This is a genomic window from Vibrio rubrogenes, from assembly GCF_059641415.1.
This window is the reverse complement of record NZ_JCARSY010000002.1, coordinates 115,343-230,685: the sequence shown is the minus strand read 5'-3', so window position 1 is coordinate 230,685 and position 115,343 is coordinate 115,343. Positions and strand designations below refer to the sequence as shown.

General features: G+C 46.1%; 104 protein-coding genes, 3 tRNA genes, 1 pseudogene and 1 riboswitch (2 of these 109 running past the window's edge). Of the genes and pseudogenes, 47 read left to right on the top strand and 61 right to left on the bottom strand.

Going from position 1 to position 115,343, the window contains the following annotated elements:
* Window positions 1–734, bottom strand: the 5' portion of a protein-coding gene (gene ispA, locus AC55NX_RS03175) for a (2E,6E)-farnesyl diphosphate synthase (RefSeq protein ID WP_496994417.1). Its footprint begins 151 nt before the window's first position; 734 of the gene's 885 nt are visible here — the first part of the coding sequence; the start codon lies at window positions 732–734; its stop codon lies off the left edge, out of view.
* A gap of 6 nt (window positions 735–740) precedes the next feature.
* Window positions 741–995, bottom strand: coding sequence for an exodeoxyribonuclease VII small subunit (xseB, locus tag AC55NX_RS03170; protein ID WP_038182060.1), 255 nt, complete (start codon window positions 993–995; stop codon window positions 741–743).
* 587 nt (window positions 996–1,582) lie between these two features.
* Here xseB and pomA point away from each other — a divergent pair.
* The 8 genes from pomA (at window position 1,583) to rlmM (ending at window position 9,680) form a co-directional block, all read left to right on the top strand.
* A complete protein-coding gene (pomA, locus tag AC55NX_RS03165; RefSeq protein WP_496994416.1) occupies window positions 1,583–2,347 on the top strand; it encodes a flagellar motor protein PomA in 765 nt (254 codons plus the stop codon).
* A gap of 17 nt (window positions 2,348–2,364) precedes the next feature.
* Window positions 2,365–3,339, top strand: a complete 975-nt coding sequence (locus tag AC55NX_RS03160) for a flagellar motor protein MotB (protein WP_496994415.1) — start codon at window positions 2,365–2,367, stop codon at window positions 3,337–3,339.
* A 152-nt stretch (window positions 3,340–3,491) separates the two neighbouring features.
* A complete protein-coding gene (locus AC55NX_RS03155) occupies window positions 3,492–4,400 on the top strand; it encodes an aldo/keto reductase (RefSeq protein ID WP_496994414.1) in 909 nt (302 codons plus the stop codon).
* Between the two features lie 261 nt (window positions 4,401–4,661).
* Window positions 4,662–6,110, top strand: coding sequence for a tRNA uracil 4-sulfurtransferase ThiI (thiI, locus tag AC55NX_RS03150; RefSeq protein WP_496994413.1), 1,449 nt, complete (start codon window positions 4,662–4,664; stop codon window positions 6,108–6,110).
* 515 nt (window positions 6,111–6,625) lie between these two features.
* Window positions 6,626–7,549, top strand: a complete 924-nt coding sequence (locus AC55NX_RS03145) for a transcriptional regulator GcvA (RefSeq protein ID WP_496994412.1) — start codon at window positions 6,626–6,628, stop codon at window positions 7,547–7,549.
* Window positions 7,536–8,204: an alpha/beta family hydrolase gene (locus AC55NX_RS03140; protein ID WP_496994461.1), complete on the top strand. Its 669-nt coding sequence runs from the start codon at window positions 7,536–7,538 to the stop codon at window positions 8,202–8,204. Before AC55NX_RS03145 ends, AC55NX_RS03140 begins: the two co-directional genes overlap by 14 nt.
* Window positions 8,194–8,592 carry a DUF423 domain-containing protein gene (locus AC55NX_RS03135; protein ID WP_496994460.1) on the top strand — a complete coding sequence of 133 codons (399 nt, stop codon included), beginning with the start codon at window positions 8,194–8,196 and terminating at the stop codon, window positions 8,590–8,592. Before AC55NX_RS03140 ends, AC55NX_RS03135 begins: the two co-directional genes overlap by 11 nt.
* Entirely contained in the window at window positions 8,589–9,680 is a 1,092-nt protein-coding gene (gene rlmM / locus AC55NX_RS03130) for a 23S rRNA (cytidine(2498)-2'-O)-methyltransferase RlmM (RefSeq protein WP_059120247.1), read from the top strand. Before AC55NX_RS03135 ends, rlmM begins: the two co-directional genes overlap by 4 nt.
* A gap of 42 nt (window positions 9,681–9,722) precedes the next feature.
* Here rlmM and xni read toward each other — a convergent pair whose 3' ends face one another.
* The 5 genes from xni to queF all read right to left on the bottom strand — a co-directional run bounded on the left by xni (window position 9,723) and on the right by queF (window position 16,935).
* Entirely contained in the window at window positions 9,723–10,505 is a 783-nt protein-coding gene (xni, locus tag AC55NX_RS03125) for a flap endonuclease Xni (protein WP_496994411.1), read from the bottom strand.
* Window positions 10,506–10,589: 84 nt separating this feature from the next.
* Complete coding sequence (gene ppnN / locus AC55NX_RS03120; RefSeq protein ID WP_496994410.1) at window positions 10,590–11,954, bottom strand: nucleotide 5'-monophosphate nucleosidase PpnN; 1,365 nt, start codon at window positions 11,952–11,954, stop codon at window positions 10,590–10,592.
* A 219-nt stretch (window positions 11,955–12,173) separates the two neighbouring features.
* On the bottom strand, window positions 12,174–13,475 hold the full coding sequence (locus AC55NX_RS03115) for a GGDEF domain-containing protein (RefSeq protein ID WP_496994409.1): 1,302 nt from the start codon (window positions 13,473–13,475) through the stop codon (window positions 12,174–12,176).
* A 308-nt stretch (window positions 13,476–13,783) separates the two neighbouring features.
* The gene (locus tag AC55NX_RS03110; RefSeq protein WP_496994408.1) at window positions 13,784–16,066 is read right to left on the bottom strand and encodes a tetratricopeptide repeat protein; all 2,283 of its coding nucleotides are present in this window, start codon (window positions 16,064–16,066) and stop codon (window positions 13,784–13,786) included.
* Between the two features lie 23 nt (window positions 16,067–16,089).
* Window positions 16,090–16,935 carry an NADPH-dependent 7-cyano-7-deazaguanine reductase QueF gene (gene queF / locus AC55NX_RS03105; protein ID WP_496994407.1) on the bottom strand — a complete coding sequence of 282 codons (846 nt, stop codon included), beginning with the start codon at window positions 16,933–16,935 and terminating at the stop codon, window positions 16,090–16,092.
* 192 nt (window positions 16,936–17,127) lie between these two features.
* Between queF and syd the strand changes: the two genes are divergently transcribed.
* Window positions 17,128–17,676: a SecY-interacting protein gene (syd, locus tag AC55NX_RS03100; protein WP_496994406.1), complete on the top strand. Its 549-nt coding sequence runs from the start codon at window positions 17,128–17,130 to the stop codon at window positions 17,674–17,676.
* Between the two features lie 3 nt (window positions 17,677–17,679).
* The gene (locus AC55NX_RS03095) at window positions 17,680–18,456 is read left to right on the top strand and encodes a Zn-ribbon-containing protein (protein WP_496994405.1); all 777 of its coding nucleotides are present in this window, start codon (window positions 17,680–17,682) and stop codon (window positions 18,454–18,456) included.
* Between the two features lie 111 nt (window positions 18,457–18,567).
* Here AC55NX_RS03095 and AC55NX_RS03090 read toward each other — a convergent pair whose 3' ends face one another.
* From AC55NX_RS03090 to metN, 3 genes are all read right to left on the bottom strand, one after another.
* Complete coding sequence (locus AC55NX_RS03090; RefSeq protein WP_496994404.1) at window positions 18,568–19,377, bottom strand: MetQ/NlpA family lipoprotein; 810 nt, start codon at window positions 19,375–19,377, stop codon at window positions 18,568–18,570.
* A 90-nt stretch (window positions 19,378–19,467) separates the two neighbouring features.
* A complete protein-coding gene (locus AC55NX_RS03085) occupies window positions 19,468–20,145 on the bottom strand; it encodes a methionine ABC transporter permease (RefSeq protein ID WP_496994403.1) in 678 nt (225 codons plus the stop codon).
* A complete protein-coding gene (gene metN, locus AC55NX_RS03080; RefSeq protein WP_496994402.1) occupies window positions 20,135–21,169 on the bottom strand; it encodes a methionine ABC transporter ATP-binding protein MetN in 1,035 nt (344 codons plus the stop codon). Before metN ends, AC55NX_RS03085 begins: the two co-directional genes overlap by 11 nt.
* 320 nt (window positions 21,170–21,489) lie before the next feature.
* Here metN and gmhB point away from each other — a divergent pair, with 320 nt between their 5' ends.
* The 4 genes from gmhB (at window position 21,490) to treC (ending at window position 26,410) form a co-directional block, all read left to right on the top strand.
* On the top strand, window positions 21,490–22,044 hold the full coding sequence (gmhB, locus tag AC55NX_RS03075; protein WP_496994401.1) for a D-glycero-beta-D-manno-heptose 1,7-bisphosphate 7-phosphatase: 555 nt from the start codon (window positions 21,490–21,492) through the stop codon (window positions 22,042–22,044).
* A 47-nt stretch (window positions 22,045–22,091) separates the two neighbouring features.
* Window positions 22,092–23,045 (top strand): trehalose operon repressor TreR, encoded by a 954-nt coding sequence (gene treR / locus AC55NX_RS03070; protein ID WP_496994400.1) that lies wholly within the window; start codon window positions 22,092–22,094, stop codon window positions 23,043–23,045.
* Window positions 23,046–23,233: 188 nt separating this feature from the next.
* Window positions 23,234–24,661 carry a PTS trehalose transporter subunit IIBC gene (gene treB, locus AC55NX_RS03065; protein ID WP_496994399.1) on the top strand — a complete coding sequence of 476 codons (1,428 nt, stop codon included), beginning with the start codon at window positions 23,234–23,236 and terminating at the stop codon, window positions 24,659–24,661.
* 66 nt (window positions 24,662–24,727) lie between these two features.
* Entirely contained in the window at window positions 24,728–26,410 is a 1,683-nt protein-coding gene (gene treC, locus AC55NX_RS03060; RefSeq protein WP_496994459.1) for an alpha,alpha-phosphotrehalase, read from the top strand.
* Window positions 26,411–26,498: 88 nt separating this feature from the next.
* Here the strand turns inward: treC and AC55NX_RS03055 are convergent.
* The 3 genes from AC55NX_RS03055 to AC55NX_RS03045 form a co-directional block, all read right to left on the bottom strand.
* A tRNA-Tyr gene (locus AC55NX_RS03055) sits at window positions 26,499–26,583 on the bottom strand.
* Window positions 26,584–26,656: 73 nt separating this feature from the next.
* Window positions 26,657–26,741: transfer RNA gene (locus AC55NX_RS03050), tRNA-Tyr, on the bottom strand.
* A gap of 206 nt (window positions 26,742–26,947) precedes the next feature.
* The gene (locus AC55NX_RS03045) at window positions 26,948–27,553 is read right to left on the bottom strand and encodes a YitT family protein (protein ID WP_496994398.1); all 606 of its coding nucleotides are present in this window, start codon (window positions 27,551–27,553) and stop codon (window positions 26,948–26,950) included.
* Between the two features lie 323 nt (window positions 27,554–27,876).
* Between AC55NX_RS03045 and glyA the strand changes: the two genes are divergently transcribed.
* The gene (gene glyA / locus AC55NX_RS03040; protein ID WP_059120258.1) at window positions 27,877–29,127 is read left to right on the top strand and encodes a serine hydroxymethyltransferase; all 1,251 of its coding nucleotides are present in this window, start codon (window positions 27,877–27,879) and stop codon (window positions 29,125–29,127) included.
* Between the two features lie 144 nt (window positions 29,128–29,271).
* Here the strand turns inward: glyA and AC55NX_RS03035 are convergent, their stop codons facing one another.
* The 4 genes from AC55NX_RS03035 to ybeD all read right to left on the bottom strand — a co-directional run bounded on the left by AC55NX_RS03035 (window position 29,272) and on the right by ybeD (window position 31,915).
* Window positions 29,272–29,604, bottom strand: a complete 333-nt coding sequence (locus AC55NX_RS03035; RefSeq protein WP_496994458.1) for a hypothetical protein — start codon at window positions 29,602–29,604, stop codon at window positions 29,272–29,274.
* 204 nt (window positions 29,605–29,808) lie between these two features.
* Window positions 29,809–30,774 carry a lipoyl synthase gene (gene lipA / locus AC55NX_RS03030; RefSeq protein ID WP_059120260.1) on the bottom strand — a complete coding sequence of 322 codons (966 nt, stop codon included), beginning with the start codon at window positions 30,772–30,774 and terminating at the stop codon, window positions 29,809–29,811.
* Entirely contained in the window at window positions 30,771–31,418 is a 648-nt protein-coding gene (gene lipB, locus AC55NX_RS03025) for a lipoyl(octanoyl) transferase LipB (protein WP_496994397.1), read from the bottom strand. The genes lipA and lipB overlap by 4 nt, the downstream gene beginning before the upstream one ends.
* 218 nt (window positions 31,419–31,636) lie before the next feature.
* Entirely contained in the window at window positions 31,637–31,915 is a 279-nt protein-coding gene (gene ybeD / locus AC55NX_RS03020; RefSeq protein WP_077332741.1) for a DUF493 family protein YbeD, read from the bottom strand.
* 404 nt (window positions 31,916–32,319) lie between these two features.
* On the opposite strand from ybeD, the gene AC55NX_RS03015 reads away from it, so the two are divergent.
* Window positions 32,320–34,233 (top strand): ATP-binding protein, encoded by a 1,914-nt coding sequence (locus AC55NX_RS03015; RefSeq protein WP_496994396.1) that lies wholly within the window; start codon window positions 32,320–32,322, stop codon window positions 34,231–34,233.
* A 132-nt stretch (window positions 34,234–34,365) separates the two neighbouring features.
* On the opposite strand, the gene AC55NX_RS03010 is transcribed toward AC55NX_RS03015, so the two are convergent.
* The 9 genes from AC55NX_RS03010 to leuS all read right to left on the bottom strand — a co-directional run bounded on the left by AC55NX_RS03010 (window position 34,366) and on the right by leuS (window position 44,870).
* Window positions 34,366–35,544: a serine hydrolase gene (locus tag AC55NX_RS03010; RefSeq protein WP_496994395.1), complete on the bottom strand. Its 1,179-nt coding sequence runs from the start codon at window positions 35,542–35,544 to the stop codon at window positions 34,366–34,368.
* A 98-nt stretch (window positions 35,545–35,642) separates the two neighbouring features.
* Window positions 35,643–36,437, bottom strand: a complete 795-nt coding sequence (locus tag AC55NX_RS03005; RefSeq protein WP_496994394.1) for a septal ring lytic transglycosylase RlpA family protein — start codon at window positions 36,435–36,437, stop codon at window positions 35,643–35,645.
* Entirely contained in the window at window positions 36,437–37,558 is a 1,122-nt protein-coding gene (gene rodA, locus AC55NX_RS03000; RefSeq protein ID WP_496994393.1) for a rod shape-determining protein RodA, read from the bottom strand. Before rodA ends, AC55NX_RS03005 begins: the two co-directional genes overlap by 1 nt.
* Window positions 37,558–39,447 (bottom strand): penicillin-binding protein 2, encoded by a 1,890-nt coding sequence (gene mrdA / locus AC55NX_RS02995; RefSeq protein WP_496994392.1) that lies wholly within the window; start codon window positions 39,445–39,447, stop codon window positions 37,558–37,560. The genes rodA and mrdA overlap by 1 nt, the downstream gene beginning before the upstream one ends.
* Before the next feature lie 6 nt (window positions 39,448–39,453).
* Window positions 39,454–39,924 carry a 23S rRNA (pseudouridine(1915)-N(3))-methyltransferase RlmH gene (gene rlmH, locus AC55NX_RS02990; protein ID WP_496994391.1) on the bottom strand — a complete coding sequence of 157 codons (471 nt, stop codon included), beginning with the start codon at window positions 39,922–39,924 and terminating at the stop codon, window positions 39,454–39,456.
* 3 nt (window positions 39,925–39,927) lie between these two features.
* Window positions 39,928–40,245, bottom strand: a complete 318-nt coding sequence (rsfS, locus tag AC55NX_RS02985; protein WP_496994390.1) for a ribosome silencing factor — start codon at window positions 40,243–40,245, stop codon at window positions 39,928–39,930.
* Between the two features lie 122 nt (window positions 40,246–40,367).
* Window positions 40,368–41,393 carry a DNA polymerase III subunit delta gene (gene holA, locus AC55NX_RS02980; RefSeq protein WP_496994389.1) on the bottom strand — a complete coding sequence of 342 codons (1,026 nt, stop codon included), beginning with the start codon at window positions 41,391–41,393 and terminating at the stop codon, window positions 40,368–40,370.
* Between the two features lie 18 nt (window positions 41,394–41,411).
* Entirely contained in the window at window positions 41,412–42,023 is a 612-nt protein-coding gene (locus tag AC55NX_RS02975) for an LPS-assembly lipoprotein LptE (RefSeq protein ID WP_496994388.1), read from the bottom strand.
* Between the two features lie 273 nt (window positions 42,024–42,296).
* Window positions 42,297–44,870, bottom strand: coding sequence for a leucine--tRNA ligase (leuS, locus tag AC55NX_RS02970; RefSeq protein WP_496994387.1), 2,574 nt, complete (start codon window positions 44,868–44,870; stop codon window positions 42,297–42,299).
* Between the two features lie 121 nt (window positions 44,871–44,991).
* Here leuS and AC55NX_RS02965 point away from each other — a divergent pair, with 121 nt between their 5' ends.
* Window positions 44,992–45,468: a zinc ribbon-containing protein gene (locus AC55NX_RS02965; protein ID WP_496994386.1), complete on the top strand. Its 477-nt coding sequence runs from the start codon at window positions 44,992–44,994 to the stop codon at window positions 45,466–45,468.
* A gap of 19 nt (window positions 45,469–45,487) precedes the next feature.
* Here the strand turns inward: AC55NX_RS02965 and lnt are convergent, their stop codons facing one another.
* The 5 genes from lnt to miaB all read right to left on the bottom strand — a co-directional run bounded on the left by lnt (window position 45,488) and on the right by miaB (window position 51,067).
* On the bottom strand, window positions 45,488–47,014 hold the full coding sequence (lnt, locus tag AC55NX_RS02960; RefSeq protein WP_496994385.1) for an apolipoprotein N-acyltransferase: 1,527 nt from the start codon (window positions 47,012–47,014) through the stop codon (window positions 45,488–45,490).
* A gap of 48 nt (window positions 47,015–47,062) precedes the next feature.
* Window positions 47,063–47,938, bottom strand: coding sequence for a CNNM family magnesium/cobalt transport protein CorC (corC, locus tag AC55NX_RS02955; protein WP_496994384.1), 876 nt, complete (start codon window positions 47,936–47,938; stop codon window positions 47,063–47,065).
* A 78-nt stretch (window positions 47,939–48,016) separates the two neighbouring features.
* Window positions 48,017–48,478: an rRNA maturation RNase YbeY gene (ybeY, locus tag AC55NX_RS02950; protein ID WP_496994383.1), complete on the bottom strand. Its 462-nt coding sequence runs from the start codon at window positions 48,476–48,478 to the stop codon at window positions 48,017–48,019.
* On the bottom strand, window positions 48,475–49,572 hold the full coding sequence (locus AC55NX_RS02945; RefSeq protein WP_496994382.1) for a PhoH family protein: 1,098 nt from the start codon (window positions 49,570–49,572) through the stop codon (window positions 48,475–48,477). The genes ybeY and AC55NX_RS02945 overlap by 4 nt, the downstream gene beginning before the upstream one ends.
* A 70-nt stretch (window positions 49,573–49,642) precedes the next feature.
* Entirely contained in the window at window positions 49,643–51,067 is a 1,425-nt protein-coding gene (gene miaB / locus AC55NX_RS02940; protein WP_496994381.1) for a tRNA (N6-isopentenyl adenosine(37)-C2)-methylthiotransferase MiaB, read from the bottom strand.
* Window positions 51,068–51,364: 297 nt separating this feature from the next.
* Here miaB and AC55NX_RS02935 point away from each other — a divergent pair, with 297 nt between their 5' ends.
* Complete coding sequence (locus AC55NX_RS02935) at window positions 51,365–52,522, top strand: 2-octaprenyl-3-methyl-6-methoxy-1,4-benzoquinol hydroxylase (RefSeq protein ID WP_496994380.1); 1,158 nt, start codon at window positions 51,365–51,367, stop codon at window positions 52,520–52,522.
* A gap of 90 nt (window positions 52,523–52,612) precedes the next feature.
* Here the strand turns inward: AC55NX_RS02935 and crr are convergent, their stop codons facing one another.
* The 5 genes from crr to cysZ form a co-directional block, all read right to left on the bottom strand.
* Entirely contained in the window at window positions 52,613–53,122 is a 510-nt protein-coding gene (crr, locus tag AC55NX_RS02930) for a PTS glucose transporter subunit IIA (protein WP_059120279.1), read from the bottom strand.
* A 103-nt stretch (window positions 53,123–53,225) separates the two neighbouring features.
* On the bottom strand, window positions 53,226–54,950 hold the full coding sequence (gene ptsI, locus AC55NX_RS02925) for a phosphoenolpyruvate-protein phosphotransferase PtsI (RefSeq protein WP_496994379.1): 1,725 nt from the start codon (window positions 54,948–54,950) through the stop codon (window positions 53,226–53,228).
* A gap of 139 nt (window positions 54,951–55,089) precedes the next feature.
* The gene (locus tag AC55NX_RS02920; protein WP_021019443.1) at window positions 55,090–55,347 is read right to left on the bottom strand and encodes an HPr family phosphocarrier protein; all 258 of its coding nucleotides are present in this window, start codon (window positions 55,345–55,347) and stop codon (window positions 55,090–55,092) included.
* A gap of 232 nt (window positions 55,348–55,579) precedes the next feature.
* Window positions 55,580–56,548, bottom strand: a complete 969-nt coding sequence (gene cysK / locus AC55NX_RS02915; RefSeq protein WP_496994378.1) for a cysteine synthase A — start codon at window positions 56,546–56,548, stop codon at window positions 55,580–55,582.
* Window positions 56,549–56,800: 252 nt separating this feature from the next.
* Window positions 56,801–57,544 (bottom strand): sulfate transporter CysZ, encoded by a 744-nt coding sequence (gene cysZ, locus AC55NX_RS02910; RefSeq protein ID WP_496994377.1) that lies wholly within the window; start codon window positions 57,542–57,544, stop codon window positions 56,801–56,803.
* 232 nt (window positions 57,545–57,776) lie between these two features.
* On the opposite strand from cysZ, the gene zipA reads away from it, so the two are divergent.
* From zipA to cueR, 3 genes are all read left to right on the top strand, one after another.
* Window positions 57,777–58,637, top strand: a complete 861-nt coding sequence (gene zipA / locus AC55NX_RS02905; protein WP_496994376.1) for a cell division protein ZipA — start codon at window positions 57,777–57,779, stop codon at window positions 58,635–58,637.
* Between the two features lie 100 nt (window positions 58,638–58,737).
* Window positions 58,738–60,756: an NAD-dependent DNA ligase LigA gene (gene ligA / locus AC55NX_RS02900; protein WP_496994375.1), complete on the top strand. Its 2,019-nt coding sequence runs from the start codon at window positions 58,738–58,740 to the stop codon at window positions 60,754–60,756.
* Window positions 60,757–60,807: 51 nt separating this feature from the next.
* Window positions 60,808–61,209 (top strand): Cu(I)-responsive transcriptional regulator, encoded by a 402-nt coding sequence (gene cueR, locus AC55NX_RS02895; RefSeq protein WP_496994374.1) that lies wholly within the window; start codon window positions 60,808–60,810, stop codon window positions 61,207–61,209.
* 49 nt (window positions 61,210–61,258) lie between these two features.
* Here cueR and AC55NX_RS02890 read toward each other — a convergent pair whose 3' ends face one another.
* The 3 genes from AC55NX_RS02890 to AC55NX_RS02880 all read right to left on the bottom strand — a co-directional run bounded on the left by AC55NX_RS02890 (window position 61,259) and on the right by AC55NX_RS02880 (window position 64,238).
* On the bottom strand, window positions 61,259–62,113 hold the full coding sequence (locus AC55NX_RS02890) for a co-chaperone YbbN (RefSeq protein ID WP_496994373.1): 855 nt from the start codon (window positions 62,111–62,113) through the stop codon (window positions 61,259–61,261).
* A 326-nt stretch (window positions 62,114–62,439) separates the two neighbouring features.
* Window positions 62,440–63,267: an SDR family oxidoreductase gene (locus AC55NX_RS02885; RefSeq protein WP_496994372.1), complete on the bottom strand. Its 828-nt coding sequence runs from the start codon at window positions 63,265–63,267 to the stop codon at window positions 62,440–62,442.
* A 50-nt stretch (window positions 63,268–63,317) separates the two neighbouring features.
* Window positions 63,318–64,238 carry a TIGR01777 family oxidoreductase gene (locus AC55NX_RS02880; RefSeq protein ID WP_496994371.1) on the bottom strand — a complete coding sequence of 307 codons (921 nt, stop codon included), beginning with the start codon at window positions 64,236–64,238 and terminating at the stop codon, window positions 63,318–63,320.
* A 328-nt stretch (window positions 64,239–64,566) separates the two neighbouring features.
* Between AC55NX_RS02880 and AC55NX_RS02875 the strand changes: the two genes are divergently transcribed.
* The 4 genes from AC55NX_RS02875 to AC55NX_RS02860 are packed head-to-tail and all read left to right on the top strand — an operon-like array spanning window position 64,567 to window position 66,845.
* On the top strand, window positions 64,567–65,301 hold the full coding sequence (locus tag AC55NX_RS02875) for a DUF1538 family protein (RefSeq protein WP_496994370.1): 735 nt from the start codon (window positions 64,567–64,569) through the stop codon (window positions 65,299–65,301).
* Window positions 65,298–66,095 (top strand): DUF1538 domain-containing protein, encoded by a 798-nt coding sequence (locus tag AC55NX_RS02870; RefSeq protein WP_059120290.1) that lies wholly within the window; start codon window positions 65,298–65,300, stop codon window positions 66,093–66,095. The genes AC55NX_RS02875 and AC55NX_RS02870 overlap by 4 nt, the downstream gene beginning before the upstream one ends.
* Complete coding sequence (locus AC55NX_RS02865; protein ID WP_496994369.1) at window positions 66,085–66,435, top strand: P-II family nitrogen regulator; 351 nt, start codon at window positions 66,085–66,087, stop codon at window positions 66,433–66,435. The genes AC55NX_RS02870 and AC55NX_RS02865 overlap by 11 nt, the downstream gene beginning before the upstream one ends.
* Window positions 66,432–66,845 (top strand): CBS domain-containing protein, encoded by a 414-nt coding sequence (locus AC55NX_RS02860; protein ID WP_059120291.1) that lies wholly within the window; start codon window positions 66,432–66,434, stop codon window positions 66,843–66,845. Before AC55NX_RS02865 ends, AC55NX_RS02860 begins: the two co-directional genes overlap by 4 nt.
* 42 nt (window positions 66,846–66,887) lie before the next feature.
* Here the strand turns inward: AC55NX_RS02860 and AC55NX_RS02855 are convergent, their stop codons facing one another.
* From AC55NX_RS02855 to AC55NX_RS02845, 3 genes are all read right to left on the bottom strand, one after another.
* A complete protein-coding gene (locus AC55NX_RS02855; protein ID WP_496994368.1) occupies window positions 66,888–67,163 on the bottom strand; it encodes an Rdx family protein in 276 nt (91 codons plus the stop codon).
* Window positions 67,164–67,350: 187 nt separating this feature from the next.
* Window positions 67,351–67,866: a regulatory protein ToxS gene (locus AC55NX_RS02850; RefSeq protein WP_496994457.1), complete on the bottom strand. Its 516-nt coding sequence runs from the start codon at window positions 67,864–67,866 to the stop codon at window positions 67,351–67,353.
* Window positions 67,867–67,871: 5 nt separating this feature from the next.
* The gene (locus AC55NX_RS02845; RefSeq protein ID WP_496994367.1) at window positions 67,872–68,753 is read right to left on the bottom strand and encodes a winged helix-turn-helix domain-containing protein; all 882 of its coding nucleotides are present in this window, start codon (window positions 68,751–68,753) and stop codon (window positions 67,872–67,874) included.
* A gap of 264 nt (window positions 68,754–69,017) precedes the next feature.
* Here AC55NX_RS02845 and htpG point away from each other — a divergent pair, with 264 nt between their 5' ends.
* From htpG to rfaH, 4 genes are all read left to right on the top strand, one after another.
* A complete protein-coding gene (gene htpG, locus AC55NX_RS02840; RefSeq protein ID WP_496994366.1) occupies window positions 69,018–70,922 on the top strand; it encodes a molecular chaperone HtpG in 1,905 nt (634 codons plus the stop codon).
* Window positions 70,923–71,236: 314 nt separating this feature from the next.
* On the top strand, window positions 71,237–71,881 hold the full coding sequence (adk, locus tag AC55NX_RS02835) for an adenylate kinase (protein WP_059120295.1): 645 nt from the start codon (window positions 71,237–71,239) through the stop codon (window positions 71,879–71,881).
* A gap of 184 nt (window positions 71,882–72,065) precedes the next feature.
* The gene (hemH, locus tag AC55NX_RS02830) at window positions 72,066–73,040 is read left to right on the top strand and encodes a ferrochelatase (RefSeq protein ID WP_496994456.1); all 975 of its coding nucleotides are present in this window, start codon (window positions 72,066–72,068) and stop codon (window positions 73,038–73,040) included.
* A gap of 73 nt (window positions 73,041–73,113) precedes the next feature.
* Window positions 73,114–73,608, top strand: coding sequence for a transcription/translation regulatory transformer protein RfaH (gene rfaH / locus AC55NX_RS02825; protein WP_496994455.1), 495 nt, complete (start codon window positions 73,114–73,116; stop codon window positions 73,606–73,608).
* A 101-nt stretch (window positions 73,609–73,709) separates the two neighbouring features.
* Here the strand turns inward: rfaH and asnB are convergent, their stop codons facing one another.
* Window positions 73,710–75,374, bottom strand: a complete 1,665-nt coding sequence (gene asnB, locus AC55NX_RS02820) for an asparagine synthase B (RefSeq protein ID WP_496994365.1) — start codon at window positions 75,372–75,374, stop codon at window positions 73,710–73,712.
* A 293-nt stretch (window positions 75,375–75,667) separates the two neighbouring features.
* Window positions 75,668–76,882 (bottom strand): DNA-binding transcriptional regulator NagC, encoded by a 1,215-nt coding sequence (nagC, locus tag AC55NX_RS02815; RefSeq protein ID WP_496994364.1) that lies wholly within the window; start codon window positions 76,880–76,882, stop codon window positions 75,668–75,670.
* A 617-nt stretch (window positions 76,883–77,499) separates the two neighbouring features.
* Here nagC and glnS point away from each other — a divergent pair.
* The 8 genes from glnS (at window position 77,500) to purF (ending at window position 90,448) form a co-directional block, all read left to right on the top strand.
* Entirely contained in the window at window positions 77,500–79,170 is a 1,671-nt protein-coding gene (gene glnS, locus AC55NX_RS02810) for a glutamine--tRNA ligase (protein WP_496994363.1), read from the top strand.
* A gap of 273 nt (window positions 79,171–79,443) precedes the next feature.
* Window positions 79,444–84,486, top strand: coding sequence for a FimV/HubP family polar landmark protein (locus tag AC55NX_RS02805; RefSeq protein WP_496994362.1), 5,043 nt, complete (start codon window positions 79,444–79,446; stop codon window positions 84,484–84,486).
* A 133-nt stretch (window positions 84,487–84,619) separates the two neighbouring features.
* Entirely contained in the window at window positions 84,620–85,423 is an 804-nt protein-coding gene (gene truA / locus AC55NX_RS02800; RefSeq protein WP_496994454.1) for a tRNA pseudouridine(38-40) synthase TruA, read from the top strand.
* A gap of 162 nt (window positions 85,424–85,585) precedes the next feature.
* Entirely contained in the window at window positions 85,586–86,500 is a 915-nt protein-coding gene (gene accD / locus AC55NX_RS02795; protein ID WP_496994361.1) for an acetyl-CoA carboxylase, carboxyltransferase subunit beta, read from the top strand.
* 36 nt (window positions 86,501–86,536) lie between these two features.
* Window positions 86,537–87,799: a bifunctional tetrahydrofolate synthase/dihydrofolate synthase gene (folC, locus tag AC55NX_RS02790; protein ID WP_496994360.1), complete on the top strand. Its 1,263-nt coding sequence runs from the start codon at window positions 86,537–86,539 to the stop codon at window positions 87,797–87,799.
* 6 nt (window positions 87,800–87,805) lie between these two features.
* Complete coding sequence (locus tag AC55NX_RS02785) at window positions 87,806–88,342, top strand: SPOR domain-containing protein (RefSeq protein ID WP_496994359.1); 537 nt, start codon at window positions 87,806–87,808, stop codon at window positions 88,340–88,342.
* A 62-nt stretch (window positions 88,343–88,404) separates the two neighbouring features.
* Entirely contained in the window at window positions 88,405–88,896 is a 492-nt protein-coding gene (locus AC55NX_RS02780) for a CvpA family protein (protein ID WP_059120305.1), read from the top strand.
* 37 nt (window positions 88,897–88,933) lie between these two features.
* Window positions 88,934–90,448: an amidophosphoribosyltransferase gene (purF, locus tag AC55NX_RS02775; RefSeq protein ID WP_496994358.1), complete on the top strand. Its 1,515-nt coding sequence runs from the start codon at window positions 88,934–88,936 to the stop codon at window positions 90,446–90,448.
* A 128-nt stretch (window positions 90,449–90,576) separates the two neighbouring features.
* Here the strand turns inward: purF and AC55NX_RS02770 are convergent, their stop codons facing one another.
* Window positions 90,577–91,905 carry a Na+/H+ antiporter family protein gene (locus AC55NX_RS02770; protein ID WP_496994357.1) on the bottom strand — a complete coding sequence of 443 codons (1,329 nt, stop codon included), beginning with the start codon at window positions 91,903–91,905 and terminating at the stop codon, window positions 90,577–90,579.
* A gap of 33 nt (window positions 91,906–91,938) precedes the next feature.
* On the bottom strand, window positions 91,939–92,583 hold the full coding sequence (gene rnt / locus AC55NX_RS02765; RefSeq protein WP_496994356.1) for a ribonuclease T: 645 nt from the start codon (window positions 92,581–92,583) through the stop codon (window positions 91,939–91,941).
* A gap of 285 nt (window positions 92,584–92,868) precedes the next feature.
* On the opposite strand from rnt, the pseudogene motY reads away from it, so the two are divergent.
* Window positions 92,869–93,678: pseudogene (motY, locus tag AC55NX_RS02760) on the top strand (flagellar protein MotY); the annotation flags it as partial.
* A 92-nt stretch (window positions 93,679–93,770) separates the two neighbouring features.
* Here motY and gloA read toward each other — a convergent pair.
* The 12 genes from gloA to budA form a co-directional block, all read right to left on the bottom strand.
* The gene (gloA, locus tag AC55NX_RS02755) at window positions 93,771–94,187 is read right to left on the bottom strand and encodes a lactoylglutathione lyase (RefSeq protein WP_059120308.1); all 417 of its coding nucleotides are present in this window, start codon (window positions 94,185–94,187) and stop codon (window positions 93,771–93,773) included.
* Between the two features lie 160 nt (window positions 94,188–94,347).
* Window positions 94,348–95,097, bottom strand: coding sequence for an FCD domain-containing protein (locus AC55NX_RS02750; RefSeq protein ID WP_496994355.1), 750 nt, complete (start codon window positions 95,095–95,097; stop codon window positions 94,348–94,350).
* A 16-nt stretch (window positions 95,098–95,113) separates the two neighbouring features.
* A complete protein-coding gene (gene nth, locus AC55NX_RS02745; protein ID WP_496994354.1) occupies window positions 95,114–95,746 on the bottom strand; it encodes an endonuclease III in 633 nt (210 codons plus the stop codon).
* A 66-nt stretch (window positions 95,747–95,812) separates the two neighbouring features.
* Window positions 95,813–96,511 carry an electron transport complex subunit E gene (locus AC55NX_RS02740; protein ID WP_059120311.1) on the bottom strand — a complete coding sequence of 233 codons (699 nt, stop codon included), beginning with the start codon at window positions 96,509–96,511 and terminating at the stop codon, window positions 95,813–95,815.
* Window positions 96,508–97,143: an electron transport complex subunit RsxG gene (gene rsxG, locus AC55NX_RS02735; protein WP_496994353.1), complete on the bottom strand. Its 636-nt coding sequence runs from the start codon at window positions 97,141–97,143 to the stop codon at window positions 96,508–96,510. The genes AC55NX_RS02740 and rsxG overlap by 4 nt, the downstream gene beginning before the upstream one ends.
* Window positions 97,144–97,151: 8 nt before the next feature.
* The gene (rsxD, locus tag AC55NX_RS02730) at window positions 97,152–98,198 is read right to left on the bottom strand and encodes an electron transport complex subunit RsxD (RefSeq protein WP_496994352.1); all 1,047 of its coding nucleotides are present in this window, start codon (window positions 98,196–98,198) and stop codon (window positions 97,152–97,154) included.
* The gene (gene rsxC, locus AC55NX_RS02725; protein ID WP_496994351.1) at window positions 98,198–100,690 is read right to left on the bottom strand and encodes an electron transport complex subunit RsxC; all 2,493 of its coding nucleotides are present in this window, start codon (window positions 100,688–100,690) and stop codon (window positions 98,198–98,200) included. The genes rsxD and rsxC overlap by 1 nt, the downstream gene beginning before the upstream one ends.
* Window positions 100,691–100,698: 8 nt before the next feature.
* The gene (rsxB, locus tag AC55NX_RS02720) at window positions 100,699–101,301 is read right to left on the bottom strand and encodes an electron transport complex subunit RsxB (RefSeq protein WP_496994350.1); all 603 of its coding nucleotides are present in this window, start codon (window positions 101,299–101,301) and stop codon (window positions 100,699–100,701) included.
* Window positions 101,301–101,882 (bottom strand): electron transport complex subunit RsxA, encoded by a 582-nt coding sequence (gene rsxA / locus AC55NX_RS02715; protein WP_496994349.1) that lies wholly within the window; start codon window positions 101,880–101,882, stop codon window positions 101,301–101,303. Before rsxA ends, rsxB begins: the two co-directional genes overlap by 1 nt.
* Window positions 101,883–102,255: 373 nt before the next feature.
* Window positions 102,256–103,014 (bottom strand): meso-2,3-butanediol dehydrogenase, encoded by a 759-nt coding sequence (budC, locus tag AC55NX_RS02710; RefSeq protein ID WP_496994348.1) that lies wholly within the window; start codon window positions 103,012–103,014, stop codon window positions 102,256–102,258.
* The gene (alsS, locus tag AC55NX_RS02705) at window positions 103,011–104,717 is read right to left on the bottom strand and encodes an acetolactate synthase AlsS (RefSeq protein ID WP_496994347.1); all 1,707 of its coding nucleotides are present in this window, start codon (window positions 104,715–104,717) and stop codon (window positions 103,011–103,013) included. Before alsS ends, budC begins: the two co-directional genes overlap by 4 nt.
* A gap of 31 nt (window positions 104,718–104,748) precedes the next feature.
* Window positions 104,749–105,534: an acetolactate decarboxylase gene (gene budA / locus AC55NX_RS02700; RefSeq protein ID WP_496994346.1), complete on the bottom strand. Its 786-nt coding sequence runs from the start codon at window positions 105,532–105,534 to the stop codon at window positions 104,749–104,751.
* A 97-nt stretch (window positions 105,535–105,631) separates the two neighbouring features.
* Between budA and AC55NX_RS02695 the strand changes: the two genes are divergently transcribed.
* On the top strand, window positions 105,632–106,513 hold the full coding sequence (locus AC55NX_RS02695) for a LysR family transcriptional regulator (RefSeq protein ID WP_496994345.1): 882 nt from the start codon (window positions 105,632–105,634) through the stop codon (window positions 106,511–106,513).
* A gap of 113 nt (window positions 106,514–106,626) precedes the next feature.
* Here the strand turns inward: AC55NX_RS02695 and AC55NX_RS02690 are convergent.
* Window positions 106,627–106,702, bottom strand: a tRNA-Asn gene (locus AC55NX_RS02690).
* Window positions 106,703–107,280: 578 nt separating this feature from the next.
* Here AC55NX_RS02690 and uvrB point away from each other — a divergent pair.
* From uvrB to luxU, 3 genes are all read left to right on the top strand, one after another.
* Complete coding sequence (gene uvrB / locus AC55NX_RS02685; protein WP_496994344.1) at window positions 107,281–109,311, top strand: excinuclease ABC subunit UvrB; 2,031 nt, start codon at window positions 107,281–107,283, stop codon at window positions 109,309–109,311.
* Window positions 109,312–109,573: 262 nt separating this feature from the next.
* Window positions 109,574–110,974: a quorum-sensing sigma-54 dependent transcriptional regulator LuxO gene (gene luxO, locus AC55NX_RS02680; protein WP_496994343.1), complete on the top strand. Its 1,401-nt coding sequence runs from the start codon at window positions 109,574–109,576 to the stop codon at window positions 110,972–110,974.
* A gap of 14 nt (window positions 110,975–110,988) precedes the next feature.
* Window positions 110,989–111,327, top strand: a complete 339-nt coding sequence (luxU, locus tag AC55NX_RS02675; RefSeq protein ID WP_496994342.1) for a quorum-sensing phosphorelay protein LuxU — start codon at window positions 110,989–110,991, stop codon at window positions 111,325–111,327.
* A 51-nt stretch (window positions 111,328–111,378) separates the two neighbouring features.
* Here the strand turns inward: luxU and yvcK are convergent, their stop codons facing one another.
* Complete coding sequence (yvcK, locus tag AC55NX_RS02670) at window positions 111,379–112,299, bottom strand: uridine diphosphate-N-acetylglucosamine-binding protein YvcK (protein WP_496994453.1); 921 nt, start codon at window positions 112,297–112,299, stop codon at window positions 111,379–111,381.
* A gap of 174 nt (window positions 112,300–112,473) precedes the next feature.
* Window positions 112,474–112,616: riboswitch (molybdenum cofactor riboswitch) on the top strand.
* Here yvcK and moaA point away from each other — a divergent pair.
* On the top strand, window positions 112,605–113,588 hold the full coding sequence (gene moaA / locus AC55NX_RS02665) for a GTP 3',8-cyclase MoaA (RefSeq protein ID WP_496994341.1): 984 nt from the start codon (window positions 112,605–112,607) through the stop codon (window positions 113,586–113,588). Its footprint overlaps the riboswitch before it by 12 nt.
* On the opposite strand, the gene AC55NX_RS02660 is transcribed toward moaA, so the two are convergent.
* Entirely contained in the window at window positions 113,568–113,699 is a 132-nt protein-coding gene (locus AC55NX_RS02660; protein ID WP_496994340.1) for a hypothetical protein, read from the bottom strand. The genes moaA and AC55NX_RS02660 overlap by 21 nt on opposite strands.
* A gap of 65 nt (window positions 113,700–113,764) precedes the next feature.
* Between AC55NX_RS02660 and moaB the strand changes: the two genes are divergently transcribed.
* The 4 genes in view from moaB to moaE are tightly spaced (at most 18 nt apart) and all read left to right on the top strand, a layout consistent with a single transcriptional unit that may run on beyond the window.
* Window positions 113,765–114,271 carry a molybdenum cofactor biosynthesis protein B gene (gene moaB, locus AC55NX_RS02655; RefSeq protein WP_496994339.1) on the top strand — a complete coding sequence of 169 codons (507 nt, stop codon included), beginning with the start codon at window positions 113,765–113,767 and terminating at the stop codon, window positions 114,269–114,271.
* A gap of 18 nt (window positions 114,272–114,289) precedes the next feature.
* Window positions 114,290–114,769 carry a cyclic pyranopterin monophosphate synthase MoaC gene (gene moaC / locus AC55NX_RS02650; RefSeq protein ID WP_496994338.1) on the top strand — a complete coding sequence of 160 codons (480 nt, stop codon included), beginning with the start codon at window positions 114,290–114,292 and terminating at the stop codon, window positions 114,767–114,769.
* Window positions 114,766–115,011, top strand: a complete 246-nt coding sequence (gene moaD, locus AC55NX_RS02645; RefSeq protein ID WP_496994337.1) for a molybdopterin synthase sulfur carrier subunit — start codon at window positions 114,766–114,768, stop codon at window positions 115,009–115,011. Before moaC ends, moaD begins: the two co-directional genes overlap by 4 nt.
* A gap of 1 nt (window position 115,012) precedes the next feature.
* A protein-coding gene (gene moaE / locus AC55NX_RS02640) for a molybdopterin synthase catalytic subunit MoaE (protein WP_496994336.1) crosses the window boundary here: on the top strand, window positions 115,013–115,343 show its 5' portion. The gene runs 122 nt beyond the window's last position; 331 of the gene's 453 nt are visible here — the first part of the coding sequence; its start codon is at window positions 115,013–115,015; its stop codon lies off the right edge, out of view.

The window sequence follows — 115,343 nt, the reverse complement described above, 5'->3', positions numbered from 1 at the left end:
TTGTGATGCTTGGAATCCGAACCTTGCGGTTTCCCCAGTGTCTGGGTATCACTGACAATGTCCAGAATGTCATCCTGAACTTGAAATGCAAGGCCGATTGCGTCGGCATAGCGATCTAAATAGGGCAGAATTGCCTGACCTTTTTCGCCGGCTGACAATGCACCGAGGCGTACGGCACATCGGATCAGCGCGCCCGTTTTATGGCGATGAATCTCTTCTAATTCGCTCAGCATCACTTGACGACGTTCGGCCTCGAGATCCAACGCTTGCCCCATACACATCCCCATCGCACCGGAGGCGTGCGCCAAAGCCTGCACCATTTTGACCCGGTAAGGTTCGGCATTATCTGCCAGCGAGCCTTCGGCAAGAATCGTAAAAGCCAGCGTTTGTAAGGCATCTCCGGTCAGAATCGCGGTTGCTTCGTTAAAGCGGATGTGACAGGTCGGCTGCCCGCGACGTAATGCATCATCGTCCATGGCCGGTAAGTCATCATGGATCAGTGAATAGGCATGAATACACTCAATCGCCGATGCGGGCGTATCGAGTTCTTCCTGTTGACATCCCAGCATCAGCCCGGTGATGTAAACCAGATAGGGACGAATACGCTTGCCGCCCAACAATAATCCGTAGCGCATCGCTTCAATCAAGGATTGATTCTGATGCGGAAATTGCTCAAGCCAGCGATTTAACTGCTGGTTATTTCGAGCCTGATAAGTGCTTAGGGTGGTTATCATATGAACTTATACTTCTGATTGATCATCAGATTCGACAAAATCACTCAGGGCAGCTTCATCACTATCACTGAGCAGAATTTTGACTCGCTGTTCAGCGTCGTTGAGTTTCGCTTGACCAGCACGGGCCAGTGCAATACCCCGTTCAAATGTTTTCAATGCATCATCCAAAGGCAAATCGCCATTTTCAAGTTGGTTGACTAACGTATCCAACTCTTCAATTGTGGCCTCATATGACATATTTTCAGGTTTTTTGCTCGCCATAGAACTTCCAATCGGTGAGGAATGGGGGAAAGTTACCGCAGGGCGTGAAGATGGTCAAATAGAACTGGAATAATTTACTCCCACAACACAATTTTGCTCTCGAATTCGAAAAAATCAATTGATAAAAAAACTGTTCTGAAGTTTTTATCGAATGGCGTATGTGGTATGCGGTTGCTGTAAATGTTCGGAACTGACATGATTCCGACAGATAAAATGTTTAAATTAAATCGCACCTTGTTTCTTTTTTTCGCGATGTGCACTTCAATGTCATAAGTTTTGCCAGAGATCATAAATATCGGGCTTTGGTAAGGATTCAAGGGCGCATCTATGATTTTCTATTGGTTTTCGGTATAAACTTATACGCAGTTCCCCTAAGGCTCCGGATTCAGAGCACATCAGGTGTTGACGTGACGGATTTCTGTTGTCGCTGCATCTTGAGATGATTGTGGGAATGAGTTTGGTAATATAAAGACTTTACTGCATTTTTTTGCGGATAGCGTCCATAATTTAGTTAAAGATTTGATGCCGTTGCCGATACCCTGAGTCAGAGAGCTCTCAAAATAGAATGGTTGCATGAGGAGTGTTTCGTGGATTTAGCTACACTGATTGGTTTGATAGGTGGTTTAGCCTTCATTGTAATGGCCATGGTTTTGGGTGGTGGTCTGATGATGTTCTTGGACATCACCTCGGTGTTAATCGTTGTGGGTGGTTCAACATGCGTTGTCATGATGAAGTTTACTTTCGGGCAATTTTTTGGGGCAGGGAAAATCGCAGCCAAAGCGTTTATGTTTAAGGCTGATGAACCGGAAGATTTGATTGCCAGAATCGTTGAAATGGCAGATGCGGCCCGGAAAGGTGGATTTTTGGCCTTGGAAGAGATGGAAATCAGTAACAGCTTCATGCAGAAAGGGATTGACCTGTTGGTCGATGGTCATGACGCTGACGTTGTGCGTTCGGCACTCCAAAAAGATATTTCACTGACAGAAGAGCGTCACGAAGCCGGGACTGCGGTATTCAGAGCCTATGGTGATGTCGCACCTGCAATGGGGATGATCGGGACACTGGTCGGTCTGGTGGCGATGTTGTCAAACATGGATGACCCGAAATCGATTGGTCCGGCGATGGCGGTGGCATTGTTGACGACCCTTTACGGTGCAATTATGGCAAACATGGTTTTTTTCCCGATTGCGGACAAGCTGGCCTTACGCCGTGAGCAGGAAATGTTGAATCGACGTCTCATCATGGATGGCGTTCTGGCGATTCAGGATGGACAAAACCCTCGCGTGATCGACGGTTATTTGAAAAACTACCTGAATGAAGGGAAGCGAGCGATGGATGTGGACAACGAGTAAGCGCGGGGAAGTCAACGATGGATGAAGAGAAGAAATGTAAATGTCCACCTCCGGGCGCACCTGCGTGGTTGGCGACATTTTCTGACCTCATGTCTCTGCTCATGTGTTTTTTTGTATTACTCCTCTCTTTCTCCGAAATGGATGTTCTGAAGTTTAAGCAAATTGCCGGTTCGATGAAATTTGCCTTTGGGGTTCAGAACCGACTGGAAGTGAAAGATATCCCGAAAGGCACCAGTGTGATCGCTCAGGAATTCAGACCGGGGCGGCCGGAACCGACGCCAATCGATGTCATTATGCAGCAAACAATTGATATTACCCAACAAACGCTTGAGTTTCAGGAAGGTGATGCCGATCGAGCGGGTGGGACGCAACGTGAAGAAGGGGACTTGACCGGCGGGCAGTCTCCGGAAACATCGACTCAGGATAATCAGAATGATGAGTCGGTTGACCAACAACAGCAAGCGCAGTCCCCAAGCACGGAAGAGATGGAGATCGTCTCAGAGAATCTGCAAAAAGCATTAGCAACAGAAATTGAGCAGGGCGCTGTCGAGGTTGAAAATCTCGGTCAGGAAATTGTGATTCGTATTCGTGAAAAAGGCGCATTCCCCAAAGACTCTGCATTTTTGCAACCGAAGTTCCGACCGTTGGTGCGGCAAATCGCGGAGTTGGTTAAAGATATCCCCGGGATTGTCCGGATCTCCGGCCATACGGATAATCAGCCGCTCGACTCTGAGTTGTATCGTTCAAACTGGGATTTATCTGCGCAGCGGGCTGTTTCGGTCGCACAGGAAATGGAAAAAGTCCCCGGCTTTAATCATGAAAGAATGGAAGTCCGTGGTATGGCCGACACACAACCGGTTGCTTCGAATGATACAGCCAGAGGGCGCGCGCAAAATAGACGTGTGGATATCAGTATTCTGCAAGGAAAACCGACTTATAGTGATGAAGTACCGTCGGTACAGCAACCAACTTCTGGTACCCAATCACCTTAGCGAGGGATCATCGAGAGATATCTATCGAGATCAAGTGAAGGTTGTATCCGGCATGATAGAATCATGATAGAAATAAAAGTAAGCCAATATGGCTTACTTTTTTTTATCGCGCTTTCTTTATTGAAATGACCCATTGATTGGACGGAGGATATATGGTGAATCAAGTAACCATTGCAGAGCAGGGACCGATGTTTTCAGAAATTGCTCAGGGGTACTGGCGACTGGCCGAATGGCAAATGACTCCTCAGGAGCGGTTGTCTTTCTTAAAACAGCATGTTGAACTCGGGATTACCACGGTTGATCATGCTGATATTTACGGTCAGTACACCTGTGAAACACTGTTTGGTGAAGCTTTGGCGCTAGACCCTTCGGTGCGGCAGCATCTTCAGGTTGTGACCAAGTGTGACATTCAATTATGCGGTGACGCTTTTCCACACCGACAAATCAATCATTACGATACGGGAAAATCCCATATCCTCCAGTCCGTCGATAACTCACTGATGCGGCTCGGTATTGATGAACTTGATGTGTTGTTGATTCACCGCCCTGATGTGTTAATGAATGCCGATGAAGTGGCGGAAGTATTTGCAGCATTACATCAGGCAGGCAAAGTAAAACACTTCGGTGTTTCTAATTTTACCCCCTCACAATTCGATTTGTTACAGTCTCGCCTTGATAAACCACTGGTCACCAATCAGGTTGAGATCAATCCGCTCAATTTCGACGTTGCCCATGATGGCACCTTAGATCAGATGCAAATGCTCAGAACCCGGCCAATGGCTTGGTCATGTCTGGGGGGCGGCGCTATTTTCAACGGTGAGAGTGAACAGGCACGACGGGTTCGTCAGGCACTCACCGAGATAGGACAAGAAGTGGGGGCGCAAAGCATTGATCAGGTGATTTATGCTTGGGTCAGACGTTTGCCCGCATTGCCCATTCCGATCCTCGGTTCCGGAAAAATCGAGCGGGTCAAAGCCGCTGTCGCTGCGCTGGAGATCGAGTTGAGCCGTGAACAATGGTATCGTATTTGGGTTGCATCTAAAGGTCATTCAGTCCCTTAAATCGACGGGTTATTCCGTTAGAGTCTCAAACGACGTCGCTAGCCAAGAGATACACGATGGCAAGAGATGACCCCACGGGCATATTCGTGATCCTCTCTCATGAGCACTCTCCGAGAACCGATTTCAGGAAGAATAGATGTTTTCCCTGTCATCGCTTCTCGTGTATAATTCCGCGCCTTTCATTGCTGTTTGTTGATGCTGTTGACAGCTAAACCGTGTAAACCAGACAGTGACGTATTAATCTGAGTTGCGAATGATCCTATGAAATTTATTGTTAAGCCCCATCCGGAAATTTTTGTTAAAAGTGAATCGGTACGGAAACGTTTTACCAAAATTCTCGAATGTAATATTCGCAATATTATTAAACGACGGACAGAATCGGTTGCGGTTTTTAACCGTCGTGATCATATCGAAGTCACCTCAGAGAGCGATCGATATTATGCTGAAACACTGGAAATTTTGACTCATACACCGGGCATTCATCATGTGCTTGAAGTACAGCAGTCCGAATTCAGTGACCTCCATGATATTTACGAACAAGTGTTGGCGCACAGCCGACATAAAATTGAAAACAAAACCTTTGTGGTTCGCGCGAAAAGACGCGGTCAGCATGACTTTACCTCGATTGAACTGGAACGCTACGTCGGTGGCGGATTGAACCAAGCGGTTGACAGTGCCCGGGTGAAACTCCACAACCCAGACGTTGTAGTCCGGGTTGAAGTGTCAGGCGATAAACTGAACCAAATTATTGCCCGTCATCGCGGTTTGGGCGGGTTCCCGCTCGGGACACAAGAAGATGTACTGAGTCTGATTTCCGGCGGGTTTGATTCCGGTGTTTCCAGTTATTTGCATATCAAACGTGGCTCAAAAGTCCATTATTGCTTTTTTAATTTAGGCGGTCCGGCGCATGAAATTGGCGTGAAGCAAGTAGCTTACTATCTATGGAATAAATTTGGTTCGTCTGCCAAAGTCCGTTTCATTGCTGTTGATTTTGAACCGGTTGTGGCGGAAATTCTGGAAAAAGTCGATGACGGGCAGATGGGCGTTGTGCTGAAACGTATGTTTATGCGGGCAGCGGGGATGATCGCTGAACGATTTGATATTCAGGCACTGGTCACCGGCGAGGCGTTAGGGCAGGTTTCCAGCCAGACACTGACCAATTTGCGTCATATTGATGGTGTAACTGAGCGTTTGATTTTACGTCCGCTGATCAACTGGGATAAAGAAGACATTATCAATCTTGCCAGAGATATCGGTACCGAAGACTTCGCCAAAACGATGCCTGAATATTGCGGGGTTATTTCTCGTCGTCCGACAGTCAAAGCGGTTCAGGCAAAGCTGGAAGCAGAAGAAGCGAAGTTTGATTTTTCAATTTTAGATCAAGTGATCCACAATGCTCGTCAGATGGACATCCGCGATATTGCTCAGGAAACGGAGCAGCAGGCACCGGAAGTTGAACTGGTTGATGCGATTCAGGAACATGCCGTCGTGTTGGACATTCGTAGCCCGGATGAAGAAGATGAGCATCCGTTGGTTCTGGAAGGGGTAGAAGTGAAACACCTGCCTTTTTACAAGCTGGCAACTCAATTCGGTGACTTGGATCAGTCAAAAACTTATTTATTGTACTGTTCTCGCGGTGTCATGAGCCGTTTGCAAGCGTTATACCTCAAAGAACAGGGTTTTGAGAACGTGAAGGTTTATCGCCCTTAAAACCGTTCTGCCCGATAAGACCAGCCGCAGTGACATCCCGGCTGGTTTTTTTATTGGGGCTGATCGAGTCAAAGGTGAATGTTCGGAGCGGAACAAGAGCGAAGTCCTGAAGTATCGCAGCGGAAGTGTCGTAGTAAATCCGTGGCTTGATTTGTGAGTGTTTTTTGACACGATGATGAATCGTGGTTGATTGAACAGCAGAAAAACCATAGAGCAGATAAAAATACACCGCCCATCGGAAGGCGGTGTGAAATATTTGACAGACAGGTCAAAATAAATACAGGAAGTATGCTTTGTGGCTGGGAGCCACAGAACAAGTGGTGAAACACCACATACTCGAAATACGAGTTTGCAAACACAACATCGCAACACAAAGTCTATTGATCCTAAGGAGAATCAAGTCATTCAGACTTGTCTGCGGCAGAAAATATAGGGTTTTTCTGGCAGGTAAACAATGGACAAATTATAATGCTTCGCATAAAAAAAACTAATCCATTTCAGTTAAGGATCATGGTGTGAACAAAAGGTTGCCTCCCCTGAATGCATTGCGGGTTTTTGAGTCTGCAGCACGTCATTTAAGCTTCACGCAAGCTGCGGAAGAGTTATATGTCACTCAGGCCGCAGTGAGCCATCAAATCAAGTCGTTAGAAGAATTTCTCGGGTTGAAGCTATTTATCCGAAGAAATCGCTCTCTTTTATTAACAGAAGAGGGGCAAAGTTATTTTTTTGAAATTAAAGATATTTTCACAGCGATTCAGGAATCGACGGATAAGCTCCTGTCCCGCAGTGAAAAGGGGACATTAACCATCAGCTTGCCACCAAGTTTTGCTATTCAATGGCTGGTTCCCCGTCTGGCTGACTTTAATCAGCAGCAACCGGATATCGATGTTCGGATAAAAGCAGTTGATAGAGAAGAGGGCTCTTTAGTGGATGATGTTGATGTCGCCATTTATTACGGCAAAGGGCTGTGGCCGGGATTAAGAACAGATAAACTTTATCAGGAGTTCTTGATTCCGCTCTGTTCGCCATTATTGCTGGCGCAGGGAAAACCACTTCATTCACTGGAAGATTTATCTCATCATACGTTGTTGCATGATACCTCCCGGCAGGACTGGAAAACCTTTGCCCGGGAAAATCATTTGTCAGGCATAACTGTTGATCATGGTCCGATTTTCAGTCACTCGACAATGGTATTACAGGCTGCTGCTCATGGTCAGGGGATTGCGCTGGGCAATAATGTGTTGGCTCAGCCGGAAATTGAAGCCGGGAGGCTGGTGCCATTATTTGATAAAGTGCTGATGACCGATAACGCTTTTTATCTGGTTTGCCATGAGAAACAGGCCAATACCGGACGGATTGCCACATTTCGCAACTGGATGTTGAACCGAGCCCGACGAGAACAAGAGGTCATTTTAGATGAAAACTATGACAGCGAGTAACAGTGTGGACAGCAACGTATACCAACCGGGTAGTGCACATGTACAGCTGAACGGGCCCGATGATGGCCCGGTATTTATTTTTGCCCATGGTGCCGGGGCGGATATGGATCATGAGTTTATGGCGCATATTGCGTGTGGATTGGCCGACAAAGGCATTCGCGTGGTTCGTTTTAATTTTCCGTACATGATCCGCAGAGCACAGGAAGCGAAGAAGTTTCCACCGGATCGTGCCCCGAAACTGATGGCTGCTTTTGAGTCTGTCATTCAACATTATGCGACTCAACCCGTGGTGATCGGTGGGAAATCCATGGGTGGGCGCATTGCGAGTCTGCTCACTCAGCATGAGTTGGTGAAAGGGATTGCTTGCCTCGGTTTTCCGTTTCATCCGCCGGGAAAGCCGGAGAAACAAAAGGGCGAGCATTTAGCAACGTGTGAAAAGCCATGTCTGATTTTACAGGGAGAACGGGACACGTTTGGCTGCCGAGAGGAAGTGATGGCAATGCCGCTGAGTCCGCAGGTTGAGGTGGTTTATGTGCCCGATGGCGACCATAGCTTTAAGCCCCGCAAAAGTTCAGGTTATACCGAGCAAGACAATCTGGCCTCGGTGGTGGAACAATTAAGTGAGTTTATCCGGAGCATTCATGATGAAAAGTAAATCGCTATTTCTTTTTGCTGCCTGTTTTGGGGCGTTTGGGGTGGGGTTGGGCGCGTTTGCTTCCCACGGTTTAAAAACGATTCTATCCCCGAATTTACTGGCAGTCTTCGAAGTCGGCGTTCGTTATCAGTTTATCCATACCCTCGCTTTGTTAGGGTGTGGCGTGATGATGCTACTGTCATCGCACCAAACGGTGCAGAAATATTTTTATCGGGCCGGAATCTGTTTTATTATCGGCATCTTTTGCTTTAGCGGCAGCCTGTACGCATTAGCGTTGACCGGCGTGAAATGGTTTGGTCCTATCACGCCTTTCGGCGGTGTCTGTTTTATTGTTGGATGGGTGCTGATGTTTGTCGCTGCATGGAATATGAAAGAGGTGAATCAGTGAAGCAGGTCATGCTCTATTGCCGTGCCGGTTTTGAGAAAGAATGTGCCGGAGAAATCCAAGACAAGGCAAGCCGAATCGAAGTGTTTGGGTTTCCCCGTCTGAAGTATCAGACCGGATATGTGCTGTTTGAATGTTATCAGGAGGGGGATGCCGATAAGCTGATTCGTGAGATCGACTTTCAGAGCCTGATTTTTGCGCGTCAGATTTTTGCAGTCTGTGTGACGTGTGAATCCTTACCGACAGATGATCGGATTTCTCCGATTCTCCAGTCTTTGGCTGAGATTGAAGGGATACCTCGCTGTGGTGATCTGCGGGTCGAAACACCGGATACCAATGAAGCCAAAGAGTTGCTGAAATTTTGCCGTAAATTTACGGTGCCGCTGCGTCAGGCATTGCGGGGAAAAGGCATTCTGTTTGGCAAAGACGAGCCGAAGAAACCGGTGTTGCATGTCTGTTTTATTGCCCCCGGCCATTGTTATATCGGCTATTCATATACCAATAATAACTCCCCGTTTTTCATGGGGATTCCCCGTTTGAAGTTTCCGGCGGATGCACCGAGTCGTTCGACCCTGAAGCTGGAAGAAGCATTTCATGTCTTTATTCCCCGTTCGGAATGGGATGAACGTTTAGCCTCAGGTATGTGGGCGGTTGATCTGGGGGCATGTCCCGGTGGATGGACGTATCAGTTGGTGCAACGTTCGATGTTTGTGCATGCGGTCGATAATGGCATGATGGCTGAGAGTCTGATGGACACCGGACAGGTCAAACATCATATGGAAGATGGCTTTAAATTTGAACCACCGCGTAAGAATGTGACTTGGTTAGTGTGTGATATGGTCGAAAAGCCGGCTCGGGTCGCACAACTGATGGGTGAATGGTTGATCCGCGGATGGGCAAAAGAGGCACTGTTTAATCTGAAGCTGCCGATGAAGGGACGTTATGATGAAGTGTTGCAGGATATCGATAACCTGAAACATTTTCTGAAGGATAACCATGTCAATTTTCGGTTACAGGCCAAGCATCTTTATCATGATCGGGAAGAAATTACCGTGCATGTTCGGAGTTTGTCCAATATTTCTCCTCACTGAGTGAGTAGTAGCTTTGATTTCCAGATGCTGGGAGCGTGTCGATTATGACTCGCTCTCCGGTGGCTGAAAGCGAATATCTTGCAGGTTAAATCCCAGCTGAATATCGGTTTTGAGGGTTGCGACGGCTTTGCACTGACGTGCCAATTCAATATGTTCTGTGAGTTTTTTCTGATATTTCTTCGGCAGCTCCGTACTTTGGTAGGCTTGCTCAATATCGCTAAACTGATTAAGAATTTCCTTCGCCGCTTTAGGGCCAATCCCCGGTACACCGCTGACTTGACTGGAATGAATGCCAGTGAGCGCCCAGTAGTCACACAGTTGTTCGGGACGTACACCGAATTCTTGAGTGATAAATTCCTGATCCAACCACCGATGCTGGAAATAATCCCGAATTCTCAGGGTCGGAGAGAGCAACTGACAGTAGCCTTTATCGGTTGAAATGATGGTTACTTGTTCCTGATGACTGGCAACCTTGGTCGCCAGCGTGGCAACCAGATCATCGGCTTCGTCACCACTGGAGAGGAGAGAGTCGATACCGATTTCCCACCATGCCTGTTGAATGGTGTCCATATTTTGTCTCAGAGCATCGGGCATCGGTTGCCGTTTTTCTTTATATTGAGGCAGCAGTTCTGCACGCCAACCGCGATCATCAGAATCATGATCAAACACAGCAATGATATGCGAGGGAGACGTCTCTTGAATGATTTTGGCTAAAGTCCGGCTGGTTGTTTGGCACGTTCGTTCAATATCTTCAGCATTGGGTTGTGCTGAGTGAACGCGGCGAATCAGGTTGAGTGCGTCGATAATGACAAGGTGTAAAGACATCAGCGTTCTTCGCTCAGGAGAATATTAAAATAAGGGCCGAAGCCCCTATTCTAGTGGATAATGGCGTATTCGGGCAACCCATGCTTAATTGCTGGCAATTTTATAGCAGGGTTCATAAGCATGTCCGCCGGGCAGCTTCATGCGGTTCTGTTGGACGAAATCTTTCAACAGCTTGTCCATTTTTTGCATGATTGCCCGCTCTCCATCGATGATGAAAGGACCATGTTGTTCGATTTCCCGAATTCCTTCTGCCTTGACATTCCCTGCTACAATTCCGGAAAACGCCTTGCGTAGGTTGGCAGCGAGCACTTCCGGTTTCTGGTTCATGTGCAGATCAAGATTCGCCATCGCATGATGATTTGGCACAAATGGCAACTGAAACTCCGGATCAATTTTGAGTGACCAGTTGAAACTGTAAGCATCACCATGCGCTTTTCTAAATTGACGGACAACGGGCATTGCCTCATTCATTTTGCGCGCGACTCTTGCGGGATCATCAATGATAATCTGATAGTGTTTGCAAGCCGCATCTCCCAACGTTTCACTGATAAACTGATCGATTGAGTTGAAATAGTCTTCGCTGCCTTTCGGGCCGGTCAGAATAATCGGTAGCGGTTGCTCAGCATTGTCCGGATGCATCATGATGCCGAGAATATATAACAGTTCTTCAGCCGTGCCCGGACCACCGGGGAAAATTATAATACCGTGCGCCATACGAACAAACGCTTCCAGACGTTTCTCAATGTCTGGCATGATGATCAGCTCGTTCACGATCGGGTTCGGTGGCTCGGCCGCAATGATTGAGGGTTCGGTCAGGCCGATATAGCGTGCATTTTTATAACGTTGTTTCGCGTGGCCGATTGCCGCGCCTTTCATCGGACCTTCCATGGCTCCCGGGCCACAGCCGGTACAGATGTTGAGCTCACGCAGTCCGAGTTCATTGCCGACTTCGCGGGTGTACTGGTATTCAACCGGATTGATTGAATGACCGCCCCAGCAGACCACTAAGTTCGGGGTGAGTCCGGGCACGAGTGTCCGGGCGTTACGCAAGATATCGAAAACTAAATTGGTGTTGTAGACGGAATCGGTCAGATTATATCGTTTGCTGTCTGCGACATGCATATTGACATAAACAATATCACGTAACACGGAACAAAGGTGTTCTTGAATCCCTTTGATAATCTCGCCATCAACGAAGGCATGTTCAGGTGGTTCAATCAATTCTAGTTTGATGCCCCGTTCCCGTCTGAGGACGTTGACGTCAAAGTTCTGATATTTATCCAGTAGCTCTTTAGAGCTGTCGGTATGACTGCCAGAATTCAAGACAGCAAGTGTACAATTTCTGTAAAGTTGGTACAGATCCCCGCTGGATGCAGTTTTCTTCAGGCGTTCCACTTCAATCTGCGAGAGCAGATCCATACTTCCGGTCGGGCTGATATGAGTAATCATGAATGCCTCCTTGATAATAAGTACGGAATAATATGTTTTTCTAATAGGTTGAGGCTAATGATAAATAAATATAATAACTGTATGATTTTACAGTAACAATCTAGTCCGTAGATGATCAACTAGGGAACTGAAACTGTTCAATGATGTGATGTTTATCACTCTATTGTGTTGGATTGGTTAAAAAATACTCACCTCTAAGGGGGTTATGCTTAAAACGCTTTATTGCCAACTGACTTGATTTGAGCCGGCTTTTTTGGCTTTTTGTAATGCATGATAAACCCGTTCCAGAAGCTCTTCCGGTATATCACCTTCTTGAAATGCGACGCTGGCGGCACTCAGTGTAATAGTGAGATGTTTATCTTTAAATTTGAAAGGAAGCCGTTCGACTTGACGTAAAATGGCTTGTACCAGCAGATAACTTTCCTGTTCGGCACGATCCGGCATGATGATCATGAATTCTTCACCGGAAAAGCGAGCGACCGTATCGGTATCGGACAGTTCTTTTTGAATTGTTTTGGCAATGATTTTCAGGGCTTTATCGCCGGCTGAGTAGCCAAAATTTTTGTTGAGTCCCTTAAAGTTATCGATATCGAGTAACACGACTCGCAGGGGATGTTGATTCTTGATCCACCGATGATATTCTAATTCCAGACGGTTATGAAAAGCTGCTCGGTTATACACTTTGGTTAATGGGTCTTGCAGCACTCTCTGCGCTTGGTCTTCGAGTCGGCAGCGATAGTCTTGAGTCGATTCGTATAGTGACTCTGCCTGATTGCGAGTGTATTCCATCCGTTCAATCAATGCTTTTTCACGCAGCTCAGCGTGCGTGAGTCGTTCGGATAAAGCCGTCAACTGAGCCAGTAAAGGTGTTAACCCCGATTTGAGTGAAGCAACATCCTGTTCTTCTTTCAGAATCTTGTTACTTCGGCTCATGAGGGTGTTGAACTCTCGATTCATTTCCTGACGGTGTGACAGATAACTCTGATTCTGTTGAATGCTCTGTTTGGTACTTTTGAGATGCGTTGCTAAAGAATGATTGAGCTGCTCAAGGAATTGTTCTGACTTCTTACGCTCGTGGGTTGTTCCTTCAACGACCAGACGCAGCACTTCCAGCGTCAGCTCCAATAGTGTATCGGGTGTCACGCCGACCAATAGCTTGGCGCGGATATCCATCAGCACCTCTCCCGACTCGCCTTCAAAATCCAGCTCGGTGATCAGTGTTTGCAGCTCATCGGATAATTTGTTGTGCAGTGCTTGTTTTGCCGTGTGACTAATCGCACTTGAACGGTGTGGATTGGTTGCAATAATTTTGACTGAGCGCTCATAAAGGCCCAGCAATTTTACCGCTTGCTCTGATTTTGGCGATGAATGAACAGAAGAGACGTTCAATAGATCGCGAAGATCCCGTTTTACCTTTGAGGGCAAACCGGGAATTCTTAACAAAGTCTCTCCGCCATGACGAATGTGGCGTTCAAGATTGGTCATTGGTTTTTCCATAGTCAACGTCTGTTGTTTCAGCATGTGTCAATCACAGCAAATTCAGGGGAGCTGCATATTTACATTTTGTTGTTTTGTTCGTTGTTACCAACGTAACCTTTGGCCATTTGGCATGTCATTGTCACGTGAACAGATGACAGAAAAATGATACATCGTTTCAGTACGCTGTTCTCCCCTTCAAATTTGAACCGAAGTCGCTTGGTGTGTCAAACTTTATTGAGTTGGGATCTAAATAGGGTCAGACAGGATGACGATGGAAATGGTGCTCGTCATGAATGTTCGAACCGATGAACCCAGCCAAAGTTATCAGTAAAGCACGGCTGAGGCCGTGTTTATGTATCCTTGAGCAGATTCTTGATGCTTTCTTCATTTTTATGTGAAGAATGCACCTTAATCAGCCCTTGGCTAATCGCCTGTCGGCAGGCTTGACGAATATCATTTGTTGCAAAGCTGGCCGCCGGGGCATTGTCGATTGCTTTCAAATAGACCCAATGGCTACTCTGTTCCGTGATGCTGAGCTCTCTTGACGCACTGGTCGCCATCAGCAGGATATCCAGTAACTCCTTCTCATTGATGGCAGTGTAAGCTTTCGGCAAAAACGGATAATCGGTGATGCCGATTCGAATGATCCGATTCAATTGACTGGATGGCTGGAACTCATTCACCCACGTTTGAATTTTTTCGAACAATGCCTGCGGAGATGTTTCATAGTTCTCATCGGTTTGCATATGGTTGTTTTCCACATAGACAAGGTTGGCATCCGTAAAATGAAACAGCCGTGTGTGTTCGTCCAGCTTGTCTTTCAGGTATTCGCCCAACGCTAACTCAAGCTTGAGACCTTCTGTGTAACCGTGTTCAAGGTACATATTGCGCAAGAAAGGAATATCGATCATCGCAAACCGTAACCGATCACTGAGAGGTTCGTGGATTAACTCACCGATATGCCATTGCTCATAGGTATGGCTGCTCTTTTGCAAAGAAGAAGAGAGATCTTCATTGAGCATGCGTAAATTGTTCAAACGAGAGCGGGAATGCATAAACAAGTGATTGTTAAGATATTCGATCTCTTCGCTCTGCTGTCGGATAATGTAGCCACGTCGTAAAATGAGTAGAAAGAATACAAATCCAGCAGCAAACAGACCGTAAGCGATATTTTGTAAGTACCGATAATGTTTTTCTTGTTGCTTCAGTGCCCGATCCTGACCTGCCAAATGTAATGTTTGTTCGACAAACATTTTTTGTTGTTTAAACGCTTCTTCACTGATGTGATTGAGTTGATTTTGTTGTCTTTGACTCAACTGATTGTACTGACGTGAATAGTTGAGTGCTTCCAGATAGTGTCCTTGCTTCTCGGATGACTCTGAGAGTAGCTTAAACGCCTGCCTCAATGTCTGATCATCCTGAGTTTTGTCCGCCAGCACCGTGGACTGACGTGCCAGTGCTATCGCCCGCGAGGTATCCTTTTGATAAAAAGCGATACCGGCTTTCAGCAGCAGCGTTTGTCCCTGGAGACGGGGAAAGTTAAACTGCGCCAGTAATGGCTCGATCGCTGACAGATAATCCTCGGCTAGCGGGTAATTATAGAGTTGCATATAGGTCGATGCCAGACGAATTCGTATTGCAATGAAGAGTTGCATGTCGTGCTGTGTGACAGAATGGTCCAGCACGTTCAGGTAGTAAACCAGTGCCAGATTGAATTTACTTTGTTGGAAGTAGATGTCTCCCATGCGTCTGAGAATGTCAACTAAAACGGGAGATTCTTCATAAGCTTCATAAAAATCAGCTGCTTGGCCGAGGTAAAGCAGGGCTCTGTCCAGTACCTTACGTTCATAAAACAGTTGTGCCAAGAGCGAGTTAGTCATCGCCAGTAATGCACTGTCATTGGATTCTAATGAACTCCAATAAGCGGTCAGCAGCTCTGACAGTGCTTTATTGTAACGCTTGTGATTCAGGTAGTGCTTGCCGACCTGAATATGATACTCGATCTGTCTTTTGACGGATTGTGTTTCACTAATATAGGCTTTGGCCTCTTCATAATGGCTTTCTGCCAGTTCATTTTCATTGGATTTTGAGGCAATTTCAGCCAGAAGCATCAAAATATTATAGTGAATTCGTTTGCCAAGCTGTTCAGCATTTTTAAGCTGAGCCAATGCGGCGGAGAGTTTTTTGAGTTGAGTCCGTGCCTGTTGTGCGTCATGGTCGAGGAGCCAGTTCAGACGGATTTCCAACTGACGCACCTCGATTTCCAGATAAGGGAGCTGGTATTTTTGGGTTAATGCGATGGCACTTTTCAGATAGCGCAGGGCTTCATCATAATACCCTTGGCGAAACAGTGCCTGAGCCAGAATCCCCATGGCCTCAACACTGGAATTCGGTGTGCGGATGAGGTTGTCTGAGCTTTCATTGGTGATCTTCGACGGAGTTTTCTCGTTCGTATCCGATAAGGTTCTTTTGGTCAGATAAGTTGATGTGAGTGACTGTGCTTCCTTCGGCGAAATATCCAGAAGCAGGTTGGCTTCTTCCAATGTGGGAGAGGTATAAACACTCGCAAACACCACATGGTAGCTACTGAGAAGCAACCATAAAGATAGCGCATTCCGGACGGTTTTGATCATCTGAACGGTAACTCCCAGCCTGCTTATTGACGTGCCATACGCAAAACGCTGGCTGGCTGGTTATCTTCCGTTGAACGATAAGGATTAATATCCAGTCCGCCCCGGCGGGTATATCGTGCATAAACAGTTAACGATTGTGGCGCGCAATATTTCATCAGGTCGGTGAAAATCCGTTCCACGCACTGCTCATGAAACTCATTGTGTTCACGGAAAGAGATCAGATAGCGCAGGAGTGCTTCGCGATTGATCTGTCTGCCACGATAACGTATTTCAACGCTGCCCCAGTCCGGTTGATTGGTGATGAGGCAATTGGATTTCAAGAGGTGACTGTGCAGGGTTTCTTCAACAAAGGTATTTCCGGTTGCTTGTTCCAGATAGGCCGCGTTGAATGCATATTGGTCGATTGCAATATCCTGCTCGTCAATACATTCACCTTCCATGGTGATGATGTGTTGGTGAGTGAAATCATTGACATGTCTGAGATTAACCGTGACTTCTTCGCCGGCACAGTCAGATAAATCAGCACTGAGTCTGGCATGAACCGACTGCCAATCATCAAATTTTGTCTGATTAAAGCTGTTTAGATAGAGTTTAAACGACTTGGATTCGATTAGATTCGGGCTGGTGGCAGGGATTGAAACATATCCGATTGCGACTTGCGGTAACCCTTTAGCGTTGAGCCATGATAGCTCATAAAGCGTCCAGAGGTCACACCCCTGAAACGGCAGTGGCTCCGATAACTGCAGGTCATCTCGGTTTAGGCTTCTAGGGACTGCTTGCAGCAGTGAAGGATCATAATGACTTGCATAGATAGTATCTTGGCCTAACTTAAGGTCAGCCAAGGCTTCGGTATCGGAATATTTGCTCATGCTCAGGACTAAATTCGTTTAGAATACGGGGAATTTTACGCAATCCACCCGCCAATGTCATTAGGCGCGGGCTGTCTTCGTGAGATGATCGATAAATTATCGGAGAAAACCGATAATCTGCGGAGCGCGATTGCTTTCTTTGGCCCGGGCCGGAGAAAATGGCGGTATCACAGTGATAATTCGGAGAATAACATGAGTGAAATGGTTCTATCATCATCCCTGACGCGCTTTTGTCAGCGTTATGTCTTGGCATATCAACAGGAACATGGTTGTTTGCCAATGAATTCCGAATTAGCCGATTGGCCTTCACCTTGTATTGAGACGACCCAGAACGACATGGTGTACTGGCAGCCTGTCAGCCGGAGTGAACCTGCTGACTTTTCAAATACTGAGCAGGCAATTGAGCTGAATTTACATGAGGATATCAAGGCGTTTTACGGTACACAGTTTTGTGCCGATATGGCGGCTCGCTGGCAGGGGGAGTCACTGACGTTACTGCAAGTCTGGAGTGAAGACGATTTTGCCCGGTTGCAGGAGAATATTTTAGGCCATTTGGTGACCCAACGCCGTTTGAAACTCAAACCCACTGTTTTTATTGCTTCCACCGATGCGGAACTCGATGTGATTTCGATTTGTAATCTGAGTGGTGAGGTTATTTTGGAGCGTCTCGGCACGTCAAAACGGGACATACTGGCACCGACACTCGATGCTTTTTTAGAACAATTAGAACCGATGGTGTAACTGATGTACGTTGTTGAACTCCAGTTTGAATGTTTTGATAACACAACGGTTGCAGCCGTTGAAGGTGTGATTTCGGGGTTACTGGAAGCATTACGGTTTAACGGGCAGATTCTGGGACGGGAATTTCCTGTTGTCATGGGAGACGGTGAGTTTTTTGTCCGGGCGGTCTGTGCGGAAAAACAGAGTTTGCATCCGAGTTATCATTCCGATTTTGTCCGCAGATGTATCGCAAGACTGGCTGAGGCGAGTTTACTCGCCCCGAAAGTGCGTGTCCTTGGGCGAGATATGCACTCGGAGCAAACGGATCCCGATGAACCGCGTCAATGGCAGGTGCTTTATACCACCTATGTTCATACTTGCTCACCATTGCGTAATGGTGAGACGCTCCTACCGATTCCTTTATACCGGATTCCTGCAACCTTTAATGGTGATCATAAAGCGGTAATTAAGTGGCAGACGGAATGGCAGGCTTGTGATGAGCTACAGATGGCCGGCGGGTGTCAGGCTGAACATGCAGCTTTAAAAGAGATCATGATGCCGGATAGTGATTTGTTCCGGCGAGGCTGGGATTTGCGAGGGCGCATTGAATATGTGACGAAAATCCCTACTTACTATTATCAGTACCGCGTCGGTGGAACCAGCTTGGAAGATGAGCAGCATCGTTGTTGTCCGAAATGTGGCAGCGAATGGCGGCTAGCCGAACCTCTGCACGATATTTTCCATTTCAAATGTGATTCATGTCGGATTGTTTCGAACCTGTCGTGGGATTACCTGAAGTAAGTGTTCATCAAAATGAAGCAATAAAAAAGGGCATTGAATGCCTTTTTTTATTGCCAAGACAAATGAGTACCGAGACGGATGTTGTTATCGTGTTGACTGTAAAATTTGGTTTTACCAGCCTTTTACAACACCGTCATTGAAGATTTTCATTGCTGCGTTATAAACTTCATCAGTCTGATAAGCTTTGACAAAGTTTTGCACGTTTTCATCATTGACGTTATTTTCACGCGCAACGATCAGGTTGACGTACGGTGATTCTTTGTCTTCGACAAAAAGACCATCTTTTTCCGGAGAAAGGTGCAGTTGGCTGGCGAAAGTTGTATTGATAATCGCAATGGAAACATCATCCAGTGAACGAGGCAGTTGTGCCGCATCTAATTCAAGGATTTCTAACTGCTTTGGATTTTTCACAATATCTTGCACGGTCGCTTTCAGACCAACACCATCACGTAAGGTAATCAGACCTTGCTGCTGAAGGAGGATCAGTGAGCGGCCGAGGTTAGTCGGATCATTTGGCACGGCAATCCGATCACCATCTTTCAGCGCATCAACTGATTTGATTTTTTTGGAATATCCTGCAATCGGATAAACAAACGTATTGCCGGCAATCTTTAATTTGTAACCACGATCTGCAATTTGCTGGTCCAGATATGGTTTGTGCTGGAATGCGTTTACATCCACAGAACCGTCATCAAGCGCTGCATTGGGCGTGACGTAATCGGTGAATGTGACCAGATCAACATCAAGATTATATTTATCTTTTGCCACTTTTTTAGCGACTTCGGCAACCTGTGCCTCCGCACCGGCGATCACACCCACTTTGATTTTGTTATTATCGGCGGTTTTGTCACCACAGCCAGCCAGCACGAGTGCTGAAGCTGCCGTAGCAATGGTTAGTAACCCCTTTAGACTTAATTTCATAAACTTCTCCTTGGCTAATCCTGAGTGATGATCATCAATCATCGATGTTTTTATTGTGTACCTGTAGTTAACTATCCTGTCTGTAGTCAACTATCTATGGTCAACTCGGCGTACGACGGCATCGCCAATTGACTGAATAATCTGAACGAGAACAATGAGCATGATAACAGTCACAGCCATCACAGTAATGTCATAACGGTAGAAACCATAACGAATCGCCACATCGCCGAGACCACCGCCGCCGACAGTTCCGGCCATTGCCGAGTAACTGACCAGTGTCACCAGCGTAATGGTGACGGAATTGAGAATGGTTGGCATCGCTTCCGGCAACAGAACTTTGGTGATGATTTGCAGCGGTTTCGCTCCCATCGCTTGGGCAGCTTCAACGAGACCGGCAGGGACTTCCAGCAGCGCCCCTTCAATCAGTCGGGCCACAAACGGAATTGCACCGATAGTCAATGGGACGATTGCCGCTGTTGTGCCGATAAACGTGCCGATCAAGAGTTTGGTTAACGGGATAATCGCGACCATCAAGACCAAGAATGGCACCGAACGGCCAATGTTGACCACTGCACCTAATATACGGTTAAGACGTCGGTTTTCCAGCAACCCTTTCGGTTTTGTGATATGCAGAATAACACCGAGCGGAATACCGACGAGAAAGCCGACCAGACCGGAGATTGCAACCATGTAGACCGTTTGCCAGGTGGCATTCAAAATCAGATGATTGTTTTGACTGATCCAGTCAACGATGAGGTTAATTGACATACCCAAGGACCTCTACTTTTACATGCTGTGAACGGAGATATTCAATCGCTGCCTGATCGTTGGCATCTTCTCCGAGGAGTTCTGCGACCAACATGCCAAATTTGACACCACCGGCATAATCGAGATCCGAACTGAGAATATTCACATCTATATTAAAATCCCGTGAGATATGTGAAACCAATGGGGCATCAACCGTGGCGCCGGTAAACTCCATCCGAACGAGCGGATAACTGCCCGGCACGCGTTGCGGATGGAGACGACTTTCATAATCTTCCGGAATCGATAAATCCAGTGTCGAGCGAATAAACTGGTGAGCGAGCTCTGTTTTCGGATGGGCAAAAATATCGCTGATACTACCTTTTTCAACCAACTCACCGTCACCGATGATGGCGACTTCGTGACAGATACTTTTAACGACATCCATTTCATGGGTAATCAGCAAAATCGTAATATCTAACTGGCGGTTAATCTGTTTGAGTAGTTGTAAAATCGATTGGGTCGTCGCCGGATCCAGTGCACTGGTGGCTTCATCACATAACAGTACTTTAGGATCACTCGCCAATGCGCGTGCGATAGCAACGCGTTGCTTTTGTCCGCCACTGAGGTTAGATGGATACGCCTGTTTTTTGTCGGTAAGGCCGACAAGTGTCAGCAATTCATTCACTTTATTATGGATATACTGCTGATTCTGACCTGCAAGTTCCAGCGGTAAAGCAATATTGTCAAATACAGTTCGGGATGATAGCAGATTAAAATGCTGGAATATCATGCCGATATTGCGTCTGGCCTGACACAACTGAGCTGCGCTCAATTTGGTCAGATCAACACCGTCAACAATCACTTCACCGCTGGTGGGAGACTCCAGCATATTGACACAGCGTATCAGCGTACTTTTCCCTGCACCGGAAGAACCGATCACACCAAAGATCGTCCCTTGCCGGATATGGAGATTAATGTCTTTCAGGGCGAGTATTTGATTGTCGCCTTGACCAAACATTTTATTGACGTGATTTATTTCAATCATTAGAAACCCTGACTAGGAGTACTTAGCTTATTCATTGAATTCCACCTCAGATGACGAATTGTATGCTGAGGTATGGTGTGTTGATAGATGAAATTGTATTCGACCCGAACAACACCTGCGATTTGGTAGTGGATGCTATGGCTTCATGATAATGAAGTCAATCACTTTCGACGTCTAGACGTCTAAAGTTAATATTGTGGCGATTTGTTGAGAAAAAGCAATTAAAAATCTGTAACGAGATACAAAGGGGATTTGGGTGTATCTCCGACAGTCAGTTTGAGTATAATAGCCGACATTAATCAGTCGGATGGGGTAAAGCTTTGGCTAAACCAGCAGTGTTTCTGGATCGCGATGGTGTGATCAATATTGATAGTGGTTATGTTCATGATGAGCATGATTTTCACTTCATTGATGGGGTTTTTGAAGCGACAAAACGCTTGAAAGATATGGGGTATCTTTTAGTCGTGGTCACGAATCAGGCAGGTATCGCCCGAGGTTTGTTTACCGAAGATCGCTTTTTGAGCCTGACTCAGTGGATGGACTGGAACTTCATTGATCACGGAGTTGAGTTGGATGGGATCTATTATTGTCCGCATCATCCTGAGCATGGTCACGATAAATATAAACAGGACTGCGACTGCCGAAAACCTCAGCCCGGTATGTTTATTTCTGCGCGTGATTTTCTCAACATCGATATGGCCAATTCGGTGATGGTTGGTGATAAACCTTCAGATTTGGTTGCAGCTCAGGCCGCGGGGGTTGGCACTTCAATTCTGGTTCGTACCGGAAAACCGGTGATTGAAGCCGGTGAATCACTTGCCGATGTGGTGCTTGCGAGTATCAAAGATGTTCCGGCTTATTTGGCGGTACGCTGATATGCTCATCGTATTACCACTTCCGGCCGGAGTGAACTGAATTATTCATGAATCATAAGAAGTTAACTATTCTTGATGTTGCCAGACTGGCCGGGGTCGGAAAATCGACAGTGTCCCGGGTGTTGACTCAGGATGAAAGAGTGAGCCCGGAAACTCGGGCTAAAGTATTAAAAGTTATTGAAAATTCAGGCTATTCACCGTCAAAGTCTGCTCAATCAATGCGAGGCGGGAGCCAGAAAGTCGTTGGTATTATTATTTCGAGACTGGAGTCCTCTTCTGAAAGCCGGGTTGTGAGTCAGATTCTGCCTGTTTTATATCAGCGTGGTTTTGATGTTGTGATCATGGAAAGCCAGTTCAGTCATGAGAAAACCGCAGAACATCTCTCTGTCTTGGCTAAGCGCCATGTTGATGGCGTGATTGTTTTTGGTTTCTCAGGTCTGGATTTATCGGTTTTGCAAGCATGGCAATATAAGTCGGTTGTGTTTGCCATGGAATCGGAGCAGATCTCGACCATCAATTATGATAACCGCCAGATGATTTTTTCCTGTTTGGATTATTTGAGTCGACAGTCGTTATCAGATATCGCCTTCATTGGGGTGGATCCGGCAGATAAAACCACGGGTCAGCAACGTTTGGATGCATATTTTCAGTGGTGTAAACAATCCGGTATGGCACCGAATTATCAAACTGGGCAACTGAGCTTTGACAGTGCTTATACGTTGGTCGACCGGGTGATGCATGAATCATTACAGGCGATTGTCTGTGCCAGTGATTCTATTGCTATGGGGGTGATGAAACGCCTTCAAGAACTGTCCCGGGAAGATATCGTCGTGACCAGTGTCGGCCGGAGTGAGCTGCTTTCTTTTCTGTTTCCAAATATTTACAGTGTTGATCCGGGATATGAAGCCGCAGGCCAGCAGGCTGCCGAGCTCTTAATCGAGCATATCGAAGGTCGGAAAACTATCCGACATTTAGTGCTGTCACCACATCTCACCAAGTGAGATCTACTTCTCATCATTCCTACTGATATTTTTCTCCGGTGTGATCTTTTTCATGCTATGGGACTGTTCCCATTTATTTTGGTTTCAGCTATGTCATGATTGTTTTGTGTTGTGGGAATGTTCCCATGGCTATGACGAATTACGATAACAATCGGACATACGCTGTATGCAAAGTATGAGAGGTCAATATGGCTCGCGACATACCAACAGATGACATCAAGAAACTCATCGCTCACATCGGTGGAGCAGACAATATTGCCAGTGTGACGCACTGTCTGACCCGTCTCCGTTTTGTCCTGAAATATACAGATAGAGCTGATGGTAAAGCACTGGAAACACTGTCGATAGTGAAGGGATGCTTTACCAATGCCGGCCAGTTTCAGGTCGTTATTGGTACGGAAGTCGATCAGGTTTATCACCTGCTTGTTGACATGGCAGGTTTAAAAGAGGAATCCAAAGAAGAGACGAAAATTGCTGCACGGCAGAATATGAATGTGTTGGAACGGGGTATTTCCCATTTAGCTGAAATTTTTGTTCCTCTGTTGCCAGCCATTATTACCGGTGGCCTGATTCTTGGTTTCAGAAATGTGATTGGCGATATCAAAATGTTTGATGGTCAGACCCTGACTCAAATGAGCCAGTTCTGGGCAACGGTTCACTCATTTTTGTGGCTGATTGGCGAAGCCATCTTCTTTTTCCTGCCGGTTGGTGTGTGTTGGTCAACCGTGAAAAAACTCGGAGGAACGCCGATTCTCGGCATTACACTCGGGATCACCTTGGTTTCTCCACAACTGATGAATGCTTATCTGATCGGAAAACAGTTACCAGAGGTCTGGGATTTCGGTCTATTTACGATTGAGAAGGTTGGTTATCAGGCTCAGGTGATTCCGGCTATGTTGGCCGGAATGGTTCTGGCACTGATTGAAACACGTCTGAAGCGCATTGTACCGGACTATCTGTATCTGGTTGTTGTGCCGTTTGTATCGATTATTCTCGCAGTGATTCTGGCGCATGCGGTGATTGGTCCCTTTGGGCGGGAACTGGGGAATGGCGTTGCTTATATTGCTAAATCAGCGATGACCGGTTCATTTGCGGTTCTCGGGGCGATGGTGTTTGGCTTCTTATATGCCCCGTTGGTGATTACTGGTATTCATCATACAACCAATGCTGTGGACTTACAGTTGATGCAGCAAATGGGCGGAACGCCTATCTGGCCACTCATTGCTTTATCTAATATTGCTCAAGCTTCAGCCGTTGTCGGGATCATCCTGATTAGTAAAAAACATGGTGAACGGGATATCTCAGTTCCGGCGGCGATATCTGCTTATCTTGGCGTGACGGAACCGGCAATGTATGGGATTAACCTGAAGTATAAGTTCCCGATGCTGTGCGCCATGATTGGCAGTTCGCTGGCGGCTGGTATTTGTGGTGTGTCTGGTGTGATGGCCAATGGTATTGGTGTCGGTGGCTTACCGGGAATTCTTTCAATTCAACCGCAGTTCTGGGGCACTTTTTTACTGGCGATGTTGGTTGCGATTGCTGTTCCCACGCTATTGACCTTATTTTTGTATAAACGTGCTCAGGCGAAAAATGCAGTTGAAGTGGCGGATGCATAATCGGTTTCAGGGGTGAAGTTTATGACTATTTTGTTTTCTTTATTTTTAGGTAAGTGAGTATTGATGATGATTCAACGGGTATCAACTGATGAATGGTGGAAGACCGCGACGGTATATCAGATTTATCCCAAAAGTTTTTGTGACACGAGTGGTACCGGGACTGGTGATCTACAAGGTGTGATCTCAAAGCTGGATTATCTGGCAGAGTTGGGGATTGAGGTGATTTGGCTGACTCCGGTTTATCCCTCTCCAATGGTCGATAATGGTTATGATATTTGTGATTATTATGATATCCATCCTGAATTTGGCACATTAAGTGATTTTGAGCGCTTACTGGCAGAAGCCCATCGGCGTCATATCAGAGTGATGATGGATATTGTCGTGAACCATACCTCGACAGCACACCCTTGGTTTCAGGATGCGTTGGGTAATTTGTCCAGTCCTTATCGGGACTACTATATCTGGCGCCCCGCCAAAGAGGGGGGAGTACCAAATAACTGGCAGTCAAAATTTGGCGGGAGTGCCTGGGAGCCGGATTTAAATACAGGTGAATATTATCTGCACTTGTTTGCGAAAGAGCAGGCTGACTTAAACTGGGAAAATCCACACGTTCGTGAAGAAGTGAAGAAGATAATCTCATTCTGGGCTGAAAAAGGTGTGGATGGTTTCCGGCTGGATGTCATTAACCTGATCTCGAAACACCAGAATTTTCCGGATGATGATGAGGGGGATGGGAAACGTTATTACACCGATGGTCCGAAAGTTCATGAGTTTCTTCAGGAGATCAGTACAGCTGTGTTTCAGAAATATGGCTGTGTTACGGTCGGAGAAATGTCTTCGACGACTGTTGAACACTGTCGTCGATACTCGGCACTGGATGGAAAAGAACTCTCAATGGTCTTCAATTTTCATCATTTGAAAGTGGATTATCCCAATCATGAAAAGTGGGTCAATGCACCGTATGACTTTATTGAACTGAAAAAGATTTTCAATCATTGGCAAACGGGCTTACATGACTCGGGATGGGGAGCTTTGTTCTGGTGTAATCACGACCAGCCTCGGGTTGTCAGCCGTTTCGGTCATGAGTCTCAATATCGGATCGAATCAGCAAAAATGCTGGCAGCAACACTACATATGATGCAGGGAACACCTTATATCTATCAGGGTGAAGAAATAGGGATGACGAATGCGGGATATGGTTCGATCGAACAATACCGGGATATCGAAAGTCTGAATATGTATGACATTCTGGTTCATCAACAGGGAATGGCGGAAGAGGAAATGCTGGACATTCTGGCTCAGAAATCCAGAGATAACGCTCGTACCCCGATGCAATGGAATCATGAATTGTATGCTGGATTCAGCCGGGTAAGGCCGTGGATTGATGTGGCAGAAAATTATACTGAAATTAATGTCGCTGCTGCACTTCGGGAGCCTGAATCAATTTTTTATTTCTATCAACAACTGATCCGGTTGAGAAAAGAACTGGACGTGATTACTTCCGGAGATTACCGGGATCTGTATCCGGATGATAAAGCGATTTGGGGATATATCAGACAATCAGAACGGCAATCGCTGATTTGTCTGAGTAACTTTTCCGGCCTGTTGCAATACTGTGAGTTATCTCCCGATATTATCCGTCGTCCGGCACGCTATCTGTTGGGAAATTATACCGGTCTAAATATGCAACATGTAGAGAAATACCAACGGTTAAGGCCTTACGAAACTCGTATTATTTTGTTGGATTGATGACTATGGTGTGGAACAGAATGGTTATGGTCCGTTGTTGACGGATGACAGATAAGAAAAAAGCCAGCGATACGCTGGCTTTTCTATATGGTGGAGGGGGACGGATTCGAACCATCGAAGGCAGTGCCGGCAGATTTACAGTCTGCTCCCTTTGGCCACTCGGGAACCCCTCCGGAGTGTTTTGTCATGCCTGAATTATTTTATCAAACCATTTCATTGAATCAAATAATTCAACCATGTTGAATATGGTGGAGGGGGACGGATTCGAACCATCGAAGGCGGAGCCGGCAGATTTACAGTCTGCTCCCTTTGGCCACTCGGGAACCCCTCCAGGGTGTGCACTTTATAGTGAAGAGATATTCCCGATTCATCTCTTCGGTGCGGGGCGCATCATAGCAAACCTATACGGCCTGTAAAGCCTTTTCTAATAATTTATGACTGAATGATGTCTTTTTGGACAAATGTGCTATTTCTTATTCAACACCAGGTTATGTAAGACAAAATCCTCTGTACTTTATTGTTTATAATCACCATCGTTTATAATGAACCGTAAGTGACAGAATATCGGGATGGTTTATGGTTCATCGCAAGTACCACGTTGAGTACGGCTGCGCTGAGCACTGAAACAGCAATCGTCGTTGGGGAGAGGTAAAATAACGATGCACAGACAATTGACGCATCAATACATAATTGTGTCTTACCTACAGAAATCCCTAATTTATCCTGAATAAATAAGCACAAAACGTTGAACCCGCCTAAGCTTGAACGGTGGCGGAAAAGGATCAACATCCCCAGCCCCATGAAAAGCCCTCCCGTGATCGCACAGTAAATAGCATTGACATGTGTCAACTGAATTAGGTGTGAAAATAGATCGGTAAACAGAGAGACCAGTAGTCCGGAAATCAGACTGTTCAGCGCGAATCGGCGGCCAAAGCGTTTCCAAGCGAGCAAATAAAAAGGGGCATTACATAGCAGATACAGCACCCCAAAGGAGTAGGGGGTGAACTGATTGAGTAATAGTGCTAATCCTGCCGTCCCGCCGGTAATAGCATGGGCCGCTTGCAGAAACATAATTCCCTGTGCAACCAAAAAGCTGCCGGTAATGATGGCAATGATATCTTCCTGAAATGTGTGCTTTTCCATCGATAGTCAAAAAGTATTGGGATAATTTGCGGAGAATACTAAAGAAAAGGTGACGTTTTCGGTAGCTAGAAACGATAAATTCAGGTAAACCTATGTCTTTGGTACTTTACATCATGTAAACCTGAAAGTTGACACTCATGATTGCTATCGTGGTGTGACTTTTCGGTATCATGAAAAAACTGCATGATAATTTGTATATTTGGGCTTTATGACATAAATCAATTTAGGTAGAATACGCGCCAAATTAAGTGACGAAAACGTTTGCGTTAAGTCAGAATGTAGTTTTATTAAACTTTCCAGTCAATCTGAGTCAGGAGATACAGATGCTTAAGCGTGATATGAATATCGCTGATTATGATGCGGATCTTTTCGCAGCCATTCAAGAAGAAACTCTTCGTCAGGAAGAACACATTGAACTTATTGCTTCAGAAAATTACACCAGCCCACGCGTCATGGAAGCTCAAGGTTCTCAGCTGACCAATAAGTATGCAGAAGGCTATCCTGGCAAGCGCTATTATGGTGGTTGCGAGTATGTCGATAAAGTTGAAACATTAGCGATTGAACGCGCATGTGAACTGTTTAACTGTGAATATGCAAACGTTCAGCCTCACTCAGGTTCTCAGGCGAACAGTGCCGTGTACATGGCATTATTGAATCCCGGCGATACGGTTTTAGGGATGAGTCTGGCTCACGGTGGTCACTTAACGCATGGTTCTCCGGTTAACTTCTCAGGTAAACACTATCATGTGATCCCTTATGGGATTGATGAAACTGGTCAGATTAACTATGACGAAATGGAATCGCTGGCTGTTGAACATAAGCCGAAAATGATTATCGGTGGATTCTCTGCCTATTCACAGGTTGTGGATTGGGCTCGGATGCGTGAGATTGCTGATAAAGTCGGTGCTTACCTCTTTGTCGATATGGCACATGTGGCAGGTCTGATTGCTGCCGGCGTTTATCCAACGCCTGTTCCGCATGCTCACGTTGTTACTACCACAACACATAAAACACTGGCTGGCCCTCGTGGTGGTTTGATTCTGTCGAACGCTGGTGAAGAGATGTACAAAAAACTGAACTCTGCTGTATTCCCCGGTGGTCAGGGTGGCCCTCTGATGCATGTGATTGCGGCAAAAGCGGTTGCGTTTAAAGAAGCGATGGAGCCTGAATTTAAAGCATATCAGGCTCGCGTTGTGCAAAATGCCAAAGCGATGGTTGCTCAGTTTCAGGCGCGTGGCTATAAAATCGTCTCGAATAGTACCGAAAACCACTTGTTCCTGGTTGATCTGATCGACAAAGATATCACCGGTAAAGAAGCGGATGCGGCACTCGGTGCAGCGAATATTACCGTCAATAAGAACTCAGTACCAAATGACCCACGGAGTCCGTTTGTGACTTCAGGTATTCGTGTCGGCACACCGGCAATCACTCGACGTGGTTTTACCGCTGATGACGCGAAAGAGTTGGCAAACTGGATGTGTGATGTGTTGGACAACATCAATGATCCAAGTGTGATTGATGCGACGAAAGCAAAAGTTCTCGAAATTTGTAAGCGTCTCCCAGTTTACGCATAAGTGACCGCTCATTTGGTGATAAAAATAAACCCGCTGAAAGCGGGTTTATTATTTTGAAATAAAGCGTATTCACAACGAAACAAGAGATTCAAAAGTGTCTGTGAAAGGGTAATCAGCGATTGAGAATATTATCTCAATGCGGGATTAATCTTTAGAAATGCTCAGTGTTGTACCTGATTTACATTTGAATAAGTAGTAGTTTTCACTTTCAGTAAATTTGCCTAACCCTTCGCCGTCACAGTAATCAATGTTGATCCCACGCATCACTTCGAGTGTGCTTTCTGATTTGAGGGCAAATTTAGAGCCGTCGGCACAAACGATGCGGACTCGTCCTGCATTATCCAGTGAGTAGACTTGCACGTCGGTATTACAAAGCTCAAAAGACGCTTCACGGTAGTTGTCTTCTTTGGTATTTGAAGCACAACCTGCGAGTGTGACCGAGAGTCCGATAATGCCCCAGATCGTGGCTGTTTTCATCATATATATCCTTACATCACAGTGAATTCAAGTTGCTCTCTAGACTATAGAACAACAATCATAGATTCAATATTACAGCTCAAATTATGGCAATCGTTTCACATTTGCAATGAAGGTTATTTCTGAGCGAATCCAAAGCATTGATGTGAGAGAGCGTGCCGCAGGGAGAGTAATCAGGCCGATGCAATGCACCGGCAATCGGGATTATTTTACTTCAACACCTTTGGCTTGCAGATCGGCATGATAGGATGAACGAACAAATGGACCACACGCAGCATGCGTAAAGCCGAGTTCAAGCGCAATCTCTTTCAGCTCATCAAACTCTTCCGGTGGCACATACCGTTCAACGGGTAAGTGATGGCGGCTTGGTGCCAGGTATTGCCCCAGAGTCAGCATAGTTACACCATGTGCACGCAGATCTTTAAGCACTTCGACAATCTCTTCTTTAGTTTCACCCAGTCCCATCATCAGGCCTGATTTGGTTGGGATGTCCGGGTGTTGCTGTTTGAATTTTTGTAATAATTCAAGAGACCATTTGTAGTTTGCGCCGGGTCTGACTTTCCGGTACAAGCGCGGTGCGGTTTCCAGATTGTGATTGAATACATCAGGCGGGTTATCTTGCAGGATATCCAGTGCGGTATCCATCCGGCCTCGAAAATCAGGCACCAGCGTTTCGATACGGATATCAGGGTTGAGCGTCCGGATTTCTCGGTTACAGTCCACAAAATGTTGGGCACCGCCATCACGTAAGTCATCTCGGTCAACCGATGTGATCACAACATATCTGAGTTTCATATCCCGGATGGTCTGCGCGAGTTTATGAGGCTCTTGCGCATCCGGTGTTAAAGGACGCCCATGTGCGACATCGCAGAAAGGGCAGCGACGCGTACAAATCGCCCCCAGAATCATAAAGGTTGCGGTGCCATGATTAAAGCATTCTGCCAGATTGGGGCAGGACGCTTCTTCACAGACAGAATGTAGATTATTCTTGCGCATAGCAGATTTAATATCCTGAATACGCTGGCTATCTGTTGGGAGTTTAATCTTCATCCACGCGGGTTTACGCAGTTGCTCTTTCTGTTCGGTCGGCATGTTTTTGACCGGAATCAGTGCCATTTTATCAGCGTCGCGATATTTGACGCCTTTTTCCATTTGAATTGGTTTGCTCATGATATTGCTTCTGTTCTGAATTCTATATGCTCGTAACCCAGTGTTGTTACAAGCGTTGTGATGAGTTGTTCTTCGACGGTTTGCATGTCGGACGGACCACCGAGTTCACTGACCTGAACCATCTCCATACCTTGGTAGCCACAAGGGTTGATTCTTAAAAATGGTGATAAATCCATATTGACATTCAGAGCCAGCCCATGAAAAGAGCAGCCTCTGCGAATTCGTAGTCCCAGAGAACAGATCTTTTTATTCCCGACATACACACCGGGCGCATCTGCTCTGGCCCGTGACTGAATATGAAATGTATTCAGTGTTTCGATGACAATATTTTCAATGTGTGTGACGAGTTCTCTGACGCCAAGTTTCTTACGTTTTAAATCGAGTAGAAAATAAACAACCAGTTGCCCGGGACCATGATAGGTGACTTGCCCGCCGCGATCACTCTGGACGACGGGGATATCTCCCGGGTTGAGAATATGTTCTGCTTTTCCGGCTTGACCCTGAGTAAAAACAGGATGATGTTCAACCAGCCAGACTTCATCACAGGTTTCATCTGTTCGCTGGTCGGTAAAATCGTGCATCGCTTGCCAGATAGGCTGATAGTCCTGTTGACCGAGTCGTTTGATAACGAGTTGGTTCTCCATAGTATGACTCATCCGCGATAAATAAAGTATTTGGATTATAAACTGCTTCGAGCAATGGAACTACTCAATGATGATAAAAAAATGGCCGCATCTTTAGATGAGCCATTCTAACGATTTGATTGATAAGGAAAGATTACCTGTGTTATTTTTTCAAAAAAAATTGAATCTTTCAAAAAATAATAGAGTTTCGCGGATGTGTATCCGGTTATCGATCCCGCTTACAGAACCATGCGCACAATATCGATCTCACCTAATTCTTTGTAGAGTGTCTCGACCTGTTCGATCGATGTTGCGGTGATATTAACGGAAACTGAATGATAGTTTCCTTTTGCGCTTGGCTTGACGGTCGGGCTGTAATCTCCGGGAGCATGACGCTGTATGACCTCAAGAACTAGTTCTGGTAACTCCGGTTTTGCATGGCCCATAACCTTGTAGGTAAATGAACAAGGAAATTCAAGCAAGTCTTTCAGTTTAGCATCTGAGTTTATTGTTAACATAAGTGCAACTCCGGCTGAGGTCGATAGATAGGGGGGGAATAATACTGATTAATGACACGGATCTCAAGATACACTTTTATGCACAAATTGTGTGCATTTGTGTGGTTTCTCGCAAACTTTTGCGGTTTATTGAATGATTTTAGTTATATAAAGTAAGTTGATATTCTTATTTTGAATTTGCCGGGATGTTGTATAAACGAAGGGAGTGGTTCTGGAGAAAAAATAAATGTATAAAGATTAATATGTTAGTGAAATGCTATGCAGATGAGGGTGATTGACCGCGGTAAGTTTTATATTGAGCGTATCGTTTATGCAACTGATTGGTATATGCTGAAACTGCATCTTGGGGTTATTCTGATAGAGATGACATTGTTTTTGTCGTGAGTTTAGTAGGTTAAGAAATAATGCAGCAGATTGCTAAAAACGCTCATCGTAAAGGGTTGCGTATTAAAGAAACATGGAAATTTGTCCTGTTCAGTTGTGTGTATGTGATTTCTTGTATTTCTTTTGTCGCATATCTTTATGTACAAGCGAAGCAGTCGATCGAAGATGATCTGAATAATCGACTCTATCATGGTGCTTTGGTTGCTTCTGCGGTTCTGGGAGAGCATTACCATGATGGATTGGTCGATAAGTACTCTAAAACCGAAGCGGAAGATTGGCATGCCATCGAGCGATTGACCGAATATAGCAGAAAGATGGATCTGACTTATATCTATACGGTGATTGAGCGAGGTGGGCAGGCGGTTCTTGTTTCATCCAGCGCGTCTGAAGATGAGTTGAAAAATAATACCTATGTCCGTTTTTTCGATCCCTATCCTGATGCCAGTCACCAATTACTGACCGCATTACATGAAAATCGTATTATCTGGGCAGATTATGATGACCATTGGGGCGATTTTCGTGCTGTTTTTGTCCCGATGCGTTCTGCTGATGGCTCACGCTATGTTGCCGCGGCTGAGATGTCGATGAGGGAGTATTACGCACACCAGAAAGAAGAGGAAGGTGAGACCCGGCTTCGATTGGCTGGATTTTCTATTTTTCTCTTCATTAATTTCAGTATTTTGGTGGGCGTTTATTTAACGTATATTCGCCATAACTTGATGCAGTTACGCCGCAGCACCGCTGCACTACAAGCAGCCAGAAAAACAGCCGAGTCTGCCAATCGGGCTAAAAGTAAGTTTGTTGCGGTCATGAGTCATGAAATCCGGACACCGTTGAATGGTATTCTCGGTGCAACCGAACTTCTGAGCCACTCTCGTCTGGATGCCAAGCAGCAAGAGTTTCTCAACATTATTGAGTCTGGCGGGAGTTCATTACTGGCGATAGTGAATGATATCCTTGATCTGTCGAAAATCGAGGCGGATAAAATTACCTTTGAGCCTGACAACTTTGAGCTCCGTCCACTCATATCGACCGTCATTGATTTAATTCGGCCACAACTGAAATCTCCGGAGATTCAACTGAGTTACGAGATTGGTGATTTGGTTCCCCAGTACATCCGTAGCGACCCCAAAAAACTACAACAGATTTTGATTAATTTGTTAGGCAATGCAGCCAAGTTTACTTACCACGGTGAGATTCATCTCAGTGTGAGTTTTGTGCTCAGCAATAGTGACAGTGATCCTCGCCTTGTGTTTAAAATCAGGGATTCAGGCATAGGTATTGAGCAAGAGCACCTGAAACGTCTGTTCCAGCCTTTTATGCAAATTGGTTCTCATATGGGCGGGACGGGGTTAGGACTCTCGATTTGTAAGAGATTTGTTGAAATGATGGGGGGAGATATTCAGGTTGAAAGTATGCCCGGACTCGGTGCGACATTTTGGTTTGATATCCCCTATCAGGTGGTCGGGCAGGTCGGTGGTCAGTCAGATAAAAGCGGCCAATCGCTCCGGCATTGTACCCCGCTGAATATTTTGGTGGTCGATGACAGTTCCCTCAATCAGTCATTAGCACGATTTATGTTGGAAAAGTTAGGTCACCGGGTTTATACCGTCGAAGACGGCACTCAAGTGCTGAAGGCGGTACAAAACAGCAATTATGATGTGATTTTAATGGATATTTACATGAGCAAGATGAACGGGATGGAAGCAACACGTGAAATCCGTCGTCAGACTGAGATGAAACAGCCTTATATCGTTGCTTATACGGCCAATGCCAGTGAAGAAGATATTGAGCAGTACAAAATCTGTGGGATGGATGATGTACTGCCCAAACCTGCGCAGCTTAAAGATATCGAAAGAGTTTTGCGTCGTGAGTCATTACTCTGGCCAAAACGGTTGTCCGAGCGGGATGAGCAATCGACAACCAGTATATAGCCTTGGGTGAATTGCTCGATAGAACGAGATGCGGATTGTATCAAAATAAAAAAGTCCGCCAAAATAAAAAAGCCTGATATTAAATCAGGCTTTTTTATTGAGAGTGAATGCTACATCACATTATGGTCCGGATTAGAATAATCCTTTAAATAACAAGATGATGTAATCCCACAGACGACTGAAAATACCACCTTTTTGGACATCTTCCAGTGCGATTAACGGATATTGGGCAACATCTTTACCTTCTAGCTGATAATACAGTTTACCGACGACGTCACCTTTTTTGATCGGTGCTTCCAGCTCTTTCTCTAAGACGAAGCTGGCTTTCAGGTTTTTCGCTTGCCCTCTTGGTAACGTGACATAAGTATCTTTATCAACACCTAATGCAACGGTGTCTTTGTTACCCATCCAGATGCGTTCGTTAATAAATGTTTCCCCGGTTTTATGCGGTGCTACCGTTTCAAAGAAGCGGAAACCGTAGCTGAGCAGTTTTTTACTTTCTGATTTCCGTGCATTCGTACTTTTTGTTCCCATCACCACAGCAATCAAACGCATGTTGCCTTCTGTCGCTGAGCTAACGAGGCTGTAACCAGCATGGCTGGTGTGGCCGGTCTTGATACCATCAACGTTCATGCTCTTATCCCAGAGCAGGCCGTTGCGGTTATATTGGGTAATGCCGTTATAGGTGAATTTCTTTTCAGAATAGAGTTTATATTCGTTCGGCACATCGCGAATCAATGCTTGTGCCAAAATCGCCATATCATAAGGGGTTGAATAGTGATTGCCGTGGTCCAGCCCGTGCACGTTCTCAAAATGGGTATTCTTCATTCCGATAGTGTTGGCCCAGGCATTCATCAAATCGACAAATGCATCTTCGGATCCTGCGACATGCTCAGCCATCGCAACACAGGCATCATTGCCGGATTGAATGATGATACCGCGGTTCAAGTCTTTCACTTTCACGGTCGTTCCGACTTCAATGAACATTTTGGATGAATCCGGAAAGTTTTTTGCCCAGGCGTTTTTACTGATAACGACATCGTCGTCCGGGGAGATATTGCCACGGGCTAGTTCTTGGCCGATGACATAACTGGTCATCATTTTAGTCAAACTGGCTGGAGGCAGTTTGGTGTTCATCTCTTTTTCTGCAAGGACTTTACCTGAATGATAATCCATCAGAACATAGCCTCGGGCTGCAATTTGAGGTGCATCCGGAACCACTATCGGAGAGGCTGAAGCAGTGAATGTAAATATCGCCGCTAAGGCAATAAAAGGAGTAGAAATCGACTTCAAAAATATTTTTTTGTTCATGATAAATGCAGAATTTTACAATTAGTTATGTATATCTTAACAGAAACTCATTTTCTCAAGCCAGACCCAAAGGGCGATTCGGCCAGATTTTCCGGTTTTTATTGTGTCAGCCGGTGTTTCCTGATAAAGGCGGTGCTGTAGCCCAGTTGTTTCACCTGTTCCAGAGTCTGTTGGGTCTGGGTGTAGTCATGAAATGGTCCAAGGAAAATCCGATGACTACCGTTTAGGCTATCGATATAACTGGTCACAGATAACTTCTGACTCAAATCTTGCGATAAAGTTCGGGTTCTTTCCAAATGTGTTGAAGAAGAAACTTGAATGACGTAGTCAGATTGGTGTTTTTTCGGGGGAGCCGCCGCCGTCACGGTTGGGCGGTCATAAGTGAGTACCTCTATTTTGACTGGGGCTGTGCCCGTTCGGATCACGCCAAGCTTGTATGCCGCAGCATAGCTTAAGTCGATAATTCTCCCACTGTGGAAGGGGCCGCGATCATTGACGCGAACTATCGCCGTTTTACCATTATCCGTGTTTGTGACTCTGACATAACTGGGAATCGGTAACGTTTTATGGGCTGCGGTCATGGAGTACATGTCATAAATCTCACCATTGGAGGTTTGATGACCATGAAATTTTTTGCCATACCATGAGGCAAGCCCTTGTTCTTTGAATCCCTTTGGATTCTTGATGATATGGTATTTCTTTCCTCGAACGGTATAGTCTTTGTTTCCGCCAAGACTATAGGGTTCGTACTTTGGATGGGCATCCTCGATATTATCGACGGAGATGGGTTGTTTGGGTGCCACATCATCACGGATATCATAACGGCCGGAAGAGCTACAGCCAGCCATGAATAAAAGGATTGCGCTATAATAAAGAAGCAGTCGAATGCTCATCAGATTGCCTTTGAAAATGCTTTTCGGTGAGTATGAATTGACATCAGAATGCCAAAGCCTGCCATGAGGGTAACCATGGATGTCCCACCATAACTGATTAATGGCAGCGGAACGCCAACAACAGGTAAAATTCCACTCACCATACCAATATTGACAAATACATAGACAAAAAAGCTGAGTACGATACTGCCCGCCATCATTTTTCCGAAAGCGGTTTGGGCATTACTGGCCAGATAAAGGCCACGACCGATAATAAACAGATAAACGGACAGCAAAGCAACAATGCCAATCAGTCCCCATTCTTCGGCAATCACGGCAAAAATAAAATCGGTATGGCGCTCCGGTAAAAACTCAAGCTGTGACTGGGTGCCGTGTAACCAGCCTTTGCCTAAAATGCCGCCTGAACCAATGGCGATCTTACTCTGGATGATGTGATAGCCGGCTCCCAACGGGTCGGATTCCGGGTTGAATAATGTCCGCACACGTACTTTCTGGTATTCACGCATTAAAAAGAACCACAGAATCGGAACAAAAGCCCCGGCGGCAAAGAGAGCTGCAAAAATGATACGCCAGCTAATACCTGCGAGGAAAATGACAAAGATACCGGAAGCTGCAATCAGAATCGATGTTCCTAAATCGGGCTGCTTGGCGATGAGAATCGTCGGCACAAAGACCATGATCAGTGAAACACCGAGAGTCTTGAGTGACGGGGGAAGTGGATGTTTACCGATATAGCGGGCGACCATTAGCGGAACGGCTAATTTGAGCAGTTCCGATGGCTGAAAACGGATCACACCGATATCGAGCCAGCGTTGCGCACCTTTTGACACTTCTCCGGCGAGCAGAACTCCGAAGAGTAATAAGACACCGCAGAAAAACAGGAAAGGTGCCAAAGATTCATAACTTCGGGGTGATAACTGGGCAAGAACAACCATGATAGTCAGTGCCAAGACCATCCGCATCGCTTGGCGCTCCATCATTGCCAGATTTTGACCACTGGCGCTATACATCACCACCAGTCCAAACCCCATTACCAGCAGCAGACCGAGTAATAGAGGAAGATCAATGTGCAAACGTTCAAAGAATGCCCGGCTTTGGCCTGTAGATGGATCGAATTCCATTAGTCTTTCTTCTCTTGTTGGTCTTCATCTAGAATAATGTGATCAAATATCTTTCGCACCACGGGGGCTCCATGACTGGAGCCGCCTCCCGCGTTTTCCAATACGATAGTGACAATGGCTTTCGGGTTATCGACGGGTGCAAATCCAGTGAATAATGCATGGTCACGCAGGTGTTCTGCAAGATCGTCTGCATTATATTCTTCCCCTTCTGCGAGGCCGAAAACCTGAGCTGTCCCTGACTTGCCGGCACTTTTATACTTGAGATTATTGAATGCATGACGTGCGGTTCCCCGAGGGCCATGATTGACCAGATACATACCATTGATTGCAATATCCCAGTATTTCTCTGGTACCCCGGTAATTGGCGGATAAGTTTCAACTTCTGCTATCTGCTGTTTGCTAAAGGGCTCTCCGTTTTCAATGGTTGCCCGGAGAAAATGCGGAGCCAGAACCTTACCGTGGTGAACTAACACAGAGATCGCTTTCGAGATTTGCATCGGAGTCGCTGTCCAATAGCCCTGACCGATACCAACGGGAATGGTGTCTCCCTGATACCAAGGCGTGCGGTGGCGAGCCATTTTCCACTCTCTGGTCGGCATATTGGCTTTACTTTCTTCGAAGATATCAATCCCGGTATATTCCCCGTAACCGAACATTTTCATCCAGTGAGACAGTCGATCAATGCCCATATCATAAGCAACTTGATAGAAGAACGTATCCACAGACTCTTCCAGTGCTTTTGTGATGTTGACTTTACCATGTCCCCATCTTAGCCAGTCCCGGAAAGGTTTGGTTTTTGAATTGGGAATTCGCCAGTAGCCCGGATCATTACGGGTAGTGTTTGGGGTGATGACGCCTTCTTGTAGTGCTGAGACGGCAATTAACGGTTTGACAGTGGATGCCGGCGGATAGATCCCCAATGTAGCACGATTGACCAGCGGATGGTCTTTATCACTCAGCAGTGCCCGGTAATCTTTACCGGTGATACCGTGGACAAAAGAATTGGGGTCATAACTAGGGCTGGAAACCATCGCCAGGACACCGTTATCTTTGGGGTCGAGGACGACAGCAGAGCCTCTTTTGCCATCAAGTAAATGATAAACGTAACGCTGCAGGTTGATATCTATATTCAGAACCAGATCTTTACCCGGCACCGGGGGCACATATTTGAGGGTACGAATGACGCGTCCGCGGCTGTTGACTTCAACCTCCTGATAACCCGGCATCCCGTGTAGAATATCTTCATAATAGCGTTCGATACCTAACTTACCGATATCGCGGGTTGCCTGATAGTTTGCCTCTTTGGCTTCTCGTTTGAGTCGTTCAATATCACGGTCATTGATCCGGGAGACATAGCCGATCACGTGGGTTAGCATTTTACCGAAAGGGTAGTAACGTTTCAGACGTGCAGTGACAGCAACCCCGGGGTATTTGTATTGATTGACCGAAAATTTGGCGACTTCTTCCGGTGTCAGTTGGGTCAGAATCGGCACGGAGTTGAAGCGTCGGGTCTGGCGTAATTCTTTACGGAAAGAAGCGACTTGTTCTGGTGAGATATCAACAATTTGTCTTAATCGCTGAATGGTCTCATTCATATCATCGACTTGTTCCGGTGTAATTTCCAAATCGAAGATAGGGCGATTTTCTGCCAGTAAGACACCATTACGATCATAGATCAGTCCGCGGTTCGGCGCGATTGGGACAATTTTAATCCGGTTATCGTTAGAGCGGGTTCTGTAATCCTGAAATTGCACGACCTGAAGGGTATACAGGTTTGCGATTAACACACCAACCAGAATGATAATTGCTAAAAACGAAAGAATAGCCCTGTTTCGAAACAGATTGTCTTCTGACTTGTAGTCTCGGATCTGACTGCGTTTGCGAAGCATCTCTTATTATTCTCGATGATAAGGATGGTTGGTTGTGACGCTCCAGGCACGATATAAACTTTCAGCCATCACAATACGGACTAAAGGATGGGGGAGCGTGAGAGGTGATAAAGACCAGCTTTGTTCTGCAGCTTGTTTGCAGGCTGGTGATAACCCTTCGGGCCCACCAATTAAGATTGAGACATTGCGGCCATCTAATTTCCAGCTTTCCATCTGTTGTGCCAACTGATGGGTATCCCAGCGTTTTCCCGGAATATCGAGTGTGACAATCCGATGTCCTTTCGGAATTGCAGCGAGCATTGCTTCCCCTTCCTTATCGAGTATTCTGGGGATATCTGCGTTTTTACCACGCTTTCCCGCAGGGATCTCAACAAGCTCTAAAGGCATATCATGCGGGAAGCGACGTTGATATTCATTGAATCCCTGTTCAACCCATTGGGGCATTTTTGTGCCCACAGCAACTAGCTGAATCTTCACATTTTAGCTCCAGAGTTTTTCAAGCTGATAGAGCGATCTCTGTTCTTCTTGCATGACGTGCAACATCGATGTTCCCATATCCAGAACGACCCATTCTCCCTCTGAGTCACCTTCAATCCCTAGGGGGGACATGCCTAATTTTTTGGCTTCGCTGGCGACATGATTGGCAATGGATGACACGTGACGTTTTGATGTTCCGGTGCAGATCACCATATAGTCTGTGACACTTGATTTTCCGGTTACATGAAGTGCTGTGATATTTTCGGCTTTCATATCATCTGCTTTATCAACTAAAAAATTTTTCAGTTCTTCGTGTTGCAATGAAATTTCCTCTAACTTTGTCTCTACTTTTAAACGACTCATTTTTATCAGCAGATTTGAATTACTCAAGTTTTTCGAACCTGTTTTAAGTTTTTCAAACCTACTTAAAGTATATCATGCTTTTAATCAGGCAAAGCGGGCGTCAACCCGGCTTGGGTAAATTGTAGGCTGAACGCTTGAAACAACGGCCATGGATTGATGTCATAGCGAGTTTTTACCGAGAGTTCAATATGACTTAAGGTTTGGATTAGCCTGTATAGTTTGTCTGCACTGAGGCGGTTTAACGCATTTACATACAGTGATCGCTTATTTTTCCAGATTCGATGTTTATCCATCAGTGCATGGAGCGATGCGTCTTGCTGCTGTGCATGAAGGGTGGTCAGCAACCGCAATTCTTTCTGCACTGAACGTAGCAGTAATACGGGTTCAGTGCCTTCGGCTTCTAGCTGACGTAAAATGCGCTGGCAACGGTTGGATTTTCCATCCAGCAAAGCATCCGTCCAGTTGTAGACAGTAAAATGATTATGCCGGGACAGCGACGCTTCGACTCGGATCAGTGTCAGTTGACCATCAGGATAGAGCAGCGCTAGCTTTTCCAGACTCTGGGCAAGCGCCAGCAGGTTTCCCTCATGCCATTGTGCCAACATCTGTAAGGCTTCAGGGTCGGGAACTAGTTTCAGCTTCCGGCAACGCTGCATAACAAATTGTGGCAGACGGTTGAGATCCGGTGTCAGGCAGTTTACCAAACAGCCTTGTGTAGCTAAGGCTTTAAACCATTTGGTATTTTCCTGCGCTTTGGTGAGTTTATTGCCGATCACGACCAGAATCGTATCCGGATGCAACATCTCTCCCAGCGCAAGTAACTGCCCGCTTAGCTGTGCGTTCATATTACCGTCAGGGAGCGTTAGCTCGACCAATTGTTGGCTTGAAAACAAACTAAATGCCTGAAAATGGTCAAAAACTTGGTGCCAGTCCAGTGTACTGTCCGCCTGATAGCGATAGATTTCAGTAAAACCTTGCGCTTTGGCTTTCTGGGCAATCGTGAGCCGGGACTCTTGCAATAATAATGGTTCATTTCCAAATAGGAGATAAACAGGCATCAACTGATGTTGAAGATGTTCCGGCAATTTTTCTGCAAATATACGCATCAAAATCTCAGTCAGACTCTATTGGTTTATCGTGTGCTGATCCGTTGAAACCTCAGTGGTTGACACATGGCTATTGTTATCACCCTGTTCAGACGTGTTGCGTTGCCGTGAACGCTCAGATAAAGTCAGATCTGGTTTTAAACGAGCCATGAGACGAATAATCTGAGATGAAGCAAGTTGACGCATCTCATCGACGAGCATGGCACTTTCCATCGACTTCGCCAACGCTGTTAACGGGTTGTCCAGATAACTTCGGCTGACCGTCGTGGTGAATGTTTTGGTTCCGACGTCGGGAACTGTGACTCGGAAAGTCGCATTGAGTGTCAGTTCTTTTTCCGCTGCGATCGTGTTTTGATAAATAGACAATGTCCTTGATGAGATCGTTTCGCTGACTAGATATAAATTAGGAATGTCTTTAGCCGGTTCAACGATCTCAATCTCATTCAGTCTCAACCGGTTTTTAACAATTCGGGTAAACTGACTGTATTGGTCGTAACTGCTCACAGATAGTTTATCTAAAGCTTCCGGAACATCATAATCTCCCCGTAAATGAAAACCGCAGGCCGTCAACGAGAGTGTCAACAATGCCAGGAAGATATGTCGTAGTAATGAGGGATGAAGTGAACGCATTCGAGTCCTATTTTAATCAATTGAACAGAGATAGTTCCAGACAATCACACCGTAGTGACAAACCATCGATGATGTGAAATATCCTGTCCTTAAATCACGAGAGTCAGTAAACATCATAAACTTCTGTTTACTGACTCATATTAAGTGATTTAGTTCATCACAATTAAAGATGTGACCGTTATTCTTTGAGTAACGCACAATCTTTCAGTCATGTACAATTTGCATGTGCAAACATTTTGTTAACATGCAATTCGTTGTTAACAGACAATCCGATTAGTTTGCCACAATGCTCAGTAGTTTACCCGGAACATAGATCACTTTCCGGATCGTCAGACCGTCCGTAAATTTCTGAACATTTTCGTCTTGAAGTCCCAAGCTTTCAACTTGTGCTTGGGGAGCATCTGCAGCAACGGTCAGTTTACCACGTACTTTACCATTGACTTGTAGAACAATCAGTTTTTCATCTTCGACCAGCGCTTTCTCATCGTAGGTCGGCCAAGGGGCATGATCGAGATCTGAACCACCTAAAGCTTGCCACATTTCAAAGCAGATATGCGGTGTAATTGGTGATAGCATCACCACAATCGCTTTGAGTGCTTCGTTCAGTATGGCGCGATCCTGAGGATTTTCCTGCGGTGCTTTACCCAATTTGTTCATCAATTCCATGATCGCGGCGATCGCGGTGTTGAACGTCTGGCGGCGCTCAATATCGTCGGTGACTTTCGCGATAGTTTTATGAACTTCTCGACGGAGTGCTTTTTGTGCGTTATTCAATGACTGCGGTTCGATAGCAGGTGCTTCACCTTGACTGGTGTGCTCAAGTACCAGTTTCCAGACACGTTTCAAAAAGCGGTTTGCGCCTTCAACGCCGGATTCTTGCCATTCCAAAGTCATATCGGCAGGAGAGGCAAACATCATGAATAGTCGGACAGTATCTGCACCGTATTTATCGACCATTTCTTGCGGGTCGATACCGTTATTCTTCGATTTCGACATTTTGACCATGCCGGAGTGTTCCACTTGACGTCCTTGGGCATCGACAGCTGAGGTAATGCGGCCTTTGCCGTCACGCTCAATTTTAACTTCAATTGGTGAAACCCACTCTTTACCACCTTTTTCATTCTGGTAGCTGAATGCGTCAGCCAGAACCATGCCTTGACACAACAATTTCTTGAATGGCTCATCTGAAGAGAGATAACCAGCATCACGCAGAAGTTTGTGGAAGAAACGTGAATAAAGCAGGTGCATACAGGCGTGTTCAATCCCGCCGACATATTGATCGACAGGTAACCAATAGTTGGCTCGTTCTGAGTCTACGATTTGATCAGCTTGCGGTGAACAGTAGCGAGCGTAATACCATGATGATTCCATAAAGGTATCAAATGTATCGGTCTCACGTAGCGCCGGTTGCCCGTTATAAGTCGTTTCAGCCCATGTTTTATCGGCTTTAATCGGACTGGTCACGCCATCCATTACCACATCTTCCGGGAGTCGGACTGGTAGTTGATCTGCAGGCACCGGATGAACTTCACCGTCTTGTGTGGTGACCATCGGAATTGGCGCGCCCCAGTAGCGTTGGCGCGAGACTCCCCAGTCACGCAAACGGAAGTTGACCGTTTTGTGTCCTTTTCCTTGTGATTCGAGTTTAGCTGCAATTGCATTCAGCGCTTGCTCGAAGTCTAGTCCATCAAATTCACCAGAGTTGAATAGGATGCCTTTATCGGTATAGGCCGCTTCAGAAATGTCAAGAGAGCTGCCGTCTGCTGGTTGAATAACCGGCTGAATATCTAGGCCATATTTGGTGGCAAATTCAAAGTCTCGCTGATCGTGTGCCGGAACAGCCATCACTGCCCCGGTGCCGTAATCCATCAAAACGAAATTGGCAATGTAGACGGGGACTTCACGTCCATTGAGTGGGTGAATGGCTTTCAGACCTGTGTCGATGCCTTTTTTCTCCATCGTTGCCAGTTCAGCTTCTGCGACTTTGGTATTCCGACATTCGTCAATAAACTGTTCGATTACCGGGTTATTCTGCGCAGCAATCGCTGCCAGCGGGTGGCCTGCTGCGATACCGACATAAGTGACGCCCATTAAGGTATCCGGACGAGTCGTGTAGACTTCCAGTGCGCCATAGTTTGGTACGTCAAACTGTAATTCAACCCCTTCTGAACGACCAATCCAGTTACGCTGCATGGTTTTTACCATTTCCGGCCAGCCGTCCAGTGTGTCCAGATCGTCAAGCAGTTCCTGAGCGTAAGCGGTGATTTTGATAAACCATTGCGGGATTTCTTTCTGTTCGACAGGGGTGTCACAACGCCAGCAGCAGCCGTTCTCTACCTGCTCGTTTGCCAGAACCGTTTGATCGGTCGGGCACCAGTTCACCGAAGAGGTCTTTTTGTATACCAAACCCTTTTCATACAATTTGGTAAAGAATTCTTGTTCCCAACGATAGTATTCAGGGCGGCAGGTTGCAAATTCCCGGTTCCAGTCATAACCGAATCCCAGTAGTTTTAACTGGTTCTTCATGTATTCGATATTTTCATAGGTCCATGGTGCCGGCGCAGTTTTATTTTTGACGGCCGCATTTTCAGCCGGGAGACCGAACGCATCCCATCCGATTGGCTGCATGACATTTTTACCTTGCAGGCGTTGAAAGCGGGAAATCACATCACCGATTGTGTAATTACGGACGTGTCCCATGTGCAGTCGGCCACTTGGGTACGGAAACATAGATAAACAGTAAAATTTTTCTTTGCTGGGATCTTCTGTAACAGTAAAGGTTTTGCTACTTTCCCAATACGCTTGAACTTTGGGCTCAATTTCTTGTGGATTATATTGTTCTTGCATCGATGATGTCCGATTATCTTGGATTTGTGAGTTCAGTTAGAACAGATACGAATAGATCGACATAGAATACCTAAAGCGAGAGTACACAACAATAGTCAATCTAGTTTGGAAGAGGTTTGTCATGTCAAAACATAAATCTGGATATGAAACTCTGTTGCAAGAAGTGGTTGAAACCGTAAAACAGAGTCCGGAAGGGTTGCAGAATGCTATCGAAACATCGGAAAAAGTGGTTCAGGCTGCGTCTGATATGACCAAAGATGAATTGGCACTGATTTCTGCCTATATGAAAGCCGATTTACATGAGTTTGCCGAGCATTATGAGGAAAGCAAAAGTGGTCCTTTTTCAGTGATGATTTCTAACTCAATCTGGGAAGCGTTGGCATCGATTACGGACAGAACGGCTTTGGAATGGGCGGAGCTGCATCATGAACTGGATCATCAAGGAACATACCGAGCAGGCGATGTGATTGGCCTTGGTGTACTGGTTTGCGAGCACTGTGGTCATAAAATGGAATATAACCACCCGACAGAAATTATCCCTTGTACGACCTGCGGTCACGATCAGTTCAGCCGGGTTTCTGTTCACGCAAAGGTGTGAAAGAAAGGCTGAACCGTTTTCACTCGTTACGTAAGCGGGTAGAGCGAGCAGTGATAAACCCAAAGCATAAACTGAACGCTATCCAGCCATAAAGAGGCCATGATCCCAACATGCGATAAGGGGTTTCTCCTTGAGTCGGCGTCAGTGTTGCTTTGAGAACGCCCGCTTCAAATTGTGGCAACCGATGAGTGATCTTTCCCCGGTAGTCGGTAATGGCAGTGACGCCATTATTGGTTGAACGAATCAGGGGGATCCCTAATTCCAGTGCCCGCATTCTCGCTATTTCCATATGCTGGAGCGGGCCGATAGAACGTCCGAACCAGGCATCGTTTGATAAGGTTAGCAGGAAGTCGGTCTGATCTGTGACGTTTTCCCGGATCTGCTCATTAAAGACGATCTCATAGCATAAGGCTGCGACAAAGAAACGGCCATTTGCCTGAATATTCGACTGAATATAAGGGCCCGGAGAAAATGATGACATTGGGAGGTTGAACAGCGGAGCCAGTGGTCGTAGCCATTGTTCAAACGGGACAAACTCACCGAATGGCAGGAGATGGTGTTTCTCATATTTGGCTCTGTTTGCACTTGGGTATGCCGGCGTTCCCTCGCCGAGCGCAAGAATACTGTTATAGAAAGTACGATTATTCGGTCGGGTTAATATTCCCGTGAGCAGCGCCGAGTGATTTTCTCTGGCAAGTCCATCCAAAGAGCCGAGATAGGCTGGGACTTCATGTTCAAAGGCTGGAATCGCTGCTTCCGGCCAAATGATAATATCTGCATCCCAATTTTCTTGCGTGTAATCCGCATATTTCATCAGCGTCGGCCAGCGTTCACTGGGGCGCCATTTGAGGGCTTGATCGATATTGCCCTGAACAAGTGCAACGGTTGTCTGGCGAGCGGGTTGCGGTGACACCCACTGAACGGCATTGAGGCACACAGCAACCCCGTAAATCCCGAATGGAATGAGTAGTGCAAGCCATTGCCGTTGCAAGGTTAGGTATGTCATTGCAGCGGAGATAACTGCAATCGCCAGTGTGACCAGTTCGACACCACCGATGGGGGCATAATTTGCCAAAGGCGTATCAATTTGACTGTATCCCAGCCAAAGCCACGGAAATCCGGTGAAAACCCAGCCCCGTAGCCATTCACTGATGAGCCAAAGGGCAGGGATGACCAACAGATATCGGCTTACGGACGCCCGAGGAAAATATCGGTTCAGGACGTAACCGAACAAGGCCGGATAAAGTGCCAGATAAGTGGAGAGTAGCCCCATCAGCAGGATACTGACCACTTTCGGAACACCACCAAACGTATCAATACTGACGTGAATCCAGTAGACCCCGTGACCGAAGAACCCCAGCCCCCAAAATAGGCCCAGTAGGAAAGCTTGTTTTGCTGAGCGCTGGTGTAACAGGAGAAATAAGAAATACAGCGAGAAGAATGCTAACGGCCACAGTGCGTAGGGCGCAAAAGCAAATGACCCGATGGCACCAGAAAAAACGGCCATCAGTGGCCGTATGAAACGAGAATAGTTTGAATTAGACATCAGCTTATTATTATTTTGCTCGATAGAGGGTGATTACTGATTATATTACTATTCCTGAAACTCTTCTGAAACGGTTTCAACGTCAGGAATTGTGACTTGTAGTTGAACAACGCGTCGGTTATCCGCACTGGTCACCTTAAACTGATAGTCAGCCAATTGCACAACTTCACCCCGTTCAGGAAGGTGACCGAATGCTGTCATCACCAGCCCGCCAACAGTATCCACTTCGTCATCGCTGAAGTTAGTACCGAATGTCTGATTAAAATCTTCAATCGTTGTCAGTGCATTGATGGAGAACGTATGTTTGCTGAGTTTACGGATATCTTGTTGTTCTTCATCATCGGTTTCATCTTCGATATCTCCGACGATTTCTTCCAGTATATCCTCGATAGTAACAAGCCCGGAAACACCACCAAACTCATCAACAACAATCGCCATGTGGTAGCGTTCTTCCCGGAATTCTTTCAATAACCGATCGACTCGCTTACTTTCAGGGACGACAACCGCAGGGCGGATGACTTCATCAATATGAAATGGTGTACATGTTGAACCGAGATATTTGAGCAGATCTTTTGCCAGCAAGATACCATCAACATGGTCTTTATCTTCACTGATGATCGGATACCGTGAATGTTGGGCATCTGTGATTAAGGTGATTAGTTTGTCGAGAGAGGCATCTCTGTCAATCGTCACCATTTGATAGCGGGGTATCATGATATCCCGAACCCGCATTTCAGAAATTTGAATGACCCCTTCCAACATATCTTTTGTATCGTGATCGATCAGGTCATTGATTTCCGAATCCCGGATAACTTCTACCAATTCCTGTCGATCTTTGGGGTCGCCCTGAAAAAGCTGACCTAAACGTCCGAAAAAGGACTTCTTACTCGGACCTTCAGAATTCTGCGAATTGTCTTCGTTCATTGTTACTCTATTCAGTCACGCTATCAGACGTGTGATAGCACACATCGTAGAACAGGAGAGTGTTGATTATCTGTTCTACTATTTCTCTGTTAAATATGGGTCTTGAAAACCCAATTTCAACATGATTTCTGTTTCGAGTGACTCCATTTCTACAGCTTCGTCATCGTCGATATGATCATAACCTAACAGATGAAGGCTACCATGTACAACCATATGCGCCCAATGAGCGGGCAACGGTTTATGCTGCTCATCGGATTCTTGTTCGACAACTTCACGGCAAATCACCAGATCGCCTAACAGATCAAGTGTCACACCCGGTGGTGATTCAAACGGAAATGACAACACATTGGTCGGTTTGTCTTTTCCACGATATTGATAGTTTAGCTGCTGACTTTCAGCATGGTCAACAATCCGAATTGTGACCTCTGCCTCTGTCTGAAAAGGGGAGATTGCAGCTGTGAGCCAACGAGAAAAATCCGCTTCAGAGGGAATGGTTTGCGGATGCTCTACTGCAACTTGTAAATCAAGCACAATACTCATGACTGGTCAGACTCCGGTACAGTTGGTGCCGTGCCTTGTTGTTCTTCAACTGCGCGGTTCTGTTGCGTTTCGCGGCGTCTTCTCTCGTACTCTTTTCGCTCTTTTTGATCTTGTGCTTCCCATTTTTCATAAGCATTGATAATCCGAGCAACAACCGGATGACGAACCACATCATCTGCCTGGAAGAAATTAAAGCTGATTTCATTGACTTCATTGAGCACTTCTACCGCGTGACGAAGCCCTGATTTGGCACCACGAGGCAAGTCGATCTGAGTGACATCACCGGTGATGACCGCTCTTGAATTGAAACCGATACGGGTCAGAAACATTTTCATCTGTTCGACCGTGGTATTCTGACTTTCATCCAGAATAATAAATGCATCGTTGAGTGTCCGGCCTCGCATATAGGCGAGAGGGGCCACTTCAATCACGTTTCTCTCAATCAGCTTTTCAACCCGTTCAAAACCAAGCATTTCAAACAGCGCATCGTAGAGTGGGCGCAGGTAAGGATCGACTTTCTGACTGAGATCACCCGGGAGAAATCCGAGTTTCTCACCCGCTTCAACTGCCGGGCGTGTTAACAGAATACGGCGAATTTCTTGTCGTTCGAGTGCATCAACGGCCGCTGCTACGGCAAGATATGTTTTTCCTGTCCCGGCGGGGCCGACACCAAAAGTAATATCATGCGTCACCATATTCATCAGATATTGAGCCTGATTCGGTGTTCTGGGTTTGATCATCCCTTTCTTCGTTTTGACGAAGACTTCTTTCCCGTGCTCAAAGGAAGATTCAGTATTCTGTTCCAGAATACCGGACTCTTTGATAGCTAGGTGAATTTGTTCAGGCTCAATATCCGGAATCTGTCCCCTGAGCGGCGCCGTATTCACATAAAGAGTTTTGAGAATATCGATGGCGGCCGTTGCGGTATGCGGCTTACCGACGACGGTGAACAGATGGTTGCGGTAATTGATTTCAACGCCCAGACGACGTTCAAGCTGCTTTATATTATCGTCAAACGGTCCACACAGACTTGCAAGGCGACGGTTATCGGATGGTTCCAGGCTGATTTCCAGTGTGATAATTTTATTACTCAATGTGACCTCTCATGATGCCATCCACGGGTTTCCGATTTTGACCGGAAACCGGATGGTGAATTGTTCGAGATTAAGGGGTAAATGTAGCAACTCCCAGTTCATTTTCTCGACGTGTCTTTTGGATCATCTCCAGCGGGGAAGTAACGACGCGTAGATCCATTTCCTGCTCGGTACGAATTAACTCACCGCGCAGAGAGTTCGGGAAAACATCTACAATTTTGACATCAACAAACTGACCGATCAGTTCTGCTGAGCCTTCAAAATTCACAACGCGATTGTTTTCTGTTCTACCCCGTAATTCCATCAAATTCTTTTTCGATGGGCCTTCAACCAGAATGCGTTGTTCAGTACCTAACATCAGACGCGAGTAGCGCATGGCCTGACTATTAATGGTTTGCTGTAATTCATACAGGCGCTCTTTCTTAACGCTTTCGCTTAGATCACAAGGGTAATCTGCCGCCGGTGTCCCCGGGCGAGGGGAGAAGATAAAGCTGAAACTCATATCAAAGTCGACATCTCGAATCAGTTTCATCGTATCCTGAAAGTCTTTATCTGACTCTCCGGGGAAGCCGACGATAAAATCAGAGCTGATTTGAATATCCGGACGTGCTTTGCGTAGTTTGCGAATGATGGATTTATATTCAATGGCCGTATGTGGACGTTTCATCATTGTCAAAATACGATCAGAACCACTTTGTACGGGGAGATGCAGGAAGCTTACCAATTCAGGGGTATCTTCGTAAACTGCAATAATATCGTCGGTAAATTCCAACGGATGGCTGGTCGTGAAACGGATCCGGTCAATCCCATCGATCGATGCGACCAAACGCAACAGTTCTGCAAATGAGCAAATCTCACCGTCGTGTGTTGCACCGCGATACGCGTTAACGTTTTGCCCGAGCAGATTGACTTCACGAACACCTTGTTCGGCAAGTTGCGCAATTTCATACAGGACATCATCCATCGGGCGACTGACTTCTTCACCACGCGTATATGGCACCACACAGTAAGTGCAGTATTTTGAACAGCCTTCCATGATGGAAACATAGGCTGTTGCCCCATCAGCCCGAGGTTCAGGCAGACGGTCGAATTTTTCAATTTCAGGGAATGAAATGTCCATGACCGGCGCTTCGGCAGATTGAGACTGCTTAATCATTTCCGGCAGACGATGTAGGGTTTGTGGTCCAAATATGACATCAACGAATGGTGCCCGTTCGCGGATATGATCACCTTCTTGAGTAGCCACACAACCACCGACGCCAATGATAACGCCCGGTTTATTATCTTTGAGATTTTTCCAGCGACCTAATTGATGGAATACTTTTTCTTGAGCTTTTTCTCGGATTGAACAGGTATTCAATAGTAGGACATCTGCTTCCTCTGGTTCTTCTGTTAACTCATAGCCACTCGCTGCATTGAGTAGGTCGGCCATTTTGGATGAATCATATTCATTCATTTGGCAACCCCAGGTTTTAATTAGCAGTTTCTTACTCATCTCACTTTCGCTCGTTTTATCTGTCTGAATGCTTTGGAGCCCATGCCCCTAGTATATACTGAAATTACCGTACTGACGGTAAGCGGCGTATTGTACTGTTTTCAAAACCTGCTGACCAGTGTTTAACACTGATCACAATATACAATGAAAACAGCCATCAGAAGTTCGGCATTATTTATTGTTAAATCATTCGCAATATCTTGGTCTTACCGAGTGAATAAGACAAAATCAGTTCTCAAGATGACCGTGAATCCGTACAATCACTGATGTCAAAATTAGTCATAAGTAGTCAGCATTATGGAAACATATCAAGTCGCTGTTGTCGGTGGGGGCATGGTCGGTGCCGCTTTAGCCTTGGGGCTGGCACAGCAGGGTAAAAACGTTGTTTTACTGGAAAACCATCAGCCACAGCCTTTTGATGTCACTCAGCCCATAGATGTTCGGGTGTCCGCTATCTCAATGGCTTCGGTCAAACTGCTGGAGTCATTGGGAGTGTGGCAACACGTTGCGTCAATGCGGGTATGTCCCTACCGTCGGCTTGAAACGTGGGAATCTACTGAATGTAGAACCAGTTTTGCTGCCCACGATATCGGGCTGGAACAGTTGGGTTATATGGTTGAGAATCGAGTTATCCAGCTCGGTATCTGGCAGGCGTTTCAGCAATATCCTAACTTGACGGTGAAGTGCCCGAGCCACTTGAAAAAAATGGAGTTTGGTGAACAGGAGAATTGCTTACATCTTGATGACGGTCAGGTGATTCATGCCCAGTGGGTGATCGGTGCGGATGGTGCTCATTCTCAGGTGCGTGATTTCGCCCATATCGGGGTTACTGCATGGGACTATCGTCAACACTGTATGTTGATTCATGTAAAGACGGCACTGCCACAACAGGATGTCACCTGGCAACGCTTCTATCCCTCCGGTCCGCGTTCATTTTTACCGTTGAGTGGTCATCAGGCTTCGCTCGTTTGGTACGATACGCCGCAGCGAATTCGTCAGTTGAGTCAGTTATCTGCCACACAACTGGCGCAGGAAATCCAAGCGCATTTTCCCAAAGAGCTTGGTGAAGTTGAGGTGGTGCAGCATGGTTCATTCGCATTGACGCGACGGCATGCACATCAATATGTTGCTAAGCGATGTGTGTTGATTGGTGATGCGGCTCATACGATTCATCCACTTGCAGGACAAGGCGTGAATCTCGGTTTTAAAGATGTGACCTGTTTGCTCAAGCAGCTCTCAGAAGCGAGTACACTCGACGAAATTGTTTTTGTGCGTTACGAACAGCGCAGAAGACCGGATAATTTACTGATGCAAACAGGAATGGATATATTCTATAAAACCTTTAGCAACAGCCATACACCAGTCAAAATCGTTAGAAATATCGCTTTAAAATTGGCAAATCATTCTGGGATGCTTAAAAAACAAGTGTTGCGTTATGCGATTGGTCTGTCGTGAAAGGCAAATGAGATATAGAGATATATGAGATATAAAAAACGCTGCTTTTTGGGCAGCGTTTAACGAATGAACATTCTCATGATGTCATTTTTATTTGGTGACACGTAGTACCGGTGTTTCACCAACAACAACTGAACCAGAGAGTTTGTTCAGTTCTTTGATTTCATCCATGTTTGAGATCACAACAGGCGTTAGCGTTGATTTTGCTTTTTCTTCCAGAAGAGCAAGATCAAATTCAATCACAGTGTCACCCGCTTTTACAGGTTGACCTTCTTCTGCGATACGCTTGAAACCTTCGCCTTTCAGTTCAACAGTATCGATACCGAAGTGAACGAACAACTCGACACCATCTTCTGATTCAATAGAAAATGCATGATTTGTTTCGAAGATTTTACCAATTGTGCCGTTCACAGGAGCGACCATCTTATCTCCAGATGGTTTGATAGCAATGCCATCTCCAACGATTTTTTCAGCAAAAACGACATCAGGCACATCTTCAATATTTACGATTTCACCGGATAACGGTGCAATAATTTCAATTGCGCCTGTGTCAGCACTGTCATCAGATACTAACTTTTTAAGTTTGTCAAACAGCCCCATTGTGTCAGCTCCTAAAGTTTGAATTTATTCTTTCATGTTATAGTATACTAATGATATGCAGTAGGCGACCACTTTTGTTCACCCACTGCAAATGCTTATACCATTATTGTGACTTTTCTGAGATAAACTTCTCTACACAAGCATCAATTTCTTTTGCTGTAGGGAGAGAAAGTGCTTCCTCCGCCATTGCTTTGACTGCTTTATAGTCTACTTCACGAATCACTTTTTTCACTTTCGGGATAGAGATTCCGCTCATTGAGAATTCATCAAGTCCCATACCCAAAAGAAGTAATGTTGCTCGTTCATCACCGGCAAGCTCACCACACATTCCCGTCCATTTTCCTTCTGCGTGAGAAGCATCAATGACTTGCTTAATCACATTCAGCACTGCTGGAGATAGTGGGTTATATAAGTGAGAAATCATTTCATTACCACGGTCAACGGCCAGCGTATATTGTGTCAGGTCGTTTGTTCCAATGGAGAAAAATGAAACTTCTTTTGCCAGATGGTGAGCAATTGCTGCAGCTGCTGGTGTTTCTACCATCACACCGACTTCAATCGATTCATCGAAATCATGACCATCTTCACGCAGTTCAGCTTTGTAAGATTCAATCGCATCTTTCAGTTCACGGATTTCTTCAACAGAAATAATCATCGGGAACATAATGCGTAGCTTACCGTGAGCTGAAGCACGCAGGATCGCACGAAGTTGATCACGTAAAATTTCACGGCGGTCCAGACTGATTCGAATTGCACGCCAGCCAAGAAATGGGTTCATCTCTTTTGGCAAGTCCATATATGGCAAATCTTTATCGCCACCGATATCCATGGTCCGGATAATGACGGGTTCGCCTTGCATGGCTTCTGCAACTTCTTTATAGGCTTCGTACTGTTCTTGCTCAGTTGGCAGAGATGTGCGATCCATGAACAGGAATTCAGTACGATACAGACCGACACCCTCACCACCGTTACGCATCACACCGTCGCAATCTTTCACGGTACCGATGTTACCGCAGACTTCAACACGGTGTCCGTCAAGGGTTTCTGCTGATAAATCTTTCAGTTTGGCCAGCTCTTCTTTCTCGGCAAAGAACTTTTCACGAACGCTTTTTGCTTCGGTGAGTTCGTCTTCCGAAGGATTAATGACGATCTTATTGTTGATCGCATCTAAAATGAGCGTGTCGCCATTTTTTACATGGCTGGTGATATCATTGGTTCCAACAACAGCAGGCAGCTCAAGAGAGCGGGCCATAATCGATGTATGGGATGTCCGGCCACCGATGTCTGTTGCAAAACCTAAAACATAATCGAGGTTGATTTGTGCCGTTTCTGAAGGCGTCAGATCGTAGGCAACAAGAATGACTTGTTCATTGATCGAACTCAGATTGACGATATTGATACCCAATGCATTTTTCACAAAGCGGTTACCGATATCGCGAATGTCAGTCGCACGCTCTTTCAGGTACTCGTCATCTAATGATTCCAGAGCCGCAGCCTGTTCTTCGATAACGGTATGAATAGCGTTGTCAGCATGGAGTTTATCGTTTTTGATGAGGGCTAAAATTTCTTCTTCCAGCTCTTCATCTTCAAGCAGCATGATGTGGCCTTCGAAAATAGCTTCTTTTTCTTCGCCAAATGTCTCAAGCGCTTTTTGTTTAATTATTTCCAGCTGCGCTTTGGATTTATCGCGTGCGTCGTAGAATTTTTGTACCTCAGTTTCTACTTGAGCGTCTGAGATAGTGTTGGTGTTAAGGACGATTTCGTCTTCTTTAAGTAGTAATGCTTTACCGATAGCAATACCAGGAGATGCTAGGATGCCTGAAATCATAGCCATACCTTAAACTGGTCAATTTTATTGAGAGATTACAAAACTAAATGCTAACAAGATCGTTAGCATTTGTCATATGTCATGAACAAAAGCCATTCTACGATTATAGTAGAATGGCTTCAAAATTCAGTGCTTCGAATTATTCAAGGTGATCCATCAAAGCAACTAGATGGTCAACAGCTTGTTTCGCTTGAGCACCTTCGGCAGAGATGGTAACAACAGTACCTTTGACAAGGCCGAGTGTTTGTAGTTTGAATAGACTTTTCGCACTGGCGCTTTTTCCGTTTGAAGTAACGGTGATTTCAGCATCGAATTCTTTTGCTTCTTTCACGAACTGTGCAGCAGGACGAGTGTGAAGGCCGTTTTCAGCAGTGATTTCTACTTGCTTCTCGTACATTGTATATACCCCAATTTAATTTATTTTTTTCTTAGTTTAGAACCAAATGAAGCTTAGCTGTTGTCACCTCATTACGCTAGTTTGCGATATGGGAGATGGCGCAGTGCTCCTTGTGTTCTTTATTTCGAACCTAAAAATAAAGCAAGTCTGATATTACCAAAGGCTGGGCAAGGATCAACAAAAAAGCCCCAATTAGGGGCTTTTTTCATAGAAAAATTGATTTCACCACATATTATTGTTGGTTCTCTTTCTCTGTAAATATCCCTGCAAATAGTGCGGTACTGAGGTAACGCTCACCGGAGCTCGGCAGAACAACGACGATTGTTTTTCCTTTAAATTCAGGGAGTTCCGCAAGACGGTTTGCGGCAACAACAGCTGCACCGGAAGAGATTCCTGCGAGAATGCCTTCCTCTTCCATCAGGCGACGCGCCATCTCAATGGCATCTTCAGAAGTCACGCGTTCAACCCGGTCAATGAGAGACAAATCGAGGTTACCCGGGATAAAACCTGCACCGATACCCTGAATCTTATGAGGAGCGGGTTTGATTTCTTCACCGGCTAAGGCTTGAGTAATGACTGGTGATTCTTCAGGTTCAACGGCAACAGAGATAATCGCTTTACCTTTCTCCCCTTTGATGTAGCGGCTGGTTCCTGTCAGTGTTCCACCGGTTCCGACGCCTGCAACGAATACATCAACTTCACCATCAGTTGCATCCCAGATTTCCGGTCCTGTGGTTTTCTCATGAATTTCTGGGTTAGCCGGATTATCAAATTGTTGCAGCAGCAGATATTTGTCCGGGTTACTGGCAACAATCTCTTCAGCTTTGTTGATTGCACCTTTCATCCCTTTTGCTGCTTCAGTCAACTCGAGGTTAGCCCCCAGCGCTTTTAGCAGTTTACGACGCTCTAAACTCATCGACTCCGGCATCGTCAAGGTGAGTTTGTAGCCACGGGCAGCAGCAACAAACGCGAGTGCAATACCGGTATTACCGCTGGTTGGTTCAACAAGTTCAACACCCGGTTTGAGTTTGCCGGACTTTTCAGCTTCCCAGATCATGTTTGCACCGATACGACATTTCACGCTGAAACTTGGGTTACGGGATTCTATCTTAGCGAGTACGTTACCCTGACTAACTTTGTTCAGACGGACGAGTGGAGTGTTACCGATGGTCAGAGAGTTGTCTTCGAAAATCTTACTCATTGTTATATTCCTTTATTGCACATTTTCGTGTTGTTTTATCAAGCGAAAACACGTTTTTTGTGGAGACCTGTAGAGCATAGGATGTCCGCTAATATGATGAAAGGATTAAAAAGTTATATCTTATAGGGGTTATTGAACTTTACGGTTCCAGCTATACCATTCGTTTTGATGGTATGTCTGAACGTTCAATGGGCCGGCCTATTTTTTCTTGTCCTTATCAATGCTTACAGACACCCATGGGTCTCATTTCTATCATTTGAGTGTTTCGGCTTTAAATTCATTGACCCACATGGCCGTCGCGCCACACACGGCAGCTGGCATCACAATTAAATTAATGATTGGGATGGTTGTAAATAGTGTGACCAGCATACCAAAGCCATAAGCTCGTCCCTGTTTCCCTTTCAGCTGCATACGCATGGCATTAAAGCTGACTTTGTGATTATCAAAAGGATAGTCACAATACTGGATTGCGAGCATCCAAGCAGTGAAAATAAACCAGACCAATGGGCCAATTGTTTGTCCTATTCCGGGAATCAGCAGCAGAATAAACAAGCCGAGCATCTTCGGAATGGTGTAGCGTAGCTTGCGCCATTCACGGGCAAAGACCCGAGGAATATCTTTGATGAAACTCCAGAAACCTTCATTGTCTACGGCATGACCATCAAGTAGTTTTTCAACTTTCTCAGCTAACAGACCATTGAATGGGGAAGCAATGATGTTTGCGATCGCACTGAAGAAATACATCGTTACAAAAAGTATCGACAGCACTGTCAGTGGCCAAATGATGTAGTTCAGCCATGACAGAAAGTCAGGTACATAAGACATCAGTTGATCGAGCCATTTTCCCATCTGCGTAAATACATAATAGAGCGCGCCTCCGAGCAGCAGCACATTTGCCAGCAGAGGAAGTATCACAAATCTTCTGATCCCGGGGGTGACCGCCAGTTTCAAACCGAAGAAGAAATAGCCGAATCCTGAACGTTTCTTTAACGTCATTCTGTTTCCCTGTGTTGTTGTTAAAAAGAAAGTGAAGCGTTTGCATGTATTCTAACTGACCCAACATAGAATGAAAGTCAGAAAAATCCCGCAGTTCTAACATTAATTTGTTCAAATGTAGGGGGGACTTTTGCTAAAGTGTGTGGATCAGTGGAGAGAATCTCTGAGCATGACATTCTTACTTAAGCGATTCTGTTCAGAAGCTAGTTATCGGGAAGACTGAGAGTTAAAGATGCAAGAATTGCGATTCGTACTCATCATCGTTGGCGCACTCGCCATCGCCGCATTACTTTTTCATGGACTGTGGACCAGCCGGAAAGAGAGTAAATCGAAATTTGGGGATAAGCCATTAGGTAAAATAGAGGAAAAAGCATCATCAAAAAATACCCGAGCTTTTCAGCAGGAGAGCGAGCACAAAAAATCGCGTAAGGAACCGGACTTTTCACTGGACGATAACACGGCTGACCCATTCATGGATGACTACTCGCATCATGATAAAGTCGATCCGCTATTTTCTGGATATATGGCTGAAGAGGAGCACCGGTCATACGATTTGGAACATCAGACTATCGCTGACATTGAAGCTGAGAATGAGGCAGAAATTGGTGTTGAATCGGATATGCGCCATGAACCAGCCGAACCTGCGCAACAGACTGACCGTAGTGATGAGCCGGATTATCAGGTCATTGTACTGAATGTACATTGTTCCGGTAGCGAATCTTTCGTTGGCACTAAGTTGTTTGACAGCTTGCAACAAAACGGTCTGCTCTATGGTGAAATGGACATTTATCATCGACATGCTGATTTGTCCGGAACGGGGAAAGTGTTATTTAGTGTTGCCAACATTATGCAACCCGGTACGTTGAAACATGATGATCCGGACGAGTTTACCACCAAGGGCATTTCATTTTTTATGACGCTTCCTTGTTACGGCGATCCAGAACAGAATTTTAAGTTAATGCTGAAAACAGCACAGCAAATTGCCGATGATTTAGGCGGGAATGTCCTTGATGATCAACGCTTGTTGATGACGCCGGACAAACTTGCAGATTATCGGCGTCAGATTCAGGCATTTAAAGCCCAAGCTGTTTAATTGTATAGAGATACTCAAACAACAGCTTGATTAAGTTGTTTGAGTATCTGGTGAGGAGGCTCCGGCATGGAGCCTTTTTTCATGAATCCGAGAAGTAAACATGCAGACCATAGAACAAAAAATTCAAGAATTGCGGGACACGCTCCACCATCACTCTATTTTATATTACGTTGAAGATAATCCGTCGATTCCTGACGCAGAATATGATCGTCTGATGAGAGAGCTGATCGCGTTGGAAGAAGCAAATCCCGGGTTGATTTCTCCTGATTCTCCGTCGCAGCGTGTCGGAGGGATGCCACTCGATGGTTTTGAAACGGTTCAACATGAGATCCCGATGCTATCGTTAGATAATGCATTTGACGATCAAGAATTGGACAGCTTCTCGCGGCGCATAAATGAGCGTTTAGCCGGACAGCGTATTGCACTGTTCTGTTGTGAACCCAAACTGGACGGTCTGGCCGTCAGCTTGCTTTATGAGAATGGTGTCTTGGTGCGGGCCGCAACTCGTGGCGATGGAACCACTGGGGAAAATATCACCGAAAATGTTAAAACGATTCGTGCAATTCCGTTAAAACTCAGAGGGGATGACTGGCCGGTTCGCATTGAAGTTCGGGGGGAAGTGTTTATGCCCAAAGCCGGATTTGCAGCACTCAATGAAGCTGCAATGAAGAAAGGTGAGAAAACTTTTGTCAACCCGAGGAATGCAGCCGCCGGTAGTTTGAGACAGCTTGACTCACGAATTACAGCAAAACGCCCGCTTAGTTTTTACGCTTATGGTATCGGTGTGATTGAAGGTGCAACTTTGGCATCTTCACATTATGAACGACTGGCCCAGTTAAAGCAGTGGGGACTGCCGATGTGTCCGGAAACCGCTCAGGTCGCGAATCTCGATATGGTGAAGATGTACTATCAAGACATATTGCAACGTCGGGAAAATCTGGCTTATGAGATTGATGGTGTGGTGATTAAGGTCGATGATCTTGCGTTGCAGGAACAACTCGGATTTATCTCAAAAGCGCCACGCTGGGCCATCGCCTATAAGTTTCCTGCCCAAGAAGAAATGACCCGGCTGAAAGATGTTGAATTTCAGGTCGGCAGAACAGGAGCGATTACACCGGTTGCGAAACTGGAACCGGTATTCGTCGGTGGGGTGACGGTAAGTAATGCGACATTACATAATGCAGATGAAATTGCCCGATTAGGCGTTCGTGTCGGTGATACGGTGGTGATTCGTCGCGCCGGTGATGTGATTCCGCAAATTGTTTCTGTTGTTACGGAACTGCGGCCTGACGATTGTCGGGAGATTGTATTTCCGTCACATTGTCCGATTTGCCATTCTGATGTTGAACGGGTTGAAGGAGAAGCCGTTACACGCTGTACCGGTGGTTTGGTGTGTCAGGCACAGCGAAAAGAAGCACTGAAGCATTTTGTCTCCCGTAAAGCGATGGATGTCGATGGCTTAGGAGATAAGGTCATTGAGCAACTGGTGGATAAAGAGATGATCAAAACACCGGCTGATTTATACCGTCTTTCTGCGGGCCAATTAACTGTTCTTGACCGGATGGGCCCTAAGTCAGCACAAAATGTGGTGCAAGCTTTACAACAATCGAAGTCAACCACCTTACCCCGCTTCTTATATTCACTGGGTATTCGGGAAGTCGGTGAGGCGACAGCCAACAATTTAGCGCGCCATTTTCTAACGTTGGAGAATGTCCGCCATGCCACACACGAGGCGTTGATCGAAGTGAACGATATTGGTTCGATTGTCGCGAGTCATATCATTGCTTTTTTCTCAGAAGAGAATAATCAGCACGTCGTTGATGATTTACTGTCGATGGGGATTACATGGCCGGAAATCGTTACCGCTGAAGCACCGGATGCGTTGCCATTGGCTGGGAAAACGGTAGTCTTGACCGGTACGTTGACTGAGTTATCTCGTCAGGATGCCAAAGCTGCCCTTGAAGCGATGGGGGCAAAGGTCACGGGTAGTGTGTCTAAAAATACGGATATGCTATTTGCCGGTGACAATGCCGGTTCTAAACTGACCAAAGCACAGGAACTCGGTATCGAGGTGAAATCAGAACAAGATCTCATGGCCTTGATGGCGTCAGTTTCCTGATCATACATACATCATGCCGTTATTTAAATGCAACGGCATAGGGAGGTCTCGGTGAATATTAGTGAAGTGTCAAAGCTGACTGGCTTGACGGCCAAATCAATCCGTCTTTATGAAGAAAAAGGCATCTTATCTCCACCGCTGCGTGGGGAGAATGGCTATCGGGTTTATCAGCGGTCACACATCGATGATTTACTGTTGATCGCCCGGGCAAAACGAGTTGGTTTCAATCTTGAAGAGTGCAAGCTACTGGTTCATTTGGCAAATGATCCGAGTCGCAAAAGTTGTGCGGTGAAAGCTGAAGCTCGAAAAAAACTGGCTCAAGTGACTCGTAAGCTGAATGAGTTACAGCTCATTCAGTCTCAGTTGGAACAATGGATTGCTGAATGTCCCGGTGATGATAACAGCGACTGCCCCATTATTGATGATTTAAAAGGGCAGTCCTCTCATCGGTGAACCGTGAATGTGATCGCTGGTGGTTCACGTGTCGGTAAACTGCGTAAGATCAGTAGAGCAGAGAATAGAGTCTGCGACGATACTGACTCGCCAATGGATTCCCTTGTCCCAGCGCACTCAAAATATCCATGAATATTTTTTTCATCTCTCCGTCATGTGCATTGAGATCAGCGCTTAAAAATGACCAAAGAAGAGTCAGTGCTTCTTCATCCCGCTGCACCTGATGGTATTGTGCCGCTAATTCGCAGGCGAGTTTCATGTCTTGTGGCGAACGCTGAAATGCATCTTCCAGTGCAACAATTTCCGGGCTGTTGGCGGCTTGATGATGTAATTCCAATTTAGCGAGCAAGCTTTTGTACTCATTATCTTGAAACTCTAACGGGATATGTTGTAAGAGCGCTTCCGCTGCTTCAAATTGCTGGGTTTCGAGCAGGCAACTGGCTAAGGCAAGTTTGACTTCGCCTTTATTTTGCAGCGTTTCAGGGAGTGCTTGTAACAACGTCAGCGCCTGAGCATATTCTTGTTGTTCAACCATCGTCAGAGCTTGCTGTAAATCCATTTCATCTTGGCTGGGGAGATGTTTCTCAAGCATAGCTGTAACTGACTCAATGGTTTGTGGCCCCCCTAATCCATCCACAGGACGGCCTTGAGAAAATAGCGCCAGAGTCGGGATAGACTGAATGCCAAACTGCGCGGCAATGGTTTGTTCTTCCTGACAATTCAGTAAAGCGAGTGTAAAGGCTCCCTGATATTTCTGCGCTAATCCTTGCAAGGGCTGGATCAGGGCTGCACTGGATTCGTCCATCGGTGCCCAAAAATAAAATAGGATCGGTGCAGAAAAAGAGCCCTCTAATAGTTCTCGGATATTTTCTTGGGTGACATCAACGTGAAGTGGTGTATGCATTCGGTGAACTTCCTGAATTCAATGGGCGATAGGGTATAAGTATGGGCGGGTTATTAAAAATCAAGTGAAACCGAAATATCCATGGATAAATATGTGGCAGTCAGCACTGAACCTGATGCGATTGGCGCTTTTTTGCCTGAAAGGGGGATGGTTAAAACATGATTAGAAAAATAACAACAACACAAATACTTAGCCAGTTTAGCTGATTGAGACTCATTTTTACCTGTTCCAGAAGATGTGGCATTCTCGGCCGAGAACATGAGCATATTAGAAGGTGATTATGAAATAATCATGACAGCCTTCCTCTATTTTTTCTTCTCGGTCTTCTAAGCCGCTTTGTTAAGAATGGCATCAAGCCAGCGGGTTGGCAGTAAACGTTTAAGCACGGCAAACACTTGTGTCGGTCTGGTAATTCGATAGCGGATTTTGGGTGTGGGGCTTTCTAAGGCATGAAGAATCGAAGGCAGACAGTCCTCCGGTGGCAGTGTGAACCGATTGTTGGATTTTTCTTGATTCAGACGCTCAATCTGTTGTTGATACGCATGCGCATGGACGCTGTTTTGTGGAGATACCCAACGTAAGAATGCAGCCAGTGCATTTTCACGAAAGTGCGTCTCTATTGGCCCGGGTTCGAGAATACTGATATGGATGTCGGTCTGTTTTAGTTCGAGACGCAACGTATCACTCCAGCCTTCGATCGCAAATTTTGAGGCATTGTAGGCACCGCGATATTTCATTGCAGCAAATCCCAGTACCGAACTATTCTGAATGATTCTGCCATGACCTTGCCGTCGAAATTGCGGCAGCAGTTTGGTGGTGAGATCATGCCAACCAAAAAAGTTAGTTTCGAATTGCTCCCTCATTGCCTGAGTGGATAAATCTTCCAGCGCACCGGGTTGACCATAAGCACCGTTATTAAATAGCGCATCGAGATGGTGATTGGTCAGTGACATCACTTCCTCGATTGCTGTGTCAATGATTGCTGGATTGGTGACATCAAGATGAATGGCGGTCAGGCCTTCATTTTTAAGCCGCTGTACATCTGCAATGTGTCGGCATGAGGCAATGACCTGATAGCCTCTTTGATGTAAAGCATGAGCTGTGACATAGCCGATACCCGATGAGCATCCGGTGATAAGTATTGTTTTAGGCATGGTTCCCTCGTGGGTAGAGTCAGTCATCATTGCCACACAATTAATTGATGTTATGGCAATGCCTGCAAAACCTGTTTGAGTGCTGGTTCCAGATGAGAGTACTGAAATTTAAATCCGAGTTCAGTTAATTTTTTGGGTTTGGCACGAGTACTATCGAGCAGTAGTGCAGCGGATTCTCCCATGAGTAGCCGAATTGCCCACGCAGGAACCGACATAATGTGTGGCCTGTGTAGTGTTTTTGCGAGGGTTTTACTGAATATTTTGTTCGGTACCGGATGTGGTGCACAGAGGTTGAATGGCCCGTGAGCGTAGGTGGTTGCTAATAAAAAGAGAATGCCTTGAACCATATCATGAATGTGGATCCAAGGAAGATACTGATTGCCCGAACCTATCGGACCGCCGCAACCGAACCGATAGGGCAGTAGCATTTTTTGTAATGCACCACCATCCGCGGACAGAACGACTCCTGTTCTGAGCAGGCAGACTCTGGTATTTTCTGATTCGGCTTTTTTGGCAATATTTTCCCAAGTTACACACACCGAATGAGAGAATTTATGACTTTGAACCTGAAGGCTTTCATCAATCGGATGATCCTGTTGATCGCCGTAGAAGCCAACGGCAGAACCGCTGATGAACACGGATGGCGGGGATGAACTGGCATGAATGAGCTCAACAAGCTTTTCGGTAATTTGCCAGCGACTCTGGCAAATTGCTTGTTTCTGGGCATCTGTCCATCGTCGGTTGGCGATCGATTCTCCAGCGAGGTTAATCACAGCATCGAAATGGTTGAGATCATGGAGGCTATCTAAGCTGGTGAGCAATTCAAGTGGATAATGGTTGAGATGATTGAGCTTTTCCCGAGTTTTGTTCTCTGAACGAGTCAAGACAACAATTTCATGTTCATGGGTGATAAGCTGCTTGATCAATTCACTACCGATGAGGCCCGAGCCGCCGGTGATAAGTATTTTCATATCCTACCCATTTCATGTTGATCGAATATACCAGTGATGGTTTGAGGTGATTCCCTTCGTTGGCGTTAGTGATGATATTTCATCATATATAGAATAATCATAAATGATTTCAGAGAGTAGGAACACGGTTCCAGCGAGAGGGTGATGTTATATTTTTGTGATTGATTCTTGGTTTTAGCCGATGAATTTAGCAAAGTCACACGCAATCTTGTGGGGATCTGTCATCATATAATCAAGTTATTCCATACCATGCAGGTTGTCGATGATGCCTGTCACAAAGACCTTTTCCTCTTGCAGATTAGGTTGTCAGTGGCTCAAGTGAGGAGAAATGAAAGCATTCATTGCGTTGCTCAGAGTAATGCTGGGAAGTTTTAAAGATCTACTCCCGATTATTTTGGTCATTGCTTTTTTTCAGTTGATCATTTTGCAACAACCTCTCCCAGACTTGATTTCAATTTTGGGTGGGCTGTTATTCGTTGTTCTTGGCTTGACGTTTTTTATTTTTGGTCTGGAAATGGGATTGTTTCCCATCGGTGAAAGTATGGCTCAGGCATTTGCCAAGAAAGGGAATTTGTCGGGGCTATTGGGATTCGCTTTTTGTTTAGGGTTTGGGACTACGATTGCGGAGCCCGCTTTAACCGCTGTCGCAGCTGAGGCTGCAAAAGTCGCAGCATCTGGTGGGGTGATTGAGATGACTGCGCAATCTATGAATGACTATACCATGGGATTGCGTTTAACGGTGGCCTTGTCGGTTGGTCTTGCTATCGTTTTAGGGGTATTGAGAATCCTGAAGGGGTGGTCGATTCACTGGATGATTATCTTGGGTTACACGTGTGTCATGATCCTGACCGTTTTCGCGCCTGAAACCATTATCGGGATAGCTTATGATTCCGGTGGGGTGACCACATCGACGATTACGGTTCCTTTAGTGACCGCGTTAGGGGTTGGGCTGGCTTCTTCGATTAAAGGGCGGAATCCCATGGTAGATGGGTTTGGACTGATTGCGTTTGCATCGTTACTTCCGATGATTTTTGTGATGATTTTCGGGATGACGATAACATGATAACCATTGCCCATTTCTTCCAAATTCTATGGACCACAATTCAGGATGTATTACCGATTGCAATCATTTTGTTTGTGTTTCAGTTGGTTATATTACGTAAACCGGTTGCACGTTTACCACATGTGATTCTTGGCTTTGGATACGTGATTCTGGGACTGTCTCTTTTCTTGATGGGGCTGGATGCTGCGTTGTTTCCGCTGGGGGAAATGATGGCACAGCAGTTGACCGCGCCCTCATTTCTTGCTCAGGTTCGCTTGAATGATGCAGACCCTCAACATTGGATCAATTACTATTGGGTTTATCTGTTTGCATTTTGTATCGGATTTAGTACGACGATCGCGGAACCGTCGTTGATTGCCGTTGCGATTAAAGCGAATAAAGTATCTGGTGGTTCTATTGGTGTGAATGGTTTGAGGGTTGCTGTTGCGCTAGGGGTGGCATTCGGTATTACGTTGGGGAGTTACCGAATTGTCGTGGGTGACCCGTTGCACTATTACATCATTATCGGTTATTTGCTGGTTGTGATTCAGACATTTTATGCCCCCAAAATGATTGTTCCTTTAGCTTATGATTCCGGAGGCGTCACTACATCAACGGTCACTGTGCCTGTTGTTACGGCGCTGGGGTTAGGACTCGCATCGACGGTTCCGGGGCGGAGTCCGTTGATCGATGGATTTGGTTTAATCGCATTTGCTAGTCTTTTTCCTATGATATCTGTCATGGGATATGCGCAAGTGACACAGTGGTTGAACCGTAAACGTTCTCTGATGGAGAAAAAAGACAATGCGCTTTAAATTAATCGTAGCCTTTGTTGAAGATAGTAAAACAGACAAAGTATTAGACGCCGCCAGACAAGCAGGAGCGACAGGTGCAACTGTGATCAACAATGCCAGAGGAGAAGGACTCCATCAGAAAACCACCTTTTTTGGTCTGACATTGGAGGTTCAGAAGGATATGGTGCTCTTTGTCGTTGAAGAGCATTTGTCTCGTCAGATTTTGGAAACAATTAATGAAGTCGGGGAGTTTGAAACCGAATCAGGGCAGGGAATCGCCTTTCAGATTGATATTGAAGATGTGGTTGGCATCTCTCATCAGGTTGAAAAGTTAACCAAATACGTTGAGGACGAATTATGAATAGGCATGATAGCGTGAGAGTCCGTGATGTAATGACCGATACCTATGCCCTTGTTGATGGTTTGATGACGGTCTATGAAGCGATTCGGATTGCGAAGCAACAGCAGGTCAAAGCTTTAATTGTTAATAAGCGTCACGATGATGATGAATTCGGGATTGTGTTGATGAATGACATTGCCAAAAAAGTGCTCGCCAGTAACCGTTCATCAAAGCGGACCAATATTTATGAGATCATGACTAAACCTGCGCTGTCAGTGGATCCTGATATGAAGGTTAAATATTGTGCTCGTTTATTTGAACGGTTTGGCATCAGCCGGGCACCCGTTATTGAACATGGAAAAGTGATTGGCATGGTTAGCTACAATAATATTGTCGTCAATGGGATGCTTGAAGAAGACGATCTTGAGTAGAGTGCGTTGATTCACTGAATATGAGACTGCCCGAAGAGCAGTCTATCGATCAATATGACCCAGATTCCGTTCGGGATCGAATACATCCCGGACGCGTTGTTTCAACGTTTTGGCATCAGGGAATCCTTGATCTTTCTGACGCTCCCAAATCTGAATATCATTACAGAAAATTTCAAAACGACCACCTGTATCCGGGCAGAGCGAAACTTGCTCGATCTCTTCGCTGAATGTATAGAGTAGCTCTTGCGCTAGCCAAGATGCGCGCAACATCCAATTACATTGACGACAGTAGAAAATACGAATATTAATCTTTTGCACGAATACCACTCTCAAATAAGGATGATTGGGCGAATATGAGCATATAAAAATACATCTAAAAAAAGCAAAAATCTCACACAATTTCTGTTCTGGCTGAAATTTAGCTGACTAGAGTATACGCAAATATGCCATCAAGTTGACGTACATTGCATGAGTTGATTTAATCAAGCGCCTGACTTCAACAGACTTAGTTTTTAAACAGGATGGTTGAGTCGTGATTCAGACTGGTCAACAGAAGCGTTTTACTATCAATAACATCAACACGTCTGCTCTGCTGGGCATCCATTTTAAAAAACTGCTTGATCAGATTTAATTGCTTTGGCGTAAAATCTTTACTCTCACTAGACGAAACATCTTTAAACTCTGTCGGGGAGATCAACAGGTAGTTTTCACTGATTTCCCAAGTGCCGGTTTCTGATATGTCGATTTTACTCTCCGGCTCTTTCCCATTGGCATATAACTGAATCACGGAGACACGGATATACGTTTTGTTGGGAAGATATTTTACATTCGAGACTACATCGACCCGACGCAGCGGGCCAACAGAGGCGACTTCATTTTTACTTTCGATCAGGGTGACGACTTTTGATTGCCACTCACTTGATGTCAGCAGTTGCTTGAGTTTCAGATCACTGCCCCAGTATAGCCAAGCACTTAAAACAATAGATGCAAGCAGCGTGATCGTCGCAATGCGTTGGTTCATCTTTTTCACTGGCATACCTTCGTGAGATCCTCTTGATTGACAACAATGTTCAAGGTGGCATTTTTGTCACTATGTTCAATTGGGTAGACATAGTTCAATATCATTTTGTTGTCTTGGCCATTGGTTGCGATGACCTGACTCGGGGGGGTATCTTTTGCATGAGCTGCCCGGTATCTTTTCACGCAGAGTTCAATCGATGGCAGCCATGAACTCAAATCAGGATGACTTTTCGGGGTATTAATCGGAATGCCATCAATGACCGTTAAGTTGTGAAACTGAGAGTAAGTTGGTCCGTGATACGTAACCGCGGTAATGGGTAAAATGAATGCGATCAGGAAATACAGTTTAGTTTTCCAGCTTGTTTGTTGAGCAGACGGTTGCACCGTCGATGGCGTCTCTTGGTTGGATACCATATCGAGTGAATTTTTTTCAAATTCAGCGACAGCATGAGCCGATTCGACTAATGCTTCTTCCTGAAGTGTCAGTAACTCCTCCGATTGATCTTGAGGCTCATCTTTATCTGATGTGACCGGATTGGTAGCAGGAAGAAGCTCTACGCTAGCGATCAGCTGATAACCTCGCTTGGGAACGGTTTTGATATAGCGCGGTGACTTGGTGGAGTCATTGAGCATTTTTCTGAGTGTCGAAATTGCTTGGGTGAGACTCGAATCATCGACTTCAAAACCTTGCTTGCGCCACACAAAATCATGGAGTTCATTACGACGAATGACCTCATTAGGATGCTGAGCAAGCATCAATAGAATTCTACTTTCGTTACTGCCTAGCCGAATAGTTTCATTATCATTTTCTTTATCGACCAACGAGTTATTGTTGGGAACGAATGTAAAACGTTCAGCCAGGATGAATTTTGAGCTAATGGTATTCATCAATGTCTTCTTTTTATGTATTGAATACTGACGATTTGTTTCGTGATTATCTCAACGTCTGAGTTAAGGGCGAGTTAAGTTTTCTTGATGCCATTTAGATATATTGAGATTTCTTGAGCACAGGATAATAAAAATTTTAGAAAAAAACACTGTTTTTAGACTGTCTAACCTTGAATTCACTTTCATGACCCATATTTTACTAGCAAGCAAGAATATTTGTATACATTATGAATCGGTATGAATGCATTAAGTCATGGAGCTAGTATGAGCGAAACGGTTACGAATAACAAAGAAACTCGTGGTTTTCAGTCAGAAGTAAAGCAGTTGCTGAACCTGATGATCCATTCTCTCTATTCAAATAAAGAGATATTTTTACGGGAACTGATCTCCAATGCATCTGATGCGGCTGATAAATTGCGCTTTCAGGCGCTGTCGAATCCGGAGCTATATCAAGGAGATGCCGACCTTGCTGTGCGTCTGTCTTTCGATAAGGAAGCGAAGACGCTCACGATATCAGACAATGGTATTGGTATGAGCCGGGACAGTGTAATTGATAACCTCGGGACAATTGCTAAATCTGGTACAAAAGAGTTTTTTGCCAAACTATCTGATGAGCAGGTCAAAGATTCACAGTTAATTGGTCAATTTGGTGTCGGTTTCTATTCTGCTTTTATTGTCGCTGATGCAGTGACTGTCCGGACCCGTGATGCCAGCCTTTCTGCAGATGAAGGGGTCTTATGGCACTCTCAAGGAGAAGGGGAATATACGCTGGAAACGATTCGCAAAGAGAGTCGTGGTACCGATATTATTCTGCATTTGCGCGAAGAGGGTGAAGAGTTTTTATCTGAATGGCGTTTGAAAGAACTGGTTTCTAAATATTCTGACCATATTGGTATCCCTGTTTATATTCAAACGGTGAAAACTGACGAAGAAGGTAAAGAAACCGGTGAGACCGAATGGGAAAAAGTGAACAAAGCCGAAGCACTATGGACACAACCCAAATCGGAGATCAGTGAGGAAGAATATAAAGCATTTTATAAGCATGTTTCTCATGACTTTGCTGATCCACTCGTCTGGAGCCACAACAAGGTTGAAGGAAAGAACGACTATACAAGCTTGCTGTATATTCCTTCTAAAGCACCGTGGGACATGATGAACCGCGATCATAAAAGCGGTTTGAAACTGTATGTACAGCGCGTGTTCATTATGGATGATGCGGCGCAGTTTATGCCTTCTTATCTGCGGTTCGTTCGAGGCCTGATTGACTCAAATGATTTGCCGTTGAACGTATCCCGTGAAATTTTGCAGGATAATAAAGTGACTCAGTCACTGCGTAGTGCATGCACCAAGCGTGTGTTATCGATGCTAGAGCGGATGTCCAGCGATGAAGAAAAATATCAGACATTCTGGAAAGAATTTGGTCTGGTGATGAAAGAAGGGCCTGCTGAAGATTTTTCAAACCGTGAGAAAATTGCCGGTTTACTGCGATTTGCCTCAACACATACGGAAAGTTCTGAGCAGAACGTCGCGCTGAAAGCGTATGTTGAGCGGATGAAAGAAGGTCAGGATAAGATCTACTATCTGACCGCAGACAGCTATGCGGCAGCGAAGCATAGCCCTCACTTAGAACAATTCAAGTCTAAAGGTATTGAAGTTATTCTGATGTATGATCGTATTGATGAATGGCTGATGAACTATCTCACCGAGTTTGACGGAAAACAGTTCCAATCAATTACCAAAGCCGGACTTGATCTGAGCCAGTTCGAGGACGAAGCTGAGAAAGAAAAACATAAAGAGACAGAAGAAGCGTTTAAAACAGTTGTCGAAAGAACACAATCTTATCTCGGTGACCGCGTTAAGGAAGTTCGCACAACATTCAAACTTGCCTCGACACCTGCGGTCGTTGTTACCGATGATTATGAGATTGGTACACAAATGGCGAAGTTATTAGAAGCTGCGGGACAAGCTGCTCCGGAAGTGAAATATATTCTGGAGTTAAATCCGGAGCATGCTCTGGTTAAGAAAATGGCTGATGAGCCGGATGAAGAGCAGTTTGGTCGTTGGGTCGAGATTCTGTTAGGTCAGGCGATGTTGGCAGAAAGAGGTTCAATGGAAGATCCCGCTCAATTCCTGAGTGCGGTCAACCGACTCTTGACTAAGGTTCAATAAGTTTGTTGATATTCAATAAGCCCGCATTGCGGGCTTATTTTTTTTATTCATGTAACTTTATGAAAATAATTGATATTTTGTATCATGTTTGTCACAGAACATCAGATATCTATCAATCTTTAGTCGTACTCAACGTTAAAAAATGAATCCTTATGGTAGAATTTCAGACTTGAATGTCTCAGGGAAGGCGTGTATTTTGCTCGCCTATTGAATGGTCTGATGACTTGAATTATACGCTTATACCGAAACTTTCCGTGGCAACGTGAATGCAGTGAGTTTCGGTATAATTCATCATTTTCTAAAGAGGATTAAACATGCGCATCATTCTTCTGGGTGCTCCAGGTGCAGGTAAAGGAACACAAGCTCAGTTCATTATGGAGAAATATGGGATTCCACAAATTTCTACCGGTGACATGCTTCGTGCTGCAATTAAAGCTGGCACTGAACTTGGTAAGCAAGCCAAAGCAGTTATCGATGCTGGTCAGTTAGTTTCTGATGATATTATTCTGGGATTGATTCAAGAACGCATTGCTCAACCTGATTGTGAGAAAGGTTTCTTGCTCGATGGTTTTCCTCGGACGATTCCTCAAGCGGATGGTCTGAAAGCGATGGGAATTGAGATCGACTATGTGATTGAGTTCGATGTTGCAGATAAAGTGATTGTTGAACGTATGGCTGGTCGTCGTGCTCATTTAGCGTCTGGACGGACTTATCATGTGGTGTATAACCCACCGAAAGTTGAAGGTAAAGATGATGTCACGGGTGAAGAGCTTGTCATTCGTGATGACGACAAAGAAGAAACCGTCCGTTCACGTCTGGCTGTGTATCATGAGCAGACGGCACCGCTGATTGAGTACTACAGCAAAGAAGCGGCAGCAGGGAAAACCCAATATCTGAAATTGGATGGGACCAAACAGGTTGCTGAAGTCAGTGCCGATATTGAAAAAGCATTAGGATGATCCCCTCTGATTTATCGCTGACTGATGGTCATCGATAACGGGATATCTTGACAAATAAAAATCCAGAGTCGTTCGAGGCTCTGGATTTTTTGATCCAGCCGCTGCTCTCGCTAAAAATCGTGATAAAGTATAGCCTATAGCATTTTTTGAAGATTGTTTTACTGAATAGGTGAAATCTGACGTGATGTATCCGGCAAAAAAACAAGGTGTACTGTTAGTTAATTTGGGAACGCCGGCAGCAGCAACACCTGCTGCGGTGAAAGCGTTTTTGGCTGAGTTTCTTTCTGACCCGCGTGTCATTGACCTCTCTCCTTGGTTCTGGCGGCCATTATTACATGGCGTCATTTTACCTATTCGTTCACCTAAAGTTGCCCGTTTATACCAACAGATCTGGATGGATGGTGGGTCACCGTTAATGGTGTACTCAATGCGTCAGCGCGACAAATTGGCAAAATTGCTTGATATACCGGTTGAAGTTGGGATGACCTATGGTCAGCCAAGTGTTCGGGATGGATTGCAACGTTTAATGGCGCAGCAGGTTGAGTCTGTGACGATATTACCGCTTTATCCTCAATATTCTGGCACAACCACAGCTGCGGTTTATGATGCCGTCGCCAATGCATTGAAGTCACTTTCGGTGGTCCCTGAACTTCATATTATTCGCGATCATTATCACCATCCACTCTATATAAAAGCACTCGCTGAGCAAGTTCGGCATTCTTGGGAACAACATGGTCGGGGAGATTATCTGCTCTGTTCCTATCATGGTATTCCGCAGCGATATGCAGATAACGGTGATGTATATCCACAGCACTGTATTGAGACGACTCGACTGCTTGCCGCTGAGTTGGGATTAGAGACACATCAAATCGGCACAGCGTATCAATCCCGTTTCGGCAAAGAAGTGTGGTTGCAACCTTATACCGATAAGACGTTAGAAAATCTTCCCCGGAATGGTATCAAGAATCTGGACATCATTTCTCCGGCATTCGCGGTGGATTGTCTGGAAACGCTGGAAGAAATCGCGCAAGAGGGCAAAGAGACTTTTCTGCATGCTGGCGGAGAGGTTTACAACTTCATTGGCTGTCTGAACGACTCAGATACCTATGTGTCTTTATTCGCCGAATTGGTGAAACATTCGACAAACAAACATGAATAAGTGTTTATACATGTACCTTCTGTAAAACTGTTGCTAGGGTTTATATATGAAGGAGAAAAATGGTTGTCAGAATATGAAACAATGGTATTTACTGTATTGTAAGCGTGGAGAACAGCAGCGAGCCAAATGCCATTTGGAGAATCAGGGTGTTGAATGCTATTACCCTGAAATAAAAGTCGAGAAGATTTTGCGAGGAAGAAAGCAAACCTTACTTGAACCGCTGTTCCCTTCTTATATGTTTGTCCGTTTTGATTATGAGAGCGGCCCCAGTTTTGTTTCAGTCCGTTCGACGAGAGGGGTGGCTGACTTTATCCGTTTCGGGCAACATCCTAAGGAAGTAAGTGCTGAGTTGGTCGAACACTTAAAAGCGTTGGAATTAAATCCTCAATATCTTCAGCAGAGTATGCCACAGCGAGGGCAGGTCATTCGGGTGAAAGGGGGACAATTTGCCGGGATTGACGCCATTTATCAGGAAGAGGATGGCGAAACGCGTTCGATCATGTTGGTGAAAATGATTAGTCAGACCGTTGCAATGAGTTTTGATAATCGAGATTTGGAGTTGTCTTAGCCGGACTTTCTCTTCTAGACAGATAAGTCTCTGTCATTATCATTAAAAAACAGCAGGAAAAATCCTGCTGTTTTTTTGTAGTACTTATTGAGAATCGCGGCTTAGTAAGCTTCCTGATGAACGTTTTTGACTGCGCGTCCGGATGGGTCAATACAGTTCTTAAACGATTCATCCCATTCAATTGCTTTTGCCGATGAACAGGCAACAGATGGGCCTCCCGGAACACATTTTGCTGCTGATTCCAGCGGGAATAGCTCCTCAAAAATTTCCCGGTATACATAACCTTCTTTGGTTGTCGGTGTGTTGTAAGGGAAGCGGAACTGCGCTGTTTCCATCTGTTGGTCGGTGATTTTTTCTTCTGCGACCGCTTTGAGAGTATCAATCCAGCCGTAGCCGACTCCATCTGAAAACTGTTCTTTCTGCCGCCAGGCGATTGAGTCTGGCAGATAGTGTTCAAAGCATTCCCGCAAAATATGTTTTTCCATTTTGCCGTTGCCGCACATTTTATCTTTCGGGTTTAGACGCATGGCAACATCAATAAACTCTTTATCCAAGAATGGGACGCGTCCTTCCACACCCCACGCAGCCAGAGATTTGTTCGCCCGTGCACAGTCAAACATGTTCAGCGCCAGTAGCTTGCGAACGGTTTCTTCATGGAACTCGCGAGCGTTCGGGGCTTTGTGGAAATAAAGATATCCCCCGAAAATTTCATCGGCACCTTCACCGGAAAGGACCATTTTAATTCCCATTGCTTTGATTTTTCGTCCCATTAAAAACATTGGCGTTGATGCACGGATGGTTGTCACATCATATGTTTCGATGTGGTAAATCACATCCCGAATTGCATCCAGACCTTCCTGAATGGTATAGGTCATCTCATGGTGAACCGTGCCGATTTTTGTTGCGACTTCCCGGGCGGCTTTAAGATCCGGAGCACCCTCCAGACCAATTGCAAATGAATGCAACTGAGGCCACCAAGCTGCCGATTGCTCATCATCTTCAATCCGCATCGCAGCGAAGCGTTTCGCGATAGCGGAAGTAATGGATGAGTCCAGTCCTCCGGATAGCAGTACACCGTAAGGAACGTCGGTCATGAGTTGCCGTTTGACAGCCGCTTCCAAGGCTTGAGTCAGTTGCTCTTTATCTGTCACATTATCTTCAACGGCACTATAGTCGTTCCAGTCTCGAGTATAGTAGCGGATCGGCTCTTGATCAGATGAGCCGTAATAACAACCCGGAGGAAATTCGCTAATGGTTTTACAAACCGGAACCAACGCTTTCATTTCTGAGGCAATATAGTAGTTTCCATGTTCATCAAAGCCTTGATAGAGCGGGATAATACCAATGTGATCGCGGCCGACCAAATACTGATCTTTTTCCTCATCGTACAGAATGAAAGCAAAGATACCGTTGAGTTCTTCGAGTAAATCTACGCCCATATCCTGATAAAGTGCAAGGATGACTTCACAATCTGAGTCGGTCTGAAAATCATATTTGTCTTCGTAACGGGCTCGGATTTCTTTGTGGTTATAGATTTCACCGTTGACGGCGAGTATATGTTTTTTATCCGAGCTGTAGATTGGCTGAGCGCCGCTATTCAGACCAACGATAGCCAGTCTTTCATGCGCCAGAATTGCATGATCCGATGTATAAATACCAGACCAGTCCGGACCACGGTGACGAAGTTTTTTGGACATTTCTAATGCCAGCGGACGTAGCTTCGATGCATCGCTTTTTATGTCTAAGATGCCAAATATAGAACACATACTCATTCCCTTATGATTTTTGCTTTGAATCTTAATGTGCCACTTTTTTTAGAAAAGACAACCCTTGATTGTGTGTATTTTTATTAAAAGTGCATTCAAGGTGAATAATTTTTAAATAATATGTATTTTTATTGTATTTTTTATAGTTATGGTGTGAATTGTCTGTTTTTTGTTCAATATTCATTGCTTCAACATGGGTCAGTTGATTTAAGAGATGATCCGATGGATAGATATGATGGATATAAAGTAAGGTAACCAAACTAGCTTGGTTACCTTGAGGTATGGGGCTGAGATTACTCTTCGAGAAGCTTTTGGAGTAAAACACCATTGAGCATTGCCCGTTTGATCATGGCAAAGGCGGCAATCGGTGGTTGTTTGTAAACCTGCGAGGCTACAATGGGAAGGTTTTTATAGAATGCTTTCAGAGATTGATTTTGTACATTGCGCTCGATAGCCGGAAAAATCAGTTCTTGTGCCGTAGTAATGTCCCCGGCAATGATAATTTTTTGTGGATTGAACAAGTTGACTGTGATGGCGACGGCCTTCCCTAAGTGATCTCCTACTTTTATTAAAGTCTGACGTGCCAGTTCATCCCCCTGATTGGCATGATCGCAAATATCGTTAATCGTAATCTGCTCCAGTTCAGAAAGTGTTGACTGATAGCCTTGGTCAAGAAACTGTCTGACCCGTTTCACGATTGCAGGGTTGGATGCCACTGTTTCCAGACACCCGAAGTTACCGCACTGACACTGTGCACCCAATGGATCGATCTGAATATGACCGATTTCTCCAACATTGCGGTTAAATCCGAGAAAAATGCGGCCATTGACGATCATCCCGGCCCCTGTTCCTCGACCGACACTGATCAAAATCGAATCCTGACAATCCTGACTTGAGCCGAAATAATGTTCTGCGAGAGCAAGCCCCCGGATATCATTGCCGATAAAACACTCGACGCCGAAGTGATCTTTGATGATGTCTCCCATCGCGAGTTCATCAACATCGACATTGTGCATGTATTCAACCACGCCTGTTTCTGGATTAACCAGTCCGGGGAGAACCACACCAATGGCAATTAATTGTTGAATATATGCTTGTTTTTCTCGGATGAAGTGACGAATGTAGTGAAGTAATCCTTCAATGAGTTCTTTTTGATGCAGATATTGAAACTCATGATAATCGGAAACAATTTCGTTTCCGCCCAAATCATAAAGACTGATCTGGATATAGTCGCGGCCTAGCCTGACAGCGACGGAATGAAACGGAAGCACTTCAGTTTCAAGAGAGATAGCCCTGCGTCCACCGGTCGATGCCTGTTGTGCGACTTCTTTAATGAGGCCTTTTTCCAACAGTTGACGGGTGATTTTCGTGACACTGGCAGGTGCTAACTGACTGATATCTGCAACCTGAATGCGAGAGATCGGACCCTGTTGATCGATGAGCCGATACACAGCGGCACTATTAAGTTGTTTGACTAAATCTACATTACCTTTTTGCGTATCATTCATTGCTTATGCTGCTCGTATTGCCCATTTTTTAATCTTGTCATCGGATTGTAAAATTTTTTATCGATGATAGCCTACCCACATACTTACTGTGTTTATTGTGTCGATTTGGTTGCGTGATGTCTATGGTACTTTTCTCTATACCGGCAGACGACGGTACATTCACTGAGTTTATTTGTACGATGATGGCTGGTGTTCAAGGCAGTTCATTGTCTGAGTCCAGAATATCCTGCCAAAGCGGTAATATACTGCCTTATCGCTAAAAATAAAGTCCTCTCCAGCTGCAGCTGTAGGAGCTGTGGCATTGGTCACTAATCTTTTGCCATCTCAGTTTACTTTTTCGCAATATTTGGAAGATGTAAATGCTAATTATGATGGCGCTCTTGATGCGCAATCCAGCGCCAAAAACCAGAAATACCGTTTTATCGATGTAAAATGATCAATCTCAGGAAATAATCTTAAGAATATCCCGGAATCATATTGTGTAATCACAAAGAATTGTGGATCATTAGGGGTGTTAATTTTTATATCCTAACTGCAAAATTATTCGTGGTGTACTTGTCTGGATTCAAACAGATGAGTCACGGTCCTGAGAATACAAAATTATTGAGGTGTTATAGATGAGTGAAGCTGAGGCTCGTCCATCGAACTTTATCCGTCAGATTATTGATAAAGATTTGGCGGAAGGCAAACATACCAGTGTGCATACCCGATTCCCACCAGAGCCGAACGGCTATCTTCATATCGGACATGCTAAGTCAATCTGTTTGAATTTTGGTATTGCTCAGGATTATCAGGGCCAGTGTAACTTACGTTTTGATGATACAAACCCAGAAAAAGAGAGCATCGAATATGTTGAGTCGATTAAGAAAGACGTCAACTGGTTGGGTTTTCAATGGGCCGGCGAGGTACGCTATTCATCTGACTATTTTGACCAATTGTATCGTTATGCAGTTGAGTTGATTGAGAAGGGGCTGGCTTATGTTGAAGAACTGACACCAGAACAAATCCGAGAGTATCGGGGAACCTTGACTCAACCCGGGAAAGAAAGTCCTTACCGTGATCGCAGTGTTGACGAAAACCTCGCATTATTTGAAAAAATGCGCAGTGGTGGATTTCAGGAAGGTGAAGCCTGTTTACGTGCTAAAATCGATATGGCTTCTTCGTTTATCGTCTTACGTGATCCAGTTTTATACCGGATTCGTTTTGCTGAGCATCACCAAACAGGTAATCAATGGTGTATTTATCCGATGTACGATTTGACCCATTGTATTTCGGATGCATTGGAAGGTATTACCCACTCTCTGTGTACCCTCGAGTTTCAAGATAACCGACGTTTGTATGATTGGGTATTGGATAACATTTCTATTCCCTGCCATCCGAGACAGTATGAGTTCAGCCGCTTAAACCTTGAATATACTGTGATGTCGAAACGGAAGCTGAATCAATTGGTGTCTGAACAGTTGGTTTCAGGGTGGGATGACCCGCGGATGCCGACAATTTCTGGTTTACGTCGCCGTGGATTTACACCGACAGCGATTCGTGAATTCTGTAAACGCATCGGTGTGACGAAGCAAGAAAATATAATTGAATTTGGTGCGTTGGAATCTTGTATTCGTGATGATTTGAATGAAAATGCGCCCAGAGCCATGGCTGTACTGGATCCGGTGAAGATTGTCATTGAAAATTATGACGCTGATGCGGTGGAGATGCTGGACGTCGCCAACCATCCGAACAAGCCTGAGATGGGGAGTCGCCAAGTTGCCTTTAGCCGGGAAGTTTGGATTGAGCGTGAAGATTTTCGTGAAGAAGCGAATAAGAAATATAAACGTCTTGTTCTTGGCAAAGAAGTCCGTTTACGCGGTGCTTATGTCATTAAAGCTGAGCGGATTGAAAAAGATAGCGCGGGTGAGATTACGACGATTTACTGTACTTACGATGCCGATACTCTGGGTAAAAATCCTGCGGACGGCCGAAAAGTCAAAGGCGTTATTCATTGGGTTTCTGTCGACCAAGGCGTTCCCGCTGAATTCCGGTTATATGATCGGCTCTTCTTGGTTGCCAATCCGGCAGCAGAGAATGACTTTACGCAAGTCCTGAATCCTGATTCTCTGATTCGTAAACAAGGTTTTGTGGAAGCGGGTTTAGCCGCTGCTCAGCCAGAATTTGGTTATCAGTTTGAACGCTTAGGTTATTTTTGTGCAGATAATCGCGATTCTTCAGCCGAATCATTGGTTTTTAACCGGACTGTCGGTTTAAGAGACACATGGGCGAAGATTGAAGCGGTCTGATATGCTTTGAGGAAGTGATAGAAAGCCAGCATTGCTGGCTTTTTTACTGTTCAAATCATGCTTTTTGACGTCATCAACTGGTGTGATCTGATGCTATTTGAACGCATGCAGGGGCTGGTGGTGAATCAGAACAGTGGAAAATGTGTGAGATGCGCGCAATTATTGTAGGCAAAACAGTTTTTTTCCGGATAACCTATAGTTTTGCTGGTGTAATCCGATATATTTAACAGATTATTGAATTTACTATTACCTAAGCACATAGCTGAGCTTTATATGCGTCAATTTTTAAAACGTCTGTTGTTACCACTTGCAATAGCAGCCGTGGGTCAGATTTCTCTTGTTCATGCAGAAGGTATCCGTCTGCTTGGGCCAACAGGTCAGGTGCAGTCATCACCCCAATACAGTGAAGCGGTGAGGTCTTCTGCTGCACAATCAAATAATGAGCCTTCAAAATTTTATGGCCCCACCTCCGGAACAGAAACATTATGGTCTATTGCCTCAAAACTCAGACCATCAAATCAAGTGACCGTTCAGCAAACGCTACTTGCTCTCTATCAGTTAAATCCCGAATCATTTGAACAGCAGAATATCCACAGCTTAATTCCGGGAAGTCGGTTACGCATTCCATCTCTTGTGCAGATCCGCAGTGTCACTACAGAAGAAGCAACACGGGTCATGCAGGCCCATCAGCAACGGTTAGATCAGGCGACTCGCCTTGTTGCAACCAATTCATCCTCTGCGGCAAGATCTCGTACGGTGAAGCCGGCAGAGCCCGCGTCTGTCAAAGCAGAAACCCCACCGACAGCCCAACCTGATACGAAGCCGGCACAGCAATCAGCTGATGCTCAGCAAGTGAGTCCGCCGACAGAAAAGATTATTCCGTCAGAGCAGCCACCAGCTCAGACAGAAGCTCCCCAGAGTGTGCTGTCATTCTCCTCATCAGATGCGAAAGGGGCAGACTCAGAAATTCTGGCCCTTGAAGAGAAAAACCACCGTTTAACACTCATGTTGTCAAAAGTTCAGTCAGAAGTGAGTGAGCTGAAGAGTGAACTGGGTGATGAAAACAAAGTTCGTACTGAAGTTGAAAAACTACTGGCTGAAGAGCGTAGAAAACGTGCAGAAGCTGAGCGGATGGCACCCACATCACTAGACAAATTGTTGTCAAACGGATGGGCGGTGGGCGCGCTCGCCCTTATTCCCGGATTATTGATCGCTTTACTGGTCATGTGGCTTGTTGGTCGGAGAAAAACATCGGATACATCATCTGATGCGACCGCTGAGTCGAAGGATGTGAGTGATAAACCGATTAGTATCGGAGATGCCGCAGAGGTCGGCGGTAACGATGACGAACTTGATGACCTATCACTTGATGATGATCTCTTTAGCACTACGAGCCCTGAATCAGAAGAAAGTGACGCTCAGGATGAAGCGGATGCCGATGATGTGTTTGCTGAACTGGACGATGTCGATCTTGATTTGGATCTGGGTGATGAAAGTGAGGAAGACCTGTTTGCCAGCATCGATGATGATGGTGATTTAGTTGATACAGACCTCGATAGTGATTTCTCAGCGAGTGCAAATGGTATTAGTGTCAACAGTGAAGATAAAGCGGTCGGTCTGGAAGAAATGGAGCGGGCGCTTGAGGATGCATCTCTCGCTGCAGATGATGAAGAACAAGCAGAGGGTGAGGATTTCGACCTTTCCAGTGACGATCAAGTCGGTATGTCTCAGGACGAAATTGAGACACTGCTGGATGGTGATGCGCTTGACGATGATTTGGATACGACAGAGCTCGATCAATCCATGCTCGATGATTTATTGGCAGAGGAGCAAGATGACGAGTTCGATCTGGGGAATGCCGGGGTAGCCTCTGATAGCGATCTGGAAGCTTTATTTGACAGTATTGAACAACAAGCCGATTTAGAGCAGTTAGAAGCCAATAGTCAGGATGATTCATTCTTGGATGAAGCATTTGATACTGGAGCATTTGACACACTAGCTACATCCGAAGATGAATCAGACAGTATGATCGATGAAAGTACTGCGTTGCTGGATGAGTTACTGGATGAATCAGACGATGAACTCAACTGGGATAAAGAGTTAGAAGATCTAGGCGGCCTTGACTTAGCGGATGACGATGATAGTGATGACCCGTTTGATTTTGAAACACTCGCTCTTGATGAAGACTTGGATGCAGATGCAGAGCTCGATGAAGATATAACTCCGCTTGATGACGGAACAGAGTTATTTGATGAATTACTAGAAATTGAACAGCATAGTGCCGAGGAAGATGACGATTTTAATCGTGAAGGATTTATTGATGATCTGATTAGTTCTGCACCGGATAAAGACCCGCTATTAGACGAAGTCGATTTTGAAACATCCGTCTCAGCAGAGGCACCGGAAGAGGACGCAGACGACTTTGATTTCAATCCTGAAATTGAAGGGAGTGAGCAGGTTGATGAAGATGATGAGTCAGTTGCCGCAAATGAGTTTGGGGTGCCGCAAGACACGGATTGGGATATTGATGAAGAACTAGAACTATCTTCTCCACCAATACCGGATGATGAAGAAGTGACTGAGTCGGCATCACCTGACTTCGATGAAACCGCAGCACTGAATGAACCCGATACATCATCGCCAGATGATGCCCCCGTCGTCGAAGAAGATGACGCGGCTGAGGCCGACATCGCTGATGAAGAACTGCCAGAATTCGACGAAACCGCAGCGCTGAATGAATCCGACACATCATCGCCAGCCGATGCCCCCGTTGTCGAAGAAGATGAAGTGCCTGAGGCCGATATCGATGGTGAGCAGGCGATTGAGCCGGAAGCGACGCAAGCCGAAGTCGCAGCGGAGCAACCCGAAAGCGACGATGTATCAGACTTTATCGCTGATGAAGCATTGCCAGAATTCGACGAAACCGCAGCACTGAATGAACCTGATACATCATTACCAGATGATGCCCCCGTCGTCGAAGAAGATGACGCGGCTGAGGCAGACATCGATGGTGAGCAGGCGATTGAGCCGGAAGCGACGCAAGCCGAAGCAGCAGCGGAGCAACCGGAGAACAGCGATGCATCAGACTTTATCGCTGATGAAGCGCTACCAGAATTCGATGAAACCGCAGCGCTGAATGAATCCGATACATCATCGCCAGCCGATGCTCCCGTCGTCGAAAAAGATGACGCGGCTGAGGCCGACATCGATGATGGTGAGCAGGCGATCGAGCCGGAAGCGACGCAAGCCGAAGCAGCAGCGGAGCAACCGGAGAGCGACGATGCATCAGACTTTATCGCTGATGAATCACTGCCAGAATTCGATGAAACCGCAGCGCTGAATGAATCCGATACATCATCACCAGCCGATGCCCCTGTTGTCGAAGAAGATGACGTGCCTGAGGCCGACATCGATGGTGAGCAGGCGATCGAGCCGGAAGCGACGCAAGCCGAAGCAGCAGCGGAGCAACCCGAAAGCGACGATGATGCATCAGACTTTATCGCTGATGAAGCACTACCAGAATTCGACGAAACCGCAGCGCTGAATGAATCCGACACATCATCGCCAGATGATGTCCCCGTCGTCGAAGAAGATGACGCGGCTGAGACCAACATCGATGATGGTGAGCAGGCGATTGAGCCGGAAGCGACGCAAGCCGAAGTCGCAGCGGAGCAACCGGAGAGCTACGACGATGCATCAGACTTTATCGCTGATGAAGCACTGCCAGAATTCGATGAAACCGCAGCACTGAATGAACCTGATACATCATCACCAGCCGATGCCCCTGTTGTCGAAGAAGATGACGTGCCTGAGGCCGACATCGATGGTGAGCAGGCGATCGAGCCGGAAACGACGCAAGCCGAAGCAGCAGCGGAGCAACCGGAGAGCGACGACGATGCATCAGACTTTATCGCTGATGAAGCACTGCCAGAATTCGATGAAACCGCAGCACTGAATGAATCCGATACATCATTACCAGATGATGCCTCCGTCGTCGAAGAAGATGATGTGCCTGAGACCAACATCGATGATGGTGAGCAGACGATTGAGCCGGAAGCGACGCAAGCCGAAGTCGCAGCGGAGCAACCCGAAAGCGACGATGTATCAGACTTTATCGCTGATGAAGCACTGCCAGAATTCGACGAAACCGCAGTGCTGAATGAACCTGATACATCACCAGCCGATGCCCCCGTCGTCGAAGAAGATGACATGCCTGAGGCAGACATCGATGATGGTGAGCAGGCGATTGAGCCGGAAGCGACGCAAGCCGAAGCAGCAGCGGAGCAACCGGAGAGCGACGATGTATCAGACTTTATCGCTGATGAAGCACTGCCAGAATTCGATGAAACCGCAGCGCTGAATGAATCCGATACATCATTACCAGATGATGCCTCCGTCGTCGAAGAAGATGATGTGCCTGAGGCCGACATCGATGATGGTGAGCAGGCGATCGAGCCGGAAACGACGCAAGCCGAAGCAGCAGCGGAGCAACCGGAGAGCGACGATGTATCAGACTTTATCGCTGATGAAGCGCTACCAGAATTCGATGAAACCGCAGCGCTGAATGAATCCGATACATCACCAGCTAATGCGGGTGATGTACCCGTCACTGGATCAGACGTTGCTCCAGAAACTGACTTAGCCACCGAGTCATCTGATTTTGTCGATGAAGAAATTGGTCTTGATGCGATCCCGAGAACGTCTATTGATGAAGACGCACTGGGTGCGCTGTTGGATGAAAACGCTGAGCCAGAGCAGTATGTTTTTGAGCCAAATTTAGATGAAGATCGGATTGCCAGTGCGGGAATGGATTTTGATTCGATGCTGAATATGGGGGGTGAAGATTGGAATGGGTTCAAGCTTTCTCCGGAACAACAAGCGTCGATTCCTGATGAAGTTCCGGAAGAGGAGCTGGATGTTTGGCGAACTGAAAATCAAACACATGAACCCCAGGCGGATTCGGAAGATTGGGAAGTTCAGGACGACTTATTCTATAACGAGTCTGGACAGCAGCGTCATTTAACAATTGATGAACTGATGTCTCAGGTTGAAGGTCATGATCATCCTTTTGAAGAAGTCGATCTCAAACTGGATGTCGGATTAAATGAGTTTCCGGATGTCATCGGGGATATCACTAATGTTGATGTTGATAGTAATGCAGAAGCCGCAGGAAAACTGGATCTTGCCAAGATTTACATCGAAATGAACGATGAAGCAGGTGCAGTGAAGTTGCTGGAAGAAGCGATTGTTGATGGCAATGATGATATTCGTCAGGCTGCAAAACGCTTGATCGACGAGCTGAATCGAAGAAATTGACGGATGGGATCAGTCGAATGACTCACAAAGGGCTGTACCCTATGGATATGAAAGGTACATCGCTTGTTGTTCATTAGAAATTTTTTCAATTTACGATTATACTGCCGGCCCTGTTTGACAAGAGAAGTAGATGATGAGAATCGCTTTAGGTGTTGAGTATCATGGCGCTCATTATTATGGCTGGCAGCGGCAGCGAGAAGTCCCTAGCGTTCAGGAAGCTTTGGAAAAAGCACTGAGCCAAGTTGCAAACCATCCGATAGAGGTTCAGTGTGCAGGTCGAACTGACGCTGGTGTTCACGGTACCGGGCAAGTTGTCCATTTTGATACTGAGGTTCAGCGAAAAACTGCAGCATGGACGATGGGTGTGAATGCCAATTTACCTCAAGATATTGCTGTGCGATGGGCACAGGGCGTTCCTGATTCGTTTCATGCTCGTTTTTCAGCGACAGCGCGACGTTATCGATACGTGATATACAATGATAATTTGCGACCTGCCATTTTGTCGGCCGGTGTCAGCCACTATCATGGGGATTTATGTGTTGAAAGGATGCATCGAGCCGGGCAGTTGTTACTGGGAGAAAATGATTTTACCTCTTTCAGAGCCGTGCATTGCCAGTCTCGCAGCCCGTGGCGGAATGTCATGCATCTGCAAGTGACTCGTCACAATCGTTATGTTGTGATTGATATTAAAGCGAATGCATTTGTACACCATATGGTCAGAAATATCGCGGGGAGCTTAATTGCTGTCGGCAGAGGTGAGCAAGAGCCCGAATGGATTCAATGGCTATTAGCAGCGAAAGATCGGAAACTGGCTGCGGCAACAGCAAAAGCAGAGGGACTTTATTTGGTTGAAGTCGAGTATCCGCAAGTATTCAATTTACCGGCGCAACCGATTGGTCCGTTATTTTTACCTGATACATTGAACGAATCGCGCTAGTCGGATTCAAATCATAAGATCAGAGCGTTGTAGCGTCGTTTCACGAAGGTACAACCAGTTTTTTATCAACATGCAGAGGTTTATGTGATTTAATCCTTTGGGTGTTTATTGTCGAATAATTTTCTCTTGCCGTTGTAAGAGAGAGGAGTAAGGGTCTTCCACATGAGTTGGCTTGAAAAGATTTTAGAGAAAAGCAATATTGTCAGTTCGCGAAAAGCATCGATTCCTGAAGGTGTTTGGACAAAATGTACGTCTTGTGAACAAGTCCTTTATTATGCTGAGTTAGAACGTAATTTAGAAGTTTGCCCAAAATGTAATCACCATATGCGGATGAGCGCTCGTCGCCGTCTGGAAAAATTTCTTGATGAAAATAATCGTCAAGAAATCGGTGAGATGCTGGAACCGCAGGACAAACTAAAATTCAAAGATTCAAAACGTTATAAAGAGCGACTTGCGGCCGCGCAGAAAACGAGTGGTGAGAAAGATGCTTTGGTCGTCATGAAAGGGGAACTTTACGGTTATCCTCTTGTTGCATGTGCGTTTGAATTTTCCTTTATGGCGGGGTCAATGGGGTCTGTGGTTGGCGCACGCTTTGTGAAAGCCGTAGAAGCAGCGATCGAGGCCAAGTGTGGTTTGATCTGTTTTTCTGCCAGTGGCGGTGCTCGGATGCAAGAGGCGTTAATGTCTCTGATGCAAATGGCGAAAACCAGTGCAGCGCTGGAACGTTTATCCCAAAATGGATTACCGTTTATCTCCGTGATGACTGACCCGACTATGGGTGGCGTTTCTGCGAGTTTGGCGATGCTCGGTGACATTAATATTGGTGAACCGAAAGCGGTTATTGGTTTTGCAGGACGCCGAGTGATTGAGCAGACAGTACGTGAAGACCTTCCTGAAGGATTCCAGCGCAGTGAGTTCCTCCTGGACCACGGTGCAATTGATATGATCGTTGACCGCCGCGAAATGCGCTCTCAGGTTGCAAGCCTGTTGGGTAAGATGATGAATTACCCAGCACAGGCAACAGAATCCGGAAATGATAGCGTTTATGCGGTACCAGAAGCCGAAAAAAAAGAGTAAAGTAGTTCTCCCATATCTCAATACTATGCTTGTTTAATGAGTCAGAACGCTATGCCACAAGCCGCATCTTCGTTATCGATGTGGCTTGATTATTTATCCAGTATCCATCATTCATCCATAGATTTAGGCCTTGATCGCGTTCAGGTCGTGGCTCAGAGAGCCAACCTTTCAAAACCTGCACCAACCGTGATTACGGTTGCCGGCACGAATGGTAAAGGTTCTACCTGTGCGATTCTCGAAGCTATCCTGCTTGCTGCTGGGTACTCGGTAGGCGTCTATAGTTCCCCGCATCTTATTTGTTATAACGAACGTGTCCGGATCAATGGCAAAGTTTTAGCCGATGAAAACCATACGCGCGCATTTGATTTTATCGAAAAACAGCGTGGCACGACGAGCCTGAGCTTTTTTGAGTTCGGGACGCTGGCTGCATTGCGGTTACTGCAAGAAGAGCAAGTTGATGTTGCGATTCTAGAAGTCGGCTTAGGCGGACGGCTAGATGCGACTAATGTCGTTGATCATGATGTTTCGGTCATTACGAGTTTGGCTATCGACCATGTTGATTGGTTGGGGAATGATTTGGGGCAGATCGGATACGAGAAAGCGGGCATTTTTCGGGCCGGTCAGCCAGCTGTGTGTGGTGAACCTCATCCACCGGCGACCGTTGCTGCCTATGCTGATGAAATTGGTGCGGAATTTTTTCAGGTTGGTATTCAATTTGATTATCAGGTTACAGAAGATGTATGGCATTGGCAGCATGGTGCTTTTGACCTCCGCGATTTACCGAAGCCACAATTACCGTTACCCAATGCTGCAACCGCTTTAATGGCGCTGGGGTGTGCTGGGTTAGATATCAGTGATATGGATATTGTTGAGGGATTAAAGTGTGCCACCCTGCCTGGCAGAATGCAGTTGATTAGCCAGCAGCCTGTCATCATGCTCGATGTTGCACATAATCCACATTCTGCCTACTACCTGGCATCACAAATAAAGCAGCGCTTATCGGATAAAACAATCCATCTGGTTATCGGCATGTTACATGACAAAGATATTCAGGAAACGATCGCTGCGTTATCGCCGGCTGTTGACCACTGGTATCCGGCTTCTCTGACCGGGCCCCGAGCTGCTTTTGCCAGTGAATTGAATCGCTATATTCCCGTTCCTAGTCAAACCTATGAATCACCCGTTCAGGCTTTTAAAGCTGCGATGACACGAGCAGGTGAAAATGATGCGATTATCGTCGCGGGTTCGTTTCACACGGTTGGAGAAGTTTTGGATTTTTGGAACAAACGAGGAGTGTAAACAGAGATGGCAAGTCGATTCCAAAGTCGTTTAGTTGGAACCGTTGTATTGGTTGCACTTGGTGTCATTATTCTTCCGGATATTCTGGACGGACAAAAATCACACTATAAAGAAGATGTTGCCAGTATTCCACTGAAGCCCGATGTTGATCAAGAAACGGAACAGTACCAAATTTTAGAGCCGGAAACCGCTCAGCTTTCTTTGCCTGATTCACCTGTTGCGGCGGACGAAAACGCGAATGCGACATCATCGAATGATGCGGTTTCTGTCCACGTTCAGGCATCGTCTGAGTCAGATGACTTCCAAAGCAGTGGTTGGATTATTCAGTTGATGGCACTTAAGAATAGCGACAATGCGAAAAAACTCGTGGCAGACTTGCAAAAACGGGGTTATCAGGCACACACCAAACAGGAAAATGGCTATACACGTGTAATTATCGGGCCTGATGTTTCAAAAAGTAAAATGGAAAGACAACTGGCGGAATTGGAAAAAATTACCGGAGCGAAGGGTCAGTTGCTCAAATTTAAACCGTTAAATCCGTAAGAAAACGTTTGCGTCGCTATTTTTTCTGTTAGAATGCGCGCCATCTTAGAATGAGTGAATGTATGAACTGGTTAGATATTGTCATTTTAAGTGTGATTGGCCTGTCAGCACTGATCAGCCTGATTCGCGGTTTTGCGAAAGAGGCATTGTCACTGGGAACTTGGCTGCTTGCATTTTTTATTGCAAGTCACTATTACCCAAAGCTGGCTGTTTATTATACAAATATTCAGGATGACATGTTTCGCAATGGTGCCGCGATTGCAACGTTGTTTATTGCAACATTAATCGTTGGGGCATTGGTGAATTATGTTATTGCCCAGCTTGTACAAAAAACAGGGCTTTCAGGGACTGATCGGGTTCTTGGGGTGGTGTTTGGCGGACTCCGAGGCGTTCTGATCATTGCTGCGGTTCTGTTTTTTATGGATGCGTTTACCGCGTTTCCAAGTTCAAAATGGTGGGAAAACTCACAATTAGTGCCACAATTTCGGTGGATTATTGTGCAGTTTTTCGAACATTTGAAAACATCATCTAGTTTTCTTACCGGCGCGGTATAAATCGGCCGGTATAATGTCGCAAATCGAGGATTAAGACATGTGTGGTATTGTTGGAATTGTTGGTTCAACGCTTGTCAACCAGTCCATCTATGATGCTTTGACCGTGTTGCAGCATCGCGGTCAAGATGCCGCAGGTATTTGTACCATAGATAGCAATCGTTTTCGTCTGCGTAAGGCAAATGGATTGGTTACAGATGTATTTGCTGCAAAGCATATGCAGCGCCTTCAAGGAACGGTTGGCATCGGACATGTCCGTTATCCGACAGCGGGGAGTTCAAGTGCATCCGAGGCACAGCCTTTTTATGTTAACTCACCGTTTGGTATCACACTGGCTCATAATGGTAATCTCACCAATGCCCAGTATGTCCGGGATAGGTTATTTGAGAAAGATCGCCGTCATGTCAATACAACGTCTGACTCTGAGGTGTTGTTGAATGTTCTGGCGCATGAAATTGATACGGTTAAAGGGAATGTGACCGCAGAAGATGTGTTCAGAGCGGTTACCAGTGTACACCGTACGATTAAAGGGGCTTATGCCGTTGTTGCGATGATTATCGGGCATGGCATGATCGCGTTCCGGGATCCAAACGGCATCCGTCCATTGTGTTTGGGCAAACGCGATGTTGACGGACGAACTGAGTATATGGTCGCTTCTGAGTCTGTTGCATTGGATGCGGTTGGATTTGAGTTTATGCGGGATGTCGCACCGGGTGAGGCAATTTACGTCACCTTTGAAGGTGAACTCTATACACATCAGTGTGCTGACAATCCTCAGTTGAATCCATGTATTTTTGAATTCGTTTATTTTGCGCGTCCGGACTCTTTCATCGACCAGATCTCTGTCTATAGTGCTCGGGTCGAAATGGGCAAAAAACTGGGTGAGCGAATTCAACAGGATTATGCTGAACTCGATATTGATGTTGTGATTCCGATTCCTGAAACCTCTTGTGATATTGCCCTGCAAATCGCACAGGCACTCGATAAGCCGTATCGTCAGGGGTTTGTGAAAAACCGTTATGTTGGCCGGACATTCATCATGCCGGGCCAACAGCAACGTCGTAAATCGGTACGTAGAAAGCTCAATGCTATTCGCTCTGAGTTTAAAGATAAAAATGTTCTGTTGGTGGACGATTCGATTGTTCGCGGTACAACATCAGAACAGATTATCGAAATGGCTCGCGATTCTGGCGCCAGAAAAGTTTATATGGTTTCTGCTGCTCCGGAAATTCGTTTCCCGAATGTTTATGGGATCGATATGCCAAGTGCCAATGAGCTGATTGCTCATGGCCGGGATAATGAATCCATCTGCCGTCAAATCGGTGCGGACGCATTGATTTTCCAGACGATTGAAGATCTCGTCAGTGCAGTTGGTATCGGGAATCCGAATATCAGTCGCTTTGAAACCTCGGTCTTTAACGGTGAGTATGTGACTGGTGATATCGATCAGGACTATCTGGACTATCTGGAAGCGATGAGAAATGATGACGCCAAAGAGCAGAAAGAGATCCAGCAAGAGCTGGCAAGTCTCGAACTCTATAATGAAGAAAACTGAGTTTTTCCGTTGTAACCGTTCAGAATAAAATTTGCTGACATTAAAAAGGCTTCCTCATGGAAGCCTTTTTTATCGATCGATTCGTTATTCACTTGAATCGTTCAGTACCATTAAAGTTGATGAGACAACTACAGAATCATCGCAGCAATCCAGCCGAAGATAATCAGCGGGATATTATAGTGAATAAACGTGGGGACAACGGTTTCCCAGACGTGTTCGTGCTGTCCGTCTGCATTGAGCCCGGATGTCGGGCCAAGTGTCGAATCAGAAGCCGGAGAGCCAGCATCGCCTAATGCTGCGGCTGTGCCAACCAATGCAATTGTTGCCATCGGTGAGAAACCGAAAGCTGCCGCCAGCGGGACATAGATCGTTGCAATAATTGGAATGGTCGAAAATGAAGAGCCGATCCCCATAGTGACTAACAGACCGACAACCAGCATCAGCAAGGCTGCCAATGGCTTATTGTCACCAATACTATGAGAGAGTGAGGCAACTAACGATTCGACCCCACCGGTCTGTTTCATTACAGCGGCAAAGCCAGCGGCTGCAATCATAATGAAGCCGATCATTGCCATCATGTGAACACCCTTGGTAAAGACATCATGGGTCTCTTTCCAGGCGATAACGCCACCAAAGGTAAACACCATAAAGCCGGTGAGTGCCCCGATAATCATCGAGCCAGTGAACAACTGCACACTCAGGGCGGCAACAATGCCGATGGCTGCCGTCAGAATATATCGGCCATTAATGGTATGTTCCTGATTATGATGAACCTTGGTCAATTCAGTTTTACGATATTCTCTGGGTCTGCGATAACTAAAGAAAACCGCAATGAAAAGTCCAACGACCATACCTGCACCGGGCAGTAGCATTGCGGTTGGGATCTGGCTTGCCGTGACATTGACCAAGCCATTCCCCTGGAGGTTTTTCAGCAGAATATCTTTTAAGAAAATGCCTCCGAAGCCTATCGGAAGGACCATATAAGGGGTAATGAGGCCAAATGTGAGAATGCAGGCAATCAGACGGCGATCTAATTTGAGTTTGGCAAAAACCCCCAATAGTGGTGGAATCAGAATGGGAATAAACGCGATATGGACCGGAATAATATTCTGGGAAGACATGGTGACCAGAATGAGTGCGATCAATACCGCATATTTCAATCCGGTCTGTGTTTCCTGCTGTTCTTTGCCATGAATTTTTCGAATGACCATATGAGCGACTAAATCAGTGAGGCCGGATTTAGAAATGGCAACAGCAAATGCACCAAGCATGGCATAACTAAGTGCAATAGTCGCTCCGCCACCAAGGCCACTTTCAAACGCTGCGACGGATTCATTCAGGCTCATTCCTGAAACAAGTCCGCCAATGATCGCACTAAATGTTAGTGCGACGACAACGTTCACACGAAGTAGTGCAAGTATCAGCATGATACAGACTGAAATAACGACAGGGTTCATACAATTCTCGTGTTGTAGTATTTTGAATTAAGGTTAATTTTCTTCTGATAGCGGCCAGCCGCCTAATGCCTGCCATTTATTGACAATCCCACAGAAAAGTTCCGCAGTTTTCTGGGTGTCATAAAGCGCTGAATGAGCTTCTTTATTATCAAATGGGATCCCTGCGGCACGGCAGGCTTTTGCGAGCACTGTTTGCCCATAGGCTAGGCCGCTTAAGGTGGCGGTATCAAATGTGGCAAAGGGATGAAAAGGAACCCGTTTGAGATGGCTGCGTTCACTGGCTGCCATGACGAAGCGATGATCGAACGTTGCATTATGAGCGACAATGATTGCCCGGCTGCATTCGGCATCCTTTTGTTCTTTACGCACCTGTTTATAGATTTCTTTCAGGGCTTCCATTTCGCTGATTGCCCCTCGAAGCGGGCTGAATGGGTCATAAATGCCATTGAATTCCAGCGCTTCTTTTTCCAGATTGGCACCTTCGAATGGTTCGATGTGAAAATGGAGCGTGGTTGCCGGCTGAAGCTGTCCTTCGTCATCCATCTTGAGTGTGATGGCACAAATCTCAAGGAGCGCATCTGTTTCTGCATTAAAACCGGCTGTCTCGACATCGATGACAACGGGCAGATATCCCCGAAAGCGATTTTTTAAACGCTGTATGTTGTTTACTTCCGTCATTTTGACCATAACCTATATATCAGGGCTCGCATTATTGCAGATTATACGCCTGATAAAAACCGCAGATATTGATTAAAATGTTGAGAGTCATGGATTGCCACGCAAGAGTGGCGAGGTTTTTGCATTTCCTTTCATGTTCCAGCGTGATGTGGCAAGAGGTTGCCACTTCGGTTGTCTGTTCGGGAACCAGATGTTTGAGAGAATAGCATGTCTATAAAGTATGGGTTGATTGCCAGTTTGGGGACGATTTTGAGTCTCTGGGGAAGTGTCGGATATGCGATGCAAAAGCATTATGTGGCAACGCCTCAACAGTCAAAATGGGAAATGGTGTCTGATACGCCGCTTGAATGTCGGCTTGTCCATCCGATCCCGTCTTACGGTAATGCTGAGTTTTCTTCCCGGGCAAGTAAGAAGTTGAATCTCGATTTTGAATTGAAGATGTTACGTCCGATGGGGGAAACCCGAAATGTGTCTCTGGTGTCGATGCCACCGGCATGGCGTCCGGGAGATAAAGCGGAATCTGTCTCGCATTTGAAGTTTTTCAAACAGTTTGATGGTTATATCGGTGGTCAGTTAGCCTGGAATTTACTCAGTGAGCTGGAGAAGGGACGGAATCCGACGTTCAGCTATGAGGAGTGGCAAGATCGGGACCATTTGATTGAGGTCTCATTGTCTTCGGTTTTATTCCTTAGTAAATTCAATGATTTTAGTAACTGTCTCAGTCGTTTGTTACCGTATAGTTTCGAAGATATTTCGTTTACGATTTTGCATTATGATCGAGATAGTGTGCAGGTGAATAAAGCATCGCAGAAGCGTTTGGCGCAGATTGCTGAATATATTCGCTATAATCAGGATATCGATCTGGTCTTAGTTTCCACTTATACCGATGGTTCGCGTTCAAAGAATGAAAGTCAGAGCCTGTCAGAAAAACGCGCAGAAGTGCTGCGTGACTATTTTAAATCGCTGGGACTACCGGAAAACCGGATTCAGGTAGAAGGGTATGGTAAACGTCGGTCAATTGCCAATGACATGACTCCGATTGGTAAAGAAAAGAACCGCCGCGTGGTGATTTCGTTAGGCCGCACACAAGTATGATTCCCACCATAAAAAAACAGGCAGCTTACTCAGCTGCCTGTTGTATCTTGTCCGTCTCGGTGGCAAGCAGTACAACCAGTCTACTGCGTTGATTAACCTTGAAGACCGGCACTCGCCTGTTTATTCTGAATTAATTCCACCATGTAACCATCCGGGTCTTTGATAAACGCGATATGCGTTGTGCCACCTTTAACGGGGCCCGGTTCGCGAGTGACATCACCACCGGCATCTTTGATCAGCTGACAAGTCTGATAGATATCATCAACACCGATTGCAATATGGCCGTAGGCGTTGCCTAAATCATATTCTTCAACGCCCCAGTTGTAAGTCAGTTCGATGACGGCACCTTCTGACTCATCGCTATAGCCGACAAACGCGAGTGTATATTTGTATTCCGCATTTTCATTTTTACGTAGCAATTTCATTCCCATGATGTCGGTATAAAATTTGATTGAGCGTTCTAAATCTCCGACACGTAACATGGTATGTAAAATTCGATTGTTGGACATTGCTTACTCCTGAAATGACTGGATATTATTTTTGAGTCGCTCATCTGATGACGAGCAGTTGTATCAGTTTAAAGAACATGGCAGATAAGCGCAAATGGCACTGATATGCCAGTCATGATGGGCGCTAAGCATAATGAGTCGAACAGATGAACACGTTGACTCACCGGAAGAGAAACCCGTCGAATTGCGGATCGTCAGCATCCGATAAATGAAATAAAGTCTGTTTAACATGCTCAAGATGTTGCCACATTGCATCTCTTGCAGCTTCGGGCGAACGTCTTTGCAGGGCAAACAGAATTTTCTCATGGTCTTCCAGCCAGGCACTCCGGTAGTTTTCATTGGTAATACGGACATGAAGCTGACGCCACATCGGGCTTTCATCTCGCCGTTGCCAGAGATCCCGGACAATATCGTATAACACACTATTTTGTGAAGCGTGTGCGACGGCCAGATGGAATTGTTCATCGCCATCATAATCGCCATGGCCGGTTTCTAACTGCTTCCGTTCAATATCCAAGGCTTCCCGAAGCTTCGAAAAATCATTTTTGGTGAGGTTCATAGCCGCAAAACTTGCAATCTGGCTCTCAATGATCTGACGAGCTTGCAACAGTTCGAATGGTCCGATATCCGAGCGCATTTTCGGTTGGGGTGATGGCGGATTTTGCTGAGTCTGAGTGGATAGGGCGATGACATAAACCCCTGAACCTTTGCGTACTTCTACCAATCCTTGCAGTTCAAGCATGATAATCGCTTCTCTGACTACGGAGCGACTGACCTGCATGGCTTCGGCAATGTCTCTTTCCGGCGGCAAACGATCACCGAGATTAAATTCCCCGAAAAGGATCCGTTGTTGCAGAATCTGGCCGATTTCCTGATAAAGACGTTTCGGGGGTGTCATCGAAGTGTTCATAGAGCCATCTCTTTGATTATTCGGTCTTATCTTTAAATTCACACAGGTCTTCAATAATACAACTGCCACAGCGTGGTTTGCGGGCGACACAGGTATAGCGCCCATGCAGAATCAGCCAGTGGTGAACATCGATTTTGAATTCTCTCGGAACGACTTTCAGTAACTTCTGCTCGACTTCGTCCACATTCTTCCCCGATGCGAATTTGGTTCGGTTGGAAACACGGAAGATATGGGTATCAACGGCAATGGTTGGCCAGCCAAAAGCGGTGTTGAGGACCACATTAGCTGTTTTTCGTCCGACACCGGGCAGTGATTCCAGCGCATCCCGGTCTTCCGGTACTTCACCCTGATATTTTTCGAGCAGAATCCGACAGGTTTTGATGACGTTTTCAGCTTTAGAATTAAATAAGCCGATGGTTTTGATGTACTCTTTCAGCCCATCAACCCCCAGTGCCAGAATCGCTTGCGGTGTATTGGCAACTGGATATAGCTTATCGGTCGCTTTATTGACGCTCACATCAGTCGCCTGAGCTGAAAGCAGTACAGCAATCAGGAGCTCAAAGGGGGTATTCCAATTCAGTTCAGTTTGTGGGTTGGGATTATTTTCCCGTAGTCGTTCGAGAATTTCGATCCGCTTTTGCTTATTCATGACGCTGTTGCTTCCAGTTGAAATAAGTATGGCTGAGGTGTCATGCCATTGATTCAGTGGTTGTGATTATTGAGTCACTTTCGTGACCCTGGCTCTCTCAATCTGCGGTTTGGCTTGTTTTGGTTGACGAGAAGCCAGATATTTATCAATACAGCTTTTGAGTGCAATCAAAAAACCAACACAGATAAATGCGCCCGGGGGGAGTAGTGCGAGCAAAAAGCTATTGTCCAGATGTAATACGTCTATCCGGAGAACTTTGGCCCACTCTCCCAATAAAAGGTCAGCACCGTTGAACAGTGTCCCGTTGCCGAGGAGTTCTCGAATAGCCCCTAAGACAACCAGTACGCTGGTCATGCCCGTTCCCATCCAAAACCCATCCAACGCCGAGGGCAGGACATCATTTTTAGACGCGAATGCTTCAGCTCGACCGATAATAATACAATTGGTGACGATCAGCGGAATAAAAATCCCTAATGACAAGTACAAACCAAATGCAAATGCATTCATCAGCAGTTGTACGCAGGTTACAAGTGCCGCGATGATCATTACGAATACTGGAATTCGGACTTCTTTCGGGACATGGTTTCTGACCAGAGAAACGGTAACATTTGAACTGACCAGTACCGCGAGAGTAGCGATTCCCAGCCCCAGCGCGTTGGTAATTGTTGAAGATACCGCAAGCAGCGGGCATAACCCGAGCAACTGGACTAAGGCGGGGTTATTGTTCCACAAACCGTTTTTCATCAATACTTGTGATTGACTCATGATTGGCCTCCGTGACAATTGTAAGGTTGACGATAAAGCTGCTCTCGGTTTTGATCAACGAATTGTGTGATTTTCTTGACGGCTTTCACCACCGCTCTTGGCGTGATAGTTGCGCCGGTGAACTGATCAAACTGCCCGCCATCTTTACGCACTTTCCACTGTGATTCGTTTTCAGCCGTCACCCGTTGACCGGTAAATGACAGTATCCAGTCGCTGATACGGCGATCAATTCTATCTCCGAGACCCGGTGTTTCATTGTGAACAAGAACGCGAGTTCCGGTAATCACACCTTGATTATTCACCCCGACAATCAGTTTAATTGCCCCGTTGTAACCATCGGGAGCGATGGTTTCAATCGCTAGCCCCGTTGGCATACCATTTTGCTTGGCAATATAGGCATGAAGTGTCGGTTGCCCGGTTAAATAGGGAATATCCACAATAGTACACGCCCCTGAAAGGACATTATCGTGGGTTTGGGGGGGAATAACCTGAGCCAAAATCGTGAGGAGTTGTTTTTGTTCCTGTTGTTCAATTCTGTTTTGGGTCAAGTAATGGGTGATCGCAACCACGCCTGTTGATACACAGGCAAAAACTGCGAGGATCACGCCATTTTTTCGTATTGCAGTTAACATCGTGCCCCTCAGTGTCCGTAGGTTCTTGGTTGTGTGTAGTAGTCGATCAACGGTACACACATATTGGCGAGAATGACAGCAAAAGCAATCCCGTCAGGATATCCTCCCCAGCTGCGGATAATAAAGATCATCACACCGATAAATGCACCGTAGAACAGGCGGCCTTTGACAGTGGTTGAAGCTGTAACCGGGTCGGTTGCGATAAAGAATGCACCGAGCATCGTGGCTCCGGAAAAAAGATGAATCAATGGCGATGTGGTCGTTTCGACACCAAGCAGTTGACACAGACTACTGATGACAATTAGTCCGGTGAGATAAGCGACCGGAATATGCCATTGGATCACGCGGACCCGAATCAGTAACAGACCACCGAGCAGATAAGCAAAGTTGACCCATTCCCAGCCAATTCCGGCAATGGTACCGAATTGCTTGTGTGTTAACACCTCAGCCATTGAATGGCCCGTCCGGAACCCGTTTTTGATCGCATCGAGCGGGGTCGCCATGGTGACACCATCGACACTGAGCCGCAGCTGTTGCAGGGAAAGTCCGCGGTCATTAAATCCGCTAAAAATGACTGAAAGGGCGTCAGATAATGAAGTGTTTTCCGCAGACAGCGAGTGTGGGGGAAGCCAACTGGTCATCTGGACAGGAAAAGAGATCAATAATACCACATAGCCAATCATTGCCGGGTTAAACGGATTCTGCCCGAGACCACCATAGAGCTGTTTGGCAATCACAATGGCAAAAATTAAGCCGATGACCATAATCCACCACGGTGCTAGTGGGGGAATCGCAACCGCGAGCAGCCAAGCTGTGACTAATGCACTGTAATCTCTGAGAGCGACAACGGGAGAACGCTGACGTATTTTCATGATCAGGCTTTCCAGTCCGACCGCGACCATGATGCCGAAAATGAGCTGAATGAATGTGCCCCAACCAAAAAAATAGGTTTGGGCGATTAGCCCGGGGCAAGCAGCAATTGCAACCCACTTCATCAAGTCTGAAGTGCTGCGTTTTTGATGCGTGTGCGGAGAACTTGCGATAAAAAATGCCACTACTCTTTTTCCTCCGTATCAGACGCGGATGATGATTGTGATTGTTGCTGCGCTTTTCTGGCTTTGGCACGGGCAACCGCTGCAGCGACCGCGGCTTTTTTCGGATCCTGTGGCGGCGTATCGACAGCTTCGGATGCCGGGGCGTTTGCAGTAGGTGATGTTTCGTCCGCCTCTTGTGCTGATTGCGGTTGTGCCTGCTGCTGCGCTTTTCTGGCTTTAGCGCGGGCAACCGCTGCAGCGACCGCGGCTTTTTTCGGATCCTGCGGCGGCGTATCGGCGGCTTCGGATGCCGGGGCGTTTGCAGTAGGTGATGTTTCGTCCGCCTCTTGTGCTGATTGCGGTTGTGCCTGCTGCTGCTGCGCTTTTCTGGCTTTAGCGCGGGCAACCGCTGCAGCGACCGCGGCTTTTTTCGGATCCTGCGGCGGCGTATCGGCAGCTTCGGATGCCGGGGCGTTTGCAGTAGGTGATGTTTCGTCGGCCTCTTGTGCTGATTGCGGTTGTGCCTGCTGCTGCGCTTTTCTGGCTTTGGCGCGGGCAACTGCTGCAGCGACTGCGGCTTTTTTCGGATCCTGCGGCGGCGTATCGGCGGCTTCGGATGTTGGGGCGTTTGCAGCGGGTGGTGTTTCGTCCGCTTCTCTTGTTGATTGCGGTTGTGCTTGCTGCTGCGCTTTTCTGGCTTTAGCACGGGCAACCGCTGCAGCAACCGCGGCTTTCTGAGAGCCGCCACTGTCTTGCCCTGTTGTCATTGATTGCTCTGTTGCTGCCGAAGTGTCTGGGCTTAGGTCGGCTTCTTTTGCTGCTTTACGTGCTCTGGCTTGACGTTTGCGCTCCTCGCGGAGCTGCATCATTTCACGATTATCCGGCTCATCGGCCCCTGATTGACGGGCTGCTTCTTGTTTCGCTTTGGCTCGGGCGATTGCTGCTGCCACCGCCGGTTTAGCCTCCGATTGCGCCTGTGTATTTTTAGACTTCACCCGTTCAATCGCAGCTGCGACAGCATCCTGCCCGCCATTTTCTTTGACCATAGCCTGACGACGGTTATCGGCAGCTTGTTTGAAGCGATTTTCTCTTTCTTGTTTCTCCCGTTCCATCCGGGCTTTTTTCTCTTCAAAACGAATTCTGGCTCGTTCGGCGGCTTCGGCTTCTTGTCTCCGGGTTCTGATTTCAGCTTTGGCCTGACGATAATATTGGACGAGTGGTATCTCGCTCGGGCAGACATAAGCACATGCGCCACACTCGATACAATCTTTGAGGTTAAGCGTCTCGCATTTATCATATTCTTCAGCTTTTGCATGCCATTGGAGTTGCTGAGGCAGCAAAGATGCCGGACAAACATCAGCACACTGACCGCAGCGAATACAGGCTATTTCTTGCCGGGTCGGTGAAATCTCCTTTCGGGTTGGCGCGAGAATGCAGTTGGTGGTTTTGGTGATCGGCACATCGGCATGCGGGAGCGTAAAGCCCATCATTGGCCCGCCCATAATCAGGCGTGGTAACCGCTTATCAGGGTGATAATGGTGAGTTTCCAGCAGATGGCGGATTGGGGTACCTATCAATGCCCAGACGTTACGTGGTTGTTCAAATGTGGCACCTGTCAGTGTCACGAGCCGCTGAATCAGTGGTTCTCCGTGAATAATCGCACGCTGAATCGCATAAACAGAACCAATATTTTGCACCATTAGTCCAATATCGGCCGGCAGCTTGTCTGCCGGGACTTCAAGATTAGTCAGTATCTTGATGAGCTGTTTTTCCCCCCCGGAAGGGTATTTGGTCGGGATGACTCGAATCACGATATTTTTGTCGGTTGCCGCGGTTTCCAGTGCACGAATTGCTTCCGGTTTATTGTCTTCGATACCGATAATAATGAGTTTCGGGGACAAAATGTGGGCGAGGATGTCTATCCCCTGAATAATTTCCCGCGCATAGTGCTGCATCAGCACATCATCTGCTGTGATGTAAGGCTCACATTCAGCGGCATTAATGATTAAGATTTCCGTTCGAGCCAGCCCTGAAAGTATTTTCTTGGCGGTCGGGAAACCTGCGCCTCCCATACCAGAAATTCCGGCTTGACGAATCATATCAATCAAGGCTTCCGGAGCGTGTAAATGATAATCAGGATAAGCGGTGTGTTGGCACCATGTTTCTTGACCGTCCGGTTGGATGACGACCGCGAGCTCCGGTAAACCCGAAGGGTGAGCGGTTGTCCGCGGCTCGACCGCGGTGATGACACCGGATGTCGGAGCGTGAACGGGCAGATGAAAAACGGACATTGATCGAGTCAGCGGTTGCCCTTTTAAGACAGAATCACCGACAGATACCAGTAAGTCTCCCGGTTTACCGATATGCTGCTTCAGCGGAAGCACCAACTCTTCTGGGAGCGTTGCCACTGCCGGTGACGTTTGATTAGATTGATGTTTATTTTCCGGTGGATGGACACCTCCCGGGAAATCCCATAACCGGCCTGATTTAATTTGTTCGATTAATGACAGCATATCAGTCTCTAGTTGTGATTATGGTTAGATAAGGAAGCGTCTTCGTTCGTCTTTGTTTCGGTCACATTAACGACTGGAATTGCATTCATTTGCCATTTCCATGTTTCAGGTGTTGGTTGAACCGGGATCATTTCAATACAATCTGTCGGGCAGGGCGCCACACAAAGATCGCAGCCCGTACATTCGTCTTTAATGACGGTATGGACTGCTTTGGTACCACCGACAATCGCATCCACGGGACAGGCTTGAATACATTTGGTACAGCCGATACACATATCTTCATGAATAAAAGCAACCCGTTTGACCGCATCGCTCAGATCGTGGGCAGGTTCAGGAACATCCACGCCCATCAAGTCAGCCAGCTTTTCAATCGTTGCCTGACCTCCGGGAGGGCATTTATTGATGTCATCACCGTTGGCTATTGCTTCTGCGTATGGACGGCAGCCCGGATACCCACATTGACCGCATTGGGTTTGCGGTAGAATCGAGTCAATTTGATCAACGATCGGATCGCTTTCAACTTTAAAGCGGATCGATGCATAACCGAGAATTGCGCCAAAAATCGCAGCGAGCACAGCCAGTGCAATGATGGCAATGAGAATGACGTTCATTACAGTTTAACCAGTCCAGTAAAGCCCATGAAAGCAAGCGACATCAGCCCTGCGGTAATCATCGCGATGGACGCCCCTTTAAATGGTGTTGGAACGTCAGAGACATTGATTCGCTCACGCATTGATGCAAACAGAATCAATACCAGAGAAAAGCCGACCGCAGCACCGAATCCATAAATGACCGACTCGATAAAGTTATGATTTTCGTTGATGTTGAGTAAGGCAACGCCCAGTACAGCGCAGTTCGTCGTAATTAAAGGTAAAAAAATGCCTAACAGACGATAAAGTGTCGGACTGGTTTTATGCACAACCAATTCCGTGAACTGAACGACCACTGCAATCACCAGAATGAAACTCATTGTGCGTAGGTAGTCGATACCCAGTGGTGAGAGAATGTAACTTTCAACCAAGTAGGAACAAACCGACGCCAGAGTTAACACAAAGGTCGTTGCCAGACCCATGCCGATTGCCGTTTCCAGTTTTTTTGACACACCCATAAATGGGCATAAGCCCAAGAATTTAACCAGTACAAAGTTATTTACCAGTACAGTGCCGATTAGCAACAAAAGGTATTCGGTCATAATTTGCCGCTTGTGATTTTAATGATCCTCTTATTATCCAGTTTTATATACGGAATAACAACCAAGGAAGTCTATGGTTTTTCCGATGCCCCGGCCTTTTGTCATTGTGTCGTACTTTCAATAGCGGGTTTTGTTTCCGGAACAGGCGTTCATCAGGGATAGGCATTATGGGGAGAAGACCGTTCAAAAAAGCGCTGGGCTGTTAACGGGGATATTTTGACCGCGGTCGGTCACGCCGGGCAAAGATGTCGAATATGCAGCACAGAGTCACGATGTGCCGTTACCCGTCGCAGGATGAGATTACGACAGTTCAGCTTTGCGGTGTAACGCTTTTCACTGAACTGTCCTTTTCACTGAACTGTCGGTTTGATGTTTACACGATTTTAGGCTGACCATCAGACGCGGTGGCACCACCGTCTACCGGTAGGTTGACACCGTTAATGAAAGAGGCGTCGTCGCTCGCTAGAAAAGTGACCACAGATGCAATTTCTTCCGGCTCTGCAGCTCGCCCCAATGCAATTCGCTCATTGAATTTGTCGCGAATGTCCTGTGCCCAGCCGTTGGTCATGTTGGTTTTCACCAGACTAGGGCAGACGGCATTGATGCGCACCCCATCGGCACCGTGATCCAGTGCCATCGCCCGGGTCAGATTCACGACGGCACCTTTGCTGGCACAGTAGAATGCTGCGCCCCAGTCGCCGCCTAAGCCGGAAACGGAAGCGGTATTCACCATGCAACCTTTGGTTTTCAGCAATTCAGGTAAAGCAAATTTAGCGCAATAGACCACGCCGTCAATATTGACTGAAGAAATCTTTTTCCAGTCATCGACACTGCCTTCAATGACAGACCCCGGAACATGTACACCGGCATTGTTGACCAGAATGTCCAGTTTTCCGAAACGGGCGACTACGCTGGCAATCAGCGCTTCCACTTTGTCTGGGTCGGACACATCAATGGTGTAAGCGGAGACGCGTTGCTTATCAAAATCTTCAATCGCTTTAGCAAGCTGTTCTTCATTCCAGTCCGCTAAGGCAATGTTTACCCCTTCTGCGTAGAGGCGCTTTGCAATAGCCAGACCAATCCCATTGGCGGCACCTGTGACCAAGGCAACCTTGTTGTGTAAGCCTCTCATACGAGTTCTCCTTCAAAATGATTCATAAAAACGGGATCCTGATTCTTTGCCGTGCGCGGCAACATCAGTTTGTAGTTGTCGCTGTAATCGACAGGGATGGCCACGACCGACGGGCCTTCAACGTCCATGGCTTGTTTCAGGGTATCAGCCAGTTCATATTGACTGGTCACTGCGAACCCTTTGGCACCGAATGATTCGGCATATGCTTTGAAATCGATCGGGCCGAATTTCACACCAGAGAAGCGTTGATATTTTTTCACTTCCTGCATTTCAACCATGTTGTAGGCGTTGTCGACCCATACAATATGGAGAATGTTGCATTTCAGTCTGACCGCGGTTTCCAGCTCCATGCTCGATTGCATAAAGCCACCGTCTCCGGAAACAGAAACGACTTTATTGCCCGGTTTCAGCAGACTGGCACCAATCGCCCATGGCAGTGCGACGCCCATAGTTTGTTGTCCGTTGGAGACGAGCATCTGACGAGCGCGGAAGCAACTCAGGTAGCGGGCAATCCAGATATGAAAACTACCCATATCGAGACAGAGTGTCGTGTCCGGCGCAATGATCGATTGCATCGCTTTGATCAGTGTCAGTGGATGGAAGCCCTGTTGGCTGTATACATTCGGATAAGTTCTGATGATCTGGCGTTGCTGAGCCACCTCTTCCAAGACTGACATTGCCATTGGAGAGAGGCGGGAATAGTCAGAGATGCGATGTCTCATCTGATCTAATGATTGGGCAATGTCACCGACGATTTCCACACATGGTTGGTAGTTGAGCTGATACTCGGCCGATTCAATGTCAAGATGAATCACCGGACAGCGTTGACTGTTCCATAACTCGGGATCATATTCTATCGGGCTAAAACCGATGGTGAGGATCAGATCAGCATCGCGTAACAGTACGTCTCCGGGCTGATTGTTGAACAAACCGACCCGACCGGCAAAGTTATGGTAATAGTTGATATCAACGGTTCCCGCGGCCTGATAAGTGCCGACAACCGGTAAATGCGTTTTTTGCAAAAAGCGGGTAATCGCAGCTGCGTTTTCGCTACGACTGGCATGCAGGCCGAGCAAAACCACACAGCGTTGAGCGGAGTCGATTCGGTGCGCAGCTTCTTCAAGCGCAGTAATGTCAGCACAACCGGGTTGAATGCGCCCAGAAGGAACAATGATGTCAGTCTGAGTCTGCTCGGCTAAAACATCCTGAGGCAAGCTGAGGAAGCAAGCCCCCGGGCGGCCTGACTCGGCAATGCGAAATGCGTTGGCTATGATTTCACTGGCAGCATCTACATGTTGGACTTCGGCACTGAACTTAGTGATCGAACGAAAGATACTGACCGTATCCATACTTTGGTGGGTTTGCTTCTGTTGGTCAGCTCGTTTGACTGCTCCACCGATGGCAATCAGTGGATCGCCCTCTGAGTTTGCAGTGGCGACACCGGATACCAGGTTGCCACAGCCGGGACCTGAGGTGACCAGAGTGACACCGGCTTTGCCGGTGAGCCGACCGACGACACCGGCCATAAAGGCACCGTTGGCTTCGTGACGTACTGGAACCATCTGAATACGGGTGTCTTCAATTGCATCAAACAACCGATCGATTTTGGCTCCGGGAATTCCGAAAATATATTTAATACCGAGGGACTCCAGTTGCTGAGCAATCAACTGAGCCCCGTTTTTGTTTGAAGGTTTGGATTGCATTTTTTTGTCCTTATTATTTTGCCTGACATTGTTATTTTTCCGCCTTTTCGATGGCGGTACGAATATCTTCCGGAGCCAGATTAGCACTGAGAAACTCCGTAGAAGCCGGTGTATCGATGACGAGTCGTGACACTTTGCCAATCTGGAGGAATCCGGATGAAATACGGTAATCCTGAATGTGACCGCCGCCTTGACGGTCATCGGTAATGAAATGTTCGTGATAGCCGGGAACATTGATACCAGTGGTGTATCTGGGGCTGCGAAATCCAGCGATGACGCCTTGTTTTTGTGTGAAACGGAAGGTGGGTTGTTCCTTGACAACTTCAAGCATGGGTCGGTAGGGTCGGCTTTGTTTGGGTACTGTGCGGGTGCGGACAAAGTCGAAAACGCCATCAATGCGTAATGCACAGAACACATTGTCACTTGGAATCATGTCATCGATCAGCCGATGGACGGTTTCACGAGACATCCGTGATGTCAGTGGTAGCTCGATATTTGCTTTGAAGAAAGTCATGACTGCAAAAGGGGTTCTTTGTGTCATGTCAGCCGGATTGGCTGAGCCATCAGACTTGAGCTGAAAAACGTGCTTATCGAAAGCAATGAGCTCACCATCGAGTTGGTTGAATGTTCCCAAACCAAAATCGCCGTGTTTCAGTAACTGTTCTACGGTTGTCGAGCCTTCGTAAACGCCAGCAATCAGGGCGCTCATCAGCGAAGTCTGAAAAATTTCACCATCATTGGTCACGTGATGATATTCAGCAAATTCTTTCGCTATATCGAGCGAACAGTCACACTGAGGGTTATAGAATCCGCGCATGAGTTAATCCAGTTGTGCAATCAAGTGTATATTTAGATTGACTTCTTTACCGTACTAAATCCAATATAAAAAAGATTTATTTTGATATGGAAAAAATATGGAATTCCGTTACCTGAAGTATTTTGTTGCTGTTGCCCGGGCGCGCCATTTTACAAGGGCTGCTGAACAACTTGGGATTGCACAGCCGCCACTGAGTCAGCAGATTAAAAAGCTGGAACATGAATTGGGCGTAGACCTTTTTAAACGTCTATCCAGAGGGGTGGAACTGACTCAGGCCGGGGAAGTGTTTTACGCTGATGCGGTGAATATTCTCGCGGATGTAGAACGGGCAAAAGCGAAAGTCAGACAGATTGCCCGTGGTGAAAATACCGAAGTAAAAGTTGGGTTCGCAACTTCAACGTCAACCTCCATTCAGGTGCTGGAAAAAATGGGCCGTCTTCAGAGTGAGGGGTTCAACCTGAAGACGGCTGAGCTGCCGATGTCGGATCTGGCTGTTCAGTTGAGGAGCAAACAGCTCGATATTGCGATTATGCGTCTGCCTTGTTACGCCAGTGAGTCTTTTGAGCGCCGGCTGCTGTTTGATGATCCGTTTGTGGCGGTGATTCCTACTACTCATGCATTAGCGCAGTTTAAGCGTATCCGGATGAAACAGCTCCGGGAGCAAAAGATTTTACTGTTCCCACGTGAAACCGGGCCCGCTCTGTTTGATTGTATGAATACACTTTTCGCAGATGCCGGCATACGGCTCGAACCAAATTTTTCTGCACCACAGCTGCGTACGACAATCGCGATGGCGCAGGCCGGACTAGGCATTGCGATTGTGCCGTATTCACTGGTCGAGCATCTGGATAACTCTGTGGTAGTTGCGAGTGTCGAGGATATAAAGTTTTCCAGCCGGATCGTGGTCGCTTGGGAATCATCCAATCTCAATAAGCAAGTGCTTAAGGTGGTGGCAAAGATCAGTCAGCCAGACGGGTGATGACAAGGAGACGATCAAGATTTGGTGTGGACGTCGGTGATTCGATGTGAGCAATTCGAAATCACAGGGTTTGGAGACAAAAAAAGACGCCCTTGGGCGTCTTTTTCTAAATTTGGCTCCCCCTGCGGGACTCGAACCTGCGACATACGGATTAACAGTCCGCCGTTCTACCAACTGAACTAAGGGGGAATTGTAAAAGCGGGATGGATGGTACTTATCCTGACTGAATGTGTCAATCTCTGTGCACTAAAAAAAGTTCCGAAAACAGCAGAAAAAATACTTTACTTTTTTGTAGCCCTTGCGGCTCTAAGGCTTTATTTACTTATCCACTAATTTTGTGGATAAGTGTGTTGATGAAAGTTGATTAAATCTAAAGGAGCATTTTTATCGAGCAAATCAGGATTGAAATTCGGATTGTTTTTGTCTCTATCTCAATGTAATAAAAGCATTTTTTTATTTATTCACAGCATCCATGAATGTAATGAGAATGATAATCAAACACGTGAAATGTTAACTTATGTACCGAGATTGGGGAAAACTAGTGGATTGTTTTTTTGAGGGAAAGAATGATTTTTTCGCGAGGGTAGGCAATATATCAAAACATTTTTCAGATAGCCAGATCATTTTAGGAGAGTGTGATTTGTTTTGTAAAATAACTTCTTGCTACTTCGTTGGGAAGACAGCGACAATAAGAAATATTTCTTTCCACATCTCCTGTCGTGGAAGGAGTCGATGATGATGACTCATAAGATGATGCAGAGGGAAAGATGAGTAAAGCATTTGAACTGGTTTCTGCGTATCAACCTTCCGGAGATCAGCCGGCAGCGATTCAGCAACTACTTGAAGGGTTGGATGCCGGTCTGGCACATCAAACATTACTTGGTGTGACGGGGTCGGGAAAGACATTTACATTGGCTAATGTGATTGCTCAGGCACAGCGTCCGACGATTGTTCTGGCACCAAACAAAACGCTGGCAGCCCAGTTGTTTGGTGAGATGAAAGCGTTTTTCCCTCACAACGCGGTCGAGTATTTCGTCTCTTATTATGACTATTACCAACCGGAAGCTTACGTACCGACAACCGATACTTTTATTGAGAAAGATGCGTCTGTGAATGCGCATATTGAACAGATGCGGTTATCTGCCACTAAGGCATTACTGGAAAGAAAAGATGCCATTATTGTTGCCTCTGTTTCGGCTATCTATGGTCTGGGTGATCCGGACTCCTATTTGAAAATGATGCTCCACTTGCGTCGGGGAGATGTGGTTGATCAGCGGGCTATGCTCAGGCGTTTAGCGGAATTACAGTATTCACGAAATGAGGTTGGGTTTGAACGGGGTCAGTTTCGGGTACGTGGTGAAGTGATCGACATTTTCCCGGCTGAATCGGAAAGTGAAGCGGTGCGAGTGGAGATGTTTGATGATGAAATTGAACAAATCAGTTTGTTTGATCCACTGACCGGTGCCGTCATCCAAAAAGATTTGCCCCGTTACACTGTGTATCCGAAAACTCATTACGTTACACCCAGAGAGCGGATTCTCGACGCGATTGAACAGATCAAGGCAGAACTGAAAACCCGACAAGCTTACTTTATTGAACACAATAAACTGCTGGAAGAACAACGTATTTCCCAACGTACGCAATTTGATGTCGAAATGATGAATGAGTTGGGGTTCTGCTCCGGCATTGAAAACTACTCCCGCTATCTGAGTGGCAGAAATGAAGGCGAGCCGCCACCAACATTATTCGATTATTTACCTCACGATGGCATTCTCATCATTGATGAATCTCATGTGACGGTACCTCAAATCGGCGCGATGTATAAAGGAGACCGATCCAGAAAAGAAACCTTGGTTGAATTTGGTTTTCGGTTGCCTTCGGCTTTGGATAACCGGCCGTTAAAATTTGAAGAGTTTGAAGCGTTAGCGCCCCAGACGATTTTTGTGTCTGCCACGCCCAGTGCTTATGAAGTAGAGAAGTCTGGTGGCGAGATTGCGGAACAGGTTGTCCGACCCACAGGATTATTGGATCCGGAACTGGAAATTCGTCCGGTTACCACTCAGGTTGATGATCTATTATCTGAAATACATCTTCGCAGTGCGCAAAATGAGCGGGTATTGGTGACGACTTTAACCAAACGGATGGCTGAAGATTTAACCGAATATCTGCAAGAGCATCATGTCAAAGTGCGTTATTTGCATTCCGATATTGATACGGTTGAGCGGGTCGAAATTATTCGCGATCTCCGCTTGGGTGAATTTGATGTGCTGGTGGGGATTAACTTATTGCGAGAAGGGCTGGATATGCCGGAAGTTTCTTTAGTCGCAATTCTTGATGCAGACAAAGAAGGATTCTTACGTTCCGAACGCTCTTTGATCCAAACCATCGGACGTGCAGCCCGAAACCTTCGTGGCAAAGCGATTCTGTATGCCGATCGGGTAACCGGTTCTATGCAGCGGGCAATCGATGAGACCAACCGTCGTCGTGAAAAACAGCAGCGCTATAATGAAGAAATGGGAGTTGAGCCTCAAGCATTGCGCAAAGATGTCAAAGATATTCTGGAAATCGGGGATATCGCCAAATCAAGACAGAAGCGCAAAGCACCGCAGCGGCCGTTGTCTCAAGTTGCCGAACCTGACTCTGAATATGGTGCTCTCACTCCGCAGCAGCTCGAGAAAGAGATTAGTAAGCTGGAAGCACAAATGTACCAATATGCGCAGAATCTTGAATTTGAACAGGCAGCGCAAAAACGGGATGAAATCGAGAAACTTCGCGAACAATTTATCATCAACAGCTAGACTACTAGATATATCGATAAAAAAATAGCCAATAGAAAATAATCTATTGGCTGTCAGAATGTGAATAACTTTATTCACTAACAACGTCAGTTGGCTAGGTGACCCGTTAGGGTCAATATTACTATAAGCATATACTATGCCAACTTTAGAATGTTAAAATGCTTGTTTTGAGAGGTTGTTTCAAGGTTTTTTGAAAAAATATTTGCAATATGCAATTCTCAATGCGATCATTGTGCAAAATGCAATTTAAGTTGGCTAATTTATGCAATCGGAACAGTTACCACAAAAAAGTAGATATCTGCTGATGGTTGAAGATACAGCGTCTGTTGCTGTGCTGTATCGCACCTATCTTGAGCCTCTGGATATTGACATCAACATTGTCGGTACGGGGAAAGAGGCGTTAGAGAGTCTTGAAAAAAGAGAACCCGATCTGATTCTGCTCGATTTACGTCTTCCTGATATGACAGGGATGGATGTTCTACATGAAGTGAAACGGAAATATCCCGATGTTCCCGTCATTTTCATGACTGCTCATGGCTCAATTGATACGGCTGTCGAAGCTATGCGCTACGGTGTTCAGGATTTTTTAATTAAACCATGCGAAGCTGACCGATTACGAGTCACGGTGAATAATGCGATTCGTAAAGCTTCAAAAATTAAAAGCGATTCCGATGATCCGCGCAGCCAAAACTATCAGGGATTCATCGGCAGTAGTCAAACCATGCAAGCGGTTTATCGGACCATTGACTCTGCGGCCGCGAGTAAAGCCAGTATTTTTATTACTGGAGAAAGTGGTACGGGGAAAGAAGTGTGTGCTGAAGCTATTCATGCTGCCAGCCGACGGGGTGATAAACCTTTCATTGCCATTAACTGTGCAGCGATTCCGAAAGATTTGATTGAAAGTGAACTGTTTGGTCATGTCAAAGGTGCTTTTACCGGAGCCGCAACTGATCGGCAGGGTGCTGCCGAGCTTGCTGATGGCGGGACACTATTTCTGGATGAGCTCTGTGAGATGGATTTAGACTTACAGACTAAATTATTGCGATTCATCCAAACCGGTACATTCCAGAAAGTCGGTTCATCAAAAATGAAAAGTGTCGATGTTCGCTTTGTGTGTGCGACAAACCGTGATCCGTGGAAAGAGGTTCAGGAAGGTCGCTTTCGTGAAGATTTGTACTATCGTTTATATGTGATCCCGCTTCATCTGCCACCGCTTCGGGAGCGTGGTGACGATGTTATCGAAATCGCTTACTCCTTGCTCGGATATATGTCCAAAGAAGAAGAGAAAGATTTTGTTCGCCTTGCCGCTGAAGTCGTGGAACGATTCAGGCAGTACGAATGGCCGGGCAATGTCCGCCAGTTGCAGAATGTTTTGCGTAATGTGGTGGTGTTGAATCAGGGAAAAGAAATCACGCTAAGTATGTTACCACCGCCATTGAATCAACCGAAAGAGAGCTATCTCCGTTTGGTTCAGCCGATGATGGAAGAAAGGAAACCTTCAGTCCATGAAATCTTTCCCCTATGGATGACGGAAAAAATGGCAATTGAAAATGCTATTGATGCATGTGAAGGGAATATTCCGAAAGCTGCAGGCTACCTAGAAGTGAGCCCTTCAACCATTTACCGTAAATTACAATCTTGGAATGCAGAAGAGAAAGCATAGATATGAGTGAAATCATGAATCGAGATACGATTTCGTCATTGTCACAGGAAATCGGAGAGGACAATATTCCCGTGCTACTGGATATTTTCCTCGGTGAATTAGAAAACTATCAGGCGACGTTATCGGAAAGTGAAGGGTCAGAACAGCATGAGTTACTGAAAGAGATCAGCCATGCATTAAAAAGTAGTGCCGCGAGTTTTGGCGCTGATCGTTTATGTGCGATGGCGATTGATATTGATACCCGAGGGAAACAAGGATTACTACTCAATCCGAAGCAGGAAACACAGACTCTGCTCAAACAACTCCGTGAGACTTATACCTCTTATATGAGCTTGATTCAGCATGAATCTTAACCATTCAAATCGGCAATGATGAGCGTGACAGCTCATCATTGCACTCTATCATTATTTTTTATACAACTCGTTGATGAGTTGCTCTTCAATCACTTGTCTTAGCTTTTCTCGTTCGTGACGCCATCCTTTATCCGGAGAGGCGAGGTTACGTGTAATCATCCGACAGTCTGCCGGGTATTTGTCCGGTGGGGTTTCACACAAGATCAGGTCAACCAACCTGCCGCCACAAGCCCGTTGGCACCAGATGAGTTTTCGGTTGAGATCCATTTTCTGGGCGGGCCCGTATTCCGGGGCGAGATTGTCAATATAAATGAGTACGGCCCGACGGTTTTTCGCAATGGCTTTACCCAATTCAGGGAGTAATAACGGTGGCATGATGCTGGTTAAAAAACTACCGGGGCCAAGCAGAATCGCATCCGCATGAGTAATGGCTTCAACCGCTTCGTGAGTTGCCGGTACTTGTGGAGAAAGCTCCAACCGTATGAGTTCTTCGGTCATTTCATCGACATTAGTTTCTCCAGTGACGATGTTTCCATCAATGGCATGAGCGGAGAGATCTGCCGGATGTTCTGACATTGGCAGAATATTGATCGATACATTGAGCAGGGTTCGAATCAGATTAATTGCTTCAAGTGGTCGGACGGATAGGTTACCCAACGCAGTTAACATCAGATTGCCTAAATTATGGCCATCAAGTTCACCCTGTCCCCGAAACCGATACTCAAACATCATCGAAGCGGTCGAGGGTTCGGTAATCAACTGATTGATGCAATTACGTGTGTCACCCCATGCAATACCACCCTGACAGTGACGAATCCGACCAGTCGAACCCCCGTTGTCAGTTGTCGCAACAATACCCGTTGCATTTGGACCAAAATCACGAATGGCAGCCAAAACACGTCCGAGCCCGTGTCCCCCGCCAATCGCAACAACCTTTTTCTCTTGATAAAGTTTTTGCTGATAAGAATTCATTGTTGTCATTATCTATAAATCAATCGCGGCTAAGATTAGTTGAATTTTTTGATCCAGAATACTTCTTCTGTGAAAATTTGACTGGAACCCTCAAATTTTTTGATAAGGAAGTAGGATCTGTTCAAAAAAATTTGTAAACTGAAAAACATGTTAATTGTGATGACACATGTCTCATAGTTGCCATAGCTCCGAGTTTGACGGGCTAAGTTCCGGGTGGAATAGGCTTGTTAAACCTGTGGTCGATGTTAATGACCCGAGGGTGGGATTGGAAATGATCTTGCCTCCCGTGTTTGGAAAGGTGTTCCATGGCTCAATTTGAAGATAATTTTCAGCGTAAATTCTACTATTTACGTCTGTCGTTGACGGACGTATGCAATTTTAAATGTACCTACTGTTTGCCGGATGGATATCAGACTGAGGCTCAGCGCCCCCAGTTTTTATCGTTGCCGGAAATTCAGCGGGTTGTCACCGCATTCGCAAGTTGCGGGACCTCTAAAGTGCGGCTGACCGGTGGTGAGCCGACGCTACGTCGGGATTTCTCCGATATCATTCATCTCGTTTCCTCAACACCCGGCATTGAACAAGTGGCGATGACCACCAATGGGTTTCGTCTGGCAAAATCGGCAGCGGAATGGCTTCAGGCCGGGTTAACCAACATCAATGTCAGTGTTGATAGTCTCGATCCGAGAATGTTCCATCAGATTACCGGTGAAAATAAATACCGGCAGGTCATGGATGGTATTGAACAAGCATTGGCAGTCGGTTTTTCTCAAATCAAAGTGAATGTTGTACTACTGAAGGGGCTGAATGACCGCCAGTTGCCCGCATTTCTGGATTGGATCCGTGATTTGCCCATCCAGCTCCGTTTTATTGAATTGATGCAGACCGGAACTATGGATGATTTCTTCCACCGGCATCATGTCTCGGGGCAGGCCGTTTATCAGCAACTACTCGGTGAAGGATGGATCCCGAAAGTACGCGCTTGTCATGATGGCCCCGCGAAAGTTTTAGCGCATCCCGACTATCAGGGAGAACTTGGTTTCATTATGCCTTATGAAAAGAACTTTTGTGCGAGCTGCAACCGTCTTCGCGTTTCAGCGAAGGGTAAGTTACATCTGTGTCTGTTTGGTGAATCCGGCATTGAATTGCGTGATTTACTCCGGCAAGACGAGCAGCAGTCAGCACTGATTGAGCGGATTCAGCAGGTCTTGGGTGAAAAAGCCGTCAGCCATTTCTTACATGATGGCCATTCAGGCATGACGCCTCACTTAGCATCGATTGGCGGTTAGCCGGTCTTTATCACCAGCCAAACGCATTGAACGGATTGGCCGGAGAGGAAGAATGCTGACAACGAACGTCTGTTTCAACGATGCGACCAACGGGGGACGAAAACGGCTCATATGGCGCATCCAGGACCAACCATGTCGATATTATCAATATCAATGATCAAAATAGGTAAATCTCTATGGGACATGCACAAACCGAATTTAGACCAGCCAAGATTGCGGTCTTAACCGTTTCTGATACCAGAACGGAAGAAAATGATACATCCGGTGGTTATCTGGCCGAACAACTTCAGCAAGTTGGCCATCAGCTCGTCGATAAACAGATTGTGATTGATGATCGCTATAAAATTCGGGCGATTGTTTCACAGTGGATTGCAGATGAAGATGTTCAGGTTGTTTTGATCACCGGTGGGACAGGCTTTACTTCACGAGACAGTACGCCGGAGGCATTGATACCACTATTTGATAAGCAAGTCGAAGGATTTGGTGAGTTATTCCGCATGGTCTCTTATGAAGAAATTGGCACCTCGACAATTCAGTCGCGGGCGATTGCCGGTTTTGCCAACCATACGGTCATTTTTGCCATGCCGGGGTCAACCGGTGCCTGTAAGACTGCCTGGACAAAGATTATTTGTCAGCAGTTGGATGCATCACACCGACCATGCAATTTTATGCCCCATTTATAAACCGCATTGGAGTCAAACATGAGTCAACTCACCCATATTAATGCCGCTGGTGAAGCCAATATGGTGGATGTTTCCGACAAAGCCGATTCAGTTCGGGAAGCTCGGGCCGAAGCGTTGGTTTACATGGCGGAAGAAACATTGCAATTGATACTTTCCGGTCAGCATCATAAAGGCGATGTCTTTGCAACAGCCCGCATTGCTGGGATTCAAGCCGCGAAAAGAACTTGGGAACTGATCCCGCTTTGCCATCCACTGTTGTTATCGAAAGTGGAAGTTCGGTTGACAGCAATCGAGACTGAATCGTGTGTCAGAATCGAATCTTTGTGTCGGTTGAGGGGGAAAACCGGGGTTGAAATGGAAGCTTTGACCGCCGCATCTGTGGCGGCGTTGACGGTTTACGATATGTGCAAGGCTGTTCAGAAGGATATGGTGATTGGCCCGGTGCGATTACTGGAAAAGTCCGGAGGAAAATCAGGGCATTTTAAGGTGGAATCATGATTAAGGTGTTATTTTTTGCCCAGACTCGGGAGCTCGTCGGGCAGGCGGATCTTGAATTACCGTGTACGTTTGCAACCCTTGATGAGTTGCGGGGCGATTTGGCCAAGCGCTCGGGAAAATGGGCTTTGGCAATGGATTCTGAGCGCTTGCTGGCAGCAGTCAATCAAACTATCGTTCCTCTGGATACTGTGCTTCACGATGGTGATGAAGTTGCATTTTTTCCACCGGTAACCGGAGGTTGATATGGGATACTCAGTTGCTGTTCAACAAGATGACTTCTGTGTTGAAGATGAATATCAGGCGTTGTCTCAGGGAGAAGATGCCGGTGCCGTTGTAACATTTGTCGGAAAAGTTCGGGATATGAATCTGGGGAGTCAGGTCACCGGATTACACCTCGAGCACTATCCGGGAATGACAGAAAAAGCGCTGAATACGATTTGTGAGCAAGCGTTACAACGCTGGCCTTTGCTTGCGGTCCGGGTGATTCATCGGATCGGTGATCTGGCGATTGGTGCGCAAATTGTTTTTGTCGGTGTGAGTAGTCACCATCGCGATGCAGCATTTGCTGCCTGTG

Bases quoted from the DNA above. Each gene is read 5' to 3' on its own strand.
- xseB (WP_038182060.1), bottom strand. From the start codon at position 995: ATGGCGAGCAAAAAACCTGAAAATATGTCATATGAGGCCACAATTGAA.
- AC55NX_RS03160 (WP_496994415.1), top strand. From the start codon at position 2,365: ATGGATGAAGAGAAGAAATGTAAATGTCCACCTCCGGGCGCACCTGCG.
- AC55NX_RS03155 (WP_496994414.1), top strand. From the start codon at position 3,492: ATGGTGAATCAAGTAACCATTGCAGAGCAGGGACCGATGTTTTCAGAA.
- thiI (WP_496994413.1), top strand. From the start codon at position 4,662: ATGAAATTTATTGTTAAGCCCCATCCGGAAATTTTTGTTAAAAGTGAA.
- AC55NX_RS03140 (WP_496994461.1), top strand. From the start codon at position 7,536: ATGACAGCGAGTAACAGTGTGGACAGCAACGTATACCAACCGGGTAGT.
- AC55NX_RS03135 (WP_496994460.1), top strand. From the start codon at position 8,194: ATGAAAAGTAAATCGCTATTTCTTTTTGCTGCCTGTTTTGGGGCGTTT.
- xni (WP_496994411.1), bottom strand. From the start codon at position 10,505: ATGTCTTTACACCTTGTCATTATCGACGCACTCAACCTGATTCGCCGC.
- ppnN (WP_496994410.1), bottom strand. From the start codon at position 11,954: ATGATTACTCATATCAGCCCGACCGGAAGTATGGATCTGCTCTCGCAG.
- AC55NX_RS03115 (WP_496994409.1), bottom strand. From the start codon at position 13,475: ATGCTGAAACAACAGACGTTGACTATGGAAAAACCAATGACCAATCTT.
- AC55NX_RS03110 (WP_496994408.1), bottom strand. From the start codon at position 16,066: ATGATCAAAACCGTCCGGAATGCGCTATCTTTATGGTTGCTTCTCAGT.
- queF (WP_496994407.1), bottom strand. From the start codon at position 16,935: ATGAGCAAATATTCCGATACCGAAGCCTTGGCTGACCTTAAGTTAGGC.
- syd (WP_496994406.1), top strand. From the start codon at position 17,128: ATGAGTGAAATGGTTCTATCATCATCCCTGACGCGCTTTTGTCAGCGT.
- AC55NX_RS03095 (WP_496994405.1), top strand. From the start codon at position 17,680: ATGTACGTTGTTGAACTCCAGTTTGAATGTTTTGATAACACAACGGTT.
- AC55NX_RS03090 (WP_496994404.1), bottom strand. From the start codon at position 19,377: ATGAAATTAAGTCTAAAGGGGTTACTAACCATTGCTACGGCAGCTTCA.
- AC55NX_RS03085 (WP_496994403.1), bottom strand. From the start codon at position 20,145: ATGTCAATTAACCTCATCGTTGACTGGATCAGTCAAAACAATCATCTG.
- metN (WP_496994402.1), bottom strand. From the start codon at position 21,169: ATGATTGAAATAAATCACGTCAATAAAATGTTTGGTCAAGGCGACAAT.
- treR (WP_496994400.1), top strand. From the start codon at position 22,092: ATGAATCATAAGAAGTTAACTATTCTTGATGTTGCCAGACTGGCCGGG.
- treB (WP_496994399.1), top strand. From the start codon at position 23,234: ATGGCTCGCGACATACCAACAGATGACATCAAGAAACTCATCGCTCAC.
- treC (WP_496994459.1), top strand. From the start codon at position 24,728: ATGATTCAACGGGTATCAACTGATGAATGGTGGAAGACCGCGACGGTA.
- AC55NX_RS03045 (WP_496994398.1), bottom strand. From the start codon at position 27,553: ATGGAAAAGCACACATTTCAGGAAGATATCATTGCCATCATTACCGGC.
- glyA (WP_059120258.1), top strand. From the start codon at position 27,877: ATGCTTAAGCGTGATATGAATATCGCTGATTATGATGCGGATCTTTTC.
- AC55NX_RS03035 (WP_496994458.1), bottom strand. From the start codon at position 29,604: ATGAAAACAGCCACGATCTGGGGCATTATCGGACTCTCGGTCACACTC.
- lipA (WP_059120260.1), bottom strand. From the start codon at position 30,774: ATGAGCAAACCAATTCAAATGGAAAAAGGCGTCAAATATCGCGACGCT.
- lipB (WP_496994397.1), bottom strand. From the start codon at position 31,418: ATGGAGAACCAACTCGTTATCAAACGACTCGGTCAACAGGACTATCAG.
- ybeD (WP_077332741.1), bottom strand. From the start codon at position 31,915: ATGTTAACAATAAACTCAGATGCTAAACTGAAAGACTTGCTTGAATTT.
- AC55NX_RS03015 (WP_496994396.1), top strand. From the start codon at position 32,320: ATGCAGCAGATTGCTAAAAACGCTCATCGTAAAGGGTTGCGTATTAAA.
- AC55NX_RS03010 (WP_496994395.1), bottom strand. From the start codon at position 35,544: ATGAACAAAAAAATATTTTTGAAGTCGATTTCTACTCCTTTTATTGCC.
- AC55NX_RS03005 (WP_496994394.1), bottom strand. From the start codon at position 36,437: ATGAGCATTCGACTGCTTCTTTATTATAGCGCAATCCTTTTATTCATG.
- rodA (WP_496994393.1), bottom strand. From the start codon at position 37,558: ATGGAATTCGATCCATCTACAGGCCAAAGCCGGGCATTCTTTGAACGT.
- mrdA (WP_496994392.1), bottom strand. From the start codon at position 39,447: ATGCTTCGCAAACGCAGTCAGATCCGAGACTACAAGTCAGAAGACAAT.
- holA (WP_496994389.1), bottom strand. From the start codon at position 41,393: ATGCGTATATTTGCAGAAAAATTGCCGGAACATCTTCAACATCAGTTG.
- AC55NX_RS02975 (WP_496994388.1), bottom strand. From the start codon at position 42,023: ATGCGTTCACTTCATCCCTCATTACTACGACATATCTTCCTGGCATTG.
- leuS (WP_496994387.1), bottom strand. From the start codon at position 44,870: ATGCAAGAACAATATAATCCACAAGAAATTGAGCCCAAAGTTCAAGCG.
- AC55NX_RS02965 (WP_496994386.1), top strand. From the start codon at position 44,992: ATGTCAAAACATAAATCTGGATATGAAACTCTGTTGCAAGAAGTGGTT.
- lnt (WP_496994385.1), bottom strand. From the start codon at position 47,014: ATGTCTAATTCAAACTATTCTCGTTTCATACGGCCACTGATGGCCGTT.
- corC (WP_496994384.1), bottom strand. From the start codon at position 47,938: ATGAACGAAGACAATTCGCAGAATTCTGAAGGTCCGAGTAAGAAGTCC.
- ybeY (WP_496994383.1), bottom strand. From the start codon at position 48,478: ATGAGTATTGTGCTTGATTTACAAGTTGCAGTAGAGCATCCGCAAACC.
- miaB (WP_496994381.1), bottom strand. From the start codon at position 51,067: ATGAGTAAGAAACTGCTAATTAAAACCTGGGGTTGCCAAATGAATGAA.
- AC55NX_RS02935 (WP_496994380.1), top strand. From the start codon at position 51,365: ATGGAAACATATCAAGTCGCTGTTGTCGGTGGGGGCATGGTCGGTGCC.
- crr (WP_059120279.1), bottom strand. From the start codon at position 53,122: ATGGGGCTGTTTGACAAACTTAAAAAGTTAGTATCTGATGACAGTGCT.
- ptsI (WP_496994379.1), bottom strand. From the start codon at position 54,950: ATGATTTCAGGCATCCTAGCATCTCCTGGTATTGCTATCGGTAAAGCA.
- AC55NX_RS02920 (WP_021019443.1), bottom strand. From the start codon at position 55,347: ATGTACGAGAAGCAAGTAGAAATCACTGCTGAAAACGGCCTTCACACT.
- cysK (WP_496994378.1), bottom strand. From the start codon at position 56,548: ATGAGTAAGATTTTCGAAGACAACTCTCTGACCATCGGTAACACTCCA.
- cysZ (WP_496994377.1), bottom strand. From the start codon at position 57,544: ATGACGTTAAAGAAACGTTCAGGATTCGGCTATTTCTTCTTCGGTTTG.
- zipA (WP_496994376.1), top strand. From the start codon at position 57,777: ATGCAAGAATTGCGATTCGTACTCATCATCGTTGGCGCACTCGCCATC.
- ligA (WP_496994375.1), top strand. From the start codon at position 58,738: ATGCAGACCATAGAACAAAAAATTCAAGAATTGCGGGACACGCTCCAC.
- AC55NX_RS02890 (WP_496994373.1), bottom strand. From the start codon at position 62,113: ATGCATACACCACTTCACGTTGATGTCACCCAAGAAAATATCCGAGAA.
- AC55NX_RS02885 (WP_496994372.1), bottom strand. From the start codon at position 63,267: ATGCCTAAAACAATACTTATCACCGGATGCTCATCGGGTATCGGCTAT.
- AC55NX_RS02880 (WP_496994371.1), bottom strand. From the start codon at position 64,238: ATGAAAATACTTATCACCGGCGGCTCGGGCCTCATCGGTAGTGAATTG.
- AC55NX_RS02875 (WP_496994370.1), top strand. From the start codon at position 64,567: ATGAAAGCATTCATTGCGTTGCTCAGAGTAATGCTGGGAAGTTTTAAA.
- AC55NX_RS02870 (WP_059120290.1), top strand. From the start codon at position 65,298: ATGATAACCATTGCCCATTTCTTCCAAATTCTATGGACCACAATTCAG.
- AC55NX_RS02865 (WP_496994369.1), top strand. From the start codon at position 66,085: ATGCGCTTTAAATTAATCGTAGCCTTTGTTGAAGATAGTAAAACAGAC.
- AC55NX_RS02860 (WP_059120291.1), top strand. From the start codon at position 66,432: ATGAATAGGCATGATAGCGTGAGAGTCCGTGATGTAATGACCGATACC.
- AC55NX_RS02850 (WP_496994457.1), bottom strand. From the start codon at position 67,866: ATGAACCAACGCATTGCGACGATCACGCTGCTTGCATCTATTGTTTTA.
- AC55NX_RS02845 (WP_496994367.1), bottom strand. From the start codon at position 68,753: ATGAATACCATTAGCTCAAAATTCATCCTGGCTGAACGTTTTACATTC.
- htpG (WP_496994366.1), top strand. From the start codon at position 69,018: ATGAGCGAAACGGTTACGAATAACAAAGAAACTCGTGGTTTTCAGTCA.
- adk (WP_059120295.1), top strand. From the start codon at position 71,237: ATGCGCATCATTCTTCTGGGTGCTCCAGGTGCAGGTAAAGGAACACAA.
- hemH (WP_496994456.1), top strand. From the start codon at position 72,066: ATGTATCCGGCAAAAAAACAAGGTGTACTGTTAGTTAATTTGGGAACG.
- rfaH (WP_496994455.1), top strand. From the start codon at position 73,114: ATGAAACAATGGTATTTACTGTATTGTAAGCGTGGAGAACAGCAGCGA.
- asnB (WP_496994365.1), bottom strand. From the start codon at position 75,374: ATGTGTTCTATATTTGGCATCTTAGACATAAAAAGCGATGCATCGAAG.
- nagC (WP_496994364.1), bottom strand. From the start codon at position 76,882: ATGAATGATACGCAAAAAGGTAATGTAGATTTAGTCAAACAACTTAAT.
- glnS (WP_496994363.1), top strand. From the start codon at position 77,500: ATGAGTGAAGCTGAGGCTCGTCCATCGAACTTTATCCGTCAGATTATT.
- AC55NX_RS02805 (WP_496994362.1), top strand. From the start codon at position 79,444: ATGCGTCAATTTTTAAAACGTCTGTTGTTACCACTTGCAATAGCAGCC.
- truA (WP_496994454.1), top strand. From the start codon at position 84,620: ATGAGAATCGCTTTAGGTGTTGAGTATCATGGCGCTCATTATTATGGC.
- accD (WP_496994361.1), top strand. From the start codon at position 85,586: ATGAGTTGGCTTGAAAAGATTTTAGAGAAAAGCAATATTGTCAGTTCG.
- folC (WP_496994360.1), top strand. From the start codon at position 86,537: ATGAGTCAGAACGCTATGCCACAAGCCGCATCTTCGTTATCGATGTGG.
- AC55NX_RS02785 (WP_496994359.1), top strand. From the start codon at position 87,806: ATGGCAAGTCGATTCCAAAGTCGTTTAGTTGGAACCGTTGTATTGGTT.
- AC55NX_RS02780 (WP_059120305.1), top strand. From the start codon at position 88,405: ATGAACTGGTTAGATATTGTCATTTTAAGTGTGATTGGCCTGTCAGCA.
- purF (WP_496994358.1), top strand. From the start codon at position 88,934: ATGTGTGGTATTGTTGGAATTGTTGGTTCAACGCTTGTCAACCAGTCC.
- AC55NX_RS02770 (WP_496994357.1), bottom strand. From the start codon at position 91,905: ATGAACCCTGTCGTTATTTCAGTCTGTATCATGCTGATACTTGCACTA.
- rnt (WP_496994356.1), bottom strand. From the start codon at position 92,583: ATGACGGAAGTAAACAACATACAGCGTTTAAAAAATCGCTTTCGGGGA.
- gloA (WP_059120308.1), bottom strand. From the start codon at position 94,187: ATGTCCAACAATCGAATTTTACATACCATGTTACGTGTCGGAGATTTA.
- AC55NX_RS02750 (WP_496994355.1), bottom strand. From the start codon at position 95,097: ATGAACACTTCGATGACACCCCCGAAACGTCTTTATCAGGAAATCGGC.
- nth (WP_496994354.1), bottom strand. From the start codon at position 95,746: ATGAATAAGCAAAAGCGGATCGAAATTCTCGAACGACTACGGGAAAAT.
- AC55NX_RS02740 (WP_059120311.1), bottom strand. From the start codon at position 96,511: ATGAGTCAATCACAAGTATTGATGAAAAACGGTTTGTGGAACAATAAC.
- rsxG (WP_496994353.1), bottom strand. From the start codon at position 97,143: ATGTTAACTGCAATACGAAAAAATGGCGTGATCCTCGCAGTTTTTGCC.
- rsxC (WP_496994351.1), bottom strand. From the start codon at position 100,690: ATGCTGTCATTAATCGAACAAATTAAATCAGGCCGGTTATGGGATTTC.
- rsxB (WP_496994350.1), bottom strand. From the start codon at position 101,301: ATGAACGTCATTCTCATTGCCATCATTGCACTGGCTGTGCTCGCTGCG.
- rsxA (WP_496994349.1), bottom strand. From the start codon at position 101,882: ATGACCGAATACCTTTTGTTGCTAATCGGCACTGTACTGGTAAATAAC.
- budC (WP_496994348.1), bottom strand. From the start codon at position 103,014: ATGAGAGGCTTACACAACAAGGTTGCCTTGGTCACAGGTGCCGCCAAT.
- alsS (WP_496994347.1), bottom strand. From the start codon at position 104,717: ATGCAATCCAAACCTTCAAACAAAAACGGGGCTCAGTTGATTGCTCAG.
- budA (WP_496994346.1), bottom strand. From the start codon at position 105,534: ATGCGCGGATTCTATAACCCTCAGTGTGACTGTTCGCTCGATATAGCG.
- AC55NX_RS02695 (WP_496994345.1), top strand. From the start codon at position 105,632: ATGGAATTCCGTTACCTGAAGTATTTTGTTGCTGTTGCCCGGGCGCGC.
- uvrB (WP_496994344.1), top strand. From the start codon at position 107,281: ATGAGTAAAGCATTTGAACTGGTTTCTGCGTATCAACCTTCCGGAGAT.
- luxO (WP_496994343.1), top strand. From the start codon at position 109,574: ATGCAATCGGAACAGTTACCACAAAAAAGTAGATATCTGCTGATGGTT.
- luxU (WP_496994342.1), top strand. From the start codon at position 110,989: ATGAATCGAGATACGATTTCGTCATTGTCACAGGAAATCGGAGAGGAC.
- yvcK (WP_496994453.1), bottom strand. From the start codon at position 112,299: ATGAATTCTTATCAGCAAAAACTTTATCAAGAGAAAAAGGTTGTTGCG.
- moaA (WP_496994341.1), top strand. From the start codon at position 112,605: ATGGCTCAATTTGAAGATAATTTTCAGCGTAAATTCTACTATTTACGT.
- AC55NX_RS02660 (WP_496994340.1), bottom strand. From the start codon at position 113,699: ATGAGCCGTTTTCGTCCCCCGTTGGTCGCATCGTTGAAACAGACGTTC.
- moaB (WP_496994339.1), top strand. From the start codon at position 113,765: ATGGGACATGCACAAACCGAATTTAGACCAGCCAAGATTGCGGTCTTA.
- moaC (WP_496994338.1), top strand. From the start codon at position 114,290: ATGAGTCAACTCACCCATATTAATGCCGCTGGTGAAGCCAATATGGTG.
- moaD (WP_496994337.1), top strand. From the start codon at position 114,766: ATGATTAAGGTGTTATTTTTTGCCCAGACTCGGGAGCTCGTCGGGCAG.